The sequence below is a fragment of the Stenotrophomonas sp. 22385 genome, from assembly GCF_052045085.1.
GTDB lineage: Bacteria > Pseudomonadota > Gammaproteobacteria > Xanthomonadales > Xanthomonadaceae > Stenotrophomonas.
The window spans coordinates 87,227-200,644 of record NZ_JBQEOG010000005.1; the positions used below are offsets into that span (position 1 = coordinate 87,227).

Annotated in this window: 99 protein-coding genes (2 of these 99 only partly in view); 48 read left to right on the forward strand and 51 right to left on the reverse strand. The window is 66.0% G+C overall.

The window, feature by feature from the left end:
* Window positions 1-763 carry the 5' portion of a segregation and condensation protein A gene (locus ACTJI4_RS10390; RefSeq protein WP_392921394.1) on the reverse strand. It extends 143 nt beyond the left edge of the window, so the window shows 763 of its 906 coding nt (coding positions 1-763); it begins with the start codon at window positions 761-763; its stop codon lies beyond the left edge, outside the window.
* A gap of 304 nt (window positions 764-1,067) precedes the next feature.
* On the opposite strand from ACTJI4_RS10390, the gene ACTJI4_RS10395 reads away from it, so the two are divergent.
* The 10 genes from ACTJI4_RS10395 (at window position 1,068) to ACTJI4_RS10440 (ending at window position 14,825) form a co-directional block, all read left to right on the forward strand.
* Complete coding sequence (locus ACTJI4_RS10395) at window positions 1,068-1,367, forward strand: YciI family protein (protein WP_392921396.1); 300 nt, start codon at window positions 1,068-1,070, stop codon at window positions 1,365-1,367.
* Window positions 1,364-1,633 carry a BolA family protein gene (locus tag ACTJI4_RS10400; RefSeq protein ID WP_392921399.1) on the forward strand — a complete coding sequence of 90 codons (270 nt, stop codon included), beginning with the start codon at window positions 1,364-1,366 and terminating at the stop codon, window positions 1,631-1,633. The genes ACTJI4_RS10395 and ACTJI4_RS10400 overlap by 4 nt, the downstream gene beginning before the upstream one ends.
* Window positions 1,634-1,781: 148 nt before the next feature.
* Entirely contained in the window at window positions 1,782-2,846 is a 1,065-nt protein-coding gene (locus tag ACTJI4_RS10405; RefSeq protein WP_392921402.1) for a LacI family DNA-binding transcriptional regulator, read from the forward strand.
* A gap of 94 nt (window positions 2,847-2,940) precedes the next feature.
* On the forward strand, window positions 2,941-6,000 hold the full coding sequence (locus ACTJI4_RS10410; protein ID WP_392921405.1) for a TonB-dependent receptor: 3,060 nt from the start codon (window positions 2,941-2,943) through the stop codon (window positions 5,998-6,000).
* Window positions 6,001-6,156: 156 nt separating this feature from the next.
* Window positions 6,157-7,770 carry a glucoamylase family protein gene (locus ACTJI4_RS10415; RefSeq protein WP_392921408.1) on the forward strand — a complete coding sequence of 538 codons (1,614 nt, stop codon included), beginning with the start codon at window positions 6,157-6,159 and terminating at the stop codon, window positions 7,768-7,770.
* Window positions 7,771-7,797: 27 nt separating this feature from the next.
* A complete protein-coding gene (locus ACTJI4_RS10420; protein ID WP_440869425.1) occupies window positions 7,798-9,093 on the forward strand; it encodes a sugar ABC transporter substrate-binding protein in 1,296 nt (431 codons plus the stop codon).
* Window positions 9,090-9,971: a carbohydrate ABC transporter permease gene (locus ACTJI4_RS10425; protein ID WP_068853081.1), complete on the forward strand. Its 882-nt coding sequence runs from the start codon at window positions 9,090-9,092 to the stop codon at window positions 9,969-9,971. Before ACTJI4_RS10420 ends, ACTJI4_RS10425 begins: the two co-directional genes overlap by 4 nt.
* Entirely contained in the window at window positions 9,968-10,804 is an 837-nt protein-coding gene (locus ACTJI4_RS10430) for a carbohydrate ABC transporter permease (RefSeq protein WP_339449054.1), read from the forward strand. The genes ACTJI4_RS10425 and ACTJI4_RS10430 overlap by 4 nt, the downstream gene beginning before the upstream one ends.
* Before the next feature lie 47 nt (window positions 10,805-10,851).
* Window positions 10,852-13,986, forward strand: coding sequence for a discoidin domain-containing protein (locus ACTJI4_RS10435; protein WP_440869309.1), 3,135 nt, complete (start codon window positions 10,852-10,854; stop codon window positions 13,984-13,986).
* 23 nt (window positions 13,987-14,009) lie between these two features.
* Entirely contained in the window at window positions 14,010-14,825 is an 816-nt protein-coding gene (locus tag ACTJI4_RS10440) for an endonuclease/exonuclease/phosphatase family protein (protein ID WP_440869426.1), read from the forward strand.
* A 315-nt stretch (window positions 14,826-15,140) separates the two neighbouring features.
* Here the strand turns inward: ACTJI4_RS10440 and rne are convergent, their stop codons facing one another.
* Complete coding sequence (rne, locus tag ACTJI4_RS10445) at window positions 15,141-18,548, reverse strand: ribonuclease E (protein WP_440869310.1); 3,408 nt, start codon at window positions 18,546-18,548, stop codon at window positions 15,141-15,143.
* A 404-nt stretch (window positions 18,549-18,952) separates the two neighbouring features.
* On the opposite strand from rne, the gene ACTJI4_RS10450 reads away from it, so the two are divergent.
* Window positions 18,953-19,930 carry an RluA family pseudouridine synthase gene (locus ACTJI4_RS10450; RefSeq protein ID WP_392921421.1) on the forward strand — a complete coding sequence of 326 codons (978 nt, stop codon included), beginning with the start codon at window positions 18,953-18,955 and terminating at the stop codon, window positions 19,928-19,930.
* Window positions 19,931-20,001: 71 nt separating this feature from the next.
* Here ACTJI4_RS10450 and zupT read toward each other — a convergent pair whose 3' ends face one another.
* From zupT to ACTJI4_RS10465, 3 genes are read right to left on the reverse strand one after another with little or no spacing between them, the layout of a single operon-like run.
* On the reverse strand, window positions 20,002-20,811 hold the full coding sequence (zupT, locus tag ACTJI4_RS10455) for a zinc transporter ZupT (RefSeq protein ID WP_392921424.1): 810 nt from the start codon (window positions 20,809-20,811) through the stop codon (window positions 20,002-20,004).
* Between the two features lie 19 nt (window positions 20,812-20,830).
* On the reverse strand, window positions 20,831-21,253 hold the full coding sequence (locus tag ACTJI4_RS10460) for an energy transducer TonB (RefSeq protein WP_392921427.1): 423 nt from the start codon (window positions 21,251-21,253) through the stop codon (window positions 20,831-20,833).
* A gap of 5 nt (window positions 21,254-21,258) precedes the next feature.
* A complete protein-coding gene (locus ACTJI4_RS10465; RefSeq protein ID WP_392921429.1) occupies window positions 21,259-21,600 on the reverse strand; it encodes a 4a-hydroxytetrahydrobiopterin dehydratase in 342 nt (113 codons plus the stop codon).
* Between the two features lie 91 nt (window positions 21,601-21,691).
* Here ACTJI4_RS10465 and ACTJI4_RS10470 point away from each other — a divergent pair, with 91 nt between their 5' ends.
* On the forward strand, window positions 21,692-22,291 hold the full coding sequence (locus tag ACTJI4_RS10470) for an NfuA family Fe-S biogenesis protein (protein ID WP_392921432.1): 600 nt from the start codon (window positions 21,692-21,694) through the stop codon (window positions 22,289-22,291).
* Between the two features lie 9 nt (window positions 22,292-22,300).
* On the forward strand, window positions 22,301-24,091 hold the full coding sequence (locus ACTJI4_RS10475) for a hypothetical protein (RefSeq protein ID WP_440869311.1): 1,791 nt from the start codon (window positions 22,301-22,303) through the stop codon (window positions 24,089-24,091).
* A gap of 220 nt (window positions 24,092-24,311) precedes the next feature.
* On the opposite strand, the gene ACTJI4_RS10480 is transcribed toward ACTJI4_RS10475, so the two are convergent.
* Together ACTJI4_RS10480 and ACTJI4_RS10485 are read right to left on the reverse strand one after the other, a co-directional pair.
* Window positions 24,312-24,725, reverse strand: a complete 414-nt coding sequence (locus ACTJI4_RS10480) for a barstar family protein (protein WP_392921438.1) — start codon at window positions 24,723-24,725, stop codon at window positions 24,312-24,314.
* Window positions 24,722-25,201 carry a ribonuclease domain-containing protein gene (locus tag ACTJI4_RS10485; protein ID WP_440869312.1) on the reverse strand — a complete coding sequence of 160 codons (480 nt, stop codon included), beginning with the start codon at window positions 25,199-25,201 and terminating at the stop codon, window positions 24,722-24,724. The genes ACTJI4_RS10480 and ACTJI4_RS10485 overlap by 4 nt, the downstream gene beginning before the upstream one ends.
* Before the next feature lie 254 nt (window positions 25,202-25,455).
* Between ACTJI4_RS10485 and ACTJI4_RS10490 the strand changes: the two genes are divergently transcribed.
* Window positions 25,456-26,067, forward strand: a complete 612-nt coding sequence (locus tag ACTJI4_RS10490) for a superoxide dismutase (protein ID WP_282247419.1) — start codon at window positions 25,456-25,458, stop codon at window positions 26,065-26,067.
* Window positions 26,068-26,139: 72 nt separating this feature from the next.
* On the opposite strand, the gene ACTJI4_RS10495 is transcribed toward ACTJI4_RS10490, so the two are convergent.
* A complete protein-coding gene (locus ACTJI4_RS10495; RefSeq protein WP_440869313.1) occupies window positions 26,140-26,985 on the reverse strand; it encodes an endonuclease/exonuclease/phosphatase family protein in 846 nt (281 codons plus the stop codon).
* Between the two features lie 164 nt (window positions 26,986-27,149).
* Here ACTJI4_RS10495 and ACTJI4_RS10500 point away from each other — a divergent pair, with 164 nt between their 5' ends.
* Complete coding sequence (locus ACTJI4_RS10500; protein WP_440869314.1) at window positions 27,150-28,712, forward strand: POT-type proton-dependent oligopeptide transporter; 1,563 nt, start codon at window positions 27,150-27,152, stop codon at window positions 28,710-28,712.
* 8 nt (window positions 28,713-28,720) lie between these two features.
* Window positions 28,721-29,338 (forward strand): rhomboid family intramembrane serine protease, encoded by a 618-nt coding sequence (locus ACTJI4_RS10505; RefSeq protein WP_392921452.1) that lies wholly within the window; start codon window positions 28,721-28,723, stop codon window positions 29,336-29,338.
* Window positions 29,339-29,402: 64 nt separating this feature from the next.
* On the opposite strand, the gene ACTJI4_RS10510 is transcribed toward ACTJI4_RS10505, so the two are convergent.
* Window positions 29,403-29,579 (reverse strand): hypothetical protein, encoded by a 177-nt coding sequence (locus tag ACTJI4_RS10510; protein WP_392921455.1) that lies wholly within the window; start codon window positions 29,577-29,579, stop codon window positions 29,403-29,405.
* Between the two features lie 210 nt (window positions 29,580-29,789).
* Here ACTJI4_RS10510 and ACTJI4_RS10515 point away from each other — a divergent pair, with 210 nt between their 5' ends.
* The 3 genes from ACTJI4_RS10515 to cfa all read left to right on the forward strand — a co-directional run bounded on the left by ACTJI4_RS10515 (window position 29,790) and on the right by cfa (window position 32,143).
* The gene (locus ACTJI4_RS10515; protein WP_440869315.1) at window positions 29,790-30,089 is read left to right on the forward strand and encodes a GNAT family N-acetyltransferase; all 300 of its coding nucleotides are present in this window, start codon (window positions 29,790-29,792) and stop codon (window positions 30,087-30,089) included.
* Between the two features lie 62 nt (window positions 30,090-30,151).
* A complete protein-coding gene (locus ACTJI4_RS10520) occupies window positions 30,152-31,012 on the forward strand; it encodes a DUF3298 and DUF4163 domain-containing protein (protein ID WP_392921460.1) in 861 nt (286 codons plus the stop codon).
* Window positions 31,013-31,024: 12 nt separating this feature from the next.
* Window positions 31,025-32,143, forward strand: a complete 1,119-nt coding sequence (gene cfa, locus ACTJI4_RS10525; RefSeq protein WP_440869316.1) for a cyclopropane fatty acyl phospholipid synthase — start codon at window positions 31,025-31,027, stop codon at window positions 32,141-32,143.
* A 75-nt stretch (window positions 32,144-32,218) separates the two neighbouring features.
* Here the strand turns inward: cfa and ACTJI4_RS10530 are convergent, their stop codons facing one another.
* Window positions 32,219-34,384, reverse strand: coding sequence for a M3 family metallopeptidase (locus tag ACTJI4_RS10530; RefSeq protein ID WP_440869317.1), 2,166 nt, complete (start codon window positions 34,382-34,384; stop codon window positions 32,219-32,221).
* Window positions 34,385-34,508: 124 nt separating this feature from the next.
* Here ACTJI4_RS10530 and ACTJI4_RS10535 point away from each other — a divergent pair, with 124 nt between their 5' ends.
* Window positions 34,509-34,991 (forward strand): glutathione peroxidase, encoded by a 483-nt coding sequence (locus ACTJI4_RS10535; RefSeq protein WP_440869318.1) that lies wholly within the window; start codon window positions 34,509-34,511, stop codon window positions 34,989-34,991.
* Window positions 34,992-34,995: 4 nt separating this feature from the next.
* Here ACTJI4_RS10535 and ACTJI4_RS10540 read toward each other — a convergent pair whose 3' ends face one another.
* Together ACTJI4_RS10540 and ACTJI4_RS10545 are read right to left on the reverse strand one after the other, a co-directional pair.
* On the reverse strand, window positions 34,996-35,775 hold the full coding sequence (locus tag ACTJI4_RS10540) for a ferredoxin--NADP reductase (RefSeq protein ID WP_392921471.1): 780 nt from the start codon (window positions 35,773-35,775) through the stop codon (window positions 34,996-34,998).
* Between the two features lie 70 nt (window positions 35,776-35,845).
* Window positions 35,846-37,717 (reverse strand): ABC transporter ATP-binding protein, encoded by a 1,872-nt coding sequence (locus tag ACTJI4_RS10545; protein ID WP_392921473.1) that lies wholly within the window; start codon window positions 37,715-37,717, stop codon window positions 35,846-35,848.
* Between the two features lie 164 nt (window positions 37,718-37,881).
* Here ACTJI4_RS10545 and ACTJI4_RS10550 point away from each other — a divergent pair, with 164 nt between their 5' ends.
* Complete coding sequence (locus ACTJI4_RS10550) at window positions 37,882-39,399, forward strand: fumarate hydratase (RefSeq protein ID WP_440869319.1); 1,518 nt, start codon at window positions 37,882-37,884, stop codon at window positions 39,397-39,399.
* A 57-nt stretch (window positions 39,400-39,456) separates the two neighbouring features.
* Here ACTJI4_RS10550 and ACTJI4_RS10555 read toward each other — a convergent pair whose 3' ends face one another.
* On the reverse strand, window positions 39,457-40,083 hold the full coding sequence (locus tag ACTJI4_RS10555; protein WP_392921479.1) for a LysE family translocator: 627 nt from the start codon (window positions 40,081-40,083) through the stop codon (window positions 39,457-39,459).
* Window positions 40,084-40,243: 160 nt separating this feature from the next.
* Between ACTJI4_RS10555 and ACTJI4_RS10560 the strand changes: the two genes are divergently transcribed.
* A complete protein-coding gene (locus ACTJI4_RS10560) occupies window positions 40,244-40,879 on the forward strand; it encodes a glutathione S-transferase family protein (RefSeq protein WP_440869320.1) in 636 nt (211 codons plus the stop codon).
* A gap of 242 nt (window positions 40,880-41,121) precedes the next feature.
* Here the strand turns inward: ACTJI4_RS10560 and ACTJI4_RS10565 are convergent, their stop codons facing one another.
* Both ACTJI4_RS10565 and ACTJI4_RS10570 read right to left on the reverse strand, forming a co-directional pair.
* A complete protein-coding gene (locus ACTJI4_RS10565; RefSeq protein ID WP_392921485.1) occupies window positions 41,122-42,279 on the reverse strand; it encodes a phospholipase A in 1,158 nt (385 codons plus the stop codon).
* Between the two features lie 140 nt (window positions 42,280-42,419).
* A complete protein-coding gene (locus tag ACTJI4_RS10570; RefSeq protein WP_440869321.1) occupies window positions 42,420-42,905 on the reverse strand; it encodes a DUF456 domain-containing protein in 486 nt (161 codons plus the stop codon).
* A gap of 230 nt (window positions 42,906-43,135) precedes the next feature.
* Between ACTJI4_RS10570 and ACTJI4_RS10575 the strand changes: the two genes are divergently transcribed.
* Complete coding sequence (locus ACTJI4_RS10575; RefSeq protein ID WP_392921489.1) at window positions 43,136-43,339, forward strand: cold-shock protein; 204 nt, start codon at window positions 43,136-43,138, stop codon at window positions 43,337-43,339.
* A gap of 89 nt (window positions 43,340-43,428) precedes the next feature.
* Here the strand turns inward: ACTJI4_RS10575 and ACTJI4_RS10580 are convergent, their stop codons facing one another.
* A complete protein-coding gene (locus ACTJI4_RS10580) occupies window positions 43,429-43,914 on the reverse strand; it encodes a glycine zipper 2TM domain-containing protein (protein WP_392921492.1) in 486 nt (161 codons plus the stop codon).
* 121 nt (window positions 43,915-44,035) lie between these two features.
* A complete protein-coding gene (locus tag ACTJI4_RS10585) occupies window positions 44,036-44,473 on the reverse strand; it encodes a hypothetical protein (RefSeq protein WP_440869322.1) in 438 nt (145 codons plus the stop codon).
* Between the two features lie 94 nt (window positions 44,474-44,567).
* Here ACTJI4_RS10585 and ACTJI4_RS10590 point away from each other — a divergent pair, with 94 nt between their 5' ends.
* Both ACTJI4_RS10590 and ACTJI4_RS10595 read left to right on the forward strand, forming a co-directional pair.
* Window positions 44,568-45,368 carry a tRNA threonylcarbamoyladenosine dehydratase gene (locus tag ACTJI4_RS10590; protein WP_392921498.1) on the forward strand — a complete coding sequence of 267 codons (801 nt, stop codon included), beginning with the start codon at window positions 44,568-44,570 and terminating at the stop codon, window positions 45,366-45,368.
* 174 nt (window positions 45,369-45,542) lie between these two features.
* A complete protein-coding gene (locus ACTJI4_RS10595) occupies window positions 45,543-46,415 on the forward strand; it encodes a hypothetical protein (protein ID WP_440869323.1) in 873 nt (290 codons plus the stop codon).
* A 552-nt stretch (window positions 46,416-46,967) separates the two neighbouring features.
* On the opposite strand, the gene ACTJI4_RS10600 is transcribed toward ACTJI4_RS10595, so the two are convergent.
* Window positions 46,968-47,732, reverse strand: coding sequence for a TatD family hydrolase (locus ACTJI4_RS10600; RefSeq protein WP_440869324.1), 765 nt, complete (start codon window positions 47,730-47,732; stop codon window positions 46,968-46,970).
* Window positions 47,729-47,950 carry a DUF6116 family protein gene (locus tag ACTJI4_RS10605; protein WP_068853007.1) on the reverse strand — a complete coding sequence of 74 codons (222 nt, stop codon included), beginning with the start codon at window positions 47,948-47,950 and terminating at the stop codon, window positions 47,729-47,731. The genes ACTJI4_RS10600 and ACTJI4_RS10605 overlap by 4 nt, the downstream gene beginning before the upstream one ends.
* 161 nt (window positions 47,951-48,111) lie before the next feature.
* On the opposite strand from ACTJI4_RS10605, the gene ACTJI4_RS10610 reads away from it, so the two are divergent.
* The 7 genes from ACTJI4_RS10610 (at window position 48,112) to ACTJI4_RS10640 (ending at window position 56,591) form a co-directional block, all read left to right on the forward strand.
* Window positions 48,112-48,936 (forward strand): glycine zipper 2TM domain-containing protein, encoded by an 825-nt coding sequence (locus tag ACTJI4_RS10610; protein WP_392921510.1) that lies wholly within the window; start codon window positions 48,112-48,114, stop codon window positions 48,934-48,936.
* Window positions 48,937-49,030: 94 nt separating this feature from the next.
* A complete protein-coding gene (locus tag ACTJI4_RS10615; protein ID WP_392921512.1) occupies window positions 49,031-49,573 on the forward strand; it encodes a GNAT family N-acetyltransferase in 543 nt (180 codons plus the stop codon).
* A gap of 90 nt (window positions 49,574-49,663) precedes the next feature.
* On the forward strand, window positions 49,664-51,943 hold the full coding sequence (locus tag ACTJI4_RS10620; protein ID WP_440869325.1) for a thiamine pyrophosphate-dependent enzyme: 2,280 nt from the start codon (window positions 49,664-49,666) through the stop codon (window positions 51,941-51,943).
* A 3-nt stretch (window positions 51,944-51,946) separates the two neighbouring features.
* Window positions 51,947-53,890, forward strand: coding sequence for an asparagine synthase (glutamine-hydrolyzing) (gene asnB / locus ACTJI4_RS10625; protein ID WP_440869326.1), 1,944 nt, complete (start codon window positions 51,947-51,949; stop codon window positions 53,888-53,890).
* An 80-nt stretch (window positions 53,891-53,970) separates the two neighbouring features.
* On the forward strand, window positions 53,971-54,531 hold the full coding sequence (locus ACTJI4_RS10630; protein WP_440869327.1) for an NADPH-dependent FMN reductase: 561 nt from the start codon (window positions 53,971-53,973) through the stop codon (window positions 54,529-54,531).
* Window positions 54,532-54,764: 233 nt separating this feature from the next.
* Window positions 54,765-56,189, forward strand: coding sequence for a replicative DNA helicase (locus ACTJI4_RS10635; protein WP_392921523.1), 1,425 nt, complete (start codon window positions 54,765-54,767; stop codon window positions 56,187-56,189).
* 189 nt (window positions 56,190-56,378) lie between these two features.
* Complete coding sequence (locus ACTJI4_RS10640; RefSeq protein WP_440869328.1) at window positions 56,379-56,591, forward strand: hypothetical protein; 213 nt, start codon at window positions 56,379-56,381, stop codon at window positions 56,589-56,591.
* 250 nt (window positions 56,592-56,841) lie between these two features.
* On the opposite strand, the gene lpdA is transcribed toward ACTJI4_RS10640, so the two are convergent.
* The 7 genes from lpdA to ACTJI4_RS10675 all read right to left on the reverse strand — a co-directional run bounded on the left by lpdA (window position 56,842) and on the right by ACTJI4_RS10675 (window position 67,774).
* Window positions 56,842-58,278: a dihydrolipoyl dehydrogenase gene (gene lpdA, locus ACTJI4_RS10645; RefSeq protein ID WP_440869329.1), complete on the reverse strand. Its 1,437-nt coding sequence runs from the start codon at window positions 58,276-58,278 to the stop codon at window positions 56,842-56,844.
* A gap of 60 nt (window positions 58,279-58,338) precedes the next feature.
* Window positions 58,339-59,541, reverse strand: coding sequence for a dihydrolipoyllysine-residue succinyltransferase (gene sucB / locus ACTJI4_RS10650; RefSeq protein ID WP_440869330.1), 1,203 nt, complete (start codon window positions 59,539-59,541; stop codon window positions 58,339-58,341).
* A gap of 42 nt (window positions 59,542-59,583) precedes the next feature.
* Entirely contained in the window at window positions 59,584-62,415 is a 2,832-nt protein-coding gene (locus ACTJI4_RS10655; protein ID WP_440869331.1) for a 2-oxoglutarate dehydrogenase E1 component, read from the reverse strand.
* 184 nt (window positions 62,416-62,599) lie between these two features.
* On the reverse strand, window positions 62,600-63,124 hold the full coding sequence (locus ACTJI4_RS10660; protein ID WP_440869332.1) for a hypothetical protein: 525 nt from the start codon (window positions 63,122-63,124) through the stop codon (window positions 62,600-62,602).
* A 1-nt stretch (window position 63,125) separates the two neighbouring features.
* Complete coding sequence (locus ACTJI4_RS10665) at window positions 63,126-64,559, reverse strand: ribosomal protein uL16 3-hydroxylase (protein WP_440869333.1); 1,434 nt, start codon at window positions 64,557-64,559, stop codon at window positions 63,126-63,128.
* Between the two features lie 477 nt (window positions 64,560-65,036).
* Window positions 65,037-66,404, reverse strand: a complete 1,368-nt coding sequence (gene purB / locus ACTJI4_RS10670; protein WP_440869334.1) for an adenylosuccinate lyase — start codon at window positions 66,402-66,404, stop codon at window positions 65,037-65,039.
* Window positions 66,405-66,439: 35 nt separating this feature from the next.
* Window positions 66,440-67,774, reverse strand: a complete 1,335-nt coding sequence (locus ACTJI4_RS10675) for a hemolysin family protein (RefSeq protein WP_392921547.1) — start codon at window positions 67,772-67,774, stop codon at window positions 66,440-66,442.
* Between the two features lie 320 nt (window positions 67,775-68,094).
* Here ACTJI4_RS10675 and ACTJI4_RS10680 point away from each other — a divergent pair, with 320 nt between their 5' ends.
* Window positions 68,095-69,507 carry a class II fumarate hydratase gene (locus ACTJI4_RS10680; RefSeq protein WP_392921550.1) on the forward strand — a complete coding sequence of 471 codons (1,413 nt, stop codon included), beginning with the start codon at window positions 68,095-68,097 and terminating at the stop codon, window positions 69,505-69,507.
* Window positions 69,508-69,781: 274 nt separating this feature from the next.
* Here the strand turns inward: ACTJI4_RS10680 and ACTJI4_RS10685 are convergent, their stop codons facing one another.
* From ACTJI4_RS10685 to ACTJI4_RS10715, 7 genes are all read right to left on the reverse strand, one after another.
* Window positions 69,782-70,207 (reverse strand): hypothetical protein, encoded by a 426-nt coding sequence (locus ACTJI4_RS10685; RefSeq protein ID WP_440869335.1) that lies wholly within the window; start codon window positions 70,205-70,207, stop codon window positions 69,782-69,784.
* Between the two features lie 92 nt (window positions 70,208-70,299).
* Window positions 70,300-70,887 carry a DUF2884 family protein gene (locus tag ACTJI4_RS10690; protein ID WP_440869336.1) on the reverse strand — a complete coding sequence of 196 codons (588 nt, stop codon included), beginning with the start codon at window positions 70,885-70,887 and terminating at the stop codon, window positions 70,300-70,302.
* A gap of 13 nt (window positions 70,888-70,900) precedes the next feature.
* Window positions 70,901-71,788 carry a GIN domain-containing protein gene (locus ACTJI4_RS10695; RefSeq protein WP_392921559.1) on the reverse strand — a complete coding sequence of 296 codons (888 nt, stop codon included), beginning with the start codon at window positions 71,786-71,788 and terminating at the stop codon, window positions 70,901-70,903.
* Between the two features lie 26 nt (window positions 71,789-71,814).
* The gene (locus tag ACTJI4_RS10700; RefSeq protein WP_392921562.1) at window positions 71,815-72,846 is read right to left on the reverse strand and encodes an ABC-2 transporter permease; all 1,032 of its coding nucleotides are present in this window, start codon (window positions 72,844-72,846) and stop codon (window positions 71,815-71,817) included.
* Window positions 72,843-73,718 carry an ABC transporter ATP-binding protein gene (locus tag ACTJI4_RS10705; protein WP_392921565.1) on the reverse strand — a complete coding sequence of 292 codons (876 nt, stop codon included), beginning with the start codon at window positions 73,716-73,718 and terminating at the stop codon, window positions 72,843-72,845. The genes ACTJI4_RS10700 and ACTJI4_RS10705 overlap by 4 nt, the downstream gene beginning before the upstream one ends.
* Entirely contained in the window at window positions 73,715-74,077 is a 363-nt protein-coding gene (locus tag ACTJI4_RS10710) for a GntR family transcriptional regulator (protein ID WP_392921568.1), read from the reverse strand. The genes ACTJI4_RS10705 and ACTJI4_RS10710 overlap by 4 nt, the downstream gene beginning before the upstream one ends.
* A gap of 2 nt (window positions 74,078-74,079) precedes the next feature.
* On the reverse strand, window positions 74,080-74,331 hold the full coding sequence (locus tag ACTJI4_RS10715) for a hypothetical protein (RefSeq protein ID WP_392921571.1): 252 nt from the start codon (window positions 74,329-74,331) through the stop codon (window positions 74,080-74,082).
* Between the two features lie 345 nt (window positions 74,332-74,676).
* Here ACTJI4_RS10715 and ACTJI4_RS10720 point away from each other — a divergent pair, with 345 nt between their 5' ends.
* The 6 genes from ACTJI4_RS10720 (at window position 74,677) to ACTJI4_RS10745 (ending at window position 80,891) form a co-directional block, all read left to right on the forward strand.
* Window positions 74,677-75,288, forward strand: coding sequence for a glutathione peroxidase (locus ACTJI4_RS10720; RefSeq protein WP_392921573.1), 612 nt, complete (start codon window positions 74,677-74,679; stop codon window positions 75,286-75,288).
* Between the two features lie 84 nt (window positions 75,289-75,372).
* The gene (locus ACTJI4_RS10725; RefSeq protein ID WP_440869337.1) at window positions 75,373-76,353 is read left to right on the forward strand and encodes an FKBP-type peptidyl-prolyl cis-trans isomerase N-terminal domain-containing protein; all 981 of its coding nucleotides are present in this window, start codon (window positions 75,373-75,375) and stop codon (window positions 76,351-76,353) included.
* A gap of 24 nt (window positions 76,354-76,377) precedes the next feature.
* Window positions 76,378-77,727, forward strand: coding sequence for a UDP-glucose dehydrogenase family protein (locus ACTJI4_RS10730; RefSeq protein ID WP_440869338.1), 1,350 nt, complete (start codon window positions 76,378-76,380; stop codon window positions 77,725-77,727).
* The gene (locus tag ACTJI4_RS10735) at window positions 77,720-77,959 is read left to right on the forward strand and encodes a SlyX family protein (RefSeq protein WP_068852947.1); all 240 of its coding nucleotides are present in this window, start codon (window positions 77,720-77,722) and stop codon (window positions 77,957-77,959) included. The genes ACTJI4_RS10730 and ACTJI4_RS10735 overlap by 8 nt, the downstream gene beginning before the upstream one ends.
* Before the next feature lie 13 nt (window positions 77,960-77,972).
* A complete protein-coding gene (locus tag ACTJI4_RS10740; RefSeq protein ID WP_440869339.1) occupies window positions 77,973-78,668 on the forward strand; it encodes a DUF2058 family protein in 696 nt (231 codons plus the stop codon).
* Between the two features lie 159 nt (window positions 78,669-78,827).
* Window positions 78,828-80,891, forward strand: coding sequence for an acyltransferase family protein (locus tag ACTJI4_RS10745; RefSeq protein WP_440869340.1), 2,064 nt, complete (start codon window positions 78,828-78,830; stop codon window positions 80,889-80,891).
* Window positions 80,892-80,941: 50 nt separating this feature from the next.
* Here the strand turns inward: ACTJI4_RS10745 and ACTJI4_RS10750 are convergent, their stop codons facing one another.
* The 4 genes from ACTJI4_RS10750 to ACTJI4_RS10765 all read right to left on the reverse strand — a co-directional run bounded on the left by ACTJI4_RS10750 (window position 80,942) and on the right by ACTJI4_RS10765 (window position 86,936).
* On the reverse strand, window positions 80,942-82,144 hold the full coding sequence (locus ACTJI4_RS10750) for an MFS transporter (protein ID WP_440869341.1): 1,203 nt from the start codon (window positions 82,142-82,144) through the stop codon (window positions 80,942-80,944).
* A gap of 89 nt (window positions 82,145-82,233) precedes the next feature.
* Window positions 82,234-84,918 carry a methionine synthase gene (gene metH / locus ACTJI4_RS10755; RefSeq protein WP_392921590.1) on the reverse strand — a complete coding sequence of 895 codons (2,685 nt, stop codon included), beginning with the start codon at window positions 84,916-84,918 and terminating at the stop codon, window positions 82,234-82,236.
* The gene (locus ACTJI4_RS10760; protein ID WP_392921593.1) at window positions 84,915-85,994 is read right to left on the reverse strand and encodes a homocysteine S-methyltransferase family protein; all 1,080 of its coding nucleotides are present in this window, start codon (window positions 85,992-85,994) and stop codon (window positions 84,915-84,917) included. The genes metH and ACTJI4_RS10760 overlap by 4 nt, the downstream gene beginning before the upstream one ends.
* 12 nt (window positions 85,995-86,006) lie before the next feature.
* Entirely contained in the window at window positions 86,007-86,936 is a 930-nt protein-coding gene (locus ACTJI4_RS10765) for an ArsR/SmtB family transcription factor (RefSeq protein ID WP_392921595.1), read from the reverse strand.
* 146 nt (window positions 86,937-87,082) lie between these two features.
* Between ACTJI4_RS10765 and ACTJI4_RS10770 the strand changes: the two genes are divergently transcribed.
* On the forward strand, window positions 87,083-88,231 hold the full coding sequence (locus ACTJI4_RS10770; RefSeq protein ID WP_392921598.1) for an acyl-CoA dehydrogenase family protein: 1,149 nt from the start codon (window positions 87,083-87,085) through the stop codon (window positions 88,229-88,231).
* Between the two features lie 344 nt (window positions 88,232-88,575).
* On the opposite strand, the gene ACTJI4_RS10775 is transcribed toward ACTJI4_RS10770, so the two are convergent.
* From ACTJI4_RS10775 to ACTJI4_RS10785, 3 genes are read right to left on the reverse strand one after another with little or no spacing between them, the layout of a single operon-like run.
* On the reverse strand, window positions 88,576-91,746 hold the full coding sequence (locus tag ACTJI4_RS10775; RefSeq protein ID WP_392921601.1) for a multidrug efflux RND transporter permease subunit: 3,171 nt from the start codon (window positions 91,744-91,746) through the stop codon (window positions 88,576-88,578).
* Window positions 91,747-91,761: 15 nt separating this feature from the next.
* Window positions 91,762-93,036 carry an efflux RND transporter periplasmic adaptor subunit gene (locus ACTJI4_RS10780; protein WP_392921605.1) on the reverse strand — a complete coding sequence of 425 codons (1,275 nt, stop codon included), beginning with the start codon at window positions 93,034-93,036 and terminating at the stop codon, window positions 91,762-91,764.
* A complete protein-coding gene (locus tag ACTJI4_RS10785; RefSeq protein WP_392921608.1) occupies window positions 93,036-93,695 on the reverse strand; it encodes a TetR/AcrR family transcriptional regulator in 660 nt (219 codons plus the stop codon). Before ACTJI4_RS10785 ends, ACTJI4_RS10780 begins: the two co-directional genes overlap by 1 nt.
* Before the next feature lie 263 nt (window positions 93,696-93,958).
* Between ACTJI4_RS10785 and ACTJI4_RS10790 the strand changes: the two genes are divergently transcribed.
* From ACTJI4_RS10790 to ACTJI4_RS10800, 3 genes are all read left to right on the forward strand, one after another.
* Window positions 93,959-98,935: an NAD-glutamate dehydrogenase gene (locus ACTJI4_RS10790; protein WP_440869342.1), complete on the forward strand. Its 4,977-nt coding sequence runs from the start codon at window positions 93,959-93,961 to the stop codon at window positions 98,933-98,935.
* A gap of 143 nt (window positions 98,936-99,078) precedes the next feature.
* Window positions 99,079-99,855 (forward strand): NAD kinase, encoded by a 777-nt coding sequence (locus ACTJI4_RS10795; protein ID WP_392921613.1) that lies wholly within the window; start codon window positions 99,079-99,081, stop codon window positions 99,853-99,855.
* A 16-nt stretch (window positions 99,856-99,871) separates the two neighbouring features.
* Window positions 99,872-100,816, forward strand: coding sequence for a 5'-nucleotidase (locus ACTJI4_RS10800; protein ID WP_392921616.1), 945 nt, complete (start codon window positions 99,872-99,874; stop codon window positions 100,814-100,816).
* Between the two features lie 174 nt (window positions 100,817-100,990).
* Here the strand turns inward: ACTJI4_RS10800 and ACTJI4_RS10805 are convergent, their stop codons facing one another.
* The 11 genes from ACTJI4_RS10805 to asnS all read right to left on the reverse strand — a co-directional run bounded on the left by ACTJI4_RS10805 (window position 100,991) and on the right by asnS (window position 110,371).
* The gene (locus ACTJI4_RS10805; protein ID WP_440869343.1) at window positions 100,991-101,530 is read right to left on the reverse strand and encodes a DUF2939 domain-containing protein; all 540 of its coding nucleotides are present in this window, start codon (window positions 101,528-101,530) and stop codon (window positions 100,991-100,993) included.
* 5 nt (window positions 101,531-101,535) lie between these two features.
* On the reverse strand, window positions 101,536-102,222 hold the full coding sequence (locus tag ACTJI4_RS10810; RefSeq protein ID WP_392921623.1) for a DUF2461 domain-containing protein: 687 nt from the start codon (window positions 102,220-102,222) through the stop codon (window positions 101,536-101,538).
* Window positions 102,219-103,658 carry an exodeoxyribonuclease I gene (gene sbcB, locus ACTJI4_RS10815; RefSeq protein ID WP_440869344.1) on the reverse strand — a complete coding sequence of 480 codons (1,440 nt, stop codon included), beginning with the start codon at window positions 103,656-103,658 and terminating at the stop codon, window positions 102,219-102,221. The genes ACTJI4_RS10810 and sbcB overlap by 4 nt, the downstream gene beginning before the upstream one ends.
* Entirely contained in the window at window positions 103,658-105,025 is a 1,368-nt protein-coding gene (locus ACTJI4_RS10820) for an FAD-dependent oxidoreductase (RefSeq protein ID WP_392921629.1), read from the reverse strand. Before ACTJI4_RS10820 ends, sbcB begins: the two co-directional genes overlap by 1 nt.
* A gap of 32 nt (window positions 105,026-105,057) precedes the next feature.
* Window positions 105,058-106,335 carry a kynureninase gene (kynU, locus tag ACTJI4_RS10825; protein WP_440869345.1) on the reverse strand — a complete coding sequence of 426 codons (1,278 nt, stop codon included), beginning with the start codon at window positions 106,333-106,335 and terminating at the stop codon, window positions 105,058-105,060.
* Window positions 106,336-106,500: 165 nt separating this feature from the next.
* Window positions 106,501-107,013: a 3-hydroxyanthranilate 3,4-dioxygenase gene (locus ACTJI4_RS10830; protein WP_392921635.1), complete on the reverse strand. Its 513-nt coding sequence runs from the start codon at window positions 107,011-107,013 to the stop codon at window positions 106,501-106,503.
* 25 nt (window positions 107,014-107,038) lie between these two features.
* Complete coding sequence (gene can, locus ACTJI4_RS10835) at window positions 107,039-107,701, reverse strand: carbonate dehydratase (RefSeq protein ID WP_068852892.1); 663 nt, start codon at window positions 107,699-107,701, stop codon at window positions 107,039-107,041.
* Window positions 107,698-108,330, reverse strand: coding sequence for an FMN-binding negative transcriptional regulator (locus ACTJI4_RS10840; RefSeq protein WP_392921639.1), 633 nt, complete (start codon window positions 108,328-108,330; stop codon window positions 107,698-107,700). The genes can and ACTJI4_RS10840 overlap by 4 nt, the downstream gene beginning before the upstream one ends.
* 7 nt (window positions 108,331-108,337) lie before the next feature.
* On the reverse strand, window positions 108,338-108,652 hold the full coding sequence (locus ACTJI4_RS10845) for a hypothetical protein (protein WP_440869346.1): 315 nt from the start codon (window positions 108,650-108,652) through the stop codon (window positions 108,338-108,340).
* Window positions 108,649-108,954, reverse strand: coding sequence for a hypothetical protein (locus tag ACTJI4_RS10850; protein ID WP_093532547.1), 306 nt, complete (start codon window positions 108,952-108,954; stop codon window positions 108,649-108,651). The genes ACTJI4_RS10845 and ACTJI4_RS10850 overlap by 4 nt, the downstream gene beginning before the upstream one ends.
* A gap of 22 nt (window positions 108,955-108,976) precedes the next feature.
* Window positions 108,977-110,371 (reverse strand): asparagine--tRNA ligase, encoded by a 1,395-nt coding sequence (gene asnS / locus ACTJI4_RS10855; RefSeq protein WP_392921647.1) that lies wholly within the window; start codon window positions 110,369-110,371, stop codon window positions 108,977-108,979.
* 129 nt (window positions 110,372-110,500) lie between these two features.
* Between asnS and ACTJI4_RS10860 the strand changes: the two genes are divergently transcribed.
* The 5 genes from ACTJI4_RS10860 to smc form a co-directional block, all read left to right on the forward strand.
* Window positions 110,501-110,839, forward strand: coding sequence for a HesB/IscA family protein (locus tag ACTJI4_RS10860; RefSeq protein ID WP_392921650.1), 339 nt, complete (start codon window positions 110,501-110,503; stop codon window positions 110,837-110,839).
* A 155-nt stretch (window positions 110,840-110,994) separates the two neighbouring features.
* Window positions 110,995-111,432, forward strand: coding sequence for a 30S ribosomal protein S6 (gene rpsF / locus ACTJI4_RS10865; RefSeq protein WP_068852876.1), 438 nt, complete (start codon window positions 110,995-110,997; stop codon window positions 111,430-111,432).
* Window positions 111,433-111,443: 11 nt separating this feature from the next.
* Window positions 111,444-111,674: a 30S ribosomal protein S18 gene (rpsR, locus tag ACTJI4_RS10870; RefSeq protein ID WP_002804494.1), complete on the forward strand. Its 231-nt coding sequence runs from the start codon at window positions 111,444-111,446 to the stop codon at window positions 111,672-111,674.
* 151 nt (window positions 111,675-111,825) lie between these two features.
* On the forward strand, window positions 111,826-112,275 hold the full coding sequence (gene rplI, locus ACTJI4_RS10875; protein ID WP_392921654.1) for a 50S ribosomal protein L9: 450 nt from the start codon (window positions 111,826-111,828) through the stop codon (window positions 112,273-112,275).
* A 283-nt stretch (window positions 112,276-112,558) separates the two neighbouring features.
* Window positions 112,559-113,418 carry the 5' end (the start) of a chromosome segregation protein SMC gene (gene smc / locus ACTJI4_RS10880; RefSeq protein WP_440869347.1) on the forward strand. 2,644 nt of this gene lie beyond the right edge of the window, so only the first 860 of its 3,504 coding nucleotides appear in the window; the start codon lies at window positions 112,559-112,561; its stop codon lies beyond the right edge, outside the window.

The window sequence follows — 113,418 nt, forward strand, 5'->3', positions numbered from 1 at the left end:
CCAGTTCGAGCAGGGCCAGGAAGGTGACCAGCACCCCAAGCTTGCCTTCTTCGGCGGTGAACAGCGTTTCAAAGCGGTAGAACCTGCCGTCTTCCAGACGGCCCAGCACATCGCCCATGCGCTGGCGGACACTCAGGGCCTCGCGTTTGATCGCATGGCCGGTGAACAGCTCGGCGCGCTTGAGCACGTCGTGCAGTGCCATCAGCATCTCCTTCAGGTCCACCGGCGGCGGCAGCTTGATCGCCGCGCGGTCGGGCACGAAGGCATGGGCCAGGCTGGTGTCGCGATCCTGGCGGGGCAGGGCGTCGATGTCTTCGGCAGCCTGCTTGAAACGTTCGTACTCCTGCAGCCGGCGCACCAGCTCCGCACGCGGGTCGGCTTCCTCGCCCTCCACGCTGGGCGGCCGCGGCAGCAGCATCCGCGACTTCACTTCGGCCAGGATCGCCGCCATCACCAGGTATTCGGCCGCCAGTTCGAAGCGCAGCTCCTGCATGACGTTGATGTATTCGACGTACTGGCGGGTGATCTCGGCCACCGGAATATCCAGGATATCCAGGTTCTGCCGGCGGATCAGGTACAGCAGCAGGTCCAACGGACCTTCGAACGCATCCAGGATGACTTCCAGCGCATCCGGTGGGATGTACAGGTCCTGCGGAATCTGCAGCACCGGTTGCCCATGCACCACGGCCAGCGGCATTTCCTGCTGCTGAGGGGCGGTCGGCCGGATTTGCGGGTTCGCGTCGAGCGCGAGTTCGGAGGTCATCAAGATTGACGTCGGTATTGCAACGGACCAGTTTGCTGCGCCTGGCCCGCAACCGGACAACCCGGGCGGCAGGATCGCTAGCCATGACATTTCAAACAGCAGCAGGACGCGCTGCTCAGATGCAGCGACAGAACTACGGGAGGTCGTCTACGTGTGCTGGTGTGGGGCAGTGGGGCCCTGTAGCCACAGGGTTGCTGCGTCCAGCCACGTGCAATGTGGTCAAGAGTACGGCTTCACAACGGCAGTGTCCAGCGAGGCGGGCTAGAATCGCGGCGTTTGTTTAGCTGAACCCCAGGAGTTGCCCGTGTGGTATGTGATTGAAGGCTATGACGGCACCGATGTGCTGGCCGCCCGCCTGTCGGCCCGGCCGGCCCATCTGGCCCGCCTGCAGGCCCTGTGCGACGAAGGGCGGCTGCTGCTGGCCGGCCCGTGCCCGGCCATCGACAGTGAAGACCCGGGCCCGGCCGGCTTCAGCGGCAGCGTGGTGATTGCCGCGTTTGATTCGCTCACCGAGGCCCAGGACTGGGCGGCGGCCGATCCCTACGTGGATGCGGGCGTCTATGTGCGCACCGAGGTCCGCCCGTTCCGCAAGGTCCTGCCATGAGCCGGGTCGAGCTGATCCGGGCGGCCCTGCAGGCTGCGTTCGATCCGGAACTGCTGGAGGTGGAGGACGACAGCCACCGCCATGCCGGCCATGAGGGCGCGCGCGATGGGCGCGGGCACTTCAATGTGCACGTGGTCAGCGCCGCCTTCGACGGCAAGCTGCCCCTTGCGCGCCATCGCGCGGTTTACAACGCCTTGGGCACGCTGATGGAGACCGATATCCACGCGCTGTCCATTCGTGCCGAAGCACCGTCAAAAAAGGGCTGAAACGCTTGTCCCGCCTTGTCCCGGTGAGTCCCGGGCCGACCTATCCAGGACATCCCGAGGTTACCGCCGTGCGACATTTGCCTAACGCAGTGTTTACATCTGGGTTTGAAAACGCTTACATTCCGCGCCAAGCCCAGATCTCTAAGCCGTGGAGGGCGGCGAGGTGAACAAGGCAGCCATCACAATCAAAGATGTAGCCCGCGAAGCCCGCGTCTCTGTGGCGACGGTATCGCGTGCCCTCAACGGCCATGAAAACGTCGCCGAACCGGTGCGCAAGCTGGTGCTGGAGGTGGCCGCACGCCTGCGCTACACCCCGCATGCGGCGGCGCGCAGCCTGAGCAGCCGGCGTACCAACACCATTGGTGTGGTGTTGCCCGACCTCTACGGCGAATTCTTCTCCGAATTGATGCGCGGCATCGACGGGGTGGCGCGCGCACGCCGCCAGCACCTGCTGGTGTCCAGCTACCACGGCGACCAGGAGCAGCAGGGCGCGGCCCTGCGGGCCATGCGCGGCCGGGTCGATGGGCTGCTGGTGCTGTCCCCGTATGCGGAGAGCCCCGGCTTCCTGACCGACAACCTGCCGCAGTCGCTGCCCACGGTGCTCATCAATACCTATCTGCCCGAGCAGGATCATCCGGTGCTGAGCATCGATGACCATGCCGGAGCGATGGCGATGACCCGGCATCTGCTGGATGCCGGCCACCGGCGTATCGCGTTCATCGGGGGCCCCGAGCTGAATTTCGATGCGCGCGAGCGCCTGCGCGGGTTCCGCGATGCGCTGGCGGCGTTCGGCACTGCCGCCGACGGGATCGAGCTGCCCGGCGACTTCGATGAAGCGTCCGGCCACCGCGCCGGGCAGGAGCTGCTGGCCGCCGGTGCATTGCCGGATGCGGTGTTCGCGGCCAACGACATGATGGCGCTCGGGTGCCTGTATGCCTTCGCGCAGGCTGGCGTACGCGTGCCTGCCGACGTGGCGCTGGCAGGCTTCGATGACATCCCGCTGGCGCGTTTCGTTCACCCGTCGTTGACAACGATGCAGGTGAGTATCGCCGAGCTTGGCGATAAGGCGGCGACGCGTCTGTTGCAGTTGATGGATGGCAACAACACGGAAACGGCCGGTGACAAGCAGACCCTTGTACCGCGCCTGATCGTGCGTGATTCCAGCGTTCCGACCGAAGGTCGGAACGCGGTAGGTCACGACCGTTGGTCGTGACACGTTGGATGTTCGGAACGCGGTATCGCTGATTCACGTAACCAGAAAAAAGACAGGCGGCCGCAATGACGGCTTCCACCACCCGGAGATTTACATGACGTATTCCAATCACCGCACCCGCATGCCGGCCCGCCGCCTGCTGTCGAGCGCACTGGTCAGCTGCCTGTTGCTGGGTGCTGCGCCTTCCCTGATGGCCCAGTCGGCCACGTCTTCGCTGCGCGGCCAGGTCGCCGAGGCCGGGGCCGGCACCGAAGTCACCGCGACCAATGTCGCCAGTGGCAGCGTGCGCCGCGCCACCACGCGCGCCGATGGCAGCTATTCGCTGATGGGCCTGGATCCGGGCACCTATGACGTGGTGGCCAATGGCCAGACCCAGAAGGTGACCGTGACCGTCGCCTCGACCGCGACGCTGAACTTCAGCGGCGCCCCGGCCAACGGCAGCACCGCCAACGCCACCAACCTCGACACCGTCAACGTGATCGCGCCGACGCTGCTGCAGGAAGTGCGAACCTCCGAAGTGGGCAAGACGGTGAGCCTGCAGCAGATCCAGACCACCCCGCAGGTGTCGCGCAACTTCCTGGAGTTCGCCGACGCGGTGCCGGGCATGATCTTCACCCGCGACGCCAAGGGCAACACCTCGCTGCGCGGCGGTGCCACCAATGCCGATGGCACCAACGTCTACATCGACGGCGTGGGCCAGAAGAGCTACGTCAAGGGCGGCGGCGTGGCCGGCCAGTCCGGCAGCGCCGGCAACCCGTTCCCGCAGCTGGCCATTGGCGAATACAAGGTCATCAGCGGCAACTACAAGGCCGAATACGGCCAGGTCTCCAGCGCCGCAGTGACCGCCGCGACCAAGTCGGGCACCAACGAATTCAAGGGTGAAGCGTTCTACCGCTACACCGACGAAGACATGCGCGCCAAGACCCCGGCCGAGCGCCAGGAAGGCAAGACCAAGGAAGTTTCGGCCGAGAAGGAGTACGGCTTCGCCCTGGGCGGCCCGATCGTCCAGGACAAGGCACATTTCTTCGTGACCTACGAAGCCAAGCGCTTCGACCTGCCGGTCACCATCGCCCCGGAAGGCTCGGTGACCAACCGGGTCGGCCTGCTGCCGGCCGATGCGGCCGCCCAGCTGGGCCCGGCCAGCCAGCCGTTCCAGCAGGACCTGATCTTCGCCAAGATCGATGTGGAGCCGACCGACAATGATCGCATCGAGCTGACCTTCCAGGACCGCGACGAAACCCAGCAGCAGTTCAGTGGGCAGACCGCGCCGTCGCACGGCAAGGAAACCGAGAACACCGACCGTCGTTACGCCCTGCGCTGGAACCACAGCGGTGAGCGGTTCTACAACGAACTGATGCTCACCCACGAAGATTCGTTCAACAACCCGGTGCCGCTGACCATCGGCAACGGCTACGTGTACACCGCGCCGGACGGCACCGACGACCGCACCCTGGTGCAGATCGGCGGCGCCTCGGCGCTGGATTCGCAGGTGAAGGGGCAGAAGGGCTGGTCTATCGAAGACAACCTGACCCTGGACGGCATCGAATGGGCCGGCGACCACACCATCAAGATGGGTGCGAAGTACAAGGAAATCGACCTGTACGCGTCCGACGCGCAGGAGATAAACCCGCAGTTCACCTACACCCTGGGCGATCCGGACTTCCCGTCCGACATCCCGTACAAGGCCCAGTTCGTCAAGCCGGTGACGGGTGTTTCCGGCGTGACCGGTGAAGTGCGCTCGAAGGTCAAGCAGATCGGTCTGTTCATCCAGGACGACTGGCAGGTCAACGACCACCTGCAGCTGAACCTCGGCCTGCGTTGGGATTACGAAAAGAACCCGAGCTACCTGGACTTCGTGACCCCGCCGGAAGTGGTGGCGGCGATCTACAGCCAGGATCCGCGCGGCCCCGCCGGCCAGACCTATGCCGATTCGCTGGCTGCCAGCGGGTTGAACATCAACGACTACATCAGCAACGGCCACAACCGCAAGGCGTTCAAGAATGCCTGGCAGCCGCGCCTTGGCTTCTCGTATGACATCAATGCCGACGAGCAGCACGTGATCCACGGCGGTGCCGGCCGTTCCTACGACCGCGACCTGTTCGACTACCTGCAGCTGGAAACCACCAAGCTGGCCCTGCCGCAGCCGACCATCTACTTCCGCAACCCGGGCACCGGCGCCTGCCTCAATGGCCAGGCCGCCTGCTACGACTGGGATCCGAACCTGCTCAACGGCATCGAAAACCTGCAGGCCCTGGTGGGCTCCACCAGCAATGCCGGCCTGGAAGTGGACCTGCTCAACAACAACCTGAAGGCCCCGTACGCCGACCAGTTCAGCCTGGGCATGTCCAACCAGATCGGCGACTGGCTGACCGACGCCACCATCGCCCGCACGCTGACCTATGACGGCTTCGCCTTCACCCTGGGCAACCGTTACCCGACCGGCCAGTTCTTCGATGACCCGCGCCTGTGCGGCGGCACCGAGCCGGGCCTGAGCCAGGCATGGAGCTGCAACATCCCGGGCTTCGGCAGCCTGATCATCGGCCAGCAGGGCATCAAGACCCGTGCCACGCAGGTGCTGCTGTCGGCGCAGAAGCCGTTCACCAAGGAAAGCGGCTGGGGTACCTCCATCGCCTACACCTGGACCACGGCCCGCCACAACCGCGACATCAACGAGCACTACGCCTTTGACCGCGGCCTGATCGAGGACTACCCGACCATCCGTTCCAACGGTGCACCGCGCCACCGCATCGTGCTGACCGGTTCGTACGCGGGCTTCTGGGACATCACCTTCGGCGGCAAGATCACCCTGGCCACCCCGACCGCGGTGAACGACTGGTACCCGGTGCAGCAGTCCACCGGCTTCGACCTGCCGACCCCGGGCGCCGCCGTGCCGGACGGCAACGGCCGCTTCCTGGTGGGGGGCAAGATCTGGGGCTACCGTTCGGTGGACCTGCAGGCGACCAAGACGTTCAAGATGCCGGGCGACACCGAGCTGTATGCGCGTATCGACATCATCAACGTGTTCAACTTCGACAACTTCTCCAACTACAACTACACCAAGTCCAACGGCAAGCTGCTGGCCAGCTACAACGAGACCGGCGATATCGTCGGTACGCCGCGCCAGGTGAAGGCAGAAGTGGGCTTCCGCTTCTGATGTGAATGAAGGCCGGTCCCCCAGCCGCGTAGTGACACGCCATGCGTGTCACGCGTGCTGGGGAGAACCGGCTTTTAATGAACCCCAGCTGTAAACGATTTCACTCCAAGGCCCGTTATGCTGGCCTGGATTTCCAGATTCCGGAGGGTTGGCACGATGAAGGTACCCCGCGTATTGGCGCTGGCAGTAATGGCGGCAGCCGTGGTCGGCTGCAAGCCGCAGGCGCAGGAAACGCCGGCCAAACCCAAGCCGCCGGTCATCCTCGTAGAGGCCGACGTTCCCCCGCGCCCGATGAAACCAGAACTGCCTCCGCTGTTCGACGATATCGAACGCCGCACGTTCCAGTTCTTCTGGGACACGACCAATGAAGTGAACGGGCTCAGCCCGGATCGTTATCCGTCGCGCCCGTTCGCCAGTATCGCCTCGGTGGGCTACGCGCTGACCGCCTATCCGATCGGCGTGGAGAACGGCTGGGTCAGCCGCACCCAGGCCGTGGACCGCACGCTGACCACGCTGAAGTTCTTCCGCGACATGCCGATGGGCCCGCAGCGCACCGGCAAGGGCGGCTACAAGGGGTTCTACTACCACTTCCTGGACATGCAGCAGGGCCACCGCTATGACAGCTGGGTGGAACTGTCGAGCGTGGACACCGCACTGCTGATGATGGGCGTGCTGTTCGCCCAGTCCTATTACACCGGCGATGATTCGCGCGAAAAAGAGATCCGCGCCATCGCCGATACGCTGTACAAGCGCGTGGACTGGCCGTGGCTGCAGCAGCGCGCGCCGCTGATCTCGATGGGCTGGTTCCCCGAAAGCGGCTTCATCGACCACGACTGGATGGGCTACAACGAGGCGATGATGGTTTACATCCTGGCGCTCGGTTCGCCCACCCACCCGGTGAGCCCGGATGCGTGGACGGTGTGGACGCGCACCTACGACAACGACTGGGGCGTGTTCCAGGGCCAGGAATACCTGTCCTTCGGCCCGCTGTTCGGCCACCAGTACACCCACGTCTGGATCGACTTCCGCGACATCCAGGATGCGTACATGCGCGAGCGCGGCAGCACCTACTTCCTCAACAGCCGTTCGGCCGCGCTGGCCCAGCGCGAATACGCCATCGCCAACCCGGCACAGTGGAAGGAGTATGGCGAAAACGTGTGGGGCCTCACCGCCAGCGATGGCCCGCAGAACACCACGCAGGAATTCCGTGGCGAGCAGCGCCAGTTCCGGCACTATTCCTCGCGCGGCGCCGGCCTGCGCGAGAACTTCGACGACGGCACCATTGCCCCGACCGCGGCGATCGCCTCGGTGGTGTTCGCGCCCGAGGAAGTCATTCCGGCCACGCTGGAAATGCACAAGCGCTACGGCGATTACCTGTATTCCAGCTACGGCTTCCTGGATTCGTTCAACCCCAGCTTCAACTTCGACATTCCGCTCAAGACCGGGCGTATCGTGCCCGACCGCGGCTGGGTGGCCAGTGACTACATCGGCATCGACCAGGGGCCGATCCTCACCATGATCGCCAATTACCGAAACGATTTCGTGTGGGAAACGATGAAGAAGAACCCGCACATCCGCCGCGGCCTGGAGCGCGCCGGGTTCAGCGGCGGCTGGCTCACCCCCGAAGGCGAAGACCAGCCGATGGTGCTGGAGAAGGACGAGAAGGCCGCCTCGGCCCGCTCGATGGGCATCGCCGAATCCCGCGCGGCCGCCGCGCAGGAACAGAAGAACAATTCCAATTCGAACCGCAACCAGCCCCAGGGGAAGTAAGCAGTGCCATTGTCGTCGCGCCCCAAGCTGTGGGTGAGTGTTCTGCTGCTGGTTGCCGGCAGCCTGTTGTTGAGTGCCTGCCGGAAGGAACCGGAAGGGGTGACCGTGCGTTTCTGGGCGATGGGCCGCGAAGCGGAAGTCGTCAGCGAACTGATCCGCGAATTCGAAGCGGACAATCCTGGCATCCACGTCGATGTGCAGAACATCCCGTGGACGGCCGCGCATGAAAAGCTGCTTACCGCGTTCGCCGCCGATGGGCTGCCGGACGTGTGCCAGCTGGGCAACACCTGGATTCCCGAGTTCGCCGAACTCAACACGCTGACTCCACTGGCGCCGTTCGTGGCCAGATCGAAGGTCGTGGACCCGGCCGATTACTTCCAGGGCATCTGGGATACCAACGTCATCAACGGCGAGCTGGTCGGGGTGCCGTGGTACGTCGATACGCGCCTGCTGTACTACCGCAAGGACCTGCTGGCCAAGGCCGGTTTCGACCACCCGCCGCGCACCTGGGACGAGTGGAACACCATGATGGCGGCGATCAAGAAAATGCAGGGTCCGGACCGCTACGCGGTGCTGATGCCGATCAATGAGTTCGAGCAGCAGCTGTCCTTCGCCCTGCAGCAACCCGACCCGCTGCTGCGCGACCACGATACCCGGGGCAACTTCCGCAGCCCCGGCTTCCGCCGCACGCTGGCGTTCTACGAAAACATGTTCGCCCAGGGCTGGGCGCCGCGCATGTCCGAAACCCAGATCTCCAACGTGTGGGATGAATTCTTCAAGGGCTTCAACGTGTTCTACCTGTCCGGCCCCTGGAACATCCGCGAGTTCAAGAAGCTGCAGCCCAAGGAACTGGAAGGCAAGTGGGGCACCGCCGCACTGCCGGGCCCGGATGGCCCGGGCGCCGGGATCGCCGGCGGCACCAGCCTGGTGATCTTCCGCGGCTCGCAGCAGAAGGAAGCGTCGTGGAAGCTGATCGAGTTCCTGTCGCGCCCGGACATCCAGCAGCGCTTCCATTCCATCATCGGTGACCTGCCGCCGCGGCGCAGCACCTGGGAACACCCGTCCCTGGCCAACGACCCGCTGGCGCAGCCGTTCCGCGACCAGCTCGAGCGGGTGCGGCCGACCCCGAAGGTGCTGGAGTGGGAACGTATCGTGCAGGAGATGCGCATCGTCACCGAGCAGGTGGTGCGCGGTGGACTGGATCAGGATGTAGCCGTGAATCGATTGGATGACCGCGTGGACAAGGTGCTGGCCAAGCGCCGCTGGATGCATGAGCAGCGTACCCAGGCCGAACAGGGCGCCGCGCCGGAGGTGCTGCCATGAAGCAGCGCTCGCTTGCCGGCTGGATCTTCGCCGGCCCCTCGCTGCTGGTGATCGGTGTGTTCTTCGGCCTGCCGGTGTTCTCGGCGCTGGCGCTGAGCATCACCGACTTCGACCTGTACGCGCTCGCCGATGGCGGCAATCTGCGCTTCGTCGGCCTGGGCAACTACATCGACCTGCTGCAGACCCCGATGTTCTGGAAGTCGCTGTGGAACACCACGTATTTCGTGGTGGTCGGCGTGCCGATGTCGATTGGCGTGTCGCTGGGCGCAGCGATGCTGCTCAATGCCCCGGCCGCACGCTTCAAGGCGCTGTTCCGCACCGCGCTGTTTGCCCCGGTGGTGACCACGCTGGTGGCGGTAGCGGTGATCTGGCGCTACCTGTTCCATACCAGCTACGGACTGGTCAACTACGGGCTGGGCCATCTGGGGATCAGCCCGATCGACTGGCTGGGCGACCCGAACTGGGCCATGCCCACCATCATGCTGTTCGCGGTGTGGAAGAACTTCGGCTACAACATGGTGATCTTCCTGGCCGGCCTGCAGGCAATCCCGCACGACCTGTACGAGGCGGCGCGCATCGATGGCGCATCGCGCTGGAAGCAGTTCCTGCACATCACCCTGCCGATGCTCGGCCCGGTGCTGCTGGTAGTGGGCGTGATCACCGTGTCCGGCTACTTCCAGCTGTTCGCCGAACCCTACGTGATGACCCGCGGCGACCCGCTGCAGAGCACCGTGAGCGTGCTGTATTTCATGTTCGAGGAAGGCTTCAAGTGGTGGAACCTGGGCCGCGCGTCGGCCGTGGCGTTCCTGCTGTTCCTGATCATCCTGGCGGTAACCAGCCTGATGCTGCGTTTCGGCCGCAAGAGGCAGTTGGTATGAGTCGTGAGATTGGCCAGTCGCGCTGGCATGCGTGGTGGGTGAACGGTGGGCTGCTGGTGCTGGCCGCCGTGAGCCTGGCGCCGCTGCTGTGGATGCTGTCGGTGTCGTTCATGCCGACCGGCGAGGCGGCGCATTTCCCGCCGCCGCTGCTGCCGTCGTCGGTGACGACCCACAACTACCACGAACTGTTTGCCCGTACCGGTATGGCCAACAACTTCGTCAACAGCCTGTTTGTGTCGCTGGCGATCACGCTGGGCTCGCTGCTGCTCAACACCATGGCCGGCTATGCGTTCGCCAAGTTGCGCTTCGTCGGCCGTGAACGCATCTTCCAGGTGCTGCTGGCCGCACTGGTGATCCCCGCGCAGGTGGCCATGCTGCCGCTGTTCCTGCTGATGAAGCAGCTGGGCCTGGTCAACAGCTTCGGCGGGGTGATCGTGCCGGCACTGGCCAGCGTGTTCGGCATCTTCCTGGTGCGCCAGTACGCGCGTTCGATTCCCGATGAACTGCTGGAAGCGGCCCGGATTGACGGGGCAGGGGAGCTGCGCATCTTCTTCCAGATCGTGCTGCCGATGCTCAAGCCGGTGCTGGTCACCCTGTCCATCTTCACCTTCATGGGCGCCTGGAACGATTTCATGTGGCCGTTGATCGTGCTGACCGACCAGGAGCACTACACTCTTCCGGTTGCCCTGGCCACATTGTCGCGCGAACACATCATGGACGTTGAAATGATGATGGCCGGTGCGGTGGTCACGGTGGTCCCGGTGCTGGCACTGTTCCTGGTGCTGCAGCGCTACTACATCCAAGGTCTGCTGCTGGGGAGTGTGAAAGGGTGAAGCGTGCCGTCGTCGCGGGGGTTCTGGGTCTGGGTCTGGTGTGGTCGATGGCGGCGCCTGCCGCGCCCCCGGCAGTGCCGGCGGCGCCCAAGGTCCTGGACAGCTTCGACGACATGGCGCCCTGGAAACTGGTGGTGTCCGACCAGGTCAGCGGTTCGCTGCGCAGCGTGGCCGGCGCCAATGGTGGCCGCGCGCTGTGCGTGGACTATGACTTCCACGAGGTCTCCGGCTATGTGGCGATCCGCCGCGAACTGCCCATCACCTGGCCGGACAATTACCAGGTCGGGTTCCAGCTGCGCGGTGATTCGCCCGGCAACGATCTGCAGTTCAAGCTGATCGATGCCGGCGGCGACAACGTGTGGTGGGTCAACCGCCCCGGTTACGCCTTCCCCAAGACCTGGACGCCGGTGCAGTACCGCCAGCGCCAGATCGAAAAGGCCTGGGGCCCGGACCCGGACAAGACCCTGCGTAAGAGCGCGGCAGTGGAGTTCACCATCTACAGCAAGGTCGGCGGGCGCGGCACGGTCTGCTTCGACCGTCTCACACTGCAGGCGCTGCCGCCGGCCGATACCTCGGCGCTGGCGCCGTCGGTAATCGCCGATACCGCCCCCGCGCTGCAGAGCCGTATTGCCGATGGCAAGCCGGACACGGTGTGGATCAGCGGTGGCGTGCCCGACCAGACCATCAGCCTGGACCTGCACAGCGTGCGCGAGTTTGGTGGTGCGGTGATCCAGTGGGTGCCCGGCCTGGAAGCTACCCGCTACGTGGTGCGTGCCTCGGCCGATGGCCGGGACTGGCGTACCCTGCGCGAAATCACCGCCGGTGGTGGCGGTGACCGCGACTGGTTGGCACTGCCGGATACCGAGGCGCGCTACCTGCGCTTTGACCTGAAGAACGGCAGCAGCTGGCGCTACGGCATCCGCGATATCGCGATCAAGCCGCTGGATTTTGCAGGCACGCCGAATGAATTCGTTGAGTCGGTCGGTGCCGACCTGACCCGCGGCTTCGTACCGCGTGGCTTCAGCGGCGAGCAGCCGTACTGGACGCTGCTGGGCCTGGACGGCGGCCGCGAGCAGGCCCTGATCGGCGAAGACGGTGCGCTGGAAGTGGCCAAAGCCAGCTTCAGCGTTGAACCGTTCGTGGTGGTCGACAAGAAGGTGCTCAGCTGGGCTGACGTCGAAGCGAAGCAGTCGCTGCAGGACGACTACCTGCCGATCGCCAGCGTCGACTGGGCCCACCCCAAGGCTGCCTTGAAGGTAACCGGCTTCGTCCAGGGCAACCCTGCCAAGGCGCAGCTGGTGGGCCGTTACACGCTGCACAACCCGGACAAGGTGGCGCACGATTACACCCTGGCGCTGGCGGTGCGGCCGTGGCAGGTGAACCCGCCGCGTCAGTTCCTCAACACGGTGGGCGGGGTCAGCCGTATCGACACGCTGGATTTCGAGCCTGGCCACGTCGACGTCAATGGCACGCCGCGGGTGTACCCGGTGCAGGCGCCGGACGCGGCGTTCGCCAGCCCCTTCGACGGCAAGCTGGAGGTCACCCACCTGGCCAGCGGCAGCCTGCCCGCTGCCACCGAAGTGCGCGATGCTACCGGGCTGGCCTCGGGCGCGCTGCTCTACCGCTGGCGGCTGGAGCCGGGCCAGAGCAGGGAGGTGGCCATCGTGCTGCCGCAGACCGGCGCGTGGACCACGCCGAAGGACTTCGACGCCAACAAGGCCCAGCAGCAGGTGGCCTCGATGTGGCGCACCAAGCTGGACCAGGTGGCGCTGCAGGTGCCGGCCGCCGGCAAGCCGCTGGCCGATACGCTGCGTACCGCACTGGCGCACATGCTCATTTCCCGGATCGGGCCGAGCCTGCAGCCGGGCACGCGATCATATTCGCGCAGCTGGATCCGCGATGGCGCGATGATTTCCGAAGGCCTGTTGCGCATGGGCCGCAGCGACGCGGTGCGTGAGTATGTGAACTGGTACGCGCCATACCAGTTCGACAATGGCAAGGTTCCCTGCTGCGTGGACGCGCGCGGCGCCGACCCGGTGCCGGAGAACGACAGCCATGGCGAGCTGATCTTCAACATCGCCGAGTACTGGCGCTACACCGGTGACAGCACCTTCCTGGAACTGATGTGGCCGCACGTACAGGGGGCCTATCAGTACATGGAGCAGCTGCGCCTGAGCGAGCGCACCGAGGAAAACCGCGCGCGCAATCCGGCCTTCTACGGGATGATGCCGGTCTCGATCAGCCACGAAGGCTATTCGGCCAAGCCGATGCACTCGTACTGGGACAACTTCTGGGCCCTGCGCGGCTACAAGGATGCGGCGATCATTGCCAGCACGCTGGGCAAGATGGAGGCGATGCAGATCGCCGAATCGCGCGACCAGTTCCGTGGCGACCTGCAGGCCTCGCTGTTGGCGGCCACGGCCCTGCACAAGATTGATTTCCTGCCCGGTTCGGCCGAGATGGGCGATTTCGATGCGACCTCCACCACCATCGCACTGGCTCCGGCCGGCGAGCAGGGACGGTTGCCGCAACCGTATCTGGACAATACCTTCGAGCGCTACTGGAAGCAGTTCGAGGAGCGCCGCGACGGCAAGCGCGAGTGGAAGGATTACACCCCGTACGAATGGCGCAACGTCGCCGCGTTCGTGCGCCTGGGCTGGCGCGACCGCGCCTGGCAGGCCACCGAGTTCTTCTTCAGGGACCGCGCGCCGCAGGCCTGGAACCAGTGGGCCGAAGTGGTCTCGCACACGCCGCGCAAGCCGTTCTTCGTCGGCGATCTGCCGCATGCCTGGGTGGCGTCGGACTTCGTGCGCTCGGCGCTGGACATGTTCGCCTACAACCGCGACGTGGATGACAGCCTGGTGCTGGCCGCCGGCGTGCCCAGCCGCTGGCTGGATGGCGCCGGGGTCGGGGTGAAGGGGTTGCGCACCCCGAACGGACAGCTCAGCTACACGCTGGCCCGCAGCGACAGGCAGCTCACGCTGCAGATCGCCTCCGGGCTGCTGGTACCGCAGGGCGGGGTGATCCTGCCGTGGCCGTTCAGCGGCGAACCGGGGGATGCCACCATCAACGGCGAGCCGGCGCAGTGGCTCAACGGCGAGCTGCGCATCACCCAGGTGCCGGCCAGGGTGGAGGTGCAGATCCCGGCCTCGGTGCGGCGCGCCGAACGCAAGGCGCCGTGACCGCGGCGGTGCTGCGCCCCGGCATGCTCGGCGTGCTGCTGGCCTGCGCGCTGGCGGCGCTGCCGGCGCGCGCGGCAGCGCCGGTGGAGAAGGGCATGAGCATGGTCACCTTCAACCTGCACCATGACCGCGAAGACTGGCCGCAGCGACGCCAGGTGATCCTGCGCGAGCTGCAGGCGTTGCAACCCGACGCGATCGCGCTGCAGGAAGTGATCCAGAAGCCGCATGTGCGCAACCAGGCCGCTTGGCTCGCGCGCAGGCTCGGCTATGACTACCAGTTTGTTTCCACAGATCCGCCGGGGCGCTTCAAGCGGTATGGCAATGCGCTGCTGACCCGGCGGCCGGTGCTGGCGCGCGGTGAGCGGCTGTTGGCACCGCTCACCGATTACCGCACCGTCGCACACCTGCGCATCGACGTGGACGGGCAGGCGGTGAACGTCTACGCCACCCATCTCAACGAGCGTTCGGATGAGACCGGCAGTCGCATCCGCGGCGAGCAGGTGGCGGATATGTTGAAGTTCATCGCAGGCACCGCAGGTGATGCACCTGTGGTGATTGCGGGAGATTTCAATGCGCTGGTGGATGCAGGCGATCTGAGTGCGCTGCGCCAGCGCTACGGCGACAGCTACGGAAGCGTGCACGTGAACAACGAACTGGCGGAGATCAGTACGTTGAACCGGCACTACTACGATGCGCCGTCGCGCATCGACCACATCTTCTTCCAGCAGGACAGGCTGCTGGCCCGCGAAGCGAAGCTGCTGTTCGACCAGCCCTACGCCGAAGGGCGCTGGGCGTCGGACCATTACGGCGTGTGGACCCGCCTGCAGTTCGCACCGTAACGTCGGCAGGACGCACGACGCGTTGTGCGGCCACCGGTAGAGTCGGTTCCCAAACGACTGCACGTGGTGCCGGCCAGATGCGGTAACGCATGACTGTCGATCGGGAACGGCTTTGCTGCATGTAACGGCAACAGCATCCTTCGATGCAGGTCATGCGTTACCGGGCCGATCAGCGATGCGTGCAGTCGTTTGGAAACCGACTCTACCCGTGGCCGCATCATTCGATCAGCACGGTCGCGATCCAGAGTCCGACCCCAAACGCAGACAGCGGCCCGAAGGCCGCTGTCTGTTTGTTACCTTGCCGCTGGAACCGGATCAGGCCTTGTCGGTCTTTTCCGGGTCCTGCTTGTCGGCATCGTCGGCCTTGGCGACATCGGTCGGGATGTCTTCGCGGGCTTCGGCGTGCGCGGCCTGGGCGGCTGCATCGGTCGGTGCGGCGTCGCTGCCGGCGCTGCCGAACAGCTGGCCGTTCTGCATCGCCGGCGTAACCGGCGCCGAGTCAACGCGGGCCACCGGTGCCGGGGCAGCCGGCGCGGCCGGAACGGCGTCCACTGCATCCAGCATGCTGGTCTGCACCGGACGACCGACTTCGGTCGGACCCTTGTGCTCGACAACCGGTGCGCTGGTGCTGGCGTCGGCGGCCTTCGGGGTCTCGACGGCGGCCGGCGCGGTCGGGGCCGGGGTCACGGCGGGCGTTGCAATCGGCTTCGGTGCTTCGGTTACGACCGGGGCTGCGACAGCCTTCGGCGCTTCAGCTGCGACCGGCGTTTCGACGGCCTTAGGTGCTTCGGTCACGGCCGGCGTTTCAACAACCTTCGGCGCTTCGGTCACGACCGGGGCTTCAACAGCCTTGGGCGCTTCAACCACGACCGGGGCTTCAACGGCCTTCGGTGCTTCTGTCACCACCGGCTTCGCAGCCTCCGGTGCCTTGGCAACCGGCGCGGAGGCCGGCATCGGCGATTCCACGAACGGCACGCGGTCGGTGTAGGACGGGGTGCGCTCTGCCACCGGCTCGGCCTTCGGGGCCGGGGCGGCCTCGCTGTGACCGGCGGTTACCACCGGGCTGCTGACCACGGCCAGCGGCGCAGCGGCGGCAACGGCAGCCACCGGGGCCGGGCGCGGGGCCTGGACCGGAGCAGCCGGCGCAGCGCCGTCGTCATCGAAGTCGAACTCCGGGTTCGACTCGGTGCTGCGAGCGGCCTGGCGGGCAGCCTGGACGGTGGTGTCACCGTCCTGCTCGCCATCCTGGTCGTCGCTGTCGCCGTCGTCGTCCAGACCGCCGTCATCGTTCAGACCATCGCTGCCGGCAGCCTGCTCGCCATTGCCACGACGACGACGGCGACCACCGCGACGGCCACGACGACGGCGCGAGGCGCCTTCGCCGCTGGCATCGTCGCCGGCGGCCGGGGTGTCGCCCTGCTCGGCCGACTCGCCCTCCACCGCAACGGTGGTCAGGCGGGTATCGTCGGCCGCTGCAATGCTGGACGCCGGGGTCGCGGCGGTGGTGGTCGGGATCGCCGCGTCGGCCACGGCCACCGCTGCGGTTACCAGCGCGGCATCGGCAACCGTCGCGCCGGTCTGCGCCGGCTTGGCGGCGTCGGGCTGCGGCTGACGCGCGGGCTTGTCGCCCTCGTTCTGCTGGCGCGGGGGCTTCTGTTTCTGGTTCAGCTTCGGCTGCTGCTCATTGCGCGGGGCCCTGGGCTGCTGCTCGTTGCGCGGTTTGCCCTGCTGGGGCTGGCCAGCGGCGGGCGCGGCAGCCTGTGCGGCCACGTCCTGGCGGCGCTCGTCGCGGCGCTCGCCCTTGCCGGCGCGTTCGCCACGGTCGTCGCGACGGTCCTTGCCACGGCCCTGGCCCTGCTGGCCCTGGCCCTGGCCACGTTCGCCACGCTCATCGCGGCGGCCGTTGCGGTCCTTGCCGTTGCGGTCCTTGGTGCGGCCGTTGCGGCTGCCGTCCTGGGCCGGGCGCGCGTTGGTCTGCGGTGCGGCAGCCGGGGCCGGCTCGCCGCCGAAGATGCGCTTGAGCCAGCCGACCACGCCGGTGGCGGCCGGGGCAGCGACCGGCGCGGGGGCGACCGGGGCCGGGGCAGGCGCCACCGGTTCGGTAACCTCGCGGACCGGGGCCGGGGAGCTGTGCTTGACGTTGGTGACCGCCGGAGCGACCGGGATGTTCAGCTGCGCCTTGGTCAGCGCATGCACCGGCAGCTTGCGCGGGGTGCCACGCTGGTAGCTCGGCTTGCCGCTTTCCTCGCCCAGTTCGTTTTCACGCAGGCGGGTCACTTCGTAGTGCGGGGTGTGCAGCTGCTCATCGGCCACGATCACGATCGGCGCGTCATGGCGCTGTTCGATCTCGCGCAGCGCGCTGCGCTTCTCGTTGAGAAGGTAGTTGGCGATCTCGACCGGGGCCTGGACCAGCACCTGCCCGGTGTTTTCCTTCATCGCATGCTCTTCAGCCACGCGGATGATCGACAGCGACAGCGATTCCACCGAGCGCATGCGGCCGTGGCCGTCGCAACGCGGGCAGACGATCTGGCTGGATTCGCCCAGGCTCGGGCGCAGGCGCTGGCGGCTCATCTCCATCAGGCCGAAGCGCGAAATGCGGCCCAGCTGCACGCGCGCACGGTCGTACTTGAGCGCGTTCTGCAGGCGGTTCTCGACTTCGCGCTGGTGCTTGTTCGACGACATGTCGATGAAGTCGATCACCACCAGGCCGCCCAGGTCGCGCAGGCGCAGCTGGCGGGCCACTTCCTCGGCCGCTTCCAGATTGGTCTGGAACGCGGTGTCCTCGATATCGCTGCCCTTGGTGGCGCGCGAGGAGTTCACGTCGATGGCGGTCAATGCTTCGGTCTGGTCCACCACGATCGAGCCGCCCGAGGGCAGGCGGACGTTGCGCTCATAGGCGCCTTCGATCTGCGATTCGATCTGGAAGCGGTTGAACAGCGGAATGTCGTCGGTGTAATGCTTGAGCTTGCGCAGGGTCTGCGGCATCACCTGCTGCATGAACTCGCGGGCGGTGTCGTACAGCTCCTGGGTGTCGACCAGGATCTCGCCCACATCGGCGCGCAGGTAGTCGCGCAGCGCGCGCACGATCAGGCGCGATTCCTGGTAGATCAGGAACGGGGCCGGCTTGGTCAGCGCCGCTTCGGCAATCGACTTCCAGACCTGCAGCAGGTAGTCCAGGTCCCACTGCAGCTCTTCGGCATCGCGGCCGACGCCGGCGGTGCGGATGATGACGCCCATGTCATCGGGGATCTGCAGCTTGTCCAGCGCTTCCTTCAGCGCGGCGCGGTCTTCGCCCTCGATGCGACGCGACACGCCACCGGCGGTGGGTGAGTTCGGCATCAGCACCATGTAGCGGCCGGCCAGGGAGATGAACGTGGTCAGGGCGGCGCCCTTGTTGCCTCGCTCTTCCTTGTCGACCTGGACCACCACTTCCTGGCCTTCACGCAGCAGCTCGCGGATGCCGGCCTTGTTGTGGTCGACCCCGGCCTGGAAATAATCGCGGGAGATTTCCTTCAGCGGCAGGAAGCCATGGCGTTCGCCGCCGTATTCAACAAAGGCCGCTTCCAGCGACGGCTCAAGGCGCGTGATGCGGCCCTTGTAGATGTTCGACTTCTTCTGTTCCTTGGACGGCTGTTCGATGTCGATGTCGTACAGCGTCTGGCCATCCACGATGGCTACCCGCAGCTCTTCAGCCTGCGTGGCGTTGATCAGCATTCGCTTCATATTGCGTTCCTCGCGCGCTGCTACCGCGCGGAACGCCATGGGGTTTCGCTTCTGGTCACGCTTGCACGCCCATCGCGCATGCGCGGGGAGGGCGGCTTGGGTTTCCAGCGCTTCAACACCACGGCAGGCCGCGGGAGCGCTTCATTTTGTTTTGGTTTGGGTGTTGCGGGCCGGAGGCAGCTTTCAGCCAGGCTGGAGCGCCACAGGGACATTTTTTCAGCGCAGACGCGTGTCAGGCATCCGGCGATGGCCGGGACTGCCGGTGAGCCGCTAACATGGCCGCCCCGGGGGCGGTGGCTGCGCACTGTGCCGGAATCGAGGGAAGCCGGGCTTCTGGCCCAGAGCAACTTCCAACGAAATCAATCCCTTATCTCGCCCGCCGAGTGTAACAGAATAAAAGGCCAATGACCGATACCGTGCCGTCCCCCAAACCCGCTGAAGGCAAGACCAGCGTCCGTCTCCTGACTGTTCCGGCCGACCGTGCCGGGCAACGCCTGGACAACTTCCTGCTCGGCCAGCTGAAGGGTGCGCCACGCAGTCTGGTCTACAAGCTCGTGCGCAGCGGCCAGGTCCGTGTGAACGGCGGCCGCGCCAAGGCCGAACGCAAGCTGGTGGAGGGCGACGAAGTGCGCGTGCCTCCGGTTCGTCTCACTGAGGAAGGAGACAAGGCGGGGCCGCCGGCGGCATTCATGAAGCGGCTGGAAGACGCCATCGTTTATGAAGACGAGCGCCTGCTGGCCCTGAACAAGCCTTCCGGCGTGGCCAGCCACGGCGGCAGCGGGATCAGTTTCGGGGCCATCGAGACGCTTCGCGCGCTGCGCCCGGGCAAGACCCTCGAGCTGGTGCACCGGCTGGACCGGGACACCTCGGGCCTGCTGATCGTGGCCAAGAAGCGCTCGGCGCTGAGCGAACTTCAGGCGCTGCTGCGTGAAGACCACGGTGCGGGCATCCGCAAGCGCTACCTGACCCTGCTGGTGGGGCGCATGCCCGATGGCACCATGACCGTGGACGCCCCGTTGCACGTCGGCCTGCGCCAGGGCGGCGAGCGCCACGTGCAGGTCAATGCGATCGGCAAGGAATCGATCAGCCACTTCAGCGTGCTCGAGCGCAAGGGCGGCCATTCATTCTGCGAAGTCCGCATCGAAACCGGGCGCACCCACCAGATCCGCGTGCACGCCCAGCACCTGGGGCACCCGGTGGCCGGTGACGACAAATACGGCGATCCGGACGTCAACAAGCGGCTTCGTGACCAGATCGGTCTGAAACGCCTGTTCCTGCACGCCGCTTCGCTGGAGTTCTCGCTGGACGCCGGCAAGACCCCCTACCTGCTCAATGCGCCGCTGGCGGAAGAGCTGACCGATGCGTTGAACCGGTTGGGGTGACGCGCGACGACCAACGGTCGTCGCCTACCGTGGTTGGATCGCGGTAGGTACCGACCGTTGGTCGGTACGCCCTACCATTTGAACAACACCAGGCTGATCGCCAGGCTGGCCATGCCGGCCACCAGACCGTACACCGTCTCGTGACCCCTGGAGTACCGCTTGGCTGCCGGCAGCAGCTCATCCAGCGCCAGGAACACCATCACCCCGGAAATAAGCCCGAACACCCAGCCGAACGTCGCGTGGTTGAGCACCCCGGACAACAGCACGTACCCGATCGCCGCACCAATCGGCTCGGCCAGCCCCGACAGCAGGCTGGCGCCGAACGCGTAGAACTTGTTCTGGGTGGCGAAATACACCGGCACCGCGATCGCAATGCCCTCGGGAATATTGTGGATGGCAATCGCAAACGCCAGCGGCATGCCCACTGATGGGCTTTCCAGCGTCGCAAAGAACGTGGCCAGGCCTTCCGGGAAGTTGTGCGCGGTGATCGCCACCGCCGTCAGCAGGCCCACCCGCTTGATGTAGGCCTTGTTGTTTTCCCGGAACATCGGGTCCTGCTTGTCCAGGCTTTCATGCGGGTTCGGGATCAGGTGATCGATCAGCACGATCAGCAGGACCCCGCACAGGAACGCTGCCGTGGCATAGGCATAACCCACGCGCGCGTCATAGGCCAGGCTGAACGAATCGATCGCCTTGGTCAGGATCTCGGTCAGCGACACGAACACCATGGCGCCGCCGGCGAAGGCCAGGCCGAAGGCCAGCAGGCGGGGGTTGGGGCGGCGCGAGAACAACACCATCAGGCTGCCCAGGCCGGTGGCCAGGCCGGCAGCCAGGGTCACCAGCAGGGCGACCCATACATTTTCACTCGAGATGTCCAGCATGCGCCACAGCGTCCTTTGATCAGCCGCCGCGACGCAGGCGCTCTTCCACGGCGAAGCACTCGTCGGGCTTGGGCTGCGGCGGGTTGAAGCTCACCGGTACCTGGATGGTGGTGGGCACCGCCTGGCCGGCGCGGGTGGCTGCCTTGAACTGCCAGCCTTGCACCGCTTTCTGCGCCTGCTCGTCGAGCTGGGCGTTGCCGCTGCCACTCACAAGCTGCACCTGGCCGGGCTTGCCGTCGGTACCCACCACCACCTTCAGCGTAGTGGTGCCGCCAATCGCCTGGCAGGCCAGCTCGATCGGGTAGACCGGCGGCGGTGTCTTCACCGCGGCCACTTCGGTAGGCGCTGCCACCGGTGCCGCCGGTTCCGACTCCGACGACCCGCCACAACCGGCAAGGGACAGCACCGCCGCGGTCAGTGCCACGCGTATCTGGATGTTCATCGCTATCACTCCGTCAGGCCCGAAGCCTTGGCTGCACAGATGAAGTCGTTCTCGCTCAACCCACCCACGTCATGGGTGGAAAAGCGCACCACGGCGCGGTCGTAATGCACGCCGAGGTCCGGGTGGTGGTCTTCCGCATGGGCCACCCAGGCCAGGGCGTTCACGAACGCCATGGTCCGGTAGTAGTCGGAGAAGCGGAAGGTCCGGACCAGGGCCTGGCCCTGCTCGGCCAGCTCCCAGCCGGGAACCTGCGGCAGCAGCTCGGCTATCCGGGCCTCGCCCAGCTTGTGGTCGCTGCCCTTGCGCGGTACGCACCGGGCCTGCGCCAGCGGAATCAGGTCGGCCATCAAATCCTCCACCTCGTGTATGCCTGAACAATGCGCCGGCCGGTGTATAAACCGAATGAGCGCATAACATGTAAGCCGCTAGAATAGCCGCATGATCCAGATCTCCGACACTGCCCAGACCTATTTCCGCAAGCTCATCGAGCGCGAAGCCGTGCCCGGCATGGGCGTGCGCCTCAGCGCCGTGGACGCTGGCACCCCGCGCGCCGACGCCCGCCTGGAGTTCGCCGAACCGGCCGACCTGCTGGGCGACGAGTGGGCGGTGGACTGCGACGGCTTCACCCTGTACGTGGCCGCCACCAGCGTGGCCTGGATGGATGGGGCCGACATCGACATCGTCACCAATGCCACCGGCGGCCAGCAGCTCACCATCAAGGCCCCGAAGATCAAGGGCGAGGCCCCGGCCGATTCCGCCTCGCTGGTCGAACGCGTGCGCTGGGTGGTGGAAAACGAAGTCAACCCGCAGCTGGCCTCGCATGGCGGCAAGGTCGCCGTGCAGGAAGTATCTGCCGACGGCGTGGTCCTGCTGCGCTTCGGCGGCGGCTGCCAGGGGTGCGGCATGGCCGATGTCACCCTGAAGCAGGGTATCGAGAAGACCCTGATGGGCCGCGTGCCCGGGATTACCGCAGTACGCGACGCGACCGACCATGACAGCGGTCATGCGCCGTATATTCCCCGCGGCACGGCTGCCTGATCGGTCTGCGTGACACTGCGCCGGGCTGACGAGATCCTCCACTGGCTGCTGGCTCGCCAGCCGGACAAACGCATCGTTGAGAAAACCACGGGCCTTCCCTACGGGTGGGGCCTGTGGTTGCGTGCGCTGACCCCGCTGCCGCGCCCGTTCCGTTCGACCGAGGTCATTGCCGAACTGATCCAGCGGCCGTTGCCAGGCCCCCCCGGCCGGCTGCCGGCGCTGGGCGTGGTGCAGTCGCTGCGGCGCCTGCTCTGGCAGACCTGGGACCCGGCCCCGCGCGACCAGCGCTGGATGCGCTGGACCGCGGCCGTGATAAGCGTGCTGCTGCACGTCATGTTCGCGCTGCTGCTGGTGTGGGTGGCACTGATCCGCCCGCCGGCGCAGTCCGAGCAGGGCGGCGAGGGCGGCCGTATCCAGGTGGAATTCCTGGGCAGCGGAACACCCCGGGACAGTGGTGGCGGCGAGCCCGGCGCCGGTAGCGCCGGTAGCGCCGGTAGCGCCGGTAGCGCAGTAGCGACAGCTGCTGCCTCGCAGGCTGCGGCCTCGCAGGCTGCGGCCTCTCAAACGGCGGCGACCGCAGCCACCGCGCCCCAGCCGCCGGCGTCCGCGCCGGAACCGGCCGCCAGCGCCGAGCCCACGCCGGCCCCAGCAGTCCCGGCACCTGCTGCGGTAGAGCAGCCGATCCAGGCCACCGACGTGGCCGAAGCGACCAGCGATTTCGTGGTGCCGCCCACCAGCGTACCGCGCACTGAAGTGCGGGTGATTCCGCGCGATGCGCCTGAGCCACAGGTGCGCGAACGCACTGTGGAGATGGCGGATGCACCAACCCCGCCTTCGATCACTCCGGCAGTGCGCCCGGTGGAGCCGCAACTGCGCACGCGCGACATCGCGGTGCGCGAACGTGAGGTCACCGTGGTCACCGCACCCACGGCGCCGGTGGCCGTGCCCGGTCCACGGGTCGAGGTCAGCCTGCCTCAGCGCGAACTGCAGGTGCGCGAACGCGAGGTGACCCCGGCGCCGTCGATATCGGTCACGGTCGCGCCGGTGCCGCAGCGGGAAATCACCGTGCGCCGGCGCAGTCCGGAGCTGGCAGTACGCGAGCGCGCGGTGCCGAACGCCACGCCACGCCCCGCAACGGCCGCAGCGACCCCATCGGCAGCGGCCTCGGTGCCATCGCCCACGCCCGCGCAGAGTGCGGCCAGCCAGGCCACGCCAAGCCGCAGCAGCGCGTCGAATGCCGCGCCCGCAAGTACCGCGGCCGCGCGACCCTCGCCCACGCCCGGCAACTGGGCCACGCCCGCACGTGGGGATGATTGGGGTGCCTCGGTCCGCGAAAGGGCCGGCGAGCGCAGCGGCGCACAGGCCAATCAGGGCGCTGGCCGCACCGCCGACGGACTGTTCAATGCAGATGGCAGCGTCCGCGTACCCGGGCAGGACGGCACCGGGGACAGCGCACGCGGCGCCCCTGGTGGCGAGAACGACGGCTGGAGCCGCGAACGCATCGCGCAGTCGGGCACGTGGCTCAAGCGCCCGCCGTACGACTACACGCCCACGTCGTTCGACAAATACTGGGCGCCGAACGAATCGCTGCTGGCCGAGTGGGTGCGCAAGGGCATCAAGGCCGTGGAGATACCGATCCCGGGCACCAGTTCAAAAATCTCCTGCGTGGTATCGATCCTGCAATTCGGTGGCGGCTGCGGACTGACCGATCCCAACATGCAGGACCAGCCGGCGGTGGCCCGCCCGCCACCGGACATTCCGTTCAAGAAAGAATTGCAGGAAGACAACGGAAGTCGATGATGGCCGCGCCATCATCGGTTCCGGTTCCGGTGCCGGTGCCGGTGCTTTTGCCGTTGCTGTCGCCGGTAGGGTTGCATCCCGATCAACCGCCGTGAAATGCCCCGCGGCCGGTAGGGCATGAACATCGGCGGGGAAAGCCGTTACGTCGTTCGAGGCAATGCGTTACCGGGCGTTGCAGCGCTATCGGCGGTCGTTTGGGAACCGACCCTACCCCGGTGCGTCACTCGTGCAGCGCTACGAATGCCCAGAAGGGCACGTTCTGCTCCGTCCATGTTTCGCTGGCGTCGGCCAGGATATCCAGGAAGGTGTCAAAGTCCTTCTCCGCGTTCTCCTCCAACCCGTCGGCATCGCTGAAGAACAGCGCATAGCCGTTGGCCTTCTGCCACGACAGATCGCGCAGGCAGTCCAGCAGCGCGTCCCAGTTGCCGCCAAACGTCTGCGGGAAATCCAGCTGCGCGGCAACGCGTGCCAGCAGCGTGCGCTTGTCATTGCACCCCTGCAGATCAATCGTGGTCACGCGCAGCGCGGCATCGCGCATCGCCGCAGACAAGGGTGCGATGTCCTCGTTGGTGACCCGGTAGACGCCGGCGTTGTTGATGTCGTCCAGGTTCAATTCGAATCCATCGTGGTTCATTGCCAGCTCCCGGCAGGTGGGACCTCGAAACTGCGGAAGGTTTCGTAATGGTCGTCGGTGTAGAACCAACCGGTCGGCGGAGTGCCGCCGGTCACGATGCGGCGTGCGCCGCGGTTGCCGGCACCCGGCGTGTCCACGGTGTATTCGCGGTAGTAGCCGCGCGGGCGATCCGGCAGGCGCTGTTCGCGGTTGCTGAAAACGCCGCCGTCCTGGCGGTGCGGGTAGGGGCCGCCGCGCTGGATCAGGAGGATGGTCTGGCGGGCTTCGGCAGGCAGGAAGGCGGGCAGGGCGTCATGGGTGCGCTGCGCGGTGGCACCGGGATTGGCCGGGGCGTTGTCGATCGGCGCAGTGTCGGCACCTGGCTGGGTCAGCGACGGCGCGAACTGCGGCGCGGGTGCGCGCTGGGCCAGTTTGATCGCGGCCAGGCCACCTACCAGGAGCACGATGGCAAGCAACAGCAATAAGGGTTTGCGCATGGGCGGGTATGCCGTGACGAGTAGGGCTTACTGTACTGGGTCTTGGCTAAACACTGCGTGGTTGCCACGCAGGGCGTGGCACTACGCGGTCTTCCCGCCGATCGCGGTGATGGATTCGTCACCGATGCATAACATGTGTTCGACGCAGGACGAAGTTTCCTTTACGCGGGGCTTGGTAAGCTTGGCAGCCATCCCCATCATCGACTTCGCAACGCCCGGTCTTCGCCGGGCGAGTGAGCTACCAGGAGAACCACATGGCCTACACCCTCCCCAAGCTGTCCTACGCCTACGACGCGCTTGAGCCGCATATCGATGCGGCCACCATGGAAATCCATCACACCAAGCACCACCAGACCTACATCAACAACGTCAACGCGGCACTGGAAGGCACCGAGTACGCCGACCTGCCGGTTGAGGAACTGGTCAAGAAGCTCAAGTCGCTGCCGGAAAACCTGCAGGGCCCGGTGCGCAACAACGGTGGCGGCCACGCCAACCACACCCTGTTCTGGACCGTGATGGCGCCCAATGCCGGGGGTAACCCGACCGGCGACGTCGGCCAGGCCATCGACGCTCAGCTGGGCGGTTTCGAGAAGTTCAAGGAAGCCTTCACCAAGGCGGCGCTGACCCGTTTCGGCAGCGGCTGGGCGTGGCTGAGCGTGACCCCGGACAAGAAGCTGGTGGTGGAAAGCACCGGCAACCAGGACAGCCCGCTGATGGAAGGCAACACGCCGATCCTGGGCCTGGACGTTTGGGAACACGCGTACTACCTGAAGTACCAGAACCGTCGCCCGGAATACATCGGCGCGTTCTTCAACGTGGTCGACTGGAAGGAAGTCGAGCGTCGTTACCAGGACGCCATCGCCTGATCGACGGGGCGACCTGAGAAACATTAAGGCCAGGCAGAAATGCCTGGCCTTTTCGTTTATCGGTCCCTGCGGTTACCGTGCAGCCGCATCACCCTGCAGCCGCAGGGTGGCGATGATGCCCAGGCGCAGGGCGCCGATATCGGTGCCTTCCAGCGCGGGCAGCTTCAGGGGTTGCAGGCCTTGGCCGGCGAAGTGGCTTACCTGGAACAGCACGTCCAGCCCATGGCCGCCCGCGACTCCGGCTGCCGACGGCGGGTCGACGCGCTCGCCGGGGTTCTTGCGCGCCGGCTGGAAGCCAGGCGAGCTGCGTACCAGTTCGTCGGTATCGGCCGAGAAGTCGCCGGCAATCAAGGACGGCAGGCCGTCCGAGGTGGCCCCAATCCAGGTCATCAGGTCACTGGTCTGGTGCCTGCGCACCAGCGCCTCGTCCGGGTCCGGGCGCAGCCGCGCCACGTAGATGTTGACCTGCTCGTCCTGCAGGTTCACCCGCAGCATGCCCGCCGCGCTGAACCGGCCGGGCGGGTGGAGCAGGGTGACCCCGTCTTCGGCCACCGGCAGCCGGCTGAGCATGGCACTACCATGGCGCAGCGCCTGGCTGGGCGGGTCGGCGGTGACGAAGTCGCAGCTGTAGCGCAGCCGGCTGGCCAGCCAGCAGGCGGGGTTGCCGCCCTTGGTCTGCAACACCCGCTGCACGGCGATCACGTCCGGCTGCAGGCCCTCCAGCACCTGCAGCAGCTGGTCGCGGCGCTGCTCCCATTCGGCCTCGTCCGCGGCCGGCAGCTCCAGCGTGGCGATCCTGAGCAGGCGCGGTGCCGCCTCGCCCTGCCGGGCATGCGCAGGCAGCGTGGGAGTGGTCAACAACAGGAGCAGGAACCAGCCGTGCCAGCGTCCTGCGACAACCGTGGGGAGGAGGCGCATAACGATAAGTTTACGCTTGGCCCGTCGACGTGCCGTGACTTCCGTCAACGGATTTCAGATGCCTGCCATTGCGCGACGGCGTTGTCACGTTCGGCCGCAACGTGCGCCGCCGTGCCCCTTCCGGTAACCTTGCGCCCTTTGAACCCGCAGGACAGCCCCATAGAATGAGCACGACCGCAGCCGCCAGCGCCGGCAAGGGAAGCATGCCGCGCCAGATTCCGTACATCATCGGCAATGAGGCCTGCGAGCGGTTCAGCTTCTATGGGATGCGCAACATCCTGGTGCAGTTCCTGATCACCTCGCTGCTGCTGCAGGAGATCACCGCCGATGGCCGGGCCGGCGAGGCCAAGGACATCATGCACAGCTTCATGATCGGCGTGTACTTCTTCCCGTTGCTGGGCGGCTGGCTGGCCGACAGGTTCTTCGGCAAATACCACACCATCCTCTGGTTCAGCCTGATCTACTGCGCGGGCCATGCCTGCCTGGCGGTATTCGAGAACAGCCGCGAGGGCTTCTTCCTCGGCCTGGGGCTGATCGCGCTGGGCGCCGGTGGCATCAAGCCGCTGGTGGCCTCGTTCATGGGCGACCAGTTCGACCAGAGCAACAAGCACCTGGCCAAGCTGGTCTTCGACGCCTTCTACTGGATCATCAACTTCGGCTCGCTGTTTGCCTCGCTGCTGATCCCGCTGGCGCTGAAGAACCTGGGGCCGCAGTGGGCGTTCGGCATCCCGGGGATCCTGATGTTCGTGGCCACGTTCGTGTTCTGGCTGGGTCGCAAGCGCTATGTGCTGGTGCCGCTCCCGCCCAAGGACCCGCATTCGTTCGGCAACGTGGTGCGCACCGCGCTGACCGCGCAGGTGCCGGGCAAGGGCCGTCCGGGTCTTACCCTGGCCATCCTGGGCGCGGTGCTGGCGGTGGCCTCGATGGGCCTGGTTGGCAGCCTGGGCATCGTTATCTGCCTGTGCATCGCGCTGGTGCTGGTGCTGGCCGGCGTCGGTGGCGGTACCTGGCTCCAGCTTGACCGCGCCCGCGCGGTGCACCCGGCCGAGGCGGTGGAGGGCGTGCGGTCGGTCCTGCGCGTACTGGTGATCTTCGCGCTGACCACGCCGTTCTTCTCGCTGTTCGACCAGAAGGCATCCACCTGGGTGCTGCAGGGCCAGCAGATGGCCATGCCGTCGTGGTTCACCGCCTCGCAGATGCAGGCGCTCAACCCGCTGCTGGTGATGATCCTGATTCCGTTCAACAACCTGGTGCTGTACCCGGCCCTGCGCCGCTTCGGGTTCGAGCCGACCGCGCTGCGCCGCATGACCGCCGGCATCGCCTTCAGCGGCCTGGCCTGGATCGTGGTCGGCGGTATCCAGGTAATGATGGACGGCGGCAACGTCATGTCCATCTTCTGGCAGATGCTGCCGTACGCGCTGCTCACCTTCGGTGAGGTGCTGGTCTCGGCCACCGGCCTGGAGTTCGCCTACAGCCAGGCGCCGCAGGCGATGAAGGGCGTGGTGATGAGCTTCTGGAACCTCACCACCACCATCGGCAACCTGTGGGTGCTGCTGTCCAACGCGGCGGTGCGCAACGAGACGGTGACGCACAAGATCGCCAGTACCGGGCTCAGCGAGGCCGCGTTCCTGATGTTCTTCTTCGCCGGCTTCGCCTTCGTGGCGGCGTTGGCCTTCGGTTGGTATGCCAAGCGCTATCGTATGGTCGACAACTACCGCGCTGCCTGAGTACCGCCATGACCCCCGTGAACCTGCTGCTGATCGCCATCACCGTCCTGGTCTCGTGGATGGCGTTCAAGAACCGAGCGCTGGCCGACCGCCTGATCCTGTGGCCGCCGGCCGTGGACCGCAAGCGCCAGTACGACCGACTGGTGACCTATGGGTTCATCCACGCGGACCTGGCGCACCTGGCGTTCAACATGATCACGCTGTTCTTCTTCGGCGGCCAGATCGAGTCGGTGATGGTCAACCTCACCGGCAGCTACCTTACGTACCCGGCGTTCTACCTGGGTGCGCTGGTGGTGTCGATCCTGCCCAGCTACCTGAAGAACCAGAAGAACCCGAACTACATGAGCCTGGGCGCATCGGGCGCGGTGTCGGCGGTGCTGTTCGCCTTCATCCTGATCAGCCCGTGGAGCATCATCTTCGTGTTCTTCATCCCGGCGCCGGCGATCATCTATGCCGCGTTCTACGTGGGCTACAGCATCTGGATGGACCGCAAGGGCGGAGATCGCATCAACCACAGCGCGCACCTTGCCGGTGCCGCGTTCGGCGTGATCTTCATGCTTGCGATGCGCCCGGCGATCTTCGACCACTTCCTCCGCGAGTTGAGCAACCCGCGCTTCGGCGCGTAACGCCACGGCGGGTTTGCCGTGACGTTACGTGCCGGTAGGTCACGACGGTTGGTCGTGACTCCTTCTACGCAGCAAAACGCTGGTCGGTACCGTAGGTGCTGAGCAGCCGCGCGTACACTTCGTGGTCGATCAGATCGAATTCCGACCCTTGGGTCTGGCCATTCAGGGCCAGCTGGAACAGGCCTTCCAGCAGCGAGCTGTCGGCGTCGCCGGGCTGGGGGAAGTCGGGTGCATGGTCCATGTGACGCTCCTTGGGACACGGATGGGGCAGACAGGTGAAGCAAAACGCGTGCCAGCTTTTGCGGCCTGTCCGAAACCGATATCGGCTTGAATCGGGCGGACTTTAGGTCTGCGTGTGACAAAAAGCGTCGCCAGTTGTCCCTGTTCAGGCTTCACGCGATCATGGCGCTACGCTGCGCACTATCGCGACAGTGCCGCAGGAGACACCGCCATGGCTTCGGTCACCCCGCCCGGATTGGCGTATGAGGTGGAGCACGATCCAGCCCGCCACCGGTTCCAGGCCCGGATCCAGGGGGAACTGGCGCTGCTGGACTACAGGATCCAGCGAAAGCGGATGGTCATTACCCACACCGAGGTGCCCGAGGCCATTGCCGGCCGGGGCATCGCGGCGGAACTGACCAGAATCGCCCTGCGCTATGCACGGGACAACAGATACAAGGTGGTGCCGGCCTGCGCCTACGCCGAGCAGTTCTTCGAACGGCACGCCGAGTACCAGGACCTGCTGGCGTAGCAGGCACAGGTTTTTTTCACGGACGAAGGATCATCATGCTGGGTTTCAACAAGGGGATTGCAATGAACATCGCAGGAAACCGTCGCGCGCTGCGTACCGGCGCGCTGGCGTTGGCCGTGGGGCTGGTGCTGATGGCGGGCTGCAAGCGCGAGGCGGATACCGCCGTCGCACCGGTAACCGACACTACCGCCGCACAGCCGGCAACGACCGCGCCGCAGGCTGCCGTCGAGGCGCCGCTGGAGCTGCGGGACGTGATTGAAAACACCCCGCAGGCGGTGGTGGGCATCAGCTACCCCCAGGACGTGAACCGCTTCCCGGGGCTTGCCAAGGCGCTTTCGGACTACGCGACGGCGGCGCGCGCCGAACTGCAGCAGGCCGTGGATGGCCTCGGCAACGACAAGCCGACGATGCCCTACGAGCTGTCGCTGAGCTTCGAGAAGGTACTTGAAACGCCGCAGCTGGTGGTCGTAAGCGCCGATGGCAGCCGCTACACCGGTGGTGCCCATGGCGAACCGCTGGTGGCGCGTTTTGTGTGGCTGCCCGAAACGCAGACCATGCTCACCGCGGACAAGCTGATTGCCGACACCAAGGGCTGGGGCGTGGTCAGCGATTACATCGCCGACCAGCTCAAGGAGCGCGTGGCGACCCGGCTGAGCAGCGAAGACATGGAACCGGGCCAGCTGCAGGAATCGCTGCGCAGCGCCAGCCGCATGATTGCCGATGGCACCGGGGCCAGCGCCGAGAATTTCAGCCAGTTCCAGCCGATGACCGACCCCAATGGGCTGATCACCGCCGTGCGGTTCGTGTTCCCGCCTTATCAGGTGGGGCCTTACTCGGACGGCACCCAGACCGTGGACGTGCCGGCTGCCGTGCTGGCCCCGCACGTGGCCCCGGCCTACGCCGCGCTGTTCGCCAAGGGCTGACGGGGGCCGCCGATGGACGTGGGGCTGCAACGACGGGTTATCGAGTTGCTGCACGAGGCGGACGTCACCGTAGACGGTGATCGTCCGCACGACATCCACGTGCACGATCCGCATTTCTACCCGCGTGTCATCGCGCAAGGGTCGTTGGGGTTGGGCGAAAGCTACATGGATGGGCAGTGGGATGCCGCCTCACTGGATGGCTTTCTCCTTCATCTGATGCAGGCGCACCTGGACGAGCGGGTACACGGCTGGCGAGAACTGGGTGACGCGCTCAAGGCGCGGCTGTTCAATCTGCAGGCTGGCGGCGGCAACCTCAAGGTGGGCCGTCGCCATTACGATCTGGGCAACGATCTTTACGGCGCGATGCTGGGCAGGCGGCTTGTCTACAGTTGTGGGTACTGGGCGGGCGCGGATGATCTGGACACCGCGCAGGAAGCCAAGCTCGACCTGATCTGCCGCAAGCTTCGGCTACGCCCGGGCCAACGTGTGCTCGACATCGGCTGCGGCTGGGGCGAGGCATTGAAGTTCGCCGCCGAACGCTACGGCGTTTCCGGCGTGGGCATCACCATCTCGCAGGAGCAGGCCGAGTACGCGCGCGAGCTGTGCGCGGGGTTGCCGGTGGAGATCCGCCTGCAGGACTACCATGAGGTCGATGAGACCTTCGACGCGATCCTGTCGGTAGGCATGTTCGAACACGTGGGCGACAAGAACTACCGCAGCTATTTCGAGATGGCACGGCATTGCCTGGCGCCGGACGGGTTGTTCCTGCTGCACAGCATCGGCAGCAACCTGTCGCGGCATCGCACCGATCCGTGGATCGCACGTTACATCTTCCCCAATTCGATGCTGCCCTCGGCCGCGCAGATCACGGCGGCGTATGAGGGCCTGTTCGTGCTGGAGGACTGGCACAGCTTCGGCGCCGACTACGACCGCACGCTGCAGGCGTGGCGCGCCAATGTGGAAGCGGCCTGGCCGCGGCTGGACCCGCAACGCTACGACGAACGCTTCAAGCGCATGTGGCGGTTCTACCTGGCCGGCTCGATGGCCAGCTTCCGCTGCCGCCACGCGCAGCTGTGGCAGCTGGTGCTGTCGCCGAACGGCGTGCCGGGCGGGTATATCGCGCCGCGTTGATGGCCCCGCCGGGATGACGCCCAACAAAAAACCGCCCGGCTTTCGCCGGGCGGTTTCTTTTTTGCACGTTCCGTTTTACTTCTTTTCTGCCGTCAGACCGCGCTTCTCGAGCAGCGGCTCGATCTGCGGTTCGTGGCCGGCGAAGTTCTGGAACAGCTGCATCGCATCCACGCTGCCGCCCTTGGAAAGAAGGGTTTCGCGGAAATGGTCGCCGTTCTTGCGGCTCAGGCCGCCGTTCTCGCGGAACCACTTCTGGGTGTTGGCATCGAGCACTTCCGACCAGATGTAGGCGTAGTAGCCGGCCGAGTAGCCGCCCATGATATGGCTGAAGTACGGGGTCCTGTAGCGCGGCGGCACCGGCGCGTAATAGATGCCGTCCTTCTCGAGCGCGGCGCGCTCGAACGCCATCACGTCCTTGGCGGCCGGCACCTGGTCCGGGCCGATCTGATGCCAGCGCTGGTCCAGCATGGCCGCACCCAGGTATTCGGTGGTGGCGAAGCCCTGGTTGAACTTGGCCGCTGCGATCACCTTGTCCAGCAGCGCCTGCGGCATCGCGGTGCCGTTCTGGTAGTGCTTGGCGTAGTTCTTCAGGATGAGCGGGTTGTCCGACCACATCTCGTTGACCTGCGAGGGGAACTCGACGAAGTCACGCGGCACCGAGGTGCCCGAGAAGTAGGGGTACTTCACGTTCGAGAACATGCCGTGCAGGGCATGGCCGAATTCGTGGAAGGTGGTGGTCACTTCATCCCAGGTCAACAGGGTCGGCTGGCCGGCCGGCGGCTTGGGAATGTTGAGGTGGTTGGCCACCACCGGCTTGAAGCCGGTCAGCTTGGACTGCGACACGTAGGAATTCATCCACGCACCGCCGCGCTTGGACGCGCGCGCGTAGGGGTCGAAGATGAAGATCGCCAGCTGGCTGCCGTCGGCGTCGAACACGTCGTAGACGGTCACGTCGTCGTGGTACACGGGCAGGTCGGTCCGCTGCTTGAAGGTCAGGCCGTATTCCTGGTTGGCGGCGAAGAACACGCCGTTCTCCAGCACGTTCTTCAGCTCGAAGTACGGCTTGAGCTGGGATTCGTCGAAGTTGTACTTGGCCTGGCGCACCTTCTCGCTGTAGTACGCCCAGTCCCACGCCTCGAGCTGGAAGGGCTTCTTGCCGGCGGCCTTCTGTTCCTTGTCGATCATCGCCTGCAGGTCGGCCGCTTCGCGCTTGGCGTTGGCCACCGCGGCCGGGGCCAGCTGGCCGAGCATGGCGTTGACCGCTTCGGGGGTCTTGGCGGTCTGGTTGGTCAGGTTGTAGGCGGCGAAGTTGTCGAAGCCCATCAGCTTGGCCTTGTCGGCGCGCAGCTGCATGATGCGCGCGACCAGCGCGGTATTGTCGAACTCGCCACCACGGCTGCCACGGGTGACCGAAGCATCGTAGATCTTCTTGCGCAGGTCGCGGTTGGCCAGGTTGGTCAGCGGCGGCTGGCCGGTGGTGTTGAGCAGGGCGATGACATACTTGCCCTCCAGATTGCGTGCCTTGGCGGCTTCGGAGGCGGCGGCGATCTGTTCGGCCGACAGGCCGTCGAGCTGCTTGACGTCGTCGACGATCACCGCCGAGGCGTTCACTTCGTTCTGTACGTTCTGGCTGAACTTCGTGCCCAGGTTGGCCAGCTCGGCGTTCATTTCCTTGAGCTTGGTCTTGTCGGCGTCATTGAGCTTTGCGCCGGCGCGCACGTAGCTTTCGTAGTACTTCTCGACCAGGCGCACGCCTTCGGCGTCCAGCCCGAGCTGGGTGCGGGTGTCATACAGGGCCTGGATGCGGGCGAACAGCTTGCCGTTCAGCGCGATCGCATCGCTGTGCGCGGCGAACTTGGCCGAGTAGTCGGCCTGCAGCTTCTTGCGCGCATCGTTGGTGTCCGCGCCGACCAGGCTGAAGAACACGGTGGTGGCGCGGTCCAGGGTGTCACCGCTCTTCTCCAGGGCGATGAGGGTGTTGTCGAAGGTCGGCTTGGCCTTGTTGTTGGCAATGGCTTCCACTTCCTTCAGCTGCTGGGCCATGCCGGCATCGAAGGCGGGAGCAAAGTCGCTGTCCTTGATCTTGTCGAACTGCGGGTAGTGCAGCGGCAGCGGGCTGTCGGCGAAGAACGGGTTGGCCTGCTGGGCGGCGCTGGCCGCAGGGGCGGCGGCAACGGCCGAATAGGCGGGCAGGGCAAGGCCGAGGGTCACGGCGACGGCAAGGGCAAGACGGGTGGTCAAGGGGTAATCTCCGGTCAGACAAGTGCCCGAGGTTAACCCGGGGCGAGGGGTGGGGGCTTGTGTCGAAAGGCATGTGCGGCGGGCGTGGCATTACAATCCACCGAACCCCCTCCGGAGCACGACCATGACCACTGCCTTCGATTTCTCCTTCGTGGACCTGGACGGCCAGGAGCAGGACCTTGACCAGTACCGTGGCAAGGCGCTGTTGCTGGTCAACGTTGCCAGCAAATGCGGCTTCACGCCCCAGTACGAGGGCCTGGAGAAGGTGTGGCGCGAGTATCGCGACCAGGGCCTGGTGGTGATCGGCTTCCCCTGCGACCAGTTCGGCCACCAGGAGCCGGGCAATGCCGAGGAGATTGCCAGCTTCTGTTCACTGACCTACGGCGTGGACTTCCCGCTGTCGGAGAAGATCGAGGTCAACGGGGAAAACGCCCACCCGCTCTGGAAGTGGCTCAAGGCCGAGAAGTCCGGCCTGCTGGGCATCGGTGCGATCAAACGGAACTTCAGCAAGTTCCTGGTCGGCCGGGATGGCAAGGTGCGCGAGCGTTACGCGCCGACCGACAAGCCGGAGAGCCTGCGCGGCGATATCGAGGCGGCGCTGGAATAGCCGTTTATTTTTCGACGAACGCGCGCTCGAACACGTAGTGGCCGGGCGTGCCGATCCGCGGCGAGGTCTGGAAGCCCCGGGCGTCCAGCACGCTGCGCAGGTCGGCCAGCATCTGCGGGCTGCCACAGATCATGGCGCGGTCGTTTTCCGGGCTCAGCTCGGGCAGGCCCAGGGTGCGCTGCATTTCGCCGCTTTCCATCAGCGAGGTCAGCCGGCCCTGGTTCGGGAACGGCTCGCGGGTCACGGCCGGGTAGTAGAGCAGCTTTTCGCCGATCATCTCGCCCAGGAACTCGTGCTCACGCAGTTCCTTCTCGAACAGGTCGCGATACGCCAGGTCCTTTTCGTAGCGCACGCCGTGGGTGAGGATCACCTTGTCGAAGCGCTCATAGGTTTCCGGATCCTTGATCACCGACAGCCACGGCGCCAGGCCGGTGCCGGTGCCCAGCAGATACAGGTGTCTGCCCGGGTGCAGGTCGCTGATCAGCAGGGTGCCGGTGGGCTTCCTGCCGACCAGTACCTTGTCGCCCGGCTTGATGTGCTGCAGGCGTGAGGTCAGCGGGCCGTCCTGGACCTTGATGCTGAAGAATTCGAGGTTTTCTTCCCAGTTCGCGCTGGCGATGGAGTACGCGCGCAGCAGCGGCCGCGCTTCGGTTTCCAGGCCGATCATCACGAACTGGCCGTTCTCGAAGCGGAAACCGCTGTCGCGGGTCGTGGTGAAGCTGAAGTAGGCATCGGTCCAGTGACGGACCTCAAGCACCGTCTCGGCGCCGAAAGCAGAAGACATGGGGAGGGGTCTGAGCTGTGTTGTCGCGTCCAGTTTATCTCAAATGAGATAAATTCTCATTGAACCCCGTTCAGCGATAGCCGGCGGCCTGCAGTTCAAACAGCTCGGCGTAGCGACCGCCCTGCGCCATCAGCTCGACGTGGGTACCGCTGGCCTCGATCCGCCCTCCGGCCAGCACCAGGATCCGGTCGGCCATGCGCACCGAGGAAAACCGGTGCGAGATCAGTACGGCGGTGCGGTTGTCGGACAGCTCCTTGAAGCGCTGGAACACTTCGAACTCGGCGCGCGCATCCAACGCGGCGGTGGGTTCGTCCAGGATCATCACCTGCGCGTCGCGCATGTAGGCGCGGGCAATGGCAATCTTCTGCCACTGCCCACCTGACAGGTCCACGCCCTGCTTGAAGCGGCGCCCGATCAGCTGCTCGTAGCCCTGCGGCAGCCCGGCGATCACATCCTCGGCCATGCCTCGCCGCGCGGCGTCGCGGATGCGCGCGTCGTCAGTCATCGCCTCGACCAGGCCGACCCCGATGTTCTCGCCGGCGCTGAGGTTGTAGCGCACGAAGTCCTGGAAGATCACTCCCATGTTGGCGCGCAGGTCGTCCAGGTCGTATTCGCGCAGGTCGCGGCCGTCGAGCAGGATGCGGCCTTCGTCGGGGTCGTACAGCCGCGCCAGCAGTTTCACCAGCGTGGTCTTGCCGGCGCCGTTCTCGCCGACCAGGGCCAGCACTTCGCCGGCGCGCAGCTCGAAATCGAGATGGCGCACCGCCCAGCTTTCCGCGTCGGGATACTGGAAGCCCACGTTCTCGAACACGAAGCCCCGGGTGATCGGCTGCGGCACCGGCACCGCGTCGGGGCGCGAATGGATTTCCGGCTGGATCTGGAAGAACGAAAACAGATCGTCCAGGTACAGTGCCTGGCTGGCCACCTGCGAGAAACCGATCAGCAGGCCTTCCAGCAGCTGGCGCAGGCGCAGGAAGCTGCCGGCCAGGAAGGTGAGGTCGCCGATGGAGAAGTCGCCGCGCACCGTGCGCCAGGCGATGTAGGCATAGGCGGTGTAGTACCCGAGTGTGCCGAGGGCGGCCAGCAGGGTGCCCCAGAACGCGCGTTTGCGCGCCAGCGCACGGTTGGCGCGGAAGAACTTGTCGGCCAGGAACCGGTAGCGGTCGATCAGGAAGCGGTGGAGGTTGAAGATCTTCACCTCCTTGGCCGTTTCCACGCTGGCGCCGATCTGGCGCAGGTAGTCCAGCTGGCGGCGCTCGGGGGTCCACTGGAAGTTGAGGCTGTAGCCGGCCGCGTTGAAGTGTGATTCGCCGATGAAGGCAGGCACCAGTGCCACGCCCAGCAGCAGGATCAGCCACGGCGCGTACACCAGCAGGCCAACCGCCAGGCTGGCCACGGTGATGGCGTCCTGGACCTGGCCGAACAGCTGGCTCATCAGGTTCATCCGGCCCATTGTCTGGCGCCGGGCGCGGTCCAGCTTGTCCTGCAGGTCCGGGTCCTCGAAGTCCTCCAGGTCCAGCTCCGCTGCGTGTTCCATCAGGCGCACGCTGGTGACGTTGGTGAACAGCTCCGAGAGCAGGGTGTCGGCGTAACTGACGACGCGGCCGAGCAGGTCCGAGGCGATGGCCAGGCCGAATTCAAGCGCCAGCAGCGCCAGCAGTGGATTGAGCAGGCCGCTGGACAGTGCCTCGCCGAACGGTGGGAAACCGGCCTCATGCCGGCTCAGCAACAGCGCCGCATCGATGATGAGCTTGCCCACGTACAGCATCGCCACAGGCAGCAATGCGCGGATCACGCGCAGGCCCAGGCTGGCGCTGGCCAGCGCCGGGCTGGTCTGCCAGACCTGGCGCAGGAACGGGGGGAGGTTGCGCATCGCCTGGAAGCGTTCGCGCAGGCTGGGGTTTTTGGCGCCGGAGACGCCAGAGGCGGGGGAAGCAGGCATGGCCCCATTGTGCCTGCCATGGCTGTGAAGCCGGGTCGAGCGTTACGGTTCTTGACCGTTGCGGCCGCCGCAGGGTGGTTATCGGGAGTGATTCCCACCACCGCCGGGCCGGGGCGCTAAAATGGACGGCTTACCCCCGCCAGCCCCGAGCAAGCGAGCATTACGTGACATCGATCAAGCAGGAAGACCTCATCCAGTCCATCGCCGACGCGCTGCAGTACATCTCGTACTACCACCCGGTCGACTACATCAAGAGCCTCACCGCCGCCTACGAGCGCGAAGAGTCGCCCGCCGCGAAGGAAGCGATGGCCCAGATCCTGATCAATTCCCGGATGTGCGCCGAAGGCCACCGGCCGATCTGCCAGGACACCGGCATCGTCACCGTGTTCCTGGAAATCGGCATGAACGTGCGCTGGGACGACGCCACCATGGGCGTGGAAGACATGGCCAACGAAGGCGTGCGCCGGGCCTACAACCACCCGGACAACAAGCTGCGCGCCTCGGTGCTGGCCGACCCGGCCGGCAAGCGTACCAACACCAAGGACAACACCCCGGGCGTGGTCAACGTCAAGGTGGTGCCGGGCGATACCGTCGAGGTGATCGTGGCGGCCAAGGGCGGCGGTTCGGAAGCCAAGAGCAAGTTCGCCATGCTCAACCCGTCCGATTCGATCGTTGACTGGGTGCTCAAGACCGTGCCGACCATGGGCGCCGGGTGGTGCCCGCCGGGCATGCTCGGGATCGGCATCGGTGGCACCGCTGAAAAGGCGATGCTGCTGGCCAAGGAGTCGCTGATGGAGCCGATCGACATCAACGAACTCAAGGCCCGTGGCGCCTCCAACCGCGCCGAAGAACTGCGCCTGGAGCTGTACGACAAGGTCAACGCGCTGGGCATCGGCGCGCAGGGCCTGGGCGGCCTGACCACGGTGCTGGACATCAAGGTCAAGGACTTCCCGACCCATGCGGCCAACCTGCCGGTGGCGATGATCCCCAACTGCGCCGCCACCCGCCACGCCCACTTCACCCTGGACGGCAGCGGCCCGGTGATGCTGGACCCGCCGTCGCTGGAAGACTGGCCGCAGATCACCTACGACGCCTCCAAGGGCACCCGCGTCGACCTGGATACCATCACCCCGGAAGACGTGGCCAGCTGGAAGCCGGGCCAGACCCTGCTGCTCAACGGCAAGCTGCTCACCGGCCGCGATGCCGCGCACAAGCGCATGGTGGACATGCTCAACAAGGGCGAGCCGCTGCCGGTCGACCTCAAGGGCCGCTTCATCTATTACGTCGGCCCGGTCGATCCGGTGCGCGACGAAGTGGTGGGCCCGGCCGGCCCGACCACTGCCACCCGCATGGACAAGTTCACCCGCCAGGTGCTGGAACAGACCGGCCTGCTGGGCATGGTCGGCAAGGCCGAGCGCGGCCCGGCCGCAATCGAGGCGATCCGTGACAACAAGTCGGCCTACCTGATGGCAGTGGGCGGTTCGGCCTACCTGGTCTCCAAGGCGATCAAGGCGGCCAAGGTGGTCGGCTTCGCCGACCTGGGCATGGAAGCAATCTACGAATTCACCGTGCAGGACATGCCGGTGACCGTGGCGGTGGATTCCACCGGCGAATCAGTGCACGTCACCGGCCCGCGCGAATGGCAGGCGAAGATCGGCAAGATTCCAGTAGTAGTGGCCTGACACTTGGCCTGGTCGGTACCGCCCCCTGGCAGGTACCGACCGTGGGTCGGTACCGCCTCAGCGCACCAGCATCCGCACCGCCAGTCCTCCCAGCACCGTGCCCATCAGCGCACGCTGCACCACCTGCCAGCGCGGGCGACCGGCCAGGGACGCGGCAATGCTGCCTGCGGCCAGCACGATCACGGCATTGACGCTGATGCTGGTGGCGATCTGCAGCGAGCCCAGCAACAACGACTGGGTCATGACGCTGCCATGGTCGTGCGGCTGGATGAACTGCGGCAGCAGCGACAGGTACAGCACCGCGATCTTCGGATTGAGCAGCGCGGTGAACAGGCCCATTGCAAACAACCGACGCGGGCTGTCCTGCGGTAACGCACGCAGCTCGAACGGCGAGCGCCCGCCTGGGCGCAGCGCCTGCCAGGCCAGGTACAGCAGGTACAGTGCGCCGGTCACGCGCAGCGTGTCATAGGCATGTGGCACCGCCATGAACAGCGCGCTGATGCCCAGCACCGCGCACAGCAGGTACACCAGCAACCCCACCGCGATGCCGCCCAACGACACCAGCCCGGCCACGCGGCCCTGGCAGATCGATCGTGACACCAGGTAGATCATGTTCGGCCCCGGGGTGAGCACCATGCCCAGTGCGATCAGACTGAAGGCGAGCAGTTGGGAAGGATCGGGCATGGCGGCGCGGCATCGGGCGGCAGAAGATGCGCTGCATGCTAGGCTGCGGCCGTGCGGCTCGACAGCCACAGGCACACGGCAATGCAGCGCTCATCTGTATCCATTGCCGGTGGCTGCTGCGCGGGCATAATCACGACCTCTCCTTCCGCAGGTTCCGGGCATGGCCACCACGTTGTATGGATCCTCCAGTACTGCGTCACTTGTGGTGCACTGGCTGCTGATCGAGCTGGGCATCGAGCACACGCTGGTGTTGCTCGATTTCGACACCCGCGAACAGAAGTCGGCCGACTACCTTGCCCTCAACCCAGCCGGGCGCGTGCCCACGCTGGTGATGGGCAACCAGGTGCTGACCGAGGCGGCAGCTATCGCGTTGCACCTGGCCGACCTGCATCCCGAGGCCGGGCTGCTGCCGGCGCCGGCCTCGCCTGAGCGCGCGCAGGCCTACCGCTGGATGTTCTGGTGCGCCAACACCCTGCAACCTGCTTACCGAGCCTGGTTCTATGCCGATGAAGTGGCGGGTGCCGCCAATGTCGATGCGGTACGTGAGGGCGCGCGCCAGCAGCTTGAAGCGGGGTGGGCGCAGTTCACCGGGCATCTGCGACAGGCCGGGCCCTATGTGCTGGGCGAGCGCATCAGCGTGGTCGATTTCATGCTGGTGATGCTGATGCGGTGGTCGCGCAACATGCCCCGGCCCAGTGATACCTGGCCGGAGCTGAAGGCGTACGCCGAGCGCATCAAAGCGCGCCCGGCGTTCGCCGAAGTCTACCGCCGCGAAGGCATCACCGACTGGCAGTAACCCAATGGCGTAGGGTCGGTTCCCAAACGACTGCCGATACAGGCAATCAGTGCTTTGACGCATGGGCCTCTGGCGGAGACGTGCCTTCGTTGGAGGTCATAACCCAACGAGGTACCCGCCGCGATCGGCGGTGGTCCTCCTCCGCGTCCTGCGGCCGCACCACTCGTGCATCCGTGCACGTCGTCGATCGGGATGCGACCCTACCGGCATCGGCATCCCTGGAGGCGGCTCCGTAGATCGACTCAGTACCACTCCAGCAACGACACACCCAAGCCGATGTATGTCGCCTTGTGGTTGTAATCGATCATGCTCTCGCCGTATCCATCGAACACCTGCACGTGCCCGCGCAGCAGGTTGCTGATCGGGAAGCCGTAATCGAGCTGCAGCGCCCCGTGCGAACGATCGCCACCGCGCAGCGAATGGCGCGCCATCAGCGAGACCTCGTGGCCGTTGCGGTTCCAGGTCAGGGTCGCATCGCCGCGTCCCATGTAATCCTCGATGTCAGGGTTGTTGTCGTCTTCGCGGTCTTCGGGCAGGCGGTACCACGGGCGCAGCACCAGCGCCCAGTTCTCGCGGTCCAGGCCGATGTTGGCGATCACCCGGTTCCAGCTGCGCGACAGCGGATCGGCGCGACCGTTGGACATGTGGGTAAGGCTGATCCCGCTCATGCGCCCGCGCCAGCCGCCGATGGAATAGCCGTTGCGGAAGACCATCATGATCTCCGGCTCGTAATTGGTTTCGCGGAACGGGCGCGAGTTGTCGGCGTTATAGGCCTGCCAGCGCGAACTCTGGGTGTAGCCGGCCCAGATGTCGCCGTTGTCGCCGAACACGTTCTCCCAGACCTTGGTCTTGAAGCTCAGCTGGAACTTGAGCTCGTTGCTGTCCAGCTGCTGCGGCGTGGCTACCGTATTGTCCGGATTGGGCGACTGCGGCATCTGGTTCTTGTCGCTGGTCCAGAACGCGGGAAGCAGGTACACCGGCTTGTAGGCACGCAACTGGAACGCCCCCAGCTTGGAGTCCTGGGCCAGCTCCCAGCGGCTGTCCAGCAGCGACCCCTTGCCGGCATTGGCCAGTGCGGCGTCGTGCCCGTCATTCTTGAACACCTCGCCCAAGCGCTGCTTGACCCGCTCGGTGGCGGGGGCATCCGGCATGCGCGCGGCCTGGCGCTCCTCCCGGCGTTCCTGCTTGGCGGCGGTAGCCGCGGCATCGGCCGCCTGGGTGGTTTCGGTCGTGGGCCGGAACAGCTTGTCGTAGCAGGCCAGGCGGGCCACGTCGGTACCTACCAGCGCGCAGGCTTCCGGCGATGCCGGCGTCGGTGCGGCTTCCTGGGCCGCCAGCGGCAGGCTGGCGGTAGCCAGCGCCAGGGCAGAGAGCAGGGCCGAACGGGGGCGGTGGGTCATGGTGGCAGGCCGATGAATGGAGGGGAGCGCGGACAGTGTGGCGGCTGCCCGACGTTCCTGCCAGCGCAACATTCCGCACTGACGGGATCAGCGCGTTTATGCCGGTGTCCCCCGTGCGCGCGACGTGAAGCCGGTCGGGCTCAGAAGAACCACGCGAATGCGAAGATGCCCAGCATGGCGATCACCAGCGCCAGCTTGAGCGCCAGGCCCAGCAGGATACCCAGCCAGGTGGCAAGGCCCACTTTGGTCGAGCGCCCCAGTTCACGGGTATGCCAGTACTCACCGAGCAGCGCGCCAACCAGTGGGCCGACGAACAGCCCGATCGGCATGAAGAGCAGCCCGACGATGCTGCCCACGAAGGTGCCCCACAGCGCCTTGCGGCTGGCACCCACCCGCCTGGCGCCGACCACCGTAGCCAGCACGTCCACCGCGAATGAGGTCAGGGTGAGCAGACCCAGCACGGTCAGCGGCACCCAGCCCACGTGCAAGAAGCCGTCAGCCCAGGCTGCCACCAGCAGGCCTGCGAATACCAGTGGGATGCCGGGGAGGGCAGGCAGAACGATGCCGGCGATCCCCACCAGGACCAGCAGCGCGGCGATCAGGTAAAAGATGAATGAAGGGTCCATGCTGTCCAGTATGGTGGCCTGTTTGGGGTTGACATATGTGAAATAAGGCAGTTGCTTTTTCGTTTGGCCCGGGTTAAGTTGCAGGCGCTGAGCTTGGCAAGGTCACCGTGGATCGTGGCCTGATGATGGTAGATCTTCCGATCCGCTCCATCGATGCACCTCGCTTCCCCCTTGCTTGTCAGCCGCCCACAAGGCGTAACCAACTACAAGTCAGTCAGGGAGTAAGGAAGATGTCAGAGAGGGGCACCGTCAAGTGGTTCAATGACGCGAAGGGTTTCGGGTTCATCAGCCGTGAAAGCGGCGAGGACGTGTTCGTGCACTTCCGTGCAATTGAATCCCAGGGCTTCAAGAGCCTGAAGGAAGGCCAAGCGGTTGAATTCGAAGTGGTCAATGGCCAGAAGGGCCTGCAGGCCGACAAGGTGAAGCCGCTCTAAGCGCTCACTGTTTCGGAGTCAGCGAAACATGGAAAGGGCCCGCGCAAGCGGGCCCTTTGCTTTGAAGCGGCAGCGGGCGACGCAGCCGATCAGCGCAGCACTACCCGGCCGTTGACCACGCGCACGTAGGTATTCTCGCGGATCCCACCCAGGTCGCGCTGGTTGACCACCACCGTCCGGCCATCATCCATGCGCACGGTGATGTCGAACGTATCGCTGGTCACATTCTTCTGGATCTGGTTGCCGGCCAGCGCACCACCGACCGCGCCTGCGGCTGCGGCGATGTTCTGGTTGCCCTTGCTGCCGCCGGTGTGGTCGGAGATTTCATGACCCGCCACCGCGCCGACCAGGCCGCCGAGGATCGCGCCGGTAGCGCTTGGCGCGGTGCGGCCGGAAGCGACCTGGTTGATCCGGGTGACGATGCCGCAATCGGCACAGCGGTTGGTGTTGTAACCGGCGCTGTTGCCGTAGCCACTGTTGTAACCGCCACCGCCACCGTAGCCAGGCGAGGTGGTGGCGCAGCCGGCCAGCGCGACGGTGGCAACGGCAGCGGCAGCAATGAGTTGGATCTTCATGGTGGTTCTCCTGGCCAGAAGGGGTGGTAGTGAATGCGTCTGGGGCGCATGGCGCAGATCCTGTCGTGTGCTGCGTGAACAGCGTGCCAATCCGGCGCCTGCTTCGTGGCTGCCAGATGAATCAGCGGAAATCCTGGTGGCAGGCCTTGCAGTCGGTCTGGAGGTCTTCGACCAGCCGCCCCATGGCCACGCAGTCGGTGGGCGGCGCCGTCAGCGCGGTGTTGAGCGTGGCGCGCAGGCTGCTGGCGTGCTGTTGGAACTGCGCACTGTCCTTCAGGTCAGGGAACGCCAGGTCCAGGTCGTTGGACAGCGAGCGCAGGGTCTGCAGGCGCGGCACGCTGTCGGCCAGGCTGCAGCGGTTCTGCGCCTGCGCATCGCGCAACAGCGCCACCTGGCGCTCCATCACGTGCATCAGGCTGCCGGGGAACGGGTCCTGGCGGGCCTGGATCGCCCGAGACACCATCACCGTGGCGACCAGGCCGATCACCAGCCCCAGGCCTGCGACAAACAGATAGCGGTAAGCGGCGGACGGGCGTCGGGCAGGGACGGGGGCGTTCATGCGGGTGGCTTCCTTGTGGGTGGCTCGCTGCATCCTACCGCTGGCCGCATCACGAACGTACGTGGCGGGCCCCGCGCCGTCTAAAATAGGCGGCATGAACGACGTATTGCGCGAACGCTTTGCCGGCATCGACCGGTTGTATGGGGTGGGCACCGTAGACCAGCTGTCGCAGCGCCGGGTGGCGGTGGTCGGCATGGGCGGGGTGGGCTCGTGGGTGGTGGAAGCCCTGGCGCGCACGGCGGTGGGGCACCTGACCCTGATCGACGCCGACGACATCTGCGTGTCCAACACCAACCGCCAGCTGCCGGCCCTTGCCGGGCAGTACGGGCGCAACAAGGCCGAGGCGATGGCCGAGCGCTGCCTTGCGATCAACCCCGACATCAGCGTTGATCCGGTTGCCTCGTTCCTGACCGTGTCGAACATGGTCGAGCTGCTGGACCGTGATTTCGACCTGGTGATCGACGCCTGCGACAGCTTCCGGGTCAAGGTGGAAACCATTGCCTGGTGCCGCCGCCGCAAATTGCCGATCCTCACCGTGGGCGCGGCCGGTGGCCGCACCGACCCGACCCTGGTGCGCATCCGTGACGTCTCGCGCACCGAGCACGACGCCATGCTGGCCCTGATCCGCAAGAAGCTGCGCAGCGATTTCAACTTCCCGAAGAACGCCTCGCGCTACTTCGGCGTGCCGGCGGTGTATTCGCTGGAGAACGTGAAGTACCCGCAGGCCGATGGCAGCGTGTGCGGCGTGCGCCCGCAGCTGGGCGCCGATGCCGCATTGAAGCTGGACTGCGGCGCCGGGCTGGGCGCGGCCACGCATATCACTGGTGCGTTCGCGTTCGCAGCGGTGGGCAAGGCGCTGGAGATGCTTTTGAAGAGCAAGCCTGCCGGGGTCTAGCGCATCGAGCTACTGCCTTGCGTTTTCGCCCCCGTATTCGCCTTACGAATTGGCGGGGCGATTCCTCACCTGTGTGCCCGGTTTTCGATGATGCAGGCTAACGATTCAAGCAGACACAATTGACGGCATTGGAAGCGATCTGGAGTCGCTTTGTTTGTGGTCAAGGAGGGTCTGATGCGCGTCCTTTGCGCGGCACTGTTGTTGCTGGTGGGAAGTGGGGCCGGTTATCTCTGGCTCCGAGCTTCCGAATCAGTCGTGGATGCATCATTCAAGTCCGTGCGGATCGGCGCGCCTGCAGAAGCGACGCAGGTGCGCCACAGTTGCCGCAGCAACCCGGCGTCCACGCAGTCGGCAACGCGCAGGCAGTTGATCCAGGGTCGTGCCTATTACATCAAGTCCCCACCGTTGGATCTTGAAGGTGATGCCTTGGAGTTCGTCAGCCAGAGGCTGGCGGCAGCTCGAGGCGGAAGCGGTCTTGCCAGCTATGAAATTCACCTGCGCACCGATTCATGCAGGAGGGTAATGAAGCCCGGCGACCAGGGCGTCTATCTTGCCTATGCGCGGGAAGGCCTTGGTCAGCAATACATGCGCGGTGTGGAAAAGGAGCTTCAGAACTGCGCCAAGCTTCTATCCAGCGGCGATCTGCTGGATGAAAACTGGCTCGAACAGGCTGCCCAGCAAGGCGAAGTTGAAGCGCAGCTGCTGTATGCGCGGGATCCCGCCGCAACGCTTGGAACGTTGGGTGACCTCTTGGCAGACCCTGAGCGAGCACTTGAGTACCGCAGATTGGCGGTCTCCCTCCTCCAGCGCGCTCTGCAGTCAGGAAGCCTGGATGCACTGGATGCGCTTGGCAACATCTACCAGCGCGGCATCCTTGCGCCCAAGGACTTCTCCGCCGCGTATGCACATAAGCTCGCACTTCAGCAGATTGATGCCAAGCCCTCCCGAAGTGCGGAGCTGGCTGAGCTTCGCAGCGTCCTTACTCCGGCTGAAATCTCGTCAGCCGAGGTTGCTGCGAAGGAACTAAGGAAAACGTGCTGCATCTAATGGAGGAAAGTTGCATGGAGCTTTGGAAAATCGCGGTCCTTGCTGTTTCAGTCTGCCTGATTCCGGTTGCAGTCGCTGCATGGTCCATCGGATCCGGAACGAGTACCTTCGGGCCTTTGCATTGCAATACCTGCTGGGGGCAGGGCCCGATTCCTGATGTAGCGACCGACGCATTCCTCAGACATTATGTGAATGCAAACGCCTACCAGGCATATGGAAAAACGTTCTACAAGCAAAACCCCGGCGATAAGATCATCATCTGCAACGGAGAGGTTTGTACAACCTACCAGATGACCGAGCAGGGACTGGAATGCCATCGACCGAAAGAGTATTACGGGCGCGAGACCCGGTGGCGGCAACGGCAGTGGTGGCGGAGGCTCCGGAGGCGGTGGTTACACCGGACCCATCGGCGGAGGCAGTTATGGTGGGGGCGGTTACACGGGCAGCGTTACCGTCGGAGGTCCAACCCCTGAAAAGCCGTCGCGTCCTACACATCAGGACTGAAGCTTCTTCGTGTGGTCGGCCTGGGTCAAAGCCACGCAGGGCGCGGCTCTACCTGATGGCGAACAGCCGGCGTGCGTTGGCGGAGGTCTGCTCGGCAATCCCGGCCACCGTTTCTCCGCGCAACTTCGCCACGGTTTCTGCAATCACCGTCAATCGTGCCGGCTCGTTGCGCTCGCCGCGGATGCCGGCGTCCGGCTGGTCTGGCGCATCGGTTTCCAGCAGCAGCTGCTCGATCGGCAGCTGGGCCACCAGCCGCTGCAGGCGCTGGGCGCGGTCATAGGTCAGCGGGCCGCCCAGCCCGACCAGGAAACCCAGCTTGTGCAGCTGCGCGGCCTGTTCCGGGCTGCCCGGGAAGCTGTGGATCACGCCGCGTAATCCGCCGACCTGTTTGATTGCCGCGATCACCGCGTCCACCGCGCGCCGGGCGTGCACGATCACCGGCAGGTCGAACTCCCGCGCGATCCGCAACTGGCCGTCGAAGTAGAACTTCTGCAGTTCGGCATCCAGCCCGTCCACGAAGAAATCCAGCCCGCATTCGCCCACCGCGCACGGTTGCTCGCGCACGATCCACTCCCGCAGCTGCTCAAGGTGCTCCGGCCGGTGCTCGTCCAGGAACATCGGGTGCAGCCCGTAGGCCGGGTACAGCCCTTCCGCCAGCTGGCAGGTATCGCGCAGCTTCGGCCAGCTGGCTGCGGTAACTGCCGGCAGCAGCTGGGTGCGCACGCCAGCAACCTGCGCGCGCGCGATCACCTGGGCGCGGTCGGGGTCGAACTCGTCCGCGTCCAGGTGGCAGTGGCTGTCGACCAGGCTCACGCGTCGCGCCGGTCCAAGCGCGGCGGCAGGGTATCGCTGCGCCGCTTCCAGTTGGCCAGCAGCAGCGTGCCCAGCCCGAACAGGATTTCATCCACGAACGGAATCGGGTCTGGAATGAAGAGCGTTACCGCGAACAGCGCGGCGGTGATCTTGAACAGCGTGGGGTAACGCAGTCCGCGCGCCCATTTCATGACGGGTAGCAGCAGGGGACCGGGCATCGCACTCTCCTCGACAAGTGGTGTAAACGCTATCACGAGCCCTGCAACGACAGAACCTGAATGGGGAGGCGGGTCGTAAGCGTCATGTGGAGATACCGTTCAGGGTGCGCATGCTGGAATCCGCATCAAGAACGTTGCGGATCGTCCGCAGGGAGTCGGATATGAACAGCACAACTACTACTGCCTTGGTCGCTGCAGGCGCCCTGCTGGTTGGCGGCATCGCCACCGCCGCCTTCATGAAAAGCGGTAATTCCGCCGACCCGGTTACCGCCGCCCAGACCCGCCCGAACCTCGACACCACCCCGCTGGCCGACGACGGTGTACGCACCGACGAACTCGCCGTGGACAAGGCCGGACGCCTGGAATACGCCGACGTGGTCAAGGTTGATCCGCTGACCCAGAAGGAAAAGGCCTACGCCACCGTGATCGGCACTGAGCCGGTGCGCGAGACGTCCACCACCCAGACCCCGCACGAGGTCTGCAACGACGTGGTGGTGCAGGAGCGCCTGCCGGAACGCGACGGCAACGTCGGCGGCACCGTAGCCGGCGCAGTCATTGGTGGCCTGCTGGGCAACCAGGTGGGCGGCGGCAACGGCCGCAAGGCCGCCACCGCCGCCGGCGCCGTCGCAGGCGGCATGATCGGCAACCAGGTGGACAAGCGCCACGTCGGTGGCCGCGTGGTCAACCGCACCGAGCGCCAGTGCCACACCGAGACGGCCACTTCCGAATCGACCAGGGTCACCGGCTATAACGTGACCTACCGCAATGAAGACGGCACCACCGGCACCATGCGCATGGCCAGCAAGCCGGGCAACCGCATCGCCATGGGCACCACCAACAACGTCACCGGTTACAACGTGACCTACCGCTATGACGGCGTTGAAAAGACCGTCAAGATGGCCAACAAGCCCAGCAGCGACCGTCTGCCGGTGGTGGATGGCCAGCTGGTGACCCAGACCGCTGCGCTGGATACCGCCCGCCAGTAATCGGGGCGCTGTGCAGTACATACGAAGAGGCCGGCATGTTGCCGGCCTCTTTCGTTCTGCGAAGATGGCACCCGGCTTACCAATGGGGTACCCGATGAGCATTTTCGACCTGCGCCTGGAAACCGACCGGCTGATCCTGCGCCCGCCGCGCGCGGAGGACTTCAACGCCTTCCTGCAGTTCTGCACCGATCCGCAGGTGATGCAGCACCTGGGCGGCGTGCAGGCGCCGTCGCAGGCCTGGCGCAGTTTCAGCTGCCTGGCGGGCAGTTGGCACCTGTATGGCTTCTCGATGTTTTCGGTGATCGAGAAAAGCAGCGGCGACTGGGTGGGGCGCATGGGGCCGTGGCAACCGCTGGACTGGCCGGGCACTGAAGTCGGCTGGAGCGTGCGCCACGCCAGCTGGGGCAGGGGCTACGCACCGGAGGCGGCGGTGGCGGCCATCGACTGGGCGTTCGATACGCTCGGCTGGGACGAGGTGATCCACACCATCGACGCGGCCAATGAGAACTCCAAGGCGGTCGCGCGCAAGCTCGGCAGCACGCTGCTGCGCATGGGTGAACTGCCGCCACCGCACGATGGCAAGCCGATCGAGATCTGGGGGCAGTCGCGGGACCAGTGGAGAAGCAGACGCCGCTAGGCCCTGTTTTGTGCACCTGCGCTTGGCAAGCGGCGCCGATTGCGGCGATGCTCGGCGCGGTCGTCCGTTCGGCTCAGCTGGAGGGTGTGCATGGTTGCCGTGGTTCCCGATCCGATTCCCGCGCGCATGAAGGGCCTGAACCGGGCCGAGATCTGCGACGCCAACTTCATCGACTTCGTGCAGCACTGGGATGGCCACGCTGCGCCACGCCCCGCCGACGATGCGCCGATCCTGCCGGGCAGCACGCTGGACGCGCAGGGCTTCGATGCGCTGTTCGAGTCGCAGCTGGTCAGCCGTCACCTGGACCTGATGGCGCGCGTGCTGCGCGTGCAGAACAAGGTCTTCTACACCATCGGATCATCCGGCCACGAAGGCAATGCGTTGGTAGCCCGGCTGGCCCGGCACACCGATCCGGCGTTCCTGCATTACCGCTCCGGCGCGTTCATGGCCGAGCGCTTCCGCCAGCTGCCGGGCATGGACCCGGTGACGGACGCGGCGCTGTCCTTCGCCGCCAGCCGCGACGATCCGGCCAGCGGCGGGCGCCACAAGGTATGGGGCAGCAAGCCGCTGTGGGTGCTGCCGCAGACCTCGACCATCGCCTCGCACCTGCCGAAGGCGCTGGGCACCGCGCTGGCCATCGAAACCGCCCGCCGCATCGGCCATGGCCTGCCGATTCCCGACGACAGCGTGGTGATCTGCTCCTTCGGCGATGCCTCGGCCAACCACGCCACCGCGCAGACCGCGTTCAACACCGCCGCCTGGGCCGCCTACCAGCGCCTGCCGGCTCCGGTGCTGTTCGTGTGCGAGGACAATGGCATCGGCATTTCGGTGAAGACGCCGGACGGGTGGATTGCCGACAGCTTCAGTCACCGGCCCGGACTGGACTACTTCTTCGCCGATGGCCTGGACCTGGCCAGCGGCCACGCGCAGGTGCAACGCGCGCTGGACCACTGCCGCCGCACCCGACGCCCGACCTTCCTGCACCTGCGCACCACGCGGTTGATGGGCCATGCGGGGACCGATTTCGAGATCGAATGGCGGCCGCTGCCGGAGCTGTGCGCGGCAGAGGCGGCCGATCCACTGCTGCGCTCGGCGCAGATTGCGTTGGAGTCCGGTTGGATGACGCCCGCCCAGGTGCTGGCGCGTTATGAGGCGATGCGCGCGCGCTGTTTTGCCGCCGCCGACGCGGCCGACCAGCGGCCCAAGCTGGGCGGGCTGGCCGAGATCATGGCGCCGCTGGCGCCGTACACGCCCGCTGCCGTGCATGCCGAAGCCCGCCGCGTGCCGGCGGCGGAGGCGCGCGAGGCGGTGTTCGGCAGCGCGGCGCAGCTGCCGGAACGGCAGCCGCCGCGACACCTGGCGATCCAGATCAATCAGGCGCTGCACGACCTGCTGTGCAAGTACCCCTCGTCACTGCTGTTCGGGGAGGATGTCGCGCAGAAGGGCGGGGTGTACACGGTCAGCAAGGGCCTGCTGAAGGCATTCGGCCCGCGTCGGGTGTTCAACACGCTGCTGGATGAAACCATGATCCTGGGCATGGCCCAGGGCCTGGCCAACCTGGGCATGCTGCCGGTTCCGGAAATCCAGTACCTGGCCTACCTGCACAACGCCGCCGACCAGCTGCGCGGAGAGGCCTGTTCGCTGCAGTTCTTCTCCAACGACCAATACCGCAACCCGATGCTGGTGCGCATTGCCGGGCTGGGCTACCAGAAGGGCTTCGGCGGCCACTTCCACAACGACAACTCGATCGCCGCGCTGCGCGACATTCCCGGGCTGGTGGTCGGCTGCGCCTCGCGCGGCGATGACGCGGCCATGATGCTGCGCACGCTGGCGGCGCTGGCCCAGGTCGATGGGCGGGTGGCGGTGTTCCTGGAGCCCATCGCGCTGTACATGACCAAGGACCTGCACGCGCCGGGCGACGGCCAGTGGCTGTTCCCGTATCCCGCGCCGGACCAGGCGCTGGTGCTCGGGGAAGGGCGCGTGTATGCACCAGAGGCCAACGACCTGGTGATCTTCACCTACGGCAACGGCGTGCCGATGAGTCTGCGTGCTGCGCGCACTCTCGAGGCCGAACTGGGCTGGCAGGTGCGGGTGGTCGACCTGCGCTGGCTGGTGCCGCTCAACGCCGGCTTCATCGCCGAGCAGGGGGCCGACGCCCAGCGGGTGCTGGTGGTGGACGAGGGCCGGCACAGCGCCGGGGTGGGCGAGGGCGTGATCACCGCGCTGGTCGAGGCGGGGCTGGGCCACCTGCCGCTGCAGCGCGTCTGCGGCGCCGACACGTATACGCCGCTGGCGGGGGCAGCAATGTGCGTGCTTCCAAGCGACAATGCGGTAACAAGCGCCGCGCGGATGTTGGCGCAGGACCATTGACGCATGTGTGGACTGGCAGGAATGTTGCTGGCCGCCCCGGTACGGGAGCAGGCCGCGTTGGAACAGCAGGCGCGCCGCATGGGCGATGCGCTGGTACACCGTGGGCCGGATGACAGCGGAGTGTGGGCCGACGCGGCCAGCGGGATCGCGCTGGCGCACCGCCGGCTGAGCATCCTGGACCTGTCGCCGCTGGGCCATCAGCCGATGGCGTCCGACGATGGCCGTTACGTGCTGGCCTACAACGGCGAGATCTACAACTTTGCCGCGCTGCGCCTGGAGCTGGAGGAACGCGGCCATGCGTTCCGCGGGCATTCCGACACCGAAGTGCTGCTGGCCGCGTTCGTGGCCTGGGGCCTGGACGAGACCCTGCAGCGCGCCAACGGCATGTTCGCCATCGCCCTGTGGGACCGCGCCGAGCAGTGCCTGTGGCTGGCCCGCGACCGGGTCGGCAAGAAACCGCTGTACTACGGCTGGGCCGGCGACACGCTGGTGTTCGGTTCGGAGCTGAAGGCGCTGTGGCAGCACCCCGCGTTCGACAACGACATTGACCGCGATGCGCTCACGCTGCTGATGCGGCTGGACTACATTCCCGCGCCGCACTGCATCCACGAACGCTGTTTCAAGCTGATGCCGGGCCGGGTACTGCGCCTGGATGCCGCCGCAGTGGCCGCCGGTGCAGCCACGCACCGCCCCGACCAGCAGCAGCTGCCGTTCTGGAACGCGCGTGAGCGCATGCAGCAGGCGCTGGCCTCGCCGTTCGTGGGCACCGACGAGGACGCCGAGAACCAGCTCGATGCCCTGCTGCGAGATGCGGTCGGGCTGCGCATGGTGGCGGATGTGCCGGTGGGCGTGTTCCTCTCTGGCGGTACCGATTCATCGGTGGTGGCGGCGCTGATGCAGTCGCAGTCGTCCACGCCGGTCCACAGTTTCAGTATCGGGTTCCAGGGTTCTGACCACGACGAGGCGCCGCTGGCCAAGGCCCTGGCCACGCACCTGGGCACCGACCACACCGAGCTGTATGTCAGCGGCGCCGATGCGCTGGCGGTGGTGCCCGAACTGCCGGCGATGTTTGACGAGCCGTTCGCCGATGCGTCGCAGGTGCCCACCGCGCTGGTGGCACGACTGGCGCGCAGTGCGGTGACCGTGGCGCTGTCCGGCGATGGCGGCGATGAACTGTTCTTCGGCTACAGCCGCTACCAGCGCGCGCTGCGCAACTGGACGCTGCTGGGCCGGGTGCCGGCACCGCTGCGGCGCTGGATGGCGGCCCATTCGCAGACCCAGGGCGAGGCGTCACGCACGGGCGGATTGGCTGCGCTGCTGGCCGAAACCGGGGCGCGCGGCATCGGTGATGTGTACCGCAACCGTATTTCGCGCTGGCGTGACCCGGTATCGGCAGTGATCGGCGCGCGCGGCGCGGGCAGCTTCTATGACCTGGCCGACCCGCTGCACGGCGCCGGCTCCCCGGCCGACGCGATGATGCTGGCCGATTTCAGCACCTACCTGCCCGATGACCTGCTGTGCAAGGTGGACCGTACCAGCATGGCGGTCAGCCTGGAGGCGCGCGCGCCGCTGCTGGACTGGCGCGTGGCCGAATTCGCCTGGTCGCTGCCGCTGTCGATGAAGCAGCGCGATGGGGTGAGCAAGTACATGCTGAAGCGGGTGCTGGGCCGTTATGTGCCGCAGGAGATGGTGCACCGGCCCAAGCGCGGCTTCGGCGCGCCGGTCAGCGCGTGGCTGAAGGGCGACCTGCGCGGTTGGGCCGATGAGCTGCTGGATCCGGCGCGGCTGCAGGCCGAAGGGGTGTTCCATGTGGATGCCATCGTTCCGCTGTGGAAGCAGTTCCAGCAGGGTGAGCGCAAATGGCATACCCACCTGTGGAACGTATTGATGTTCCAAGCCTGGCAGGCGCATTGGAAGCAGGTGCGGGCAGCGGTGGTGAACGCCTGACCGCGCATCGCCGTGGTTCCTTCACCGCCCCGAACGCTGCTGCGGCCTAGGCTGGGTGTTCCCATTACTGGAGACCCCCCATGGCCCAACCCACCATCGCCGTGCTGGTCGGCAGCCTGCGTACCGGCTCGCACAACCAGGCCCTGGCCCATGCGCTGGAGAAGCTGGCCGCCGGCAAGGCCAGCTTCGAGTACGTGCAGATCGGCGACCTGCCGCTGTACAACCAGGACTTCGACAAGGACTACCCGGCCGAAGGCCTGCGCCTGAAGGAGCAGATCCGCAAGGCCGATGCGGTGCTGTTCGTCACCCCTGAATACAACCGCTCGGTGCCGGGCGTGCTCAAGAACGCCATCGACCTGGGCTCGCGCCCCTACGGCCACAGTGCCTTCGCCGGCAAGCCCGCTGCGGTGATCGGCGCCTCCGTCGGCGTGATCGGCACCGCGCTGGCCCAGCAGCACCTGCGCAACATCCTGGCCTACCTGGACATGCCGGTGCTCGGCCAGCCGGAGGCGTTCATTCATTTCAAGGAGGGCCTGATCGACGGGCAGGGCACCATCAGCAATGAAGGTACCCGCGACTTCCTGCAGGGCTTCGTCGATAAATTCCTGGCCTGGATCGCCACCCACGGCGGTCAGCATTGAACCGGACGGTTCTGCGATAATGGGGTACCGGCGCACGACCGACGGTCGTGCGCTACCCGGCATGGTCGGTATTCGTCCGGAACCGCAACCGGTAGGGCACGACCGTTGCTCGTGCCACCCTCGCCCGGTGCCCACCGCTATCCACCGCTTATCCACAGGGTTGTGCATGGCTGTGGCGGCCGCTCCGTGCCTACCATGTCCCACGCTCCACTCTGCAGGAAGAACACCCCCTCATGTCCGCCCGCTCTGGCTTCCGTTCCGACCGCAAAGACCGCGGCGACCGCTTTGATCGCGACGAGATGCGCATCGACGCGCTGCGCGTGCCTCCGCATTCGATCGAGGCCGAACAGGCGGTGCTGGGCGGGTTGATGCTGGCCCCGGAAAGTTACGACCGGATCAACGATCAGCTGACCGAAAGCGACTTCTACCGACGCGACCACCAGACCATCTACCGGGCGATCCGCGAGCTGTCCGAACGCGACCGCCCGTTCGATGCGGTGACCCTGGGCGAGTGGTTCGAATCGCAGGGCAAGATGGAGCTGGTGGGCGATGGCGCCTATTTGATCGAGCTGGCCAGCACCACCCCGTCGGCGGCCAACATCTCGGCCTATGCCGAGATCGTGCGCGACAAGGCGGTGCTGCGGCAGCTGATCCAGGTCGGGACCGACATCGTCAACGATGGTTTCCAGCCGGAAGGCCGCGAGAGCAGCGAACTGCTGTCGGCGGCGGAAAAGTCCGTGTTCGCCATCGCCGAACAGGGCGCCCGTGGCCGGACCGATTTCGTGGCGATGCCCGGCGCGCTCAAGGACGCCTTCGAAGAGCTGCGCAACCGCTTCGAGAACGGCGGCAACATCACCGGCCTGCCCACCGGCTATGCGGACTTCGACGCGATGACCGCCGGCCTGCAGCCGACCGACCTGATCATCCTGGCCGCGCGCCCGGCCATGGGCAAGACCACGTTCGCGCTGAACATCGCCGAGTACGCGGCCATCAAGTCCAAGAAGGGCGTGGCGGTGTTCTCGATGGAAATGTCGGCCTCGCAGCTGGCCATGCGCCTGATTTCCTCCAACGGCCGCATCAACGCCCAGCGCCTGCGTACCGGCCAGCTGGAAGACGAGGACTGGAGCCGGGTCACCGGCGCGATCCGCATGCTGAAGGAAACCAAGATCTTCATCGACGATACGCCGGGCGTGTCGCCGGAGATCCTGCGCTCCAAGTGCCGCCGCCTCAAGCGCGAGCACGACCTGGGGTTGATCGTGATCGACTACCTGCAGCTGATGAGCGTGCCGGGCAACAGCGAGAACCGTGCCACCGAAATCTCGGAAATCTCGCGTTCGCTCAAGGGCCTGGCCAAGGAACTGAACGTGCCGGTGATCGCGCTGTCGCAGCTCAACCGCTCGCTGGAAACCCGGACCGACAAGCGCCCGGTGATGGCAGACCTTCGTGAATCCGGCGCAATCGAGCAGGACGCGGACATGATCGTGTTCATCTACCGCGACGATTATTACAACAAGGAAAATTCCCCGGACAAGGGCCTGGCCGAGATCATCATCGGCAAGCACCGAGGCGGCCCGACCGGCTCGTGCAAGCTCAAGTTCTTCGGCGAATACACCCGCTTCGACAACCTCTCGCACGATTCGGTCGGTTCGTTCGAATGAAGGAAGCGCGCACGACCAACGGTCGTGCGCTACCGCGTGGGCGCACGATGGTTGGCGCCGGTAGGTACCGACCGTTGGTCGGTACGCGTTTCGTCGGCGGATCCGGGGTTTCGTCGCAAACCGGTTGAACACGGCTGGGGAGGGCGCCAATGTGGTCCCGCAGCGGCAAGGTGCCGCCTGGAGACCGTCATGAAGACCCTGTTCGCACTGGGCGTGTGGTGCCTGCTGTTCGTGCTGTGCTGGCCGCTGGCGATCCTGGCCCTGCTGGCCTGGCCGTTCGTATGGCTGTTGAGCCTGCCGTTGCGCCTGGTCGGCATCACCTTCTCGGCGCTGTTCGCATTCCTCCGCGCAGTGTTCATGCTGCCGGCCCGCCTGCTCGGCGGCGGGCGAGTGGCAGCGTGATCCGGCCTGGTAGCGTCGGTTGCCAAACGACTGCCATGGACGGTGATCGGTGCTGGGACGCATGACCTGTGCCGGAGAGGCGCCTTCGTCTGAGGTCATGCGTTACCGAACGTTGCAGCGGTATCGGTAGTCGTTTGGGAACCGACTCTACCGATGCGGTTCCATCCCAACGGAATCCGGTGCGGTCACCCGGCAGCCCACAAAAAACCCCGCCGAGGCGGGGTTTTTCGTTGCATCACCACAGGGCCGGTCAGTTGGCCTTGTGGATCGCGCGCTTGCTCACGGCCATGGCGGCGTCGTGGACGACTTCCGACAGGGACGGGTGGGCGTGGCAGATGCGGGCCAAATCGTCGGCCGAACCACTGAACTCCATGGTCAGCACGCCTTCGTGGACCAGCTCGGACACGTTGGCGCCGACCAGGTGCATGCCCAGGATGCGGTCGGTCTCGGCGTGGGCCAGCACCTTCACGAAGCCCGCCGGCTCGATCATCGCCACGGCACGGCCGTTGGCGGCGAACGGGAAGCTGCCGGCCTTGTACGGAATGCCTTCGGCCTTCAGCTGCTGCTCGGTCTTGCCCACCCAGGCCAGTTCGGGCTCGGTGTAGATGACCCACGGGATGGTGTCGAAGTTCACGTGGCCCGGCAGGCCCGCGATCAGTTCAGCCACCGCGATGCCTTCTTCGAAGCCCTTGTGCGCCAGCATCGGGCCGCGCACGCAGTCACCGACCGCCCACACACCGTCCACGCCGGTGTGGCAGTGGTCGTCCACTTCGATCTGGCCGCGTTCGTTGATCCTGACCCCGGTCCCTTCGGCCAGCAGGCCCTTGGTCGCGGCACGGCGGCCCACGGCCACCAGCAGCTTGTCCACCACCAGGCTCTTTTCGCCTTCGGCGTCGGTGTAGGTCAGGGCAACTTCCTTCTTCTTGCCCTTGCCGGTCACTTCGGCCTTCGAGACCTTGGCCCCCAGGCGGATGTCCAGGCCCTGCTTCTTGAATTCCTTGGCGGCGACCTTGGCCACTTCCGTATCGGCGGCGGCCAGGAAGTCCGGCAGGGCTTCCAGGATGGTCACTTCCGAACCCAGGCGCTTCCACACGCTGCCCAGTTCCAGGCCGATCACGCCGGCGCCGATCACGGCCAGGCGGGCCGGGACTTCGGTGAAGTCCAGGCCGCCGACGTTGTCGACGATGGTGTCGCCGTCGAACTTGGCGAACGGCAGTTCGATCGAATCCGAACCGGCGGCGATGATCACGTTGGTGCCCTTCAGCTCGACGATCGAACCGTCGTGCTGGGTGACCTTGACCACGTTGCCCGGCTGCAGCTCACCGAAACCGTAGTAGGCGGCAACCTTGTTGGCCTTGAACAGCATGCCGATGCCACCGGTGAACTGCTTGACGATCTTGTCCTTGCGGCCAATCATCGCCTCGACGTCCATCTTGGCATCCTTGAAGCTGATGCCGTGGTCGCCAAAGATGTGGCCCATGTTCCAGAACTGGCGCGAGGAGTCCAGCAGCGCCTTGGACGGAATGCAGCCCACGCGCAGGCAGGTCCCGCCCAGCGCCGGCTTGCCATCCTTGCCCAGGGCAGCGTCGATGCAGGCGGTCTTCAGACCCAGCTGCGCGGCGCGGATGGCAGCGTGGTAGCCGGCCGGGCCGGCACCGATGACGACAACGTCGAATTGTTCAGCCATTGAAAATTCCTTGATGCTTTACCAGAACCCCTCCGCGCAGGCGCGGAGGGGCGGGAGGTCTTACAGGCCGAACAGCATGCGGCCCGGGTTTTCCAGCTGGTTCTTGATGTCCACCAGGAACTGCACCGAATCCTTGCCGTCGATGATGCGGTGGTCATAGGACAGCGCCAGGTACATCATCGGCGCGATCACGACCTGGCCGTTCTGGGCGATCGGACGCTCCTTGATCGCGTGCATGCCCAGGATGGCGCTCTGCGGCGGGTTGATGATCGGGGTGGACAGCAGCGAACCGAAGGTGCCGCCGTTGGTCACGGTGAAGGTGCCGCCCTGCAGTTCTTCCAGGCTCAGCTTGCCGTCACGGGCCTTCTTGGCGTAGTCGGCGATGGTCTTTTCGATGTCGGCGAACGACATGCGCTCGACGTTGCGCAGCACCGGCGTGACCAGGCCCTTTTCGGTCGAGACCGCGATGGAGATGTCCGAGTAGCCGTGGTAGATGATGTCGTCGCCGTCGATCGAGGCGTTGACCAGCGGGAAGCGCTGCAGCGCGTTGGCGGCGGCCTTCACGAAGAAGCTCATGAAGCCCAGCTTGATGCCGTGGGCCTTGACGAACTCGTCCTGCAGGTCCTTGCGCGCAGCCGACACCTTGGACAGGTCGACTTCGTTGAAGGTGGTCAGCATGGCGGTGGAGTTCTTGGACTCCATCAGGCGTTCGGCGATGCGCTTGCGGATGCGGGTCATCGGCACGCGTTCTTCCGGACGTGCGCCACCGGCCTTGCCGGCACCGCCGTTGCGGGCGAAGTTGACGATGTCTTCCTTGGTCACCGCGCCGCGACGGCCGGTGCCGTCCACATCGGCCGGGTTCACCCCTTCGGTGATCGCGGTGAAGCGCGCGCCCGGGGGCAGGGCATCGGCAGCGGACTTCGCGGCCGGGGCCGGCGCGGCAGCAGCGGCCGGGGCAGCAGCCGGAGCCGGAGCGGCAGCCGCCGGCTTGGCTTCAGCCGCCGGGGCCGGAGCCGCAGCAGCGGCGCCTTCTTCGATGATCGCCACGACCTGGCTCGAGGTCACGGTGGCGCCGACCTCGAACTTGATTTCCTTCAGCACGCCATCAACCGGCGACGGCACTTCCAGCACGACCTTGTCGGTTTCCAGGTCGAGCAGGTTTTCGTCACGCTTGACGGCATCGCCGACCTTCTTGTGCCAGGTGGCGATGGTGCCGTCGGCGACGGATTCGGGCAGTACCGGGGCTTTGACTTCGGTGGCCATGCGGGGGCTTCCTGGTTTGTCTTTTCTGGAATGAGGGGAAAGTTATTCAGCGACCGCGTCGTTGAACGGGTTGACCAGTGCATCGGCGACCAGCTTCTGCTGCTCGATGATGTGGTCGGCCATGTGACCGGCAGCCGGCGAGGCGGACCGGGCGCGACCGGCGTAGTGCAGGCTCTGGCCATCGGCCAGGCAGAACTGCAGGTGGTGGCGGATCTGGTACCACGCGCCCTGGTTCTGCGGTTCTTCCTGCGTCCACACCACGTCGGTGGCCTTGCCGTACTTTTTCAGTTCGGCCGCCAGCAGCGCGCGCGGGAACGGGTACAGCTGTTCCACGCGGATGATGGCAACGTCGTCCTGGCCGCGCTTGGTCTGGTCTTCCAGCAGGTCGTAGTAGACCTTGCCCGAGCACAGCACCACGCGCTTGACCTTCTTCGCCTCCGCCTTGGCATCGCCGATCAGGTGCTGGAATTCGCCGTTGGCCAGCTCGTCCAGGGTCGACACGGCCAGCTTGTGGCGCAGCAGCGACTTGGGCGACATCACCACCAGCGGCTTGCGGGTGGTGAGGTGCAGCTGGCGGCGCAGCATGTGGAACGCCTGCGCCGGGGTCGACGGGACCACCACCAGCATGTTTTCCAGCGCGCACAGCTGCAGGAACCGCTCCAGGCGTGCCGAGCTGTGTTCCGGGCCTTGCCCTTCATACCCGTGCGGCAACAGCAGGGTAAGGCCGGAGATACGGCCCCACTTGGCTTCGCCGGCCGCGATGAACTGGTCGATCACCACCTGGGCGCCGTTGGCGAAATCGCCGAACTGGCCTTCCCAGATGCACAGGGTGTTGGGATCGGTGGTCGAGAACCCGTACTCATAGGCCATTACCGCTTCTTCGCTGAGCAGCGAATCAATGACGGTGGCCTTTTCCGGCGAATCCACCAGCTGACGCAGCGGCAGGTAGTAGTTGTCGGTCTTCTGGTCGTGCAGGATCGCGTGGCGGTGGGTGAACGTACCGCGGCCGACGTCCTGTCCGACCAGGCGCAGCGCGTGGCCTTCGTCGAGCAGGGTGGCGTAGGCGAGGTTCTCGGCAAAGCCCCAGTCGCCCGGGATCTCGCCGGCGGCCATCTTGCGGCGGTCGTCGTATACCTTGGCCACGCGTGAGTGCAGTTCCACTTCGGCCGGCACGGTGTTGATCAGCTCGGCCAGCTGCTTCAGCTTCGCCGGGTCCACCTTGGTGGAGACCGGGTCGGACAGCTTGCCTTCCAGCAGCTTGGGCCAATCGACAAACAGCGCGCTGCTGGGCGGCGTCTTCTCGACCGTGGCCAGTTCGGTGGTGACTTCACCGGCGTCCAGCTTCTCGCGGTAGGCATCGACCATCGCCTTGCCGGCACCGGCGGCGATCACGCCGGCCTGTTCCAGCTGCGCGGCGTACAGCTCGCGGGTGGTCTGGTGCTTGCGGATCACCTGGTACATCAGCGGCTGGGTGATCGCCGGTTCGTCGGCCTCGTTGTGGCCCCAACGGCGATAGCACATCAGGTCGATGACCACGTCCTTGGCGAACTTCTGGCGGAACTCGAAGGCCAGCTTCGCGGCGAACACCACGGCCTCGGGATCGTCACCGTTCACGTGCAGCACGGGCGCGGCGATCATCTTGGCGACGTCGGTGGCGTAACGGGTCGAGCGGGTGTCTTCCGGGTTCGAGGTCGTGAAGCCCACCTGGTTGTTGACCACGATGTGCACGGTGCCACCGACGGCGAAGCCGCGGGCCTGCGACATCTGGAACAGTTCCATGACCACGCCCTGGCCGGAGAAGGCCGCGTCGCCGTGGATCAGGATCGGCATGACCTGCTTGCGGGCAGTGTCCTTGCGGCGCTCCTGGCGCGAACGCACCGAACCGGCCACGACCGGGTCGGCGATTTCCAGGTGCGACGGGTTGAACGCCAGCGCCAGGTGGACCGGGCCACCGTCGGTGGCCACGTCGGCCGAGAAGCCCATGTGGTACTTCACGTCGCCGGCGGAGGCGTGCTCGTCGTGCTCGAACTTGCCTTCGAACTCGTCAAACAGCTTGCGCGGGTTCTTGCCGAGGGTGTTGACCAGCACGTTGAGGCGGCCGCGGTGGGCCATGCCGATCACCACGTCCTTGACGCCATCCTTGCCGGCGTCACGGATGATGGTATCCATCATCGGGATCAGCGAATCGCCGCCTTCGAGCGAGAAGCGCTTCTGGCCGACGTACTTGGTATGCAGGTAGCGTTCCAGGCCTTCGGCGGCGGTCAGGCGCTCCAGCGTGCGGCGCTGGGTATCCGCGTCCAGGCTGTAGTTGCCACCGGCCAGTTCCAGGCGCTGGTAGATCCACTGGCGCTGCTCGACCTCGGAAATGTGCATGAATTCCGCACCGATCGAGCCGGTGTAGGTCTTCTTCAGACGCTCCAGCAGGTCGCGCAGCTTCATCCGCGGCTGGCCACCGACACCGCCGGTGCTGAACTCGGCGTTGAGGTCACCTTCCGACAGGCTGTGGAACGGCAGGCCAAGGTCCGGCGAATTGACCGCCTGGGCCAGGCCCAGCGGGTCCAGGCGGGCATCCAGGTGGCCGCGCGAACGGTACGCGGTGATCAGGCGACCGACATTGCGCTCACGTTCGTCGCTGGCACCGGAGTTGCCGCCGCCCTTGACGGCGTTCTTGGCAGCGTCGGCGATATGGGCGATGACGGCCGAATGCGGAATGTCACCGGCTTCGCGGCCCTTGAAGCCGTCGAAGTAGGTCTTCCATTTGGGATCGACACTGTCCGGAGAAACGAGGTACTGCTCGTACAGATCCTCGATATAGGAGGCGTTGCCGCCGGCGAGCTGCGAAGACTGCGCAAACTGCTTCAGTAGATTGTCCACGATGGAGGGTCGGATTCGCTTGTGGGGTAAGGCTTCGATGATCCGGCAGGGAAAATGAATAGCCCTGCACGGGCGGTATCTAACGGTCCAAATTGTACCCCCATCGAGACAGGAAGGGGCACCGGAACGGCCCGCGGCGGGGCCGTGGTGTCATTCCCAGACAGGTTCGGGGCCGGGAAGTGGACTACAGGCCGAGCGCGCGCAGTTCGCTGCAATCGCGCGAACGTTCCCATACGCGCTGTAAACCGTCCTGCAACGGTCGCGAACGTGCCGGCATGGCAAGCCCGGCTTCGCCGTCGAAGCGCAGCCCACTCAGACGAAAGTAGTAGTCGCCGGCATCGTTGAGCAGGCAGGCCGAAGCCAGGGCGCGGTCAATCGGGTCGGTCACCTGGCGCACGCGGAACACGGTGGGCAGGCGCTGGACCAGGCCCAGGAGGGGTGAGCCAGCCTGGGCGATCGCCGTGGCGTCGTGGACGATCAGATGCACCTGTTTGTCGTGGCGGGCGGTGGCGAAGCGGCGCAGCGCCTCCAGCACCGGTGGTGCATCGAGCAGGCCGGGGTCGAGCACGCGGCTGTGCAGCCACAGCTGGCGGCGGGCGCGATCAACCAGGGCGGTGGTGATGGCCACCGCCTCGTCGGCGGTGTCGATGGCGACCGCGCCGCCCGGCACGCGGCGCATGTGCGGGTCGGCGCTGCCGGGCCCGGTCATGTCAGGAGCCGGCGCCGCCGTCGGGGGTGCCGACGGCCTGGTCGTCGTCGCTGTCATCGGCGTCGTCGAAATCGACGATCACTTCGACGCCGTCGTCGTGGATGGTCACTTCGTGCACGTTGGCCTCGACATCTTCATCCTCGACGACCTCGACCGTTTCGGTGGCGTCGAGGATTTCGTATCCGGCCACCGCGTCGTCCCCGTACTCGTCTTCGTCGTCGAACGCGTCGCCGTCGAGCAGCTGGTAATAGCCACCGGCCACCAGCGCGTGCAGGGCGTCGCGGCCCTTGGCCGAGAGCTTCTGGTACAGGGCGCCACCGACCTGTTCGGCGGCGGCCAGGGTCTGGGCGTCCTTCACCGGCAGGGCGAATTCGAGGCCGCTGCAGTACAGGCTGGCGCCGCGCTTGGCCCGGCGCCAGGCCAGGCGGGCCCACGGGTGGCGGCCGAGCTCGATACCTTCGGCCAGGGCGGCTTCGATGTCTTCGCGCGGGAGCGGTTCGCCGGAAGCGACCACGTCACCGGCGGCGCGGTAGGTGGTGATGAAGCGGCCGAACCAGTCGCCGAGGCGGTCGGGGTCGTTCATGCGGATGGCGTTGAGGGCCTGGACCACGCGGCCCATGGCCACGGCGTCGATTTCGTTGGGGTCTTCGGGCACCTTCAGGTCCGGGTCCTGGTAGCGGATGGCCTCGTCGGCATCCATGATCAGGGTGTCCAGGTAGTCGCTGATCAGCTCGGCGGAGGCGGGGGCGCGCATGCCGAAGGAGAAGGTCAGGCAGGGGTCTTCGGCGACGCCGTTGTGGGGGACGTTGGGCGGCAGGTACAGCATGTCGCCGGGTTCGAGCACCCAGTCGTGGGTGGGCTTGAAGCGGCGCAGCAGCTTGAGTTCGACGTCGTTGCGGAAATCCAGCGGGGGGCGCTTGCCCTTGGTGGATTCGCTGGCGTCGATCTGCCAGCGGCGGTGGCCGTAGGCCTGCAGCAGGAACACGTCGTACTGGTCGACGTGGGCGCCGACCGAGCCGCCGGTGGCGGCGAAGCTGATCATCACATCGTCCATGCGCCAGCGCGGCAGGAAGTCGAAGTGGCTGATCAGGGCACGCACATCCGGGTCCCACTTGTCGACGTCCTGGACCAGCAGGGTCCAGTCGTGATCAGGCATGCCGGGGAATTCTTCTTCCTGGAACGGGCCGGTGCGCACGGACCAGCCGTCGGTGGCGCGGTCGTGGCTGATCAGGCGGGCAAGGGCGGTTTCCTCGCAGGCCAGGCCCGCCAGGTCTTCGGGCTGGAGCGGGGTTTCAAAATCGGGGAAGGCGCCGCGGATCAGCAGCGGGCGCTTCTGCCAGTAGTCGCGCAGGAAGGTCGCGGCGGGCATGCCCAGCGGCAGGCCGGGGCGGGCCTGGACTTCGATGACGGGGGTTTTGGTCTTGCGCACAGCCATGGGGGGAATCCTTGCAGCGTCGAGGCGGGATACCCGGCTATTGTCTGCTGGTTCCGTGTCATGTGCACCTGCGTTGGGTTGTCGCGGAGAGCGCAGGCGCTTCGGGATATATGTGCAGTAAGGCCGGCGGGCAGTCCCCTACGGGACACGCCGTGAACCCGTCCATGGGGGTTTGGCAAAAACATCCATGTTTTTGACAGTCCCTACGGGGACTGCCCGCCGGCCTTCCCCGACAGTGCGTCGCGCTGGGCGGACGGAAGAGCGGCGACGCAGGGCGTCGCTCTACGTTGCACGATGGCCTGACGTAACGGTGTGGGGCATTGGCACACCGCCGGTAGGGTTGGGTCCCAAGCAACTGCCGTGAACCTGTCTGCGCCCGGTGACGCATTGAAATGACCGACATGGCGGTGCGCCAAACGAAAACGGGGCGCCGGAATTGCCGACGCCCCGTCTGGGGGCACTGCTTTGTTTCGCGAATCAAATCGCCTTGGCCAAACCCGCCGCCAGGCCGATGTAGCCGCCCGGGGTCAATTCGCGCAGGTTCTGCTTGGCGTCTTCCGGCAGGTCCAGCGATTCCACGAATGCCTTCATCGACTCGGCGGTGATGCCCTGGCCACGGGTCAGGGCCTTGAGCTGTTCGTACGGGTTCGGCAGGCCATGACGGCGCATCACCGTCTGCACGGCTTCGGCCAGCACTTCCCACGCGGCGTCCAGGTCGGCGTTGAGGCGTTCGGGGTTCACGGTCAGCTTGCCCAGCCCCTTGGCCAGCGAGTCCAACGCGACCTGGCTGTGGCCGAAGGCGGTGCCCACCGCGCGCAGCACGGTGGAGTCGGTGAGGTCGCGCTGCCAGCGGCTGATCGGCAGCTTGGCGCTGAAGTGTTCGAACAGGGCGTTGGCGATGCCGAAGTTGCCTTCAGCGTTCTCGAAGTCGATCGGGTTGACCTTGTGCGGCATGGTCGAGGAGCCGACTTCGCCCTCCTTGAGCTTCTGCTTGAAGTAGCCGAGCGAGATGTAGCCCCAGATGTCGCGGGCCAGGTCGATCAGGATGATGTTGGCGCGGCGGGCGGCGTCGCCGATTTCGGCGATGTTGTCGTGCGGCTCGATCTGGGTGGTGTAGGGGTTGAACACCAGGCCCAGGCTTTCGACGAAGCGCTTGGCGAAGGCCGGCCAGTCCACGTCGGGGTAGGCGATGGCGTGGGCGTTGTAGTTGCCCACCGCGCCGTTGATCTTGCCGGTCAGCTCGACCGCGGCGATCTGGCGGCGCTGGCGCTCGAGGCGGGCGACCACGTTGGCCACTTCCTTGCCCAGGGTAGTGGGCGAGGCGGTCTGGCCGTGGGTGCGCGACAGCATCGGCTGTTCGGCCTGGGCATGGGCCAGGGCGCGCAGGCGGGCGGCGATGTCGTCCAGCGACGGCAGCAGCACGGTGCGGCGGGCTTCTTCCAGCATCAGGCCGTAGCTGAGGTTGTTGATGTCTTCGCTGGTGCAGGCGAAATGCACGAATTCCAGGGCCGGGGCCAGCTCGGCGTCGTCCTTCAGCTGCTCCTTGATGAAGTACTCCACGGCCTTGACGTCGTGGTTGGTGGTGCGCTCGATTTCCTTGACGCGCGCGGCGTGGGCCGGGGCGAAATCATCGGCCAGGGCGCGCAGGCGCGCGGCGGCAGCGGCCGGGAACGGCGCCAGCTCGGCGATGCCCGGTTCGTTGGCCAGGGCCAGCAGCCACTCCACTTCGACCTTCACGCGGGCCTTGATCAGGCCGTATTCGGAGAAGATCGGGCGCAGGGCGTCGACCTTGCCGGCATAGCGGCCATCAAGCGGGGACAGGGCGAGCAGGGCGAATTCGGACATGGCGGGCGCAGGCAATGACGGCGGGGGCCGTCATTCTACGCTGCCCCGGGGTCGTCGTCGGCCTCTTCGGGCGCCAGCCGTACGGTGACCGCCTGGATCCGGTGGCCGGCCATGCGCTTGACGGTGAACAGCTGGCCATCGATGCGCACGTCCTCGCCTTCCTCGGGCAGGCGCTGCAGCTGGTGCACGATCAGCCCACCCACCGAATTGAGGTGCTCGGGCGCGGCCAGGTCACGCCCCAGCAGGCGTTCGAGGCGGAAGATGGAGGTGGAGCCAGCCACCAGCAGGCTGCCGTCGGCGCCGCGGGTGGGGGCGTCCTTGACCACGTGCGGATGCTCGTCCTCGATATCGCCGACCACCACCTCCAGCAGATCTTCCAGGGTGAAATAGCCCAGGATGCGGCCATGTTCCTCGACGCACAGGGCCATGTGCGTGGTGCCGGTGCGGAAGCGTTCCAGCACGGCGGTGACCGGGGTTTCCAGCGCGATCAGGTTGGCCGGGCGCAGCAGGGCGCGCAGGTCGTCGGTGGGCTGGCCGCGGGCGATCTCCACCAGCAGGTCCTTCATGTGCAGGATGCCCAGTACTTCTTCGCCATCGGCGTCGAACCACGGGTAGCGGCTGTAGCGGCTTTCGGCGAATTCGGCCATGACCGCGGCCAGGCTCATGCCCTGGCGGAACACGCGCATGTGTTCGCGCGGGCGCATCAGGTCGCCGGCCACCAGTTCGGGCAGCTCGAGTGCGTGGCTCATCAGCGTCAGGTCCTGGTCCGGCGCGCCGGCGCCGGGCTGTTGGCGCGCGACGATCAGCTTCAACTCTTCGCGGGAATAGCGGTGCGAGGTGTGTTCCACGTCGCCCCAGCCGGCCAGTCGCAGCAGTGCATTGGCGCTGTGGTTGAGCAGCCATATCGCCGGGAACATGGCCCAGTAGAACAGGTACAGCGGTGCAGCGGTCCACAGCGACATGGCTTCGGGCCTGCGGATCGCCATCGATTTCGGTGCCAGCTCACCCAACACGATGTGCAGGAACGAGATCAGGCTGAAGGCGATGATGAAGGCGGTCAGGCGTGCACCTTCCGGGCCCATGCCGAGCGCATCGAACAGCGGCTGCAGCAGGTGCGCGAACGCCGGCTCACCGACCCAGCCCAGGCCCAGCGAGGACAGCGTGATGCCCAGCTGGCAGGCCGAGAGGTAGGCGTCCAGGTGCGAATGCACGTTGAGCAGCAGGCGGCCACGCCAGCCGTGCCGGGCCGCAAGCCCCACGGCCTGGGTGTGGCGCAGTTTGACCAAGGCGAACTCGGCGGCCACGAAGAAGCCGTTGAGCACCACCAGGAACAAGGCCAGCAGCAGAAGCAGCAGGTTGCCGACGATCATGGCCGGCCCCGGCGGAAGATATAGGCAGGCCACGAAAGGAGCGGCGTAGCCGCGAGTAACGTCGCATGGCGACGGCCCCGAAGGGGGGCACGGCAAGGCCGGGCATACCGTTGGTCGTGGCGCGAACTACAGTGGGGGTCGTCGCCCATGGACGGAGGTGATGCCTGAATGAACACGAATTCCGAGTCTAGCCGATGCGGGCTGTGGTTGGGATTCACTCCCGCATGGGAGTATCGTGGCCGCAGCCGCCAGCCAGGGAATGAAGGCCCGTTGCCAGCCGCCGTTCCCTTTCCCAATTGAAAGAATCGCGGAGTAATGCAATGAGCAAGGGTTTCAGGACCGAGCACGACAGCATGGGCGAACTGCAGGTCCCTGCAGACGCGCTGTGGGGCGCACAGACGCAGCGCGCGGTGGACAACTTCCCGGTCTCGGGCCAACGCATGCCGCGCGGTTTCATCCGGGCGCTGGGCCTGGTGAAGGGGGCCGCGGCGGCGGTCAACGCCGAGCTGGGCCACTTGCCGAAAAATGTCGGCAAGGCGATCGAAGCTGCGGCAGACGAGGTGGCTGAAGGCCGCCACGACGCGCACTTCCCGATCGATATCTACCAGACCGGCTCGGGCACGTCGTCGAACATGAATGCCAACGAGGTCATCGCAACCCTGGCCAACCGTGCTGGCAAGGCGGGCAGGATCACGGTGCACCCCAACGACCACGTCAACCAGGGCCAGAGCTCCAACGATGTCATCCCGACGGCGCTGCGGGTATCGGCGCTGCTGGGCGTGCAGGAGCAGCTGCTGCCGGCGCTGGTGCACCTGCGCAAGACCATCGACAAGCGTGGCCGCGCGCTGCGCAAGGTGGTCAAGACCGGGCGCACGCACTTGATGGATGCGATGCCGCTGACCTTCGAACAGGAATTCGGCGCATGGTCGGCGCAGCTGTCGTCGGCGCAGGAACGCCTGGAGGACAGCCTGAAGCGGCTGCGCCGGCTGCCGCTGGGCGGCACGGCGATCGGCACCGGCATCAATGCGGACCCGCGCTTCGGCGAGCGGGTGGCCAAGCGCCTGAAGCAGCAGACCGGGGTGCGCTTTGACAGCGCGGAAAACAAGTTCGAAGGTCTTGCGGCGCAGGATGATGCGGTGGAACTGTCGGGGCAGCTCAATGCGCTGGCAGTGGCGCTGATCAAGATCGCCAACGACCTGCGCTGGATGAATGCCGGTCCGCTGGCGGGCCTGGGAGAGATCGAGCTGCCGGCGCTGCAGCCGGGGAGTTCGATCATGCCGGGCAAGGTCAATCCGGTGATTCCGGAAGCAACGGTGATGGTGTGCGCGCAGGTGATCGGGCACCACACGGCGATCACGGTGGCGGGGCAGACGGGCAACTTCCAGTTGAACGTGACGCTGCCGCTGATCGCGGCGAACCTGCTGGATGGCATCGGTCTGCTCTCCAACATCTCGCGGTTGCTGGCCGACACGGCCATCGCGGGGCTGAAGGTGCGCGAAGACCGCGTACGCGAGGCGCTGGGCCGCAACCCGATCCTGGTGACGGCGTTGAACCCGATCATCGGGTACGAAAAGGCCGCGGCAATCGCCAAGCGCGCGTACAAGGAGCAGCGGCCGGTGCTGGATGTGGCCAAGGAAGACAGCGGGTTGTCCGAAGCCGAGCTGCGCCGGTTGCTGGATCCTGCGGCGCTTACTGCTGGCGGCATTCATGCCGGTGGTGGTGGTGGTGGCTGAAAGCTAAGAGCGAAAAGCAGCGTTTCCATCTCTGCGAGTGGGGCGGCCGTCGGGCAGCCCCCTACGGGACACGCCGTAAATACATCCATGTAGGCTTGGCAAAAACATCCATGTTTTTGACAGTTCCTACGGAGGCTGCCCGCCGACCGCCCCGGACAGTGGGTCGTGTGCGGATGTAAACGGCAGACACGCATGGCGTGTCCCCCGCCGGCCCAAGCCAGAGACACGTGCAGACCAAGGCTTCGGCCTTTGACGTTGACGTTGACGTTCGAGATCAGCGCCGATCCGCCATCAAATTGTCGAACGTCTCGGTGTAATCCTTGAACTGCGGAATACGCGCGACCAGGTCCGGCGGGATCGGCTGCATGCCCGGCGGTACCTGGATCTTCACCGCGCGCTTGTCCGGGTCGTACGGGGCATCGGTGAGGGTGTTCTGGCGCAGCACCTGCAGCTGGCCGAACATCTGCTGCAGCAGCGCGTGCTGGCTGTCGTCGAGCGGAATTTCGATCTCGTCGATCTTCATGTGGCCGTTGGGCAGCACGATGATGTTCGGCGCCGGCGCGCGACGCACGGTGAGCATGCCGTCGCTGACGGTGATCTTCGGCTTGCCGCGCTCGGCGCGGTGGTTGCGGTATTCCTGGTCGCAGCCGGTGGCGGCAAGGCAGAACAGGGCCAACAGCAGGAGGTACAGCTTCTTCATGGCCGGCAGTGCACAAAAAAGGGGAGGGCTAGTGTAGCCCTCCCCCCGTGCAGCGGGTCTGACTGCGACCGGATGTCGCAGGTGCCGCTGGCTCAGCTGTGGCAGTCGTCGATGTCGCTCTGGTCCATGGTGGCGTAGGGCTGGAACGCCGGCAGCGCCGCCGCCAGCGCGTGCTGCTTGGCCATCATCGTCGGCAGCAGCTCGCACAGCTGCTTGGCGCTGGCTTCGATCTTGGCCGCTTCGGCGTTCACCCGCTCCTCGATGCCCTGGGTGTCGCCGGAGAACACGCCGCGCAGGGCCTCGCCGGCGGCCTTCACGCCCAGGCTGGCACCGGCCACGCCGATGTCCATGCCTGCGCCCGCCAGCGTTTCCACCTGCTTGCGGTAGTCCAGCAGCAGCGCCCGCTGCTGGGCATCGATGGTGACCGCCTTGCCGTTGATCAGCAGGTCTCCCTGCGGCGTGATCTCGGCCTTGTCGTTCTGGTCGTTGGAAATCTTGATGTTGCCCTGGGCGATTTCCACCCGCGCCTTGTCGGTAGCGTCCTTGACCTTCTTTCCAATCGAATCGGCATCCACCACCGGCTTGCCGGTGGAGGGATCGGTCCGGTTCGAATCGGTGTTGTTGCAGGCCGCCAACGGCAGGCACAGCAGCAGGGTGGGCAGCAGCAGTCGCAGGTTCATGGTCAGGCCTCCGTTATTTGCCGCGCGGCAGCTGGACCTTGCCGCCGACGCCTCTGTGGGTGATATCGCCGCTGCCGCTGTTGGCGACGGTCAGGTCACCGCTCACATCACGCACCGTCACATCCCCCGAGCCATGTCGTTCGACCGTGACGCTGCCACCGACGCCGTCGGCTTCAAAGTCGCCCGAGCCGATGTTGCCCAGACTTACACTGCCTTTGACCTGGCGCAGGTCCACGTCGCCGGAACCGACCGTCTTGATGTCGACGTTGCCCGCGACGCCATCCAGGGTCAGATCGCCCGAACCGATCGTGCCGACCGTGGCTTTGCCCCGCAGGTTGCGGGCGTTGAAGTCGCCCGAACCGACCGACAGCAGGTTCAGCCCACCGGCACCATCGAGCTCGACATCGCCCGAGCCGATCGCGGCGGTCACCAGCCCCTTGATCTCGCGCAGCTTGATGTCACCCGAGCCGACGTCGGCACTGAGCGAATGCGCTCCGGTCACGCTGGCATCGCCGGAACCGACCTTCATCTGCACCAGCACGTTGTCCGGGAGGGTGCCGCGCAGGTCCAGGTAGGCGTAGCTGTTGCCGCTCATGTTCCAGCTCAGCCCCTGGTTCTCGCGCTGCAGCTTCACCACCAGCTTGTCGCCGACCTTCTGCTGGGTCACGGTCAGCTGTGGCAGCCAGTCTGCATTCGAAGCGCAGGCACGTCCGCCGAGCTGGGCAGCGCCGGGACCGGCCTGCAGTACCAGGTCATGCTGGTTGACCTCGAACACGATCGCCTTGGCCCCGGCCACGTCGAGCTTGAGATCGCGCGGGGCATTGAATTTGCACTGGGGCTCATCGGCCAGTGCAGTCAGCGGCAGCAACAGCAGGGAAGCAACGGCTAGGGTGCGGATCATGGCGGAATTCCTCGACGACGTCAGGGTCAGATTTCGCCGGCGCGGCGGCGCAGGCGGATGGCGATGATGATGAACACGACACCGGCAACCGCGCCGATCCAGAGCTCGGGCAGGGCCAGCGCGGCCAGCTGGCTGGCCGGCGACAGCGCCGCGGCCACGTTGTCGCTGTCGCGCATCACCGATTGCAGCTGGTCGGTGCGGTAGAACAGGTCACTGCCCGGCAGCGTGCCCAGCAGCAGGCGACCCACGATGTGCTGCCAGAACCAGCCGCTTGTCATGTCGAACAGGGTCATGATGCGCGTGGTGCTGACGATGATGCCGGCGAACAGTGGCAGCATCACCGCCCACAGGAACGGCTTGGACTTGGCCCAGGCCGACCACATCAGCAGCCAGCCCACGGTCGGCAGCGCCCACAGCAGGTACACCGGCAGCCAGGACAGGTGACTGGCCACGAAGGCCAGCGGACTGGCGGGGCCCCAGATCAGGGTCAGCGGATTGCCGCCGTGGGTCAGCACGACGACCGAGAGAATCGCCATGAAGCCGAACATGGTCAGTACCGACGCGATCACCGCGATGACCGGGGCCACCAGCAGCGCACTGAGCGCCTTGGACAGCACGGTCTGGGTGTCCGACAGCGGCAGCGACTTCCAGAACAGGATGCTGCGGTCGCGGCGGTCGTCGTACAGCGCACCCAGGCAGTAGAAGAACACCACGAACGCCAGCACCACGAACGGCCACAGCGAGCTCAGCACCAGGGTGGCGTCCAGCGCATTGCCCAGCTCGGCCATGCCCTTGGCATCCATGTGGGCGGTCAGCAGCTTCAGGTCCAGCCCGTTGATGTTGATGTCGGTGTTGTCGATGTGCAGGTCGCCGCTCTGTGCGGCCCGGCGCAGGCCCCACAGGCCGAGCAGGATGCCGATCAGGCTCATCACCAGCGAGATGGCGCCGGCGATCAGCGGGGCCCACAGGAACCCGCCGCGGTTTTCCCAGTACTCGCGCTTGAGCAGCCACTTGAAGGTGCTGGCCTTGCTGATGGGGTGGAAGTGGACGGTGTTCATGCGTAGGTTCCCTTCATGATGGCCACGAACAGATCCGCCAGCCCCGGGCTGCGGATTTCGCCAAGCGGCGTGAGCTGGGCGCGCGGCACCCCGTCGAACAGCAGCACGGTCTTGCCGAACGGCAGGCTGCGCTCGTCGATCGGCTTGAGCGCACGCGCCGCCTCCAGCGTTTCGGCCGATACCAGTGCTTCGGTATAGCGCTCACCGACGTCCTCCATGTCGGTGGTGAGCACGATGCGGCCGTCGCGGATGAACATCACGTCGGTGAGAATGTGTTCGATCTCTTCCACCTGGTGGGTGGTCACGATGATCGTCTTCTGTTCGTCGAAATAGTCTTCCAGCAGGCGCTGGTAGAACTCCTTGCGGTACAGGATGTCCAGGCCCAGGGTGGGCTCGTCCAGCACCAGCACCTTGGCATCGATGGCCATCACCAGGGCCAGGTGCAGCTGCACGATCATGCCCTTGGACAGTTCGCGCACGCGCTGGCGCGGCTGCAGCTTGGTGGAGGCCAGGAAGCGTTCGCAGCGGGCGCGGTCGAAACGTGGGTGGACTCCGGCGACAAAGTCGATCGCTTCGCGCACCTTCATCCAGCGCGGCAACACCGCCACGTCGGCAATGAAGCACACATCATTCATGAGTGCATTGCGCTGCACGGTCGGGTCCAGGCCCAGCACGCTCAGTTCGCCCTCGACCTGGGTCAAGCCCAGCAGCGCCTTGAGCAGGGTGGTCTTGCCCGCCCCATTGGGGCCGATCAGGCCGGTGATCCGGCCCGGGGCGATGGTGAAGCTGGTGTTGTCCAGCGCGAGCGTGGATTTGTAGGCCTTGCGCAGGCCACGAGCGGAAATGACAACATCACTGGCAACGGCATTCATGAGGACTTCCCCTGGGGCAGCAAATCGTCGAGGTGCAGGCCCAGGCGCTGGATGCGCTCCAGGACCAGCGGCCATTCTTCGTTGAGGAAGCGGTCGCGCTCGCTGCTGCGCAGCTGCGTGGCCGCTTCTTCGGTCATGAACATGCCCAGCCCGCGGCGCTTCTCGACCAGGCCTTCATCGGCCAGTTCCTGGTAGGCGCGCGAAACGGTAATGGGATTGAGCTGGTACTCGGCGGCCACCTGTCGAACCGAAGGCAGCGCGTCGCCCGGCTTGATGATGCCGTCGAGCATCATGGCGATGACGCGTTCTTTCAGCTGACGGTAGATCGGAGCACCATCGCTCCATTGGATATCGCTCATGGTCAGCTCCGTGGGTTCAGCGACTGTGCGAATGAGAAGTAAGGCATGGACAGGGAGCTGTGCAGCCGGCGGGGGGGCGTGGGGGCGCCGTCGGCGTTCCCTGCCTGGATCACGCCTGCGTCCTGCGGGCCTTCAAACGCACCGGTGGCGGTCTCGCTGCCACGGTCACCGGCGGGGATGCTGAACCAGCCAAGCAACAGCAGCGCGGACGCAGCTGTCAGGGCTTTGGCGGAGTGGTGGCGCATGCGGTTCATGGGCTTCCCCTGCATCAGGTGACTGGTGTTGTATGCAACTATAACACCGGCACAGCCGAGTGCAATACCCGACATACCCCAACTGATGGCAGGGGGCATGACAGGACCGGACTGCGTAGCCCAACGCATTGATACTAAAGGAATCAATATCGGGTCAGAGAGGCCGGTCCGGTCCGCCAGCATTCAGCGGCGTGATGGCCGTGTGCGTCAATCGCCAGCAAATCGAACCCCGGTAGATGCCGACCGTTGGTCGGCACGCTCTCAACGCCCGCGGAAAACCCCCGGTGATATAGTCCGCCTGCCCCTGCAGAACAGGGTTTTCCAGCCTCTTTACCGGAGTTTCCAATGCCCCAGTCCCACCGCGCGATCTCCCCGTTCCATGCCACCCGGGCGCGCGCCCGCCGCTGGGGCACTGGGCTGCTGCTGCTGGTCGGTCTGCTGGGCGCCGGTTCCGCCTGCGCCGCCGATCTGCTGGACCTCAACTACCGCCCATTGGCTGGCAAGACCGAGGTGAACCTGGAGAAGCAGTACGGCGGCAAGGTGCTGCTGGTGGTCAATACCGCCAGCAAGTGCGGGTTCACCCCGCAGTACGAGGCGCTGGAAGGCCTGCAGACCCGGTACGCCGCGCGCGGCTTCTCGGTGCTGGGCTTCCCCTCCAATGACTTCAAGGGCCAGGAGCCCGGCAGCGAGGCCCAGATCCAGGAGTTCTGCACGCTTACTTATGGCGTGAAGTTCCCGATGTTCCAGAAGGTGCAGGTCACCGGCGCCGCAGCCACGCCGCTGTACCAGCGGCTGGCCGCCGCCACCGGTGTGGCACCGGGCTGGAATTTCCACAAATACCTGCTGTCGCGCGATGGTCGGGTGGTGGCGCAGTTCCCCAGCAAGGTCAAGCCTGACGACAAGGAACTGGTCGCGGCCATCGAACGCGAGCTGTCTGTGGCGCCTGCCAGACGCTGACATCCTCGACATCTCGCACGTGCGTGCGACAATGATCGCTTTCGCGCCGACGTCGGCGTCCAGTCACTTCCAGGAAAGCAGCAAATGAAGATGGGAATGCGCGGCGCCGCGGCGTCGGTTCTGATTCTGGCGATGGGTGCCACCGGTACCGTGATGTCGCAACAACCGGCCGCAGGCGCGGCCGCCAAGGAGACTTCTGCTTTGACCTCCCAGCGTGAAAAAGTCGGCTACGCCATTGGTATGGACGTGGCCAAGTCGTTCGAGCCGATCGCCGACCAGATCGACCTGGCCGCCCTGCGTCGTGCGGTGACCAACGCCTTCGAAGGCAAGCAGCCGCTGATCACCCAGGACGAAGCGCAGAAGACCGACCAGGCGCTGCGGATGGCCATGGCCGTCAAGGCCGGGCAGCCGGTCCAGGGCATGGCCCCGGGCACCGAGCCGCCGAAGGTGGACCGTGAAAAGGTCGGCCTGATGCTGGGCAGCTACGCGGTGGGCCCGTCGCTGGCGCCGCTGAAGGACCAGGTGGACCTGGATGCGCTGTTCGACGCGGTGCAGACCGCGTTCGCCAAGGGCACCCCGAAGATGACCGCCGAACAGGCCCAGTCCACCATGGAAGGCTTCATGGCCGCCCAGCAGGCCGAAATGCAGGCCAAGGCTGCCGCCCAGGGCGAGACCAACCGCCGCGCCGGCAATGATTTCCTGGCCAAGAACAAGACCCAGCCGGGCGTGGTCACCACCGCGTCGGGCCTGCAGTACCAGGTGATCCGCGCCGGTTCGGGCGAACGCCCGTTCGCCACCAGCAAGGTGAAGGTGAACTACGAAGGCAAGCTGCTCGACGGCACTGTCTTCGACAGCAGCTACCAGCGCGGCCAGCCGATCGAATTCGGCCTGGACCAGGTGGTCAAGGGCTGGTCGGAAGGCGTGCAGCTGATGCCGGTGGGTTCCAAGTACCGCTTCTGGATTCCGGGCGAGCTGGCCTATGGCGAGCAGGGCACGCCGGGCGGTCCGATCGGTCCGAACGCGACGCTGAGCTTCGACGTCGAACTGCTGGGCATTGCTCCGTAAAACGGAACTGGAGTCACCACGGACATGCGCGTCTCAATCTTCGGTACCGGCTACGTCGGTCTGGTCACGGGTACCTGCCTGGCCGACGTCGGCCACCAGGTGGTCTGTGTCGATATCGACCAGGCCAAGGTCGATGGCCTCAACAACGGGGTCATCCCGATCTACGAGCCGGGCCTGGAGCCGATGGTCAAGGCCAACCATGCCGCCTCGCGGCTGGCCTTCACCACCGACGCCGCTGCTGCCATCGCGCATGGCCAGGTGATCTTCATTGCCGTCGGCACGCCACCGGACGAGGACGGCAGTGCCGACCTGCAGTACGTGCTGGCCGTGGCCCGCACCATTGGCCGGCACATGCGTGTGCCGACCGTGGTCGTGAACAAGTCGACCGTGCCGGTAGGCACGGCCGACAAGGTGCGTGCCGCCATCGCCCAGGCCTTGGCCGAGCGCGGCGAGGAGATCGCGTTCGATGTGGTCTCCAACCCCGAATTCCTGAAGGAAGGCGACGCGGTGGCCGACTGCATGCGGCCGGACCGTATCGTGATCGGTGCGGCCAACGCCGAGTCGGTGGCCTTGATGCGTCGTCTGTATGCGCCGTTCAATCGCAACCATGACCGCGTGGTGGAAATGGACGTGCGCTCGGCCGAGCTGACCAAGTACGCCGCCAACGCCATGCTGGCAACCAAGATCTCGTTCATGAACGAGATCGCCAACATCGCTGAAAAAGTCGGCGCCGATGTCGAACAGGTCCGCCAGGGCATCGGGTCGGATCCGCGCATTGGCTGGCATTTCATCTACCCGGGCGCCGGTTATGGCGGCTCGTGTTTCCCCAAGGACGTTCAGGCGCTTGCCCGCACCGCGCAGCAGTACGGCCACGAGCCCAGACTGCTCAATGCGGTGGAAGCCGTCAACGATGCGCAGAAGGGCCATCTGTTCCAGCTGATCCAGCGCCACTACGACCGTGGCGAGGATGAGGGCGTGCGCGGCCGCACCTTCGCGGTGTGGGGCCTGGCCTTCAAGCCCAACACCGATGACATGCGCGAAGCCTCCAGCCGCCGCCTGCTGGCGCAGCTGTGGGAAGGCGGTGCCAGGGTCCGCGCGTACGACCCGGAAGCCACCGACGAGGCCCGCCGGATTTTCGGCGAGCGCGACGACCTGGTGTTCTGCGACAGCGCCAATGCGGCGCTGGAGGGCGCCGATGCGCTGGTGGTGGTCACCGAATGGAAGCAGTTCCGCAGCCCGGATTTCGTCCACCTGCGCGAAACGCTGAAAGATGCCGTCGTATTCGACGGCCGCAACCTGTACGACCCGCAGGAGATCGAAGCTGCGGGCCTGGCCTACTACGGCATTGGCCGGGGACGTTCGCTGCATGCATGACTCAACCCCCACCGCGCGTGAGCAGGCGCTGGAAGCGCGCCTGGTCGAACTTGAGATGCGCGTGTCCTTCCAGGAACAGGCATTGGCCGAGCTGAGCGAAGCCCTGGCCGATGCCCGCATCGAGGGCAGCCGCAACGCGGATCTGACCCGTCTGCTGCTGGAGGACCTGGGCAAGGTCCGCAACGCGCTGTATTCCGATTCGGGCGAAGAACCGCCGCCCCCGCACTATTGATCGACCCAACGTCATGAGCGATACCCTCCGCGACCAGCTGCTGGGCCTTGGCTTCAAAGCCGCGCCCAAGCCCGAACGCAAGCCCGACGCCCGCCGTGATGGCCGGCCCTCCAACGCGCCGCAGGGCGCCCGACCACCAGCCAAGGCCGGCGAGGGCGCACGTGGGCCGCGCGACGGCCAGCGCCCGCCGCGCGAGGGCGATGCCCGCCGTGGCCCGCAGGGCAAGGGCCGCCCCGGCGGCAACGCACGTCAGAACCCCGGACAGGCCAAGCCGCGCTCGCGCGAGGATATCGACCTGGCCAAGGCCTACGCGATCCGCGCGCAGAAGGAAAAGGACGACCGCATCGAAGCCGAGCGCCTGAAGCAGGAAGAGGCGCGTGTGCGCCGCGAAGCCAAGGTCAAGCTCGACGAGCTGCTCAAGGACAAGGCGCTCAACGATGAAGCGGCCGACATCGCGCGGCACTTCCCGTACGGCGGCAAGATCAAGCGCATCTACGTCACCGCCGAGCAGCTTCGCCAGCTCAACGCCGGTGAACTGGGCGTGGTACAGAGCACCGGGCGCTACCTGCTGGTAACGGCGGCGGTGCTGGACGAGGCCGAAGCCATCTTCGCCCCGGCCGTGGCGCTGCGCGTGGACCCCAACGCACCGGCTGAAGACGACCCGTACGCCGATCCGGCCTACCAGGTGCCTGACGACCTGGTCTGGTAACGCGGGTATCGAGCAACGGTCGATACCTACCGGGCGGCATTTGCGCCATCGGACACCCGGCGGGATGCAACAACGCGGCAGCGCACGACCGTTGGTCGTGCGGCAGACGTAAAACACACCGGCGTTCCGCGCAGCGGCTCATCGGGCAACGGAGCGTGCATGCAGGAACGCCAGTCTCGACATACCTACGTCCCGCACATCGACGGCCTGCGTGCCGTCGCGGTGTTGTCGGTGATCCTGTACCACCTCAAGGCGAGCTGGCTGCCCGGTGGTTTCACCGGTGTGGATGTGTTTTTCGTGATTTCCGGCTTTGTGGTGAGCGCCTCGGTTGATCGCCTGCCGGCGCTCGGCGGTTGGCAGGGCCTGCTGCGCTTCTACGCACGCCGCATCCGCCGCATCGTGCCGGCGCTGGTGGTCTGCCTGCTCATCACCGCGCTGCTCAGTGCGTTCTTCATTCCCGAATCCTGGCTCAGCGAGACCAGCGACAAGACCGGTCGCCGCGCCTTCTTTGGACTGAGCAACTGGGTGCTGGCCGCTACGGGCAACGACTACTTCTCGCCACGCACCGAATTCAACCCTTACACCCACACCTGGTCGCTGGGCGTTGAGGAGCAGTTTTACCTGCTGTTCCCGCTGCTGTTCCTGGCGTGGTCACGCGGCGGGCGGGGACGCGCGGTGTCGCTGGGGCTGATCGCCGTGGCCACCGTCGCCTCGTTGGCATACGCGCTGCGGCTTGCCGGGCAGGGTGGGCAGGAGATCCAGTCCTTCTACATCACTACCACCCGTTTCTGGCAGCTCGGTGCCGGTGTGCTGCTCTACCAGGTCATGACCCTGGCAGGCCGTTTCGATGCGGTGCCAGTGGCGCGGGGACTGTCGTGGCGTTCGCCGCTGTTGTTGCTGGCAGTGTCCGTGCTGGGCTACGGGCTGTGGGCCGCGCGACCCGGACATTCGCCGTGGCCGGACGGACTGTGGCCGGTGGCGTCCACGCTGATGCTGCTGGGACTGCTGCAGCGGCACCGGCAGGGCTGGACCGCCCGCGCGCTGGCCAGCCCGCCGATGGTGTGGGTCGGCAGGCTGTCGTATTCGCTGTACCTGTGGCACTGGCCGGTATTCGTGCTGTTCCGCTGGACGGTGGGGCTGGAAACGGCGTTGGAAGGTGCTACTGCAGTGGCACTGGTGTTCGCGTTGGCCTGGCTTTCCTGGCGCTGGGTGGAGCAACCCCTGCGGCATGGCGCACGCGGCCCGCGCACCAACGGGCGGTGGGTGCTGCTCGGGCTGCTGGTGCTGGTGCTGGGCGCGGGCCTGCAGTCGGTGCTGGTCAAACACCAGCGGCACATTTCCTTCAGTACGGTCAGCCGCCATCCACTTGACTGGTATCCATATGCGAAAGGGCTGAAGAAGGAAGTGCCCGATTGCCGCGTGGTGGAATCGAGCATCCCGGTGGTGGGCGGCCAGGCACGCCTGCTGCAGCGGGGCGACTGCCCGGGTGGCAGCGGCGCGGCCCAGGTGCTGTTCGTGGCCGGTGATTCGCACGCGCTGGTTTACAACGAGCTGCTGCGCCGCAAGGTGGTCCAGGACGGCGGGCAGGTGCGTCTGTATGGCAGCGGCGGCTGCGCGCTCGCTGGCATGCAGGCCTGGCGTGGGCCAAACCCGGCCTGCGGGGTGTACACCCGCAACGTGCTGGAGGACATCCAGGCCACCGCGCGGGCCGGTGACGTGCTGTTCCTGCCCGGGCTGCGCATTCCACGCCTGGCCGAGCAGTATCAGCTGTTCGATGCCGCGCAGGTCAGCGCCGATCTCGCCAGCCCGGCAGCGGTGGAGGGTCGCGCGGCGGAGGTCGTAGCGGCAATCGAACAGCTTCGCCCGTTGGCCGAGCGCGGCGTGCGGATCGTGCTGGAAGCACCCAAGCCCGTACTGCCGGCGCCGCCGTACCGCTGCTCGGATGCGTTCAACCGGCACAACCCCATCTGCATCAATGGCATGCAGATTCCGCGAGCGGAGGTGGAAGCGATGCGAGCGCCGGTCCTGGACAGCCTGCGCCAGGTCGCCGCCGCGCTGCCGGGTGCAAGCGTGTGGGATCCGCTGCCGACGTTGTGTCCGGGCGAGGTGTGCCAGCCCGACGAGGATGGCAGACCGTTGTATTTCGACGCCGATCACCTGAGCGGGTATGGCAACCGGGTGTTGCTGCCCGATTTCCGCAGCCACCTGCAAGCGGAGCGGTAGGGCAGGTTCCTGAACGACTGCCGCCATCGGCAGTCGATCGGGGTGCGGCCCTACTGGCGGCCTGGCGTACCCGGTTTCCGCAGCAACGGCAGGCTGATTGCGAAGAAGCACAGCAGTGCGCCGGCGAAGGCGAACCCTGCACCGGTCAGGAACGCGGTGCGGCCCTGGTCGATGTTCCACAGCTGGCCGGCGATCAGCGCGCCGAGCACGCCGCCGACGCCTGACGAGAACCCATACAGCAGCCCCTGGCCGTGCCCGTTGAGGCGGCCTGGGAAGTAGGTCGCCAGCATCTGCATGGCCGCTGCGAAGAAGGCGGCAAAGCCCAGCGCATGCGCGGTCTGCGCCACCAGCATCACCCCGAGGTGGTCGGGGAACAGTGCGGTGACCGTCCAGCGCAGGGTCGAACTGACCAATGCGATCAGCAGCATCCAGCTGGCGTCGTAACGGCGGAAGAAGCGGCCGATGGTGAAGAACACGCCGACCTCGAACACCACGCCGATCGTCCACAGCAGCCCCAGCGTCGAGGTGGCATAGCCGTGGTGGTCCATGTAGACCGAAAAGAACGTGTAGTACGGCCCGAACGACAGCTGCTCCATGAATGCGGCGAGGAAGAACGCCAGCACCTGCGGCTTGCGCACGATCTTCCAGAAGCCGCTGGCATCAGCGCCGGCCCGATGCAGGTCGCGGGCGTAGTGGTTGGCAAATGCAGACCCCACCAGCAGGGCAAACAACGGCAGCATCAGCCACGGCAACAGCTGCGCATTGCCGGCGCCGCCCTTTCCTTCAATGAGCCAGCCAAAGCCCATCACCACCGCGATGAAGCCCAGTGAGCCCCACACCCGGATCAGTCCATAGCGGTGGCTGTCGTTGCCTAGGTGCGTAAGGGTGATCGACTCGAACTGCGGCATCACCGCGTTGTAGAAGAAGCAGAACACCACCATGGCCGGGTACATCCACGGCTGTGGCAGTGGCAGCAGGAACGCGCAGAAGGTGAGCAGGGTCAACACGCTGCCCACGCGCAGCCAGCGGATCGGGTGCGGCGAGGCGGCGGCAATGGATGTCCACGTCGTGGGTGCCACGATACGGGTGGCGTACCAGATGCCCATCATCACGCTTATGCCGGTCACACTCATCCCGCGCGCGGTCAGGAACAGCGACCAGTACGGGGTGAATGCACCCAGGGCGGCGTAGTAGAACAGGTAGAAGCTGGAGAGGCGGGCGACCGGGACAGGGTCGCGGAGCAGCGGGGTCATGCCAGGTCTCGAAGGATGTACCGATCAACGCTCGGTACCTGCCGAAGGGGCAGCAGGGTAGCACCCGACCGCTGGTCGGGTGGTGCGGATCATTCCGGATCGTAGTCGAGGTTGGAAGCCAGCCAGCGCTCCACCTGCGCGCGGTCCACGCCTTTTCGCTTGGCATAGTCGCTGACCTGCTCGCGGGTGACGCGTCCGACCACGAAATACTGGCTCTGCGGGTGGCTGAAGTAATAGCCGGAAACCGCCGCCGTCGGCAGCATCGCAAAGCTCTCGGTCAGCTGCATGTCCGCGTTGTTCTCCGCATCGAGGAGGCGGAACAACGTGGCCTTCTCGCTGTGCTCCGGGCAGGCGGGGTAGCCCGGTGCCGGGCGGATGCCGCTGTACTGTTCGGCGATCAGCGCTTCGTTGTCCAAGGTTTCGTCCGGCTGATAGCCCCAGTAGTCGGTGCGCACCTGCTGGTGCAGGCGTTCGGCCAGGGCTTCGGCCAGGCGGTCAGCCAACGCCTTGAGCAGGATTGCGTTGTAGTCGTCATGGTCGGCTTCAAAGCGGGCCACGTGCGGGTCGATGCCGATGCCGGCGGTGACTGCGAACGCGCCGATCCAGTCCTGTTGGCCGCTGTCGGCAGGTGCGATGAAATCGGCCAGGCAGAAGTCCGGGCGCTCCACCGGTTTGTCCACCTGCTGGCGCAGGAAGTGCAGCACGGCCGGGCCGTCATCGGTGGTGAGGTGCACATCGTCGCCGACGCTGTTGGCCGGCCACAGCCCGAACACCGCCTTGGCGGTCAACCAGCGCTCGTCGACAATGCGGCGGAGCATCGCGCGTGCATCGCGGTACAGCTCGCTGGCCTGGACCCCCACGATCTCGTCGGTGAGGATGGCCGGGTACTTGCCGGCCAGTTCCCAGGCCTGGAAGAACGGGGTCCAGTCGATCAGCTCGACCAGGTCGGCCAGCGGATAGTCGTCCAGCACGTGCAGGCCGGGCTTGCGTGGGGCCGGGGGCCGGTATTGCGCCCAGTTGCCGTCGAAACGCTGCGCGCGGGCCTTGGCCAGCGTCACCAGCCGCTTGGCGTCGCCGCGGTTACGGTGGCGTTGGCGGATATCGGCATAGTCGGCCTCATTGGCGGCCACGAAGGCATCGCGCAGCTCGCTGGAGATCAGCGACTGGGCCACGCCCACCGCGCGCGAGGCGTCCTTGACCCACACCGTGGGTGCCTTGTAATGCGGGTCGATCTTCAGCGCGGTGTGCGCCCGCGACGTGGTGGCGCCGCCGATCATCAGCGGCAGGGTGAAGCCCTGCCGTTCCATCTCACGCGCCACGTGGCTCATCTCTTCCAGCGACGGCGTGATCAACCCCGACAGGCCGATGATGTCGGCGTTCTCGGCACGGGCTGCGTCCAGGATCTTCTGCGCCGGCACCATCACGCCGAGGTCGATCACCTCGAAGTTGTTGCAGGCCAGGACCACGCCGACGATGTTCTTGCCGATGTCATGCACGTCGCCCTTCACCGTGGCCATGATGATCTTGCCATTGCTCTTGGCGGTATCGCCGCTGCGCGCCTTCTCGGCTTCGATGAAGGGCAGCAGATAGGCTACGGCCTTCTTCATCACGCGTGCGGATTTCACCACCTGCGGCAGGAACATCTTGCCGGCGCCGAACAGGTCGCCGACCACGTTCATGCCGTCCATCAGAGGCCCTTCGATCACATCCAGCGGGCGGCTGGAGCGGATCCGCGCTTCCTCGGTATCGGCTTCGACCCAGGCATCCAGGCCGTGCACGAGCGCATGCGCCAGGCGCGCGTCGATCGGCTTTTCGCGCCAGGCCAGGTCTTCCCCCCTGGTCTCGCCCTTCCTGCCCTTGTACCGTTCGGCGATCTCCAGCAGGCGCTCGGTGCCATCGGCACGGCGGTTGAGGATCACGTCCTCCACGCGCTCGCGGAGTTCGGCATCCAGGTCGTCATAGATCGGCATCGCGCCGGCGTTGACGATGCCCATGTCCATGCCTGCGGCGATGGCGTGATACAGGAACACCGCGTGGATGGCCTGGCGCACCGTTTCGTTGCCACGGAACGAGAACGACACGTTGGATACGCCACCGGATACATGGCAATGCGGCAGCGTGCGCTTGATGATGCGGGTGGCTTCGATGAAGTCAACCGCGTAGTTGTCGTGCTCCTCGATGCCGGTGGCCACGGCGAAGATGTTCGGGTCGAAGATGATGTCCTGGGGCGGGAAGCCGACCTGGTCCACCAGGATCCGGTAGGCACGGGTGCAGATTTCCACCTTGCGCGCGCAGGTGTCGGCCTGGCCCTGCTCATCGAACGCCATCACCACGGCGGCCGCCCCGTAGCGCAGCACCTTGCGCGCGTGTTCGATGAACAGCGCCTCGCCTTCCTTGAGCGAGATCGAATTGACCACACTCTTGCCCTGCAGGCACTTCAGCCCCGCCTCGATCACGCTCCACTTGGACGAATCGACCATCACCGGGATGCGCGCGATATCCGGCTCGGACATGATCAGGTTGAGATAGCGGGTCATCGCCTTCTCGGAATCGATCAGGCCCTCGTCCATGTTCACATCGAGGATCTGCGCGCCGCTGGCGACCTGCTGGCGGGCCACTTCCACTGCTTCTTCGTAGCGCTCCTCCTTGACCAGCTTGCGGAACTGCGCGCTGCCGGTGACGTTGGTGCGCTCGCCGATGTTGACGAACAGCAGGTCCGGGGTGATGACCAGCGGTTCCAGCCCTGACAGGCGGGTGTGCACGGGCCCGCTCATCGCACGGCCCTCGGCGGCAGGTCGGCCACGGCCTCGGCAATGGCCTGGATGTGCGCCGGCGAGGTGCCACAGCAGCCGCCGACCAGGTTGAGCAGGCCGGCGCTGGCGAACTCACGCAGCGTGGTGGCCATTTCCTCGGGGGTTTCATCGTACTCGCCGAACGCGTTGGGCAGGCCGGCATTGGGGTGCGCGCTGACCCGGCAGTCGGCCACGATGGAGAGCGTTTCCACGTGCGGGCGCATGTCGCTGGCGCCCAGCGCGCAGTTCAGTCCCACCGACAGCGGCCGGCTGTGCGCTACCGATGCGTAGAACGCTTCGGCGGTCTGTCCGGACAGGGTGCGCCCGGAGGCATCGGTGATGGTGCCGGAGATCATGATCGGCAGGCGCGCGCCGCGCGCATCGAACGCTTCTTCGATGGCGAACAGCGCGGCCTTGGCATTGAGCGTGTCGAAGATGGTTTCCACCATCAGGGTGTCGGCGCCGCCGTCGATCAGGCCATCGATGGCCTCGCGGTAGGTCTCGCGCAGCGCATCGAAGCTGGTGTTGCGGAAACCGGGATCGTTCACGTCCGGGCTGATCGAGGCGGTGCGGCTGGTGGGCCCCAGCACCCCGATCACGAAGCGTGGTTTGTCCGGGGTAGTCGCCTCGACCGCATCACAGCACGCGCGCGCTACCGCAGCGCCCGCTTTGTTCAATTCGTACACCAGGTGTTCGAGGTGGTAGTCCGCCTGGCTCACCGACGTCGCGTTGAAGGTGTTGGTTTCGATCAGGTCGGCCCCCGCCATCAGATAGGCCGTGTGGATCTCCGCGATCACTTCAGGACGAGTCAACAGCAGCAGGTCGTTGTTGCCCTTCAGGTCATGGCTTTCCGGCGTCGCGGCAGCCGCGTCGTGCCCACAGCCGGGCCGGTGAGCACTATCGAACCCGCCGGCAAAGCGCTCACCACGGTAGTCGCTTTCCTGCAGTCCATGGCGCTGGATCATGGTGCCCATCGCACCGTCGATGATCAGGATGCGCTGCGCCAGCGCATCTTCCAGGGCGCGGACGCGATCAGGGTGCAGCCAGGGCAGGGGCATCGGAACGTGACCTCAGGGCTTGCTGGCAATCAGCGAGATGACTTCAAAATGCGGCGGCCGCTTTTCGCGGGTCACCGTTTCCAGGCTGGACACCACCAGCCCGGCTTTCTCGGCGAACCGGCGCAGTTCCTTGTCCGAGAAACCCAGGTTGACGTGGCCATAGGCCTCGACGGCGGCCTTGTGCTCGTGGCGGGCCAGGCTGCACAGCAGCAGGCGGCCGCCGGAGCGCAGCACGCGCGCGCCTTCGGCCACCGCCTGGGCCGGCTTGGCGGCGTAGGTCAGCGCGTGCATCAGCACCACCAGGTCGAAGCTGCGGTCCTTGAAGGGCAGGGCATGCATGTCACCCTCGCGCACTTCCACGTTGGCCAGCCGGCGCAGGCGCTCGCTGGCGGCAGCTACTACGCGGGCGCTGGTGTCGATACAGACGTAGCGCTTGGCATGCGGGGCCACCAGTTCCGCCAGTACGCCATCGCCGGAGGCGATATCGAGCACGTCACCGGTTTCCAGCAGCGGCAGCGCGGTGCGGGCAAGTGCTTCCCAGGTGCGGCCGGGCGAGTAATGGCGCTCCATGTCCCCGGCCACGCTGTCTGCCCAGTTCTGGTCGGCGGCGCGGCTGGCCATCACGCTTGCCACGCGTTCAGCATCCTGGCGCAGCAGCGGGTCGTCGCTGCCGGTGCTCAGGGCATGCCACAATGCGCGCTGGGCCGGGTCCAGCGCGGCATCGTCGAAGCGGTAGTAGGCCGACACACCCGCGCGCCGGTCGCGTACCAGGCCGGCTTCCTTGAGCCGGGCGAGGTGGGTCGACACCCTTGGCTGGGCCAGGGTGGTGATGGCCGACAGTTCGGCCACGGTGAGTTCTTCCTGCTCCAGCAGCGCCAGCAGGCGCACGCGGGTGGCGTCGGCGAACACTTTCAGCCGGACCGACCAGTCCTCGAGATCCATAAATATCTACCTATCGCGATATAGAGATATTTTCGTCCTTTGGCGCCGTCGCGGTCAAGTCAGCCCGGATTGGGTGGCCCCCGGTACAATCGCCGCACCTGGACGCGCCCAGCGCGGCCATATCGACATGTTCCTGGGAGGGTTTCGTGGATTTCAGCTTCACCGAAGAGCAGCTGATGCTGCAGGACGTTGCGCGCCGCATCGCGCAGGAAAAGATCGCGCCGAGCGCCGAGCACCATGACCGTACCGGCGAGTTCCCGCTGGACAACATCCGCCTGCTGGGCGAAAACGGCCTGATGGGCATTGAAGTGCCGGCCGAGTACGGCGGCGCGGGCATGGACCCGATTGCCTACGTGCTGGCAATGGTGGAGGTTGCCGCGGGCGACGCCGCGCATTCGACCATCATGTCGGTCAACAATTCGCTGTTCTGCAACGGCATCCTGACCCATGGCAGCGAAGCGCAGAAGCAGAAGTACGTGCGCGCCATCGCCGAGGGCGAGGCCATCGGCGCGTTCGCGCTGACCGAGCCGCAGTCCGGTTCGGACGCCACCGCCATGCGTTGCCGCGCGGTCAAGCAGGCCGACGGCACCTATGTGATCAACGGCAAGAAGAGCTGGATCACCTCCGGCCCGGTGGCCAAGTACATCGTGCTGTTCGCCATGACTGACCCGGACCAGGGCGCGCGTGGCATCACCGCGTTCATGATCGACACGGACAAGGCCGGCTTCCACCGCGGCAAGACCGAGCCGAAGCTGGGCATCCGCGCCTCGGCGACCTGCGAGATCGAGTTCCAGGATTACGTGGCGACGGCGGAAGATGTGGTGGGCAAGGAAGGCGAGGGCTTCAAGATTGCCATGGGCGTGCTGGATGCCGGCCGCATCGGCATCGCGTCGCAGGCCATCGGCATCGCGCGCGCGGCCTACGAGGCCACGATCGAATACGTTAAGGACCGCAAGGCCTTCGGCGCGGCGATCGGCACGTTCCAGATGACCCAGGCGAAGATCGCCGACATGAAGTGCAAGCTCGACGCGGCGCTGCTGCTGACCCTGCGCGCGGCATGGGTCAAGGGCCAGGGCAAGCGCTTCAGCAACGAAGCGGCCATTGCCAAGCTGACCGCCTCGGAAGCGGCGATGTGGATCACCCACCAGGCCGTGCAGATCCACGGCGGCATGGGCTACTCCAAGGAAATGCCGCTGGAGCGTTACTTCCGCGATGCCAAGATCACCGAGATCTACGAAGGCACCTCGGAAATCCAGCGCCTGGTCATCGCCCGCAACGAGACCGGCCTGCGCTGAGGCGGATCTTCGCAGCGCAGAGCAACGCAGTCGGGGTCCTTTTGGGGCCCCGACTGCGTTTGGGGGGTGCGATTGCATGGTGTACGGGGGTACCGGGCTGCGCCCGGTAGCTTCATGCATCTGGGCGAACAGCCCTGCACTGCGAACGTGCCTGGCTGGGGCCGGCGGCGGCGTCCCCCACAAACCCGCACCGACCCGCCTGGCCAGAGATCGTCTCAGCCACGCGCTGTTCGCACAAATGCATCAGCAGCCGGGCAACGCCCGGCGACACGGCAAGCCTGCAACCGTAGAGAAAAAAGGCCCCGGATCGCTCCGGGGCCTTTTGCGTTTCAGTCAAACATGGATCAACGATCCGGACGATGCGCCGCGTTGGCTTCGCCCTGGCGTTCCAGGAACTCCTTGGACGGTTCGTCCAGCTTGTCGCCCAGCATGCGGCGGACCACCACGAAGAACACCGGGATCATCAGCAGGCCCAGGAACGTGGCGAACACCATGCCGCCGATCACGCCCGTACCGATGGCGTGACGCGCGTTGGCGCCGGCACCGGTCGAGATCGCCATCGGGATCACGCCCATGATGAACGCAAACGAGGTCATCAGGATCGGGCGGAAGCGCAGGCGCGAGGCCTCGATGGTCGCCTCGCGCAGGTTCTTGCCCGCTGCACGCTGCTCCACCGCGAATTCCACGATCAGGATCGCATTCTTCGCCGCCAGGCCGATCACCGTGATCAGGCCGATCTTGAAGTACAGATCGTTGGGCAGGCCCCGGGCGAGCGAGAACGCCAGCGCACCCAGCACGCCCAACGGCACCACCAGCAGCACTGCCACCGGGATCGACCAGCTTTCATACAGCGCCGCAAGGCACAGGAACACCACCACGATCGACAGCACCAGCAGCAGCGTGGCGGCGTTGCCCGCCAGGATTTCCTGATAGGACATGCCCGACCAGTCGTAGCCGAAGCCCGCTGGCAGGTCATCCTGCACGATCCGTTCCATCGCCTGCATCGCCTCGCCCGAGCTGCGGCCCGGGGCCTGCGAACCGACGATGTTGATCGCCGAATAGCCGTTGTAGCGGCTCAGCGACGGCGGTGCCGACACCCATTCGGACTTCACCACCGTGCTCAGCGGAATCATCGCCGGCGTACCGTCCGCGTTGGTCTGCAGCGAACTGGGCGTGTAGAAGCTGTTCAACGACTCCGCACCGGTGCGGAACGGACCATCGGCCTGCATGGTCACGCGCTTGATGCGGCCCTGGTAGAAGAAGTCGTTCACGTACACCGGTGCCAGCATCAGCTGGATCGTGCTGTACACGTCCGACACTGACAGGCCCATCGTCTGCGCCTGCACGCGGTCTACGTGCAGCTGCAGCTGCGGCGCGTTTTCCAGCCCGTTCGGGCGTACGCCGGTGAGCAGGTCCTTCTCCTCGGCCGCCTTGCCCAGCAGGATGTTGCGCGCCTGCGTCAGCTGTTCGAAGCCGGCACCGCCGCGGTCCTGCAGCCACATGTCGAAGCCGCCGAACTGGCCCAGGCCCTGCACGGTAGGCAGGTTGACCACGAAGATCTGTGCTTCCTTGATCCCGTAGAACGCGCCGTTCATGTTCTGGATGAACTCGGGAACCGTGATGTCACGGTCTGCCCAGGGCTTGAGGCGGATGAAGCCCATGCCCACGTTTTCGCCCGAACCGACGAAGCTGAAACCTGCCACCTGCAGCATGCCTTCGAAGCCATCCTGCTTTTCCAGGATGCCGCGCATCTGCGCGAAGGTCGCGTTGGTCTGCGCCTTCGTAGAGCCCGGCGGCAGCTGCACGATCGCCAGCGCATAGCCCTGGTCTTCTTCCGGCAGGAAGCTGCCCGGCATGCGGGTGAACAGGAAGCCGCACAGCACGGTCAGCACCACGAACAGGATCATCCAGCGCGGCGCATGCTTCACCGCCGAGGTGATGTGGCCCACGTACGTGTTGCTGACCTTGTCGTAGTACTTGTTGAAGGTGCGGTACACCACGTTTGGCTCGCCATGCGTGGCCTTCAGGAAGGTCGCGCACAGCGCCGGGGTGAAGCCCAGCGCCAGGAACGCCGAGAACGCCATTGCGATGGCGATGGTCAGCGCGAACTGCTTGTAGATCTCACCTGCCGCACCGCCCTGCAGTGCCGACGGAATGAACACCGCCGCCAGCACGACGGTGATGGCCACAACCGCGCCGGTGATCTGGGTCATGGCCTTCTGGGTGGCAGCCTTCGGCGGCAGCTTCTCCTCGGTCATGATGCGTTCGACATTCTCGATGACCACGATGGCGTCATCGACCACGATGCCGATCGCCAGCACCATCGCAAACAGAGTCAGCTGGTTGATGGTGAAGCCGATGATGCTCATGCCCAGGAAAGTGCCCAGCAGGGCGACCGGGATGACCAGCGTCGGGATCAGGGTGGCGCGGAAGTTCTGCAGGAAGATCAGCATCACCAGGAAGACCAGCACGATCGCTTCGATCAGGGTCTTGACCACTTCCTCGATCGAGATCTTCACGAACGTGGTGCTGTCGTACGGGGAGAACCAGCTCACCCCGGTCGGGAAGGTGGACTCCAGTTCGTCCATCTTCGCAGTGACCGCATTGGCCACGTTCAGGGCATTGGCGCCCGGCAGCAGCTGGATCGCGAAGGCACCGGTCGGCTTGCCGTTGTACTGGGTGTCAAAGCCGTAGTTGTTGGCGCCAAAGGCGATGCGGGCTACGTCCTTGAGCAGCACGCGCGAGCCATCCGCGTTGGCGCGCAGGATGATGTTCTCGAACTGCTCGGGCGAGCTGAAGCGGCCTTCCGCCGACACCGTGGCCGTGAAGTAATGCCCGGCCGGGGACGGATCCGAACCCAGCGAGCCGGCCGCGAACTGCACGTTCTGGGCCTTGATCGCCGCCAGCACCTGGCTGGCGGAGAGGTTGAAGCCCTGCATGCGTTCCGGGTTGAGCCAGATGTTCATGGCGTACTCGGAACCGAACTGCTGGGTGCTGCCCACGCCGGGAATGCGCGAGATCTGGTCGAGGACACGCGAACCGACGATGTCGTTGAGCGCATCGCGGGTGATCGCCTCGCTGTCAGACTGCAGCGCCACCACCATGAGGAAGCCGGCGTTGGCCTTGGCCACCACCACGCCCTGCTGGGTCACCTCGGTGGGCAGGCGGGGCGTGGCCAGCGATACCTTGTTCTGCACCTGCACCTGGGCGATGTCCGCGTCGGTACCGGTTTCGAACGTCAGGGTGATGGTCGCGCGGCCGTTGGAGGCCGATGAAGAGCTGAAGTACAGCAGGTGATCGATACCGGTCAGCTGCTGCTCGATCACCTGGGTGACCGACTTTTCGGTGGTATCGGCGCTGGCGCCGGGGTAGGTGGCGCTCACCGTCACCTGGGGCGGTGCGATGCTGGGGTAGGACTCCACACCCAGACCGAGGATCGAGATCACGCCCGCAAGCGAGATCAGGATCGCGACCACCCAGGCGAATACCGGGTGTTCAATGAAAAATTTAGGCATGACGGCTGGTTCCCGTTATTGCTTGGTCGGTTCGGCAGCCGGAGCGCCATCGGAAGGCTTGGCGGCCGGATCGGCGGGTGCGGCGGCGGCATCGGCCTGCGCCGCAGGTGCGGTGCCGGCAGCAGATGGGGCGCCCGCCGGGGCGGCGCCGTTGCCGTTGGCAGCGGTCGGGGTCCACGGCTTGGCCGAGGCCGGAGCGCCTTCCTTGACCTTCTGGACGCCAGCCACGATCACCTTGTCGCCCGGCTCCAGGCCGCTGCTCACCAGCCAGCTGCTGCCCTGCTGTCCTTCGGTCACCACATTCTTGCGCACGACCTTGCCATCTTTGCCCACCACCATCACATAACCGCCGGTGGTATCGCGCTGCAGCGCCTGCAGGGGCACCAGGAACGCGTTCTTGCGCTCGCCCAGCACGGCCTGGAAGCTGACGAATGCGCCCGGCAGCAGGATCTGCTGCGGGTTGGGCAGCACCGCGCGCAGGGTCACCGCGCCAGTGGACGGATCGACCACCGCCGAGGAGTAATCCAGCGTGCCCGGCTGGTCATACATCGTGCCATCGGCAAGCTTCACCTGGATGGTGGACTTGCCATCGCCGCTGAGCGACACGGCACCGGCAGCCTGCGCTCGGCGCAGCTGGGTCAGCTCGTCCGAACTCATCGAGAAGTTGACGAACAGCGGGTCCAGCTGGTCGACGGTGGTCAGCAGGGTGATGTCGCCCTGACCGACCAGCGCGCCTTCGGTAACCTGCTGCTTGCCTGCGCGGCCGTCGATGGGAGAGGTTACCTGTGCATAGCCGAGGTTGATCTTTGCGTTGGCCAGCGCCGCCTGCGCCTGCTGCACGGCGGCGGCGGCGGTGCGTTCGGCGGCTTCGGCCGTGTCCAGGTCGGATCTGGACACGAATTTCTGCGGGGCCAGAGAACGGGCGCGCGCCGCAGCGGCCTTGGCGTTGGCATAGGTTGCCTGCGCCGAGGCGAGTTCGGCCTGGGAGGCGTTCAACGACGCCTGCAGCGGCGCCGGGTCGATCAGGAAAAGCACCTGGCCCTGTTTCACATCCTGGCCTTCCTGGTAGACACGCTTGAGCAGCACGCCCGGGACGCGGGCACGCACGTCGGCGCTGCGGTACGGCGACAGGCGGCCGACCAGCTCACGCTGCAGCGGCAGCGTATCGGCCTTGGCTTCGATCACGCCCACTTCCGGCGGCGGCGGCGTCTGTTGCTCCGGCTTTTTGCAGGCGGTCAGCGCGACGGCGACAGCGCACGTCAGGGCGAGGGTGCGGAGTGGGGCGATCATCAGGAGAAACTCCGGTGTTGGTTTGAATGCGGTAAGCGGATCGCCTCGGGCGCAGCGAACGCGCGCAGGAAACTGTCCACGGAAAATTCGGCCCACCGGCGCCGCTGCGGGGCGTCGGCACGGTGGGGGATGTGAAAGCGCTGTTTCTCTAAATCCTGTCCGGCGATCATGCTCAATAGCAGTTCAGCCATGAAGTGCGGGTCGTCATGCCGCAGCAGGCCGTCCTCAATACGATGCTGTAGCCATTCAGCAAGGTGAAGGGTCAGTGCCCCGGCGCCATCCCGATACAGGGAACGTGCTTCTTCGGGAAAGCGGGCCGACTCTCCCGCAATCAGCCGACGAGCCTGGATGACGTGCGGCTCGTTGAAGTGCTCCAGGTAGTCGAAGGCGAACTGCAGCAGGGACCCGCGCAGGTCATCGCCCTCCAGCGCACGCAGTCCGGCCGTGGCCCGGCACAGGTGGCGCTGCAGTACCCGGCGCAGCAGCTCCTGCTTGCTGCCGTAGCGGCTGTAGAGGGTCTGCTTGGAACACCCTGCGTGCTGGGCGACCGACTCCATGCTCAGCTGCATGCCCTGGGTCGCCATCAGATCGCGCACGGCGTCGAACACGCGATGGTCGCGCGCGTCCAGCAAGGCGGCGGCAGGGACAGGGGAGTTCACGCGGTGGACTATACCGTCCAGTTCAGAATTGGTGAAGCGTTGCTTTCGGCACTGTCGGCCAGGATGTCGTCACCGTGCCACGTCGTGTGCCGATGCTGGCAACCGGCATGCACTGCCATGCGCGTCCGTACCGGAGCGCACAGGTGGCATGCGATGTAAACGCCACCCAACTGAAAAACCTTATTCCGTCCTGCAGCAAGGCCTTTTCATGCGGTAGGGCTACAATTTCATCTTTCCAACTGGGCAACACGCACCGCTCTGCCATGAAACCGCAAAAAACAGCAGCCAAGACCGTGAAGAAAACGACCAAACCAGCCGATACGCAGACTGTTTCACCAGTGGGCTTCTCGCTGGAACCGGTGTACACGGCCTTGCGCAAGCGTTACCCGGCGGCCGGGCAGGCCGAGGCACTGGCGTTCGCCGCAGACTTCTACAAGCGCATGGAAGCGGACGAGTTCCCGCACCACACCGCTGAAGAGTGGGCCGCACTGGCCGGCGACACCCTCGAATTCGCCCGCGTGCGCAAGGCCCGCAAGGCCAACGTGCGCGTGTTCAACCCGACGATGAAGGCCAATGGCTGGGAATCGGCGCACACCGTGCTGCAGATCGTCAACGACGACATGCCGTTCCTGGTCGACACCGTGACCATGACCCTGGCCGAACATGGCGTAGGCGTGCATGTACTGGGCCACCCGGTGATCCGTTTCACCCGCGACAAGGCCGGCAAGCTGTCGACCGTGGGCGACGGCACCGCCGAATCGGTGATGCTGCTGGAAATCGACCGCCAGCCGGCTGACGCCATGGCCGATGTCGAGCAGGCCATCGTCAAAGCGCTGGATGAGGTGCGGGCCATCGTCGGCGACTGGGAGGCCATGCGCAGCAAGGCGCTGGCCCTGGCCGACGACCTCGGCACGCGCCAGCTGCCGGTCGACGACGCCTCGCGCGCCGAGGCCCAGGCGTTCCTGCGCTGGGCCGCCGAAAACCACTTCACCTTCTTCGGTTACCGCGAATACCGCGTGGAGAAGCAGGGCAAGGAAGACGTGCTGGCGCCGTTGAACGACACCGGCCTGGGCCTGATGCGCGGCAAGGACAAGTCCGCCGCACGCCCGGTCAAGACGCTGGCCGCGCAGGGCCTCAATGCCACCACCGGGTTGAAGGACGCGCTGATCCTGACCAAGACCAATGCGCGTTCGCGCGTGCACCGCGCCGGCTACATGGATTACATCGGCGTGCTGGAATTCGACGCCAAGGGCAAGATCATCGGCGAGCAGCGCTTCCTGGGCCTGTTCACCTCCAGCGCCTACAACCGCCGGCCGTGGGAAATCCCGCTGGTGCGCCAGCGCCACGAATACGTGATGAGCAAGTCGGGCCTGGCCCCGGCCAGCCACAGCGGCAAGGCACTGCGCCACATCCTGGAAACCCTGCCGCGCGAAGAGCTGTTCCAGTCCAGCGAGGAAGAGCTGTACCGCACCGCCATCGGCGTGCTGGGCCTGCAGGAGCGCGTGCGCAGCCGCCTGTTCCTGCGCCGTGACAAGTACAGCCGCTTCATTTCCGCGCTGGTGTACCTGCCGCGCGAGCGGTTCAACACCGACGTGCGCCTGCGCATCGAAGCGATGCTCAAGGACGCGCTGCAGGGCGAATACGTGGACAGCTCGGTGGTGCTGGGCGAATCGCCGCTGGCCCAGGTGCACCTGATCGTGCGTCCCAAGGCTGGCCAGACCCTGGAAGTGGATACCAGCGTGCTTGAGCAGAAGCTGGCCCAGGTGCTGCGCAACTGGCAGGACGACCTGCGCGAAGCACTGGTGGCCCGCCACGGTGAAAGCGAAGGCCTGCGCATTGCGGCCCGTATCGGCAAGGCGCTGCCGGCTGGGTACATCGAAGATTCCAGCACCGAGATCGCGGCCAACGACGTCAGCCAGCTCGATGCGCTGACCGGCCCGGACGACCTGCGCCTGAGCCTGCAGGCCGTGCACCGCGAAGAAGGCGATGGCCTGCGCCTGAAGCTGTACCGCCAGCTGGACGACATTCCGCTGTCGGACGCGCTGCCGATGATGGAGAACATGGGCCTGCGCGTGATCGCCGAGCGCCCGTACCGCCTGAGCGTGGACAACGCGCCGGTGTATGTGCAGGACTTCGAAGTGGAATCGCTTGCCGGGGCGATCGATGCCGCCGCCGCCGATGCCGCCTTCGGTGAAACCTTCGCCCGCGTCTGGCACGGCGACGCCGAGAACGACGGCTTCAACCGCCTGGTGCTGGCCGCTGGCCTGCACTGGCGCCAGGTCGCGATGCTGCGCGGTTACTGCAAGTACCTGCTGCAGACCGGCGTGCCGTTCTCGCAGGCCTATGTCGAAGCCACCTTCACCCGTTACCCGCTGCTGGCCCGCCTGCTGGTGGAGCTGTTCGAAGCCCGCTTCGACCCGGCCACCGGGCATGAGGACAAGGATGCCATTGCCGAAGGCCAGGCCGACCTGCGCGCGCACCTGACCGTGCTGGCCAACGGCGACGAGGCCACCCTCAAGGTCATCAAGACCGTGGTCGATGCCCGCAAGGGCGACCGCAAGGCGCAGATGGACGCTGCGCGGGAGGCGCTGGTCAAGCTGATGGACCGCGTGTCCAGCCTCGACGAGGACCGCATCCTGCGCAGCTTCATGGGCGTCATCGACGCCACCCTGCGTACCAGCTACTACCAGACCGATGCACAGGGCCGCCCGGGTCACGTGATCAGCTTCAAGTTCGATTCGGCGCTGGTGCCGGACCTGCCCAAGCCGCGCCCGTACCGCGAAATCTTCGTGTACGGCCCGCGCGTGGAAGGTACCCACCTGCGCTTCGGCGCGGTCGCCCGTGGCGGTCTGCGCTGGTCGGACCGTCGCGAAGATTTCCGTACCGAAGTGCTGGGCCTGGTCAAGGCGCAGATGGTCAAGAATACGGTGATCGTGCCGGTCGGTGCCAAGGGGGGGTTCTTCGCCAAGACCCCGCCGGCGAGCGGTGACCGCGATGCGGTGTTCGCCAACGGCGTGGCCTGCTACAAGCTGTTCATCCAGGGCCTGCTCGACATCACCGACAACATCGTCGACAACAGGATCGTGCCGCCGGTGGACGTGGTGCGCCATGACATGGACGACCCGTACCTGGTGGTGGCCGCGGACAAGGGCACCGCGACCTTCTCCGACATCGCCAATGGCCTTGCCATCGCGCATGGCTTCTGGATGGGCGATGCGTTCGCGTCCGGCGGTTCGGTCGGTTACGACCACAAGGGCATGGGCATCACCGCGCGTGGTGCGTGGGAGTCGGTCAAGCGCCACTTCCGTGCGCTGGGCCGTGACAGCCAGACCCAGGACTTCACCGCCGTGGGCGTCGGTGACATGTCCGGCGACGTGTTCGGCAACGGCATGCTGCTGTCGCGCCACATCCGCCTGGTCGCCGCGTTCGACCACCGCCACATTTTCCTGGACCCGAACCCGGATGCGGCCACCTCGTTCATCGAGCGTGAGCGCATGTTCACCGTGCCGCGTTCCAGCTGGGCCGACTACGACACCAAGCTGATCAGCAAGGGCGGCGGCGTGTACCCGCGCACCTTGAAGTCGATCGAGATCACCCCGCAGGTGCGTGAAGCGCTGGGCCTGGACGACAGCATCAAGGCGCTGTCGCCGAACGACCTGATGAGCGCCATCCTGAAGGCGCCGGTGGACCTGCTGTGGAACGGCGGCATCGGTACCTACGTGAAGGCCGCCACCGAACAGCACAGCGACGTGGGCGACCGCGCCAACAATGCGCTGCGCGTCAACGGTGGCGAGCTGCGCTGCAAGGTGGTGGGCGAGGGTGGCAACCTGGGCATGACCCAGCTGGGCCGCATCGAAGCCGCCCAGGCCGGCGTCCTGCTCAACACCGACTTCATCGACAACTCGGCCGGCGTGGATACCTCCGACCACGAAGTCAACATCAAGATCCTGCTCAACGATGTGGTGCGGGCCAGGAAGCTGACCGTGGACGCGCGCAACAAGCTGCTTGCGTCGATGACCGACGAAGTGGCCGACCTGGTGCTCAACGACAACTACCGCCAGAACCAGGCCCTCAGCCTGATGGAGCGGATGGCGGTCAAGCGCCTGGGCTCCAAGCAGCACTTCATCCGCACCCTGGAAAAGCAGGGCCTGCTGGATCGCCAGATCGAGTTCCTGCCGACCGATGCCGAGCTGTCGGCCCGCAAGGCGCGTGGCCAGGGCCTGACCCGACCGGAGCTGTCGGTGCTGCTGTCGTATTCCAAGCTGGTGGCCTTCCAGCAGCTGCTGGAATCGGACATCCCGGAAGATCCCTACCTCTCCAAGGAACTGCTGCGTTACTTCCCGACGCCGCTGCAGAAGAAGTATGCCGATGCGATGGAACGTCACCGCCTGAAGCGCGAGATCATCGCCACGGCCGTGACCAACCAGACCATCAACCGCATGGGCGCGACCTTCCTGATGCGCATGCAGGAGGACACCGGCCGCACCATCGCCGAGGTCGCCAAGGCTTACACCATCAGCCGCGAAACGCTGGATGCGCGTGCGCTGTGGGCGCAGATCGATGCGCTCGACGGCACCCTGCCGGAGTCGGTGCAGATCGATGCGCTGGAAGTGATCTGGAAGCTGCAGCGTTCGTTCGTGCGCTGGCTGCTGTTCCGCCCCGGCGCGATGCCGGGCATCACCGAGGCGGTGAACCGCTACCAGGCTCCGTTCAACGACATCCGTGTCGCTTCGGGCGTGCTGCCGGATGCACAGCGCCCGGCGTACGAGGCCAGCGTGCAGGAGTGGAAGGAGAAGGGCCTGCCGCCGGCACTGGCACAGCAGCTGTCCGAGCTGCAGTTCCTGGAACCGGCGTTCGACATCATCGAACTGGCACGGACCCGCAAGCTCAAGCCGGTGGACGTGTCCAAGGTCCACTTCCGCCTGGGCGACGCCCTGCAGCTGCCGTGGCTGTTCGAACAGATCGACGCGCTGGAGGTCAACGGCCGCTGGCACGCCGTGGCCCGTGGCGTGCTGCGCGACGAGCTGGCTGCCCATCATCGCAACCTGGCCGCCCAGGTGCTGTCGATGAAGGGTGGCAGCGCCGAAGCCAAGGTTGCGGCGTGGATCGGCCGTGACGACAGCAGCCTGCGCTTCACCCTGTCGATGCTGCAGGAGCTGGCCGAGCAGAAGACGCTCGACTACCCGACGGTTTCGGTGGCGGTACAGCGCCTGGGCCAATTGGCGGCCCACGGTGCGTAACCTGCGCTGAGGCGCAAAAGCAAAAGGCCCCGCCATTGGCGGGGCCTTTTTGTTGAATCACGACCAACGGTCGTGATCTACCAGTAGGTATCGCCCGTGGGTCGATGCGGCATACTCTGGGCCATGCCCCACCCGGAACGCCCATGAGCGATACCCCCCGCATCGCCTTTCTTGCCAGCGCCACCGAAGCGGCCCAGCAGGCCCGCGCGGCGCTGGTAGCCCGCTATGGCGACCACCCGCCGGAACAGGCCGAAGTGCTGTGCCCGCTCGGTGGCGACGGTTTCATGCTGCAGACCCTGCACCGCCACGGCGCGCTGGGGCGGCCGGTGTTCGGCATGAAGCTGGGCACGGTGGGCTTCCTGATGAACCAGTACCGCGAAGACGACGGCGACCTGCCGGCGCGGTTGGCGGTGGCCGAACCGGCCAACCTGCGCCCGCTGGAAATGCTGGCATTGACCGAATCGGGCACCACCACCGGCTCGCTGGCCTATAACGACGTGTCGCTGCTGCGCCAGACCCGGCAGGCCGCGCACATCGGCGTGGACCTCAATGGACAGGAGCGGGTGGCCGAGCTGATCGGTGATGGCGTGCTGGTGGCGACCCCGGCCGGCAGCACCGCCTACAATTACTCCGCACACGGCCCGATCCTGCCGCTGGGTTCGCACACCATCGCGCTGACCCCGCTGGCCCCGTACCGGCCGCGGCGCTGGCGGGGAGCGATCCTGAAGGCCGATACCGAAGTACGCTTCCGCGTACTCGACCCCTACAAGCGCCCGGTCAGCGTGACCGCCGATTCGCACGAGACCCGCGACGTGGTGGAAGTGACCATCCGCGAGTCGCGCGAGCGTCGGGTGACCCTGCTGTTCGATCCGGAGCACAACCTCGAAGACCGGATCCTCAGCGAACAATTCATGTTTTGAAGGATTTCTGACCGCCATGGGCGACAACACCCCCCGTTTGCTGACCGTTGCCGTGACCTCGCGCGCGCTGTTCGACCTGGAAGAGGGGCACGCGCTGTTCGAGGCCGAAGGCGTGGACGCCTATGCCGAATACCAGCGCAAGCACGAGGACGATGTGCTTCGCCCCGGGGTGGCGTTCCCGGTGGTGCGCAAGCTGCTGGCGCTCAACCAGGGCCAGTCACCGGAATCGCCGCGGGTGGAGGTCATCCTGCTGTCGCGCAATTCCGCCGATACCGGCCTGCGCATTTTCAATTCCATCCAGCACTACGACCTGGGCATCATCCGCGCCACCTTCACCGCTGGCGAGCCGACCTGGCCGTACGTGAAGCCGTTCGGGACCGATCTGTTCCTGTCGGCCAACCCGGAATCGGTACGGCGTGCGCTGCGCCATGGCATCGCCGCAGCGACCATCCTGCCCAAGCCACCCGGCGAGACCCTCGCCGCAGCCGAACCGGTCGACCTGAGCCAGCCGCTGGGCCAGCTGCGCATCGCCTTCGATGGCGACGCGGTGATCTTCGGGGATGAAAGCGAGCGCATCTCGCGCGAGCAGGGCGTGGAAGCGTTCGGCCGGCACGAGCGCGAAAACGCCCGTGAGCCGCTCAGTGGCGGTCCGTTCCGCAACTTCCTGTCGGCCCTGCATACGCTGCAGGCAGTGTTCCCGTCGGGCGAAGATGCGCCGATCCGGACCGCGCTGGTCACCGCGCGCTCGGCGCCGGCCCATGAGCGGGTGATCCGCACGTTGCGCGAATGGGGCGTGCGCCTGGACGAAGCGCTGTTCCTGGGCGGCCGCCACAAGGGCCCGTTCCTGGAAGCGTTCGGCGCGGACATCTTCTTTGACGACTCACAGCACAACATCGACAGCGCCCGCCAGCACCTCAGCGTGGCCGCCGGCCACGTGCCACACGGCGTCGCCAACGATTGAAGGCGGTCACGACCAACGGTCGTGACCTACCGGTCGGGCGGACACATCGGGATGTCACGTCCGTTGGCCGCGACATCACGGTCGGGCGGACACATCGGGATGCCACGTCGTTGGCCGCGACATCACGGTCGGGCGGATACATGGGTAGGTCACGACCGTTGGTCGTGACACCGATCAATCGAGCGGCAGCTCGATATTCACCAATTTCCAGCGAAACCCCTGCCGCTGCAGCACGAACACCACCGGCGCGCCCTGTGCCGTGTGCGTGGTGGCGGTGAATCGTGACGTGGACTCGAACCGGTGCGTGGCCCCCTGCAGCGGCCGCGCCGCACGCGGGGCTGCATACGCGTCATTGCTCTCGAGGTCGTTGCTGGCCCGCTTCCACAGCGTATGGCCTTCCATCAACGCACCGATCCCGGCCGGCGTGACCATCGCATCCACTGCCGTGCCGCTGAGCTTCTGCCCGGCGGTCAGCAGCAGCGCCCCGACCAGGTTGGACTGCACGTCCGGCCCGGCGCGGCGCACCACGTAGTCATCCAGCTGTGCGCGCAGGTTCGCGCGCAGCATCGGAAAGTCGACATACCGGTCCAGCTGGGAGGTATCGCGCTGCTCGATCGCCCCGGCCAGCCCACGCAGGGTCAAATACGGCCCGCTGACCAGCCAGCCCGCCAGCAGCACCACGACCAGCCCCAGCAGCAGAAGCAGCTTCTTCATCGCGCTCAAAACTCCAGATCCAATGCCGCACACAGATAATCCACAAACGGCCCCAACGCCACCAGATCCTTTGCCAGCGTCTGCCGCAGCTTCGGCCCGGTCATGGTGGCATCATCCAGCGAGCGCCAGAACACCCAGTTGCGATGCTTCAGGTCATCAATGAATTCGAAATCCGGCTCGAACCCACGCGGTGCCCGCACCAGCTTTTCGCTTTCCTCGAAATCGAACTTCTTCCGCAGCGCCGGCGCATGCGCGGCTGCCTTCCATGCGCCGGGGTTGTCCACGATGAAATGGCGCACCTTGCGCTGGGTGGCCGGCTCGGGATGCCACAGGCCCGCGCCGACGAAGCTCTCGCCTGGCTGCAGGTGGATGTAGAACGAGGGCGCCGGCACCTGCCTGCGCCGTTCATGGAACAGCCGCGCGCCCTGCCAGGTCTTGTACGGCGACTTGTCGTTGGAAAAGCGCGCATCACGGTAGATGCGGAACAGCGAGCCACCTACGCCGCGCGGGTCGGCGCGGAAGTGCCCGCTCACCGCCGCCAGGTCCGGCTGCAGGTCGCTGATCAGCTGCAGGAACGGCTGGCGGACGTGCTGCTCGTACTTGGGCTTGTGCTCGTTGAACCAGGTCTTGTCGTTGTTGCGCGCGAGCCCGCGCAGGAAGGTGAAGCTGGCGGGGGTGAAATAAGTGCTCACAGGCTCTGCTCCAGGTCGGTGCCCCAGTCGCGCAGGTGCTGCAACAGGGCGAGTTTGGCCGGGTCGGCGGCATGTTCCACCGCCAAGGCGTCCAACTGCGCGCGGAAGTCGGGCAGCGTCTGCTCGCCCAGCCCGGCCTCGCCGAGCAGGCGCCGCCGCCGGTACTCGTTCCAGCGTCCGCGCTCGCCGGCATCCAGCGTCTGCGGGTGGTTGCGTGCGCGGTAGCGGAACAGCAGCTCCGGCATGCGCGGGTCTTTCAACCGCTCGGCGAAACCGGCCAGCTCGGCCGGCGGACTGGTGCGCAGGCGGGTCATCAGGGCCTTGTCGCCGTCGGCCAGGAAGCCGTCGTACAGCGAAGCATCCACATCACTGACCGTGGCCACGCGCTCGCCGCCGTACACCTGCCGCACCTTCTCGACCAGCGCCGGGCCGGCCTCGCGCACGCGCGCGGCATTGGCGTCTACCATCGCCACGTCGATGCCCATCCGGGCATGGTCGGCCGGGCGCAGGTGGTTCCAGGCCACCAGCGCCGGTACCTTGTTCAGATGCACTTCCTTGAGCGGTACGCGCTGTTCGCCCTCGGCCAGGTCGGCGGCGCGCGTGTACAGGCGTGCGGCCAGCGTTTCGGCCGGCAGGGCCAGCACCCCATCGATGTCACCTTCCAGGTCCAACGCGATCACCCGGTTGTTGATATGCGGGTGGCGCGCGATCGGCATCACCGGCGCGGCGCACATGCGCTGGGCCGGGTACCGCATGGAGATGTGCAGCACCGGTTGCAGGGCGTCCACGTCGAGCAGGCTGCCGACGAAGCGCTTGTCGCGCAGCTTCAGGGCGTAGTCCCACAGCCGTGGCTGGGCCTGCTTGAACAGGCGTGCCATGCCGATGGTGGCGTACACGTCGGACAGCGCCTCGTGCGCGTCGCCCTGGCGCACGTCATTGGCCAGCGCCAGGTGCTCCAGCTTGAACGACGTGGCGCCGTCTTCGCGCTGCGGCCAGGCGATGCCGTCCGGGCGCAGCGCGTGCACCAGCCGCAGCATGTCCAGCAGGTCCCAGCGCGAGTTGCCGTTGCGCCACTCGCGTTCGTAGGGATCGAAGAAATTGCGGAACAGGCCGTGGCGGACGAACTCGTCGTCGAAGCGCAGCGTGTTGTAGCCCAGCGTGCAGGTGCCCGGGCGCGCCATCAGGTCATTGATCCGTGCGAACGCCTCGGCCTCGCTCACGCCTTCGGCCAGCGCATGCTGCGGGGTGATGCCGGTGATCAATGTGGCGATCGGCGAGGGCAGCAGGTCGTCGGCCGGCTTGACGTAGAAGCTCACCGGTTCATCGACCGTGTTGAGATCGGCATCGGTGCGGATCGCGGCGAACTGCGCCACGCGGGTGCGGCGTGGATCCTGGCCGAACGTTTCCAGATCATAGAACAGGAAGCTGTCGGCCATCAGTGCGCGCCCTCCAGCACGGTCAGCTGGGCATGGATCACGCGCTCCAGCGCGTCCCAGTCAATATGTTCCAGGCTGTCGTGGCCGGCGGTGGCCTGTTCCAGGATGCGCCGCTGCAGTTCGGTGCGTTCCAGGGCCACCGCGTACGGCGTGTGCAGGAAAGTGACCATGGTGTAGTGCGGTACGAACCGGGTTGGCCAACGCGCCTGCAACTGCTGCTCAAGCTCGCGCTGCAGCAGGAAGGCCGGGTCGGCCACGCGATCGCGCATTTCCAGGTAGTTTTCCAGTGCCATCTGCTGGATTGCTTCGGCGTTGGGCTTGCGCTCGGCTTCGAACGCGGAGAACGCCCGGGCCAGCGAATCCTGCTCCAGCAGGTGCCGGGCCAATGCCACGCAGTCTTCGAACGCACAGTTCATGCCCTGCCCGTGGAAAGGCACCATGGCGTGGGCTGCATCGCCAAGCAGTACCGCGCGGCCCTGCAGGTGCCATTGGCGCAGGTGCAGGGTGCCGAGCAGGCCGGGTGGGTGCTCCTCCCAATCGCGGCGCAGGTTCGGGATCAACGCCAGCGCATCGGGGAAATCGCGCGCGAACAGCGCCTCGGCCTCGGCACCGCTGGTGGTGGTGGCGAAACTCGGATTGCCTTCGTTGGGCAGAAACAGCGTGACAGTGAAGGTGCCTTCGTCATTGGGCAGCGCGATGCACATGTAATTGCCACGCGGCCAGATGTGCAGGGCGTTGGCCTCGATCCGGAAGCCGCCGTCAGCGGTCGGCGGAATTTCCAGTTCCTTGTACGAGTGGTCGAGGAACTCGGTGCGCTCGTCCAGCGGATGCTTGCGGTTCATCGCTGCACGCAGCGCCGAGCCGGCACCGTCGGCCCCGATCAGGGTGTCGAAACGGATATCGTGCGGATGGTCGTCGCGGTCGTCGATGAAGCGCGCGTAGCCCGCATCGAAATCCACCGTATGCAGCCGGCGGTGGAAGTGCACCTGCGCGCCCGCATCTTCGGCCAGCTGCAGCAGGGTGGTGTTGAGGTCCTTGCGGTGGATCGACCAGATCACTTCGCTGTCGTCGCGGCCATAGCGCTGCAGCTGCGGTTCGCCCTGGCGCGGGTGCACCATGCGCCCGCGCATCATGACCGCCTTGGCCATCACCGCGTCTTCAACCCCGGCCTGGCGCAGCGCATTGCGGCCGCGCTCGGCCAGGGCGAGGTTGATCGATCGGCCGGATTCGTAGTCGCTGATGCGGGGATCGCCGCGGCGTTCGTACAGGGTGATCCGCCAACCCTGGCGGGACAGCAGGATGGCCAGCAGGGAGCCGGCCAGGCCTGCGCCGATGATGCTCAGGGAGCGATGGGGGGTAGCGATCAAGGCGGTTCCGCGCAGGAGGGGGGGAGGGCGGCTTACAGGCCGGCCCAGGATTCCACTTCCTCGACGAAGTGGTGCAGGTCAAGGTAGCGGTTGTACAACGGGGTCGGCGAGATCCGGATCACATCGGGTTCGCGCCAGTCGCCCAGTACGCCCACGGTCTGCAGGTATTCAAACAGGTTGCGACCGCGCTCGCGACCCGCGACCACGCGCAGCGACAGCTGGCAGCCACGGCGTTCCGGTTCGCTGGGGGTAAGCACCTCAAGCACGCCGGGAAGGCGTGCCCGCACCAGCGCATCGAGCAGCCCGGTGAGCTGCAGCGACTTGTCGCGAAGAGCCTGGATGCCGCCGGCCTTGTCGATCACGTCAAGCGCGGCCCGCAGCGGGGCCAGGCCCAGCACGGGCGGGTTGCTGAGCTGCCAGCCTTCGGCGCCCACCGTCGGTACGAACTGCGGGGCCATCTTGAACCGGGTGGCTTCCTCGTGGCCCCACCAGCCGGCGAACCGCGGCAGGCGGGTGTCGCGGTGGTGGCGTTCGTGCACGAAGCAGCCGGCCACGGCACCGGGGCCGCTGTTGAGGTACTTGTAGTGGCACCACACGGCGAAGTCGGGGGCGATGTCGTGCAGCTGTAGCGGCACGTTGCCGACCGAGTGGGCCAGGTCGAAGCCGACCCGGGCGCCCTGCAGGCGGGCCATGCGGGTGATCGCGTCCAGGTCGAACACCTGGCCGCTGCGGTACTGCACACCCGGCCACAGCACCAGCGCCAGGCGCTTGCCGTGTTGGGTGATGGCGCGCTCGATGGCCCGCAGCGAGATCGTGCCGTTGGGCTCATCCGGCTGGACTTCGACCAGGTCGGTGGCCGGGTCGAAGCCGTGGAAGCGGATCTGGGATTCCACCGCGTGGCGGTCGGTCGGAAAGGCGCCGGCCTCCATCAGGATCACCGGGCGTTCGGCCGTGGGCCGGTAGAAGCTGACCATCATCAGGTGCAGGTTCACGCTCAGCGTGTTCATCGCGACCACTTCACTGGGCAGGGCGCCTACCACCTGGGCCAGCTGCCGGTTCACCAGCCGGTGGTAGCCCAGCCACTGGGTTTCGCCGGTGAAGTGGCCTTCCACGGCCAGCGCGCCCCATTTGTCCATGACCTCCTGCACCGCCGCCTTGGCCGCGCGCGGCTGCAGGCCCAGCGAGTTGCCGACGAAATAGGTCTGGTCGCGGTGGTTGTGCTGGGGGAACACGAATTCAGCGCGCAGCGCACGCAGCGGGTCGGCGGCGTCCAGGGCGGTGGCATGGGTGCGGCTGAGGAGCTCGGACATTGGGCGATAGATGTTGTCTGTGAAAACACAGTTTATCTATCTGCTTGGCCTATGGGATGAATCCGACATGGGGAGCGAAAACGACATGCTGGAACGTCATATGCCCGGTCTTTCCCTCACCCGTGGAGCCAGGCTTGCCTGGCTGCCGTTCGCGCAGGGGGCGGCTCAGGTCGCCGGCAACGGATCCACGTGCCCGCACGCGGCGCACGTACGCAACTCGAGCGAGGCCTGGTACTCGGCAAATACCTTCGGCAGGTCGGTCTCGATGTTCTCGAGGGTGAAAAACACCTCGTACAGTTTGTGGTTGCAGCGCTCACAGAACCACATCACACCGTCGCGTTCGTGAGCCAGCCGCTTGCGCTCCACCACCAGGCCAATGCCGCCGGGCGGGCGGCGTGGGGAATGCGGCACCTTGCCGGGCAGCAGGAATATCTCGCCGGCGCGGATCGGGATGTCCCGCACCGCGCCGTCTTCCTGCACCTTCAGCAGCATTTCGCCTTCAAGCTGGTAGAACCACTCCGGGCCTTCGTCGTAATGGAAATCGGTGCGGCTGTTCGGCCCGCCCACCACCATGATGATGAAGTCACCGTTCTCGATCATCTTGTTGCCCACCGGCGGCTTGAGCAGGTGGCGGTTTTCTTCGATCCAGCCCAGCAGGTTGATGGGGGGCGCGAGCATGGGAATGGGCTTCCTGCAGGAAAGGTCAGTCGCGCCGGCCGTGGCGCGGAACGTAGGAGAGAGCCTTCTCATAGGCCGGCTGCAGCTCTTCGGGACTGCCCACGTCGATACCCATCTCGCGCACCCGGCCGTCCTTCAGACTGTAGACCCAGCCGTGCACCATCAGCTTCTGGCCGCGTGCCCAGGCATCCTGCACGATGGTCGAGCGGCAGGCGTTGACCACCTGCTCGATCACGTTCAGTTCGCACAACCGCGCGTGCTTCAGCTCCGGCTCTTCGATCGCGTCCATGATGGCCGCATGCTTCTGCGCCACATCGCCCACATGACGCAGCCAGTTGTCGGCCAGGCCCACGCGGGTGTTGTTGAGGCTGGCATGCACGCCGCCGCAGCCGTAGTGGCCCACGATCAGGATGTGCTTCACCTTCAGCTGGTCCACCGCGTACTGGATCACGCTCAGGCAGTTCAGGTCGGTGTGCACCACCACGTTGGCCACATTGCGGTGCACGAACACCTCGCCCGGGGCCATGCCGATGATCTGGTTGGCCGGCACGCGCGAATCGGAACAGCCGATCCACAGGTATTCCGGATGCTGCTGCTTGGCCAGCTGGTGGAAGAACTCGGGGTCTTCCTTCTCGATCCGGTCGGCCCAGTCGCGGTTGTTCTGCAGCAGCTTGTGGATGTCTTTCATGGGTGCGGTACCTCTAGTTTCAGGCGCATCCACTGCGCCAGCTCATGCGAAGGAGGAGAATCGAGTGCCGACAGCGCGTCGATCACGCTGCGCTGGTTGGCCTGGGGATGGTTCTGGCTCAGTTTGAGCTTGATCTGCACCTGCTGGGCGCGGAAGCGGAAGCCGACGATGCCGGCCAGCATCCGTCGCTGGCGCGGCTCGATCGGCAGCAGGTCCCAGTCACCGCCAACCTGCGCTTCGTAGGTGGCGCTGAGCCGGTCCAGCATGTCGATCAGGACGTCCGGATCGGTCACCGGTTCCAGCGTGCCGCGCAGTTCTGCGGCCGCGTAGTTCCAGGTCGGCACTCGGGCCTGGGCCTCCTTGTCCGGGTACCAGCCCGGCGACACATAGCCGTGCGGGCCGTGCACCAGTAACAGCGCTGGTCCGGCGTGGCCGGCCTGCGGATTGGGCCGGGCCCAGTGCCCTTCTATCAGGATGTCCTGGCCATCGCGCCGATACACCACCGGCAGCAGAGTGACCTGCGGCAGGCCGTCGCTGCCGGTGGTGACCACGGTGACGAACGCATCGCGTTCCAGCAGGCGGTCCAGCCAGGCCAGGTCGGTCTCAACGAAGTCGGCCGGGATGAACATGGTCAGCTCAGGCGCGCGCGCCGAGGCTGATCACCATGTGGCCGCGCAGCGCGTCGTCGCTGTCGGCCTGCGGCGGGCTGACTTCGTGCAGGCTGAAGCCGCGGATCAGCGCGTCTTCCTCGTCCAGGCCGTCAAAGGCCACGAACTCGGCGTCGAACAGCTGCGAACGGGCGGTGTCTTCACTGTCGTAGCTCAGCGTATTGCCGTCGCTGTCGAGCACTTCGGCGGTGCCGCCCGGGCGGACCCGCAGGCGTGCCCAGATCAGGGTGTTGCCCAGGCTGGCGAGGAACCACTGGTCGTGGGGGGCGGTGATGTCAGTCATGTGAGTACCATCGAAAGCAGCCAGAGCAGGGCGGCCATGCCCAGTCCGGCCAGCAGGGTGAGCAGCGACAGCCAGGCCGGCGTGGCCAGCCCCGACAGCGAACGGTCGGGGGTATCGCGGTAATCACGGCCGAGCAGCCAGCGCAGTGCGTCCGGGCGCAGGAATGCGCCACTGCCGAAGCGGTCGGCCAGGGCAGGGTGGCGGTCGCGGATATGCACCAGCGTCAGCGGCCAGAAAATCACGAAGGCACTGAACCCGGCGATCGCCACGCCGACGAAGCACAGCGCGAAGAACAGGGTCATGGGCGTGCCTCCGTGGAAAGGATCAGAACTCGGCGCTGCCCGGTGCGCGCGGGTAGGGGATCGCATCGCGGATGTTCCCCAGCCCGCACACGTACACCACCAGGCGCTCGAAGCCCAGGCCGAAACCGGCATGCGGCACCGACCCGTAGCGGCGGAAATCGCGGTACCAGCCGTAGTGGGCCGGGTCCAGGCCGAACTGCGCCATGCGCGCATCAAGCACATCCAGGCGCTCTTCGCGCTGGCTGCCGCCGATGATCTCGCCGATGCCCGGGGCCAGCACGTCCATCGCGGCCACGGTCTTGCCGTCGTCGTTCAGGCGCATGTAGAAGGCCTTGATGTGCTCGGGGTAGTTGGTCACCACCACCGGGCGACCGATGTGTTCCTCGGTCAGCCAGCGCTCGTGTTCGGTCTGCAGGTCCAGGCCCCATTCGACCGGGAAGTCGAACTTCCTGCCGGAGTTCTGCAGCAGCTTCACCGCTTCGCTGTAGTCGATCTGCTCGAACGGCGCGTTGATGAAGTCTTCCAGCTTCTGGATCGCGTTCTTGTCCACGCGCTCGGCCAGGAAGGCGAGGTCGTCGCCGCGCTCGTCGAGCACCGCGCGGAACAGATACTTCAGGAACTGCTCGGCCAGGCGCGCGTCTTCGGCCAGGTCGGCGAAGGCGATTTCCGGCTCGATCATCCAGAACTCCGCCAGGTGGCGGGTGGTGTTGGAGTTCTCGGCGCGGAAGGTCGGGCCGAAGGTGTACACCTTGCTCAGTGCCAGGCAGTAGGCCTCGACATTGAGCTGGCCGGACACGGTCAGGAAAGTTTCCTTGCCGAAGAAGTCGCGGCTGAAATCGACCTCGCCCTGCGCGGTCCGCGGCAGGTTCACCATGTCCAGCGTGGAGACGCGGAACATCTGCCCGGCGCCCTCGGCGTCGGAGGTGGTGATGATCGGGGTGCTGATCCAGTTGAATCCGTTCTGGTGGAAGAACCGGTGGACCGCCTGGGCCAGGCAGTTGCGGATGCGGGTCACCGCGCCGAACAGGTTGGTGCGCGGGCGCAGGTGGGCCACTTCGCGCAGGAACTCGGCGCTCATCGGTTTGGGCTGGATCGGGTAGGTCAGCGGGTCTTCGACCAGGCCGACGATCTCAATGTCGCTGGCCTGGATCTCGAACGACTGGCCCTTGCCCTGGGATTTGACCAGGGTGCCGCGGGCGATGACCGAGCAGCCCGGGGTCAGCGCCTTCACCTGGTCAAAATTGCCCAGCGTGTCATTGGCCACCACCTGGATGGGGGCGAAGCAGGAGCCATCGGTGACATTGACGAAGGCAAGCGCCGCAGACCCGCGCACCGTACGTACCCAGCCCCGTACTGTTGCCTCGCCGCCTTCCGGGATCTTCCCGGCAAGCGCATGTTCAACGCTGACCACCGTCATGACTTGAATCCTCTATTGATCGACTCGATCTCTGAACGAGGAGTTTAACGGTTGCAGCGTTCTGCTTGCGAGGCATTTCTGGCTGGACCGTGGACCTATAATGTGCCCCATCTGCTGGAGTCGTCCGTCATGGCTGTCACCCTTACCCCTGTTGCCTTCACCCGTGTCCAGAAATTCGTGGCCCAGACCCCGGGTGCCCTGGGCCTGCGCTTTGGCGTGACCCGCACCGGCTGCTCGGGCTGGGGCCACATCACCGACCTGGCACGCGACGAGCGCCCGGGTGACACCATCTTCAAGCAGGATGGGGTGAGCATCTACGTGGATGCCGACAGCCTGGCGCTGGTCGATGGCACCGAGATCGACTTCGGCAAGCAGGGCCTGAGCGAAACCTTCACGTTCAGGAACCCGAACGCCACCGCCGAATGCGGCTGCGGCGAGAGCTTCACCACCGAGGCCGACAAGGCCTGAATCCGGCCCCGGGCGCCGCCCGGCTTGCCCGGAACACTTTCTGCTGCGATAATGCGCGGCTTCCTGCCTGATTCCTGGCAGGACCCTTGCTCCACCGCGTTCACCTGCGGGGGGCTGTCCGGCCCGGAAGGGCCACATCCGAAAGGTAAATACACATGAGTCGTCATTACGAAGTCGTGTTCATGGTCCACCCGGACCAGAGCGAGCAGGTTCCGGCCATGATCGAGCGCTACAAGGCGCTGGTCGAGAACGGCAACGGCACCATCCACCGTCTGGAAGACTGGGGCCGTCGTCAGTTGGCCTACCCGATCCAGAACCTGGTGAAGGCCCACTACGTCATGCTCAACATCGAAGTTGACCAGGCCGTGCTGAGCGAACTGACCGAGAGCTTCCGCTTCAACGATGCCGTGCTGCGCAACCTGGTCATCGTGCGCCCGGGCGCCGATACCGAGCAGTCGCTGATCATGAAGAGCAAGGACGAGAAGGGCGACAAGCCCGAGCGTGGTGAGCGTCGTCGTCGTGATGACGAAGAAGGCGAAACCACCCCCGCCGCTGACAACGATGCCGGCGACGACGCCGCTTCGGCCGCCTAAGGAGCACTGCCATGTCCAAGTTCTTCCGTCGCCGCAAGTTCTGCAAGTTCACGGCTGAAGGTGTCAAGGAGATCGATTACAAGGATCTCAACACCCTGCGCCAGTACCTCACCGAGAACGGCAAGATCGTGCCGAGCCGCGTGACCGGTACCAAGTCGAAGTACCAGCGCCAGCTCGCAACGGCCGTCAAGCGCGCCCGTTTCCTGGCCCTGATTCCGTACACCGACAACCACGACGTCTGATGGAAGCCGGCGACCCCGGTCGCCGCTTTCGTAGTCCCCACCGCCCGCGCCGTCTGGCAGCGGGCGGTTCCGGGTCTACCGTTCGGATATTCGGACAGCCAAACGCTGCGGGGCCTGCCTCGCTAACGAATACACATATTGGAGCTGCACCATGAAGCTGATTCTTATCCAGAAGGTCACCAACCTCGGCGGTCTGGGCGACATCGTTGATGTGAAGCCGGGCTACGGCCGCAACTTCCTCGTCCCGAAGGGCAAGGCCCTGCCGGCTACCGCCGCCAACGTTGCCGAGCTGGAAGAGAAGCGCGCCGAGTACCAGGCCAAGGCCGACTCGATCCTGGCCGACGCCGAAGCCCGCAAGGCTGCGCTGGAAGGCAAGAGCGTGACCGTTGCCGCCAATGCTTCGACCGAAGGCAAGCTGTTCGGTTCGGTTGGCCCGCGCGACATCGCCGAAGCCTTCACCAAGGCCGGCCTGCCGCTGGAAAAGAGCGAAGTCATCCTGGGCGAAGGCGCCTTCCGCAACGTGGGCGAGTACGAGGTGGTCATCCACCTGCACGCCGATGTCGAAACCACCGTCAAGGTGGTGGTGGAAGCCGAAGCCTGATCCCTCCCGCAAGGCTGGAATCGCTGAAACGGGCGCCCGCGAGGGTGCCCGTTTTTGTTTTGGGGTGCGCTCAGAGCAGCGTTTCAATTTTCCCGTGCCGGGAAGGCCGGCGGGCAGCCCCCTTCGGGACACGCCCACCCCGACCCGCTGACCGACAGCCTGCGGGCCCAAGGCTCCTGCTCCTGCTCTGGCATCGGCTTTGGCCCCAAAGCCTCTAACCGCCCGCAAAACACCCGCGCCGTTATACTCGGCCCATCGCGACTGTCCTAAAGCCAACCACGCCATGCGTCTGTCCACGATCAAGTTGTCCGGCTTCAAGTCCTTCGTAGACCCGACCACCCTGCATCTGCCCACCAACATGACCGGCGTGGTCGGGCCCAACGGCTGTGGCAAGTCCAACATCATCGATGCCGTGCGCTGGGTCATGGGCGAGAGCTCGGCCAGCCGCCTGCGCGGCGATTCGCTCACCGACGTGATCTTCTCCGGCTCGTCGGCGCGCAAGCCGGTCTCGCAAGCGACCGTCGAACTGATCTTCGACAACACCGACCACACCATCAGTGGTGAGTACGCCTCGTTCAACGAAATCTCGGTCAAGCGCACCGTCAGCCGCGACGGCAGCAGCAACTATTACCTCAACGGCACCAAGTGCCGCCGCCGCGACATCACCGACCTGTTCCTTGGCACCGGCCTGGGCCCACGCAGCTACTCCATCATCGAACAGGGCATGATCAGCCAGATCATCGAAGCCCGCCCCGAAGACCTGCGCGTGTACCTCGAAGAAGCCGCCGGCATCTCCAAGTACAAGGAGCGCCGCAAGGAAACCGAAACCCGCATTCGCCACACCCGCGAGAATCTGGACCGCCTCAACGACCTGCGCGAAGAAATCGGCAAGCAACTCGAACACCTCAAGCGCCAGGCGCGCCAGGCTGAGCAGTACCAGACCCTGCAGGAAGAGCGCCGGGTCAAGGACGCCGAGTGGAAGGCACTCGAATTCCGTAACCTCGACACCCGCCTCGGGGGGCTGCGCGAAGCGCTGTCCCATGAAGAAACCCGCCTGCAGCAGATCATTGCCGAACAGCGTGACGCCGAAGCCCGCATCGAAACCAGCCGCGTGCGCCGCGAAGAGGCTGCCGACGCCCTGAG

What these genes read in the sequence shown, in the direction of transcription:
- ACTJI4_RS10710 (WP_392921568.1), bottom strand. Translation starts at nt 74,077, where the DNA reads ATGAGCGATATCCAATGGAGCGATGGTGCTCCGATCTACCGTCAGCTG.
- ACTJI4_RS10500 (WP_440869314.1), top strand. Translation starts at nt 27,150, where the DNA reads ATGAGCACGACCGCAGCCGCCAGCGCCGGCAAGGGAAGCATGCCGCGC.
- ACTJI4_RS10760 (WP_392921593.1), bottom strand. Translation starts at nt 85,994, where the DNA reads ATGCCCCTGCCCTGGCTGCACCCTGATCGCGTCCGCGCCCTGGAAGAT.
- ACTJI4_RS10615 (WP_392921512.1), top strand. Translation starts at nt 49,031, where the DNA reads ATGAGCATTTTCGACCTGCGCCTGGAAACCGACCGGCTGATCCTGCGC.
- ACTJI4_RS10605 (WP_068853007.1), bottom strand. Translation starts at nt 47,950, where the DNA reads ATGCCCGGTCCCCTGCTGCTACCCGTCATGAAATGGGCGCGCGGACTG.
- ACTJI4_RS10845 (WP_440869346.1), bottom strand. Translation starts at nt 108,652, where the DNA reads ATGACTGACATCACCGCCCCCCACGACCAGTGGTTCCTCGCCAGCCTG.
- asnB (WP_440869326.1), top strand. Translation starts at nt 51,947, where the DNA reads ATGTGTGGACTGGCAGGAATGTTGCTGGCCGCCCCGGTACGGGAGCAG.
- ACTJI4_RS10575 (WP_392921489.1), top strand. Translation starts at nt 43,136, where the DNA reads ATGTCAGAGAGGGGCACCGTCAAGTGGTTCAATGACGCGAAGGGTTTC.
- ACTJI4_RS10520 (WP_392921460.1), top strand. Translation starts at nt 30,152, where the DNA reads ATGAACATCGCAGGAAACCGTCGCGCGCTGCGTACCGGCGCGCTGGCG.
- ACTJI4_RS10735 (WP_068852947.1), top strand. Translation starts at nt 77,720, where the DNA reads ATGCATGACTCAACCCCCACCGCGCGTGAGCAGGCGCTGGAAGCGCGC.
- ACTJI4_RS10580 (WP_392921492.1), bottom strand. Translation starts at nt 43,914, where the DNA reads ATGAAGATCCAACTCATTGCTGCCGCTGCCGTTGCCACCGTCGCGCTG.
- rpsR (WP_002804494.1), top strand. Translation starts at nt 111,444, where the DNA reads ATGTCCAAGTTCTTCCGTCGCCGCAAGTTCTGCAAGTTCACGGCTGAA.
- ACTJI4_RS10750 (WP_440869341.1), bottom strand. Translation starts at nt 82,144, where the DNA reads ATGACCCCGCTGCTCCGCGACCCTGTCCCGGTCGCCCGCCTCTCCAGC.
- ACTJI4_RS10730 (WP_440869338.1), top strand. Translation starts at nt 76,378, where the DNA reads ATGCGCGTCTCAATCTTCGGTACCGGCTACGTCGGTCTGGTCACGGGT.
- ACTJI4_RS10460 (WP_392921427.1), bottom strand. Translation starts at nt 21,253, where the DNA reads ATGAACATCCAGATACGCGTGGCACTGACCGCGGCGGTGCTGTCCCTT.
- ACTJI4_RS10715 (WP_392921571.1), bottom strand. Translation starts at nt 74,331, where the DNA reads ATGAACCGCATGCGCCACCACTCCGCCAAAGCCCTGACAGCTGCGTCC.
- ACTJI4_RS10425 (WP_068853081.1), top strand. Translation starts at nt 9,090, where the DNA reads ATGAAGCAGCGCTCGCTTGCCGGCTGGATCTTCGCCGGCCCCTCGCTG.
- ACTJI4_RS10555 (WP_392921479.1), bottom strand. Translation starts at nt 40,083, where the DNA reads ATGCCCGATCCTTCCCAACTGCTCGCCTTCAGTCTGATCGCACTGGGC.
- ACTJI4_RS10745 (WP_440869340.1), top strand. Translation starts at nt 78,828, where the DNA reads ATGCAGGAACGCCAGTCTCGACATACCTACGTCCCGCACATCGACGGC.
- ACTJI4_RS10570 (WP_440869321.1), bottom strand. Translation starts at nt 42,905, where the DNA reads ATGGACCCTTCATTCATCTTTTACCTGATCGCCGCGCTGCTGGTCCTG.
- ACTJI4_RS10610 (WP_392921510.1), top strand. Translation starts at nt 48,112, where the DNA reads ATGAACAGCACAACTACTACTGCCTTGGTCGCTGCAGGCGCCCTGCTG.
- ACTJI4_RS10505 (WP_392921452.1), top strand. Translation starts at nt 28,721, where the DNA reads ATGACCCCCGTGAACCTGCTGCTGATCGCCATCACCGTCCTGGTCTCG.
- ACTJI4_RS10705 (WP_392921565.1), bottom strand. Translation starts at nt 73,718, where the DNA reads ATGAATGCCGTTGCCAGTGATGTTGTCATTTCCGCTCGTGGCCTGCGC.
- ACTJI4_RS10680 (WP_392921550.1), top strand. Translation starts at nt 68,095, where the DNA reads ATGAGCAAGGGTTTCAGGACCGAGCACGACAGCATGGGCGAACTGCAG.
- ACTJI4_RS10765 (WP_392921595.1), bottom strand. Translation starts at nt 86,936, where the DNA reads ATGGATCTCGAGGACTGGTCGGTCCGGCTGAAAGTGTTCGCCGACGCC.
- ACTJI4_RS10690 (WP_440869336.1), bottom strand. Translation starts at nt 70,887, where the DNA reads ATGAACCTGCGACTGCTGCTGCCCACCCTGCTGCTGTGCCTGCCGTTG.
- cfa (WP_440869316.1), top strand. Translation starts at nt 31,025, where the DNA reads ATGGACGTGGGGCTGCAACGACGGGTTATCGAGTTGCTGCACGAGGCG.
- rplI (WP_392921654.1), top strand. Translation starts at nt 111,826, where the DNA reads ATGAAGCTGATTCTTATCCAGAAGGTCACCAACCTCGGCGGTCTGGGC.
- ACTJI4_RS10560 (WP_440869320.1), top strand. Translation starts at nt 40,244, where the DNA reads ATGGCCACCACGTTGTATGGATCCTCCAGTACTGCGTCACTTGTGGTG.
- ACTJI4_RS10595 (WP_440869323.1), top strand. Translation starts at nt 45,543, where the DNA reads ATGCGCGTCCTTTGCGCGGCACTGTTGTTGCTGGTGGGAAGTGGGGCC.
- ACTJI4_RS10830 (WP_392921635.1), bottom strand. Translation starts at nt 107,013, where the DNA reads ATGCTCGCGCCCCCCATCAACCTGCTGGGCTGGATCGAAGAAAACCGC.
- purB (WP_440869334.1), bottom strand. Translation starts at nt 66,404, where the DNA reads ATGTCCGAATTCGCCCTGCTCGCCCTGTCCCCGCTTGATGGCCGCTAT.
- ACTJI4_RS10725 (WP_440869337.1), top strand. Translation starts at nt 75,373, where the DNA reads ATGAAGATGGGAATGCGCGGCGCCGCGGCGTCGGTTCTGATTCTGGCG.
- ACTJI4_RS10665 (WP_440869333.1), bottom strand. Translation starts at nt 64,559, where the DNA reads ATGGCTGTGCGCAAGACCAAAACCCCCGTCATCGAAGTCCAGGCCCGC.
- zupT (WP_392921424.1), bottom strand. Translation starts at nt 20,811, where the DNA reads ATGCTGGACATCTCGAGTGAAAATGTATGGGTCGCCCTGCTGGTGACC.
- ACTJI4_RS10430 (WP_339449054.1), top strand. Translation starts at nt 9,968, where the DNA reads ATGAGTCGTGAGATTGGCCAGTCGCGCTGGCATGCGTGGTGGGTGAAC.
- ACTJI4_RS10780 (WP_392921605.1), bottom strand. Translation starts at nt 93,036, where the DNA reads ATGATCGCCCCACTCCGCACCCTCGCCCTGACGTGCGCTGTCGCCGTC.
- ACTJI4_RS10630 (WP_440869327.1), top strand. Translation starts at nt 53,971, where the DNA reads ATGGCCCAACCCACCATCGCCGTGCTGGTCGGCAGCCTGCGTACCGGC.
- ACTJI4_RS10415 (WP_392921408.1), top strand. Translation starts at nt 6,157, where the DNA reads ATGAAGGTACCCCGCGTATTGGCGCTGGCAGTAATGGCGGCAGCCGTG.
- ACTJI4_RS10480 (WP_392921438.1), bottom strand. Translation starts at nt 24,725, where the DNA reads ATGAACCACGATGGATTCGAATTGAACCTGGACGACATCAACAACGCC.
- ACTJI4_RS10545 (WP_392921473.1), bottom strand. Translation starts at nt 37,717, where the DNA reads ATGCCTGCTTCCCCCGCCTCTGGCGTCTCCGGCGCCAAAAACCCCAGC.
- ACTJI4_RS10435 (WP_440869309.1), top strand. Translation starts at nt 10,852, where the DNA reads ATGGCGGCGCCTGCCGCGCCCCCGGCAGTGCCGGCGGCGCCCAAGGTC.
- asnS (WP_392921647.1), bottom strand. Translation starts at nt 110,371, where the DNA reads ATGACGGTGGTCAGCGTTGAACATGCGCTTGCCGGGAAGATCCCGGAA.
- ACTJI4_RS10800 (WP_392921616.1), top strand. Translation starts at nt 99,872, where the DNA reads ATGGGCGACAACACCCCCCGTTTGCTGACCGTTGCCGTGACCTCGCGC.
- ACTJI4_RS10590 (WP_392921498.1), top strand. Translation starts at nt 44,568, where the DNA reads ATGAACGACGTATTGCGCGAACGCTTTGCCGGCATCGACCGGTTGTAT.
- ACTJI4_RS10660 (WP_440869332.1), bottom strand. Translation starts at nt 63,124, where the DNA reads ATGACCGGGCCCGGCAGCGCCGACCCGCACATGCGCCGCGTGCCGGGC.
- ACTJI4_RS10540 (WP_392921471.1), bottom strand. Translation starts at nt 35,775, where the DNA reads ATGTCTTCTGCTTTCGGCGCCGAGACGGTGCTTGAGGTCCGTCACTGG.
- ACTJI4_RS10535 (WP_440869318.1), top strand. Translation starts at nt 34,509, where the DNA reads ATGACCACTGCCTTCGATTTCTCCTTCGTGGACCTGGACGGCCAGGAG.
- ACTJI4_RS10850 (WP_093532547.1), bottom strand. Translation starts at nt 108,954, where the DNA reads ATGACCCTGTTCTTCGCGCTGTGCTTCGTCGGCGTGGCGATCGCCGGG.
- kynU (WP_440869345.1), bottom strand. Translation starts at nt 106,335, where the DNA reads ATGTCCGAGCTCCTCAGCCGCACCCATGCCACCGCCCTGGACGCCGCC.
- ACTJI4_RS10700 (WP_392921562.1), bottom strand. Translation starts at nt 72,846, where the DNA reads ATGAACACCGTCCACTTCCACCCCATCAGCAAGGCCAGCACCTTCAAG.
- ACTJI4_RS10515 (WP_440869315.1), top strand. Translation starts at nt 29,790, where the DNA reads ATGGCTTCGGTCACCCCGCCCGGATTGGCGTATGAGGTGGAGCACGAT.
- ACTJI4_RS10585 (WP_440869322.1), bottom strand. Translation starts at nt 44,473, where the DNA reads ATGAACGCCCCCGTCCCTGCCCGACGCCCGTCCGCCGCTTACCGCTAT.
- ACTJI4_RS10620 (WP_440869325.1), top strand. Translation starts at nt 49,664, where the DNA reads ATGGTTGCCGTGGTTCCCGATCCGATTCCCGCGCGCATGAAGGGCCTG.
- lpdA (WP_440869329.1), bottom strand. Translation starts at nt 58,278, where the DNA reads ATGGCTGAACAATTCGACGTTGTCGTCATCGGTGCCGGCCCGGCCGGC.
- sbcB (WP_440869344.1), bottom strand. Translation starts at nt 103,658, where the DNA reads ATGGCCGACAGCTTCCTGTTCTATGATCTGGAAACGTTCGGCCAGGAT.
- can (WP_068852892.1), bottom strand. Translation starts at nt 107,701, where the DNA reads ATGAAAGACATCCACAAGCTGCTGCAGAACAACCGCGACTGGGCCGAC.
- rpsF (WP_068852876.1), top strand. Translation starts at nt 110,995, where the DNA reads ATGAGTCGTCATTACGAAGTCGTGTTCATGGTCCACCCGGACCAGAGC.
- ACTJI4_RS10695 (WP_392921559.1), bottom strand. Translation starts at nt 71,788, where the DNA reads ATGATCCGCACCCTAGCCGTTGCTTCCCTGCTGTTGCTGCCGCTGACT.
- sucB (WP_440869330.1), bottom strand. Translation starts at nt 59,541, where the DNA reads ATGGCCACCGAAGTCAAAGCCCCGGTACTGCCCGAATCCGTCGCCGAC.
- ACTJI4_RS10675 (WP_392921547.1), bottom strand. Translation starts at nt 67,774, where the DNA reads ATGATCGTCGGCAACCTGCTGCTTCTGCTGCTGGCCTTGTTCCTGGTG.
- ACTJI4_RS10640 (WP_440869328.1), top strand. Translation starts at nt 56,379, where the DNA reads ATGAAGACCCTGTTCGCACTGGGCGTGTGGTGCCTGCTGTTCGTGCTG.
- metH (WP_392921590.1), bottom strand. Translation starts at nt 84,918, where the DNA reads ATGAGCGGGCCCGTGCACACCCGCCTGTCAGGGCTGGAACCGCTGGTC.
- ACTJI4_RS10450 (WP_392921421.1), top strand. Translation starts at nt 18,953, where the DNA reads ATGACCGATACCGTGCCGTCCCCCAAACCCGCTGAAGGCAAGACCAGC.
- ACTJI4_RS10490 (WP_282247419.1), top strand. Translation starts at nt 25,456, where the DNA reads ATGGCCTACACCCTCCCCAAGCTGTCCTACGCCTACGACGCGCTTGAG.
- ACTJI4_RS10565 (WP_392921485.1), bottom strand. Translation starts at nt 42,279, where the DNA reads ATGACCCACCGCCCCCGTTCGGCCCTGCTCTCTGCCCTGGCGCTGGCT.
- ACTJI4_RS10860 (WP_392921650.1), top strand. Translation starts at nt 110,501, where the DNA reads ATGGCTGTCACCCTTACCCCTGTTGCCTTCACCCGTGTCCAGAAATTC.
- rne (WP_440869310.1), bottom strand. Translation starts at nt 18,548, where the DNA reads ATGAAGCGAATGCTGATCAACGCCACGCAGGCTGAAGAGCTGCGGGTA.
- ACTJI4_RS10485 (WP_440869312.1), bottom strand. Translation starts at nt 25,201, where the DNA reads ATGCGCAAACCCTTATTGCTGTTGCTTGCCATCGTGCTCCTGGTAGGT.
- ACTJI4_RS10465 (WP_392921429.1), bottom strand. Translation starts at nt 21,600, where the DNA reads ATGGCCGACCTGATTCCGCTGGCGCAGGCCCGGTGCGTACCGCGCAAG.
- ACTJI4_RS10495 (WP_440869313.1), bottom strand. Translation starts at nt 26,985, where the DNA reads ATGCGCCTCCTCCCCACGGTTGTCGCAGGACGCTGGCACGGCTGGTTC.
- ACTJI4_RS10470 (WP_392921432.1), top strand. Translation starts at nt 21,692, where the DNA reads ATGATCCAGATCTCCGACACTGCCCAGACCTATTTCCGCAAGCTCATC.
- ACTJI4_RS10510 (WP_392921455.1), bottom strand. Translation starts at nt 29,579, where the DNA reads ATGGACCATGCACCCGACTTCCCCCAGCCCGGCGACGCCGACAGCTCG.
- ACTJI4_RS10720 (WP_392921573.1), top strand. Translation starts at nt 74,677, where the DNA reads ATGCCCCAGTCCCACCGCGCGATCTCCCCGTTCCATGCCACCCGGGCG.
- ACTJI4_RS10685 (WP_440869335.1), bottom strand. Translation starts at nt 70,207, where the DNA reads ATGAAGAAGCTGTACCTCCTGCTGTTGGCCCTGTTCTGCCTTGCCGCC.
- ACTJI4_RS10410 (WP_392921405.1), top strand. Translation starts at nt 2,941, where the DNA reads ATGACGTATTCCAATCACCGCACCCGCATGCCGGCCCGCCGCCTGCTG.
- ACTJI4_RS10440 (WP_440869426.1), top strand. Translation starts at nt 14,010, where the DNA reads ATGCTCGGCGTGCTGCTGGCCTGCGCGCTGGCGGCGCTGCCGGCGCGC.
- ACTJI4_RS10400 (WP_392921399.1), top strand. Translation starts at nt 1,364, where the DNA reads ATGAGCCGGGTCGAGCTGATCCGGGCGGCCCTGCAGGCTGCGTTCGAT.
- ACTJI4_RS10775 (WP_392921601.1), bottom strand. Translation starts at nt 91,746, where the DNA reads ATGCCTAAATTTTTCATTGAACACCCGGTATTCGCCTGGGTGGTCGCG.
- ACTJI4_RS10840 (WP_392921639.1), bottom strand. Translation starts at nt 108,330, where the DNA reads ATGTTCATCCCGGCCGACTTCGTTGAGACCGACCTGGCCTGGCTGGAC.
- ACTJI4_RS10635 (WP_392921523.1), top strand. Translation starts at nt 54,765, where the DNA reads ATGTCCGCCCGCTCTGGCTTCCGTTCCGACCGCAAAGACCGCGGCGAC.
- ACTJI4_RS10790 (WP_440869342.1), top strand. Translation starts at nt 93,959, where the DNA reads ATGAAACCGCAAAAAACAGCAGCCAAGACCGTGAAGAAAACGACCAAA.
- ACTJI4_RS10805 (WP_440869343.1), bottom strand. Translation starts at nt 101,530, where the DNA reads ATGAAGAAGCTGCTTCTGCTGCTGGGGCTGGTCGTGGTGCTGCTGGCG.
- ACTJI4_RS10740 (WP_440869339.1), top strand. Translation starts at nt 77,973, where the DNA reads ATGAGCGATACCCTCCGCGACCAGCTGCTGGGCCTTGGCTTCAAAGCC.
- ACTJI4_RS10795 (WP_392921613.1), top strand. Translation starts at nt 99,079, where the DNA reads ATGAGCGATACCCCCCGCATCGCCTTTCTTGCCAGCGCCACCGAAGCG.